This window comes from Skermania sp. ID1734 (assembly GCF_007489285.1).
Taxonomy (GTDB): Bacteria; Actinomycetota; Actinomycetes; order Mycobacteriales; family Mycobacteriaceae; genus ID1734.
The window spans coordinates 1-115343 of sequence record NZ_VLIY01000011.1; the positions used below are offsets into that span (position 1 = coordinate 1).

The 115343-nt window shown below is 65.5% G+C and carries 107 protein-coding genes, 2 tRNA genes and 1 other RNA gene (1 of these 110 running past the window's edge); 52 read left to right on the top strand and 58 right to left on the bottom strand.

The annotated features are described in order from the left end of the window. The 4 genes from FOS14_RS14535 to FOS14_RS14550 form a co-directional block, all read left to right on the top strand. The coding region (locus FOS14_RS14535; protein ID WP_185981611.1) for a transposase at positions 1-248 on the top strand (248 nt) is incomplete at its 5' end. A gap of 44 nt (positions 249-292) precedes the next feature. Further along, positions 293-1066, top strand: a complete 774-nt coding sequence (locus tag FOS14_RS14540; protein ID WP_255450339.1) for a Fic family protein — start codon at positions 293-295, stop codon at positions 1064-1066. A 754-nt stretch (positions 1067-1820) separates the two neighbouring features. Beyond that, positions 1821-2129, top strand: coding sequence for a nucleotidyltransferase family protein (locus FOS14_RS14545; protein WP_143771535.1), 309 nt, complete (start codon positions 1821-1823; stop codon positions 2127-2129). After that, entirely contained in the window at positions 2119-2442 is a 324-nt protein-coding gene (locus FOS14_RS14550; RefSeq protein ID WP_143771536.1) for a DUF86 domain-containing protein, read from the top strand. The genes FOS14_RS14545 and FOS14_RS14550 overlap by 11 nt, the downstream gene beginning before the upstream one ends. 225 nt (positions 2443-2667) lie before the next feature. Here the strand turns inward: FOS14_RS14550 and FOS14_RS14555 are convergent. The 6 genes from FOS14_RS14555 to FOS14_RS14580 all read right to left on the bottom strand — a co-directional run bounded on the left by FOS14_RS14555 (position 2668) and on the right by FOS14_RS14580 (position 7744). After that, positions 2668-2740, bottom strand: a tRNA-Ala gene (locus tag FOS14_RS14555). Between the two features lie 170 nt (positions 2741-2910). Further along, positions 2911-3588, bottom strand: coding sequence for a thioredoxin domain-containing protein (locus tag FOS14_RS14560; protein WP_255450340.1), 678 nt, complete (start codon positions 3586-3588; stop codon positions 2911-2913). 87 nt (positions 3589-3675) lie between these two features. Further along, entirely contained in the window at positions 3676-4176 is a 501-nt protein-coding gene (locus FOS14_RS14565; RefSeq protein ID WP_143771538.1) for a MauE/DoxX family redox-associated membrane protein, read from the bottom strand. A gap of 39 nt (positions 4177-4215) precedes the next feature. After that, positions 4216-5451, bottom strand: a complete 1236-nt coding sequence (locus tag FOS14_RS14570) for an MFS transporter (RefSeq protein ID WP_185981782.1) — start codon at positions 5449-5451, stop codon at positions 4216-4218. Continuing rightward, positions 5444-7084: a phosphoglucomutase (alpha-D-glucose-1,6-bisphosphate-dependent) gene (pgm, locus tag FOS14_RS14575; protein WP_143771539.1), complete on the bottom strand. Its 1641-nt coding sequence runs from the start codon at positions 7082-7084 to the stop codon at positions 5444-5446. Before pgm ends, FOS14_RS14570 begins: the two co-directional genes overlap by 8 nt. 33 nt (positions 7085-7117) lie before the next feature. Then, complete coding sequence (locus FOS14_RS14580) at positions 7118-7744, bottom strand: LON peptidase substrate-binding domain-containing protein (RefSeq protein ID WP_143771540.1); 627 nt, start codon at positions 7742-7744, stop codon at positions 7118-7120. Between the two features lie 39 nt (positions 7745-7783). Here FOS14_RS14580 and FOS14_RS14585 point away from each other — a divergent pair, with 39 nt between their 5' ends. Further along, positions 7784-8974, top strand: a complete 1191-nt coding sequence (locus FOS14_RS14585; protein ID WP_255450359.1) for a lipase family protein — start codon at positions 7784-7786, stop codon at positions 8972-8974. Between the two features lie 38 nt (positions 8975-9012). Here the strand turns inward: FOS14_RS14585 and FOS14_RS14590 are convergent, their stop codons facing one another. Next, positions 9013-10494, bottom strand: a complete 1482-nt coding sequence (locus FOS14_RS14590) for an MFS transporter (protein ID WP_143771542.1) — start codon at positions 10492-10494, stop codon at positions 9013-9015. A 103-nt stretch (positions 10495-10597) separates the two neighbouring features. On the opposite strand from FOS14_RS14590, the gene FOS14_RS14595 reads away from it, so the two are divergent. From FOS14_RS14595 to gdhA, 3 genes are read left to right on the top strand one after another with little or no spacing between them, the layout of a single operon-like run. Further along, positions 10598-11290: a TetR/AcrR family transcriptional regulator gene (locus FOS14_RS14595; RefSeq protein ID WP_143771543.1), complete on the top strand. Its 693-nt coding sequence runs from the start codon at positions 10598-10600 to the stop codon at positions 11288-11290. 16 nt (positions 11291-11306) lie between these two features. Then, positions 11307-12608, top strand: a complete 1302-nt coding sequence (locus FOS14_RS14600) for a D-arabinono-1,4-lactone oxidase (RefSeq protein WP_143771544.1) — start codon at positions 11307-11309, stop codon at positions 12606-12608. Positions 12609-12660: 52 nt separating this feature from the next. Then, on the top strand, positions 12661-14010 hold the full coding sequence (gene gdhA / locus FOS14_RS14605) for an NADP-specific glutamate dehydrogenase (RefSeq protein WP_143771545.1): 1350 nt from the start codon (positions 12661-12663) through the stop codon (positions 14008-14010). A 15-nt stretch (positions 14011-14025) separates the two neighbouring features. Here gdhA and FOS14_RS14610 read toward each other — a convergent pair whose 3' ends face one another. Further along, entirely contained in the window at positions 14026-15471 is a 1446-nt protein-coding gene (locus tag FOS14_RS14610; protein WP_143771546.1) for an MFS transporter, read from the bottom strand. Between the two features lie 141 nt (positions 15472-15612). Next, positions 15613-16557: a helix-turn-helix transcriptional regulator gene (locus FOS14_RS14615; protein ID WP_370512237.1), complete on the bottom strand. Its 945-nt coding sequence runs from the start codon at positions 16555-16557 to the stop codon at positions 15613-15615. Positions 16558-16659: 102 nt separating this feature from the next. Here FOS14_RS14615 and FOS14_RS14620 point away from each other — a divergent pair, with 102 nt between their 5' ends. From FOS14_RS14620 to tcmP, 5 genes are all read left to right on the top strand, one after another. Continuing rightward, a complete protein-coding gene (locus FOS14_RS14620; protein WP_221936720.1) occupies positions 16660-18054 on the top strand; it encodes an MFS transporter in 1395 nt (464 codons plus the stop codon). A gap of 35 nt (positions 18055-18089) precedes the next feature. Then, the gene (locus FOS14_RS14625; RefSeq protein WP_143771547.1) at positions 18090-18422 is read left to right on the top strand and encodes a carboxymuconolactone decarboxylase family protein; all 333 of its coding nucleotides are present in this window, start codon (positions 18090-18092) and stop codon (positions 18420-18422) included. 40 nt (positions 18423-18462) lie between these two features. Further along, positions 18463-18897 carry a cupin domain-containing protein gene (locus tag FOS14_RS14630; protein ID WP_143771548.1) on the top strand — a complete coding sequence of 145 codons (435 nt, stop codon included), beginning with the start codon at positions 18463-18465 and terminating at the stop codon, positions 18895-18897. Beyond that, complete coding sequence (locus FOS14_RS14635; protein ID WP_143771549.1) at positions 18894-19751, top strand: aldo/keto reductase; 858 nt, start codon at positions 18894-18896, stop codon at positions 19749-19751. Before FOS14_RS14630 ends, FOS14_RS14635 begins: the two co-directional genes overlap by 4 nt. A 311-nt stretch (positions 19752-20062) precedes the next feature. Beyond that, positions 20063-21052, top strand: a complete 990-nt coding sequence (gene tcmP, locus FOS14_RS14640) for a three-Cys-motif partner protein TcmP (protein WP_143771550.1) — start codon at positions 20063-20065, stop codon at positions 21050-21052. Here tcmP and FOS14_RS14645 read toward each other — a convergent pair. The 3 genes from FOS14_RS14645 to ssrA form a co-directional block, all read right to left on the bottom strand. Further along, complete coding sequence (locus tag FOS14_RS14645) at positions 21049-21795, bottom strand: DUF5131 family protein (protein ID WP_143771551.1); 747 nt, start codon at positions 21793-21795, stop codon at positions 21049-21051. The two genes, tcmP and FOS14_RS14645, sit on opposite strands and share 4 nt — an antisense overlap. A gap of 586 nt (positions 21796-22381) precedes the next feature. Beyond that, positions 22382-22555, bottom strand: a complete 174-nt coding sequence (locus tag FOS14_RS25245) for a hypothetical protein (RefSeq protein WP_255450344.1) — start codon at positions 22553-22555, stop codon at positions 22382-22384. Between the two features lie 100 nt (positions 22556-22655). Further along, positions 22656-23025, bottom strand: a transfer-messenger RNA (tmRNA) gene (gene ssrA / locus FOS14_RS14655). 142 nt (positions 23026-23167) lie between these two features. Here ssrA and FOS14_RS14660 point away from each other — a divergent pair. Continuing rightward, positions 23168-24865 (top strand): hypothetical protein, encoded by a 1698-nt coding sequence (locus FOS14_RS14660; protein ID WP_143771552.1) that lies wholly within the window; start codon positions 23168-23170, stop codon positions 24863-24865. On the opposite strand, the gene FOS14_RS14665 is transcribed toward FOS14_RS14660, so the two are convergent. The 8 genes from FOS14_RS14665 to FOS14_RS14700 all read right to left on the bottom strand — a co-directional run bounded on the left by FOS14_RS14665 (position 24862) and on the right by FOS14_RS14700 (position 30813). Next, positions 24862-25695 (bottom strand): DMT family transporter, encoded by an 834-nt coding sequence (locus tag FOS14_RS14665; RefSeq protein ID WP_143771553.1) that lies wholly within the window; start codon positions 25693-25695, stop codon positions 24862-24864. The two genes, FOS14_RS14660 and FOS14_RS14665, sit on opposite strands and share 4 nt — an antisense overlap. Before the next feature lie 5 nt (positions 25696-25700). Further along, positions 25701-26174: an SsrA-binding protein SmpB gene (gene smpB / locus FOS14_RS14670; protein WP_143771554.1), complete on the bottom strand. Its 474-nt coding sequence runs from the start codon at positions 26172-26174 to the stop codon at positions 25701-25703. A gap of 65 nt (positions 26175-26239) precedes the next feature. After that, positions 26240-27145, bottom strand: a complete 906-nt coding sequence (ftsX, locus tag FOS14_RS14675) for a permease-like cell division protein FtsX (protein WP_143771555.1) — start codon at positions 27143-27145, stop codon at positions 26240-26242. Positions 27146-27181: 36 nt separating this feature from the next. Then, entirely contained in the window at positions 27182-27871 is a 690-nt protein-coding gene (gene ftsE / locus FOS14_RS14680; protein WP_143771556.1) for a cell division ATP-binding protein FtsE, read from the bottom strand. Positions 27872-27908: 37 nt separating this feature from the next. After that, positions 27909-28262, bottom strand: a complete 354-nt coding sequence (locus tag FOS14_RS14685; protein WP_143771557.1) for a hypothetical protein — start codon at positions 28260-28262, stop codon at positions 27909-27911. After that, on the bottom strand, positions 28259-29173 hold the full coding sequence (locus FOS14_RS14690; RefSeq protein WP_143771558.1) for a mechanosensitive ion channel family protein: 915 nt from the start codon (positions 29171-29173) through the stop codon (positions 28259-28261). The genes FOS14_RS14685 and FOS14_RS14690 overlap by 4 nt, the downstream gene beginning before the upstream one ends. Beyond that, a complete protein-coding gene (gene prfB / locus FOS14_RS14695) occupies positions 29170-30291 on the bottom strand; it encodes a peptide chain release factor 2 (RefSeq protein ID WP_143771559.1) in 1122 nt (373 codons plus the stop codon). The genes FOS14_RS14690 and prfB overlap by 4 nt, the downstream gene beginning before the upstream one ends. A gap of 42 nt (positions 30292-30333) precedes the next feature. Further along, positions 30334-30813 carry a nitroreductase/quinone reductase family protein gene (locus tag FOS14_RS14700; RefSeq protein WP_185981783.1) on the bottom strand — a complete coding sequence of 160 codons (480 nt, stop codon included), beginning with the start codon at positions 30811-30813 and terminating at the stop codon, positions 30334-30336. Between the two features lie 41 nt (positions 30814-30854). Between FOS14_RS14700 and FOS14_RS14705 the strand changes: the two genes are divergently transcribed. After that, positions 30855-32174 carry a serine hydrolase gene (locus FOS14_RS14705; protein ID WP_143771561.1) on the top strand — a complete coding sequence of 440 codons (1320 nt, stop codon included), beginning with the start codon at positions 30855-30857 and terminating at the stop codon, positions 32172-32174. 85 nt (positions 32175-32259) lie between these two features. On the opposite strand, the gene FOS14_RS14710 is transcribed toward FOS14_RS14705, so the two are convergent. From FOS14_RS14710 to FOS14_RS14720, 3 genes are read right to left on the bottom strand one after another with little or no spacing between them, the layout of a single operon-like run. Next, positions 32260-34113 (bottom strand): glycosyltransferase family 39 protein, encoded by a 1854-nt coding sequence (locus FOS14_RS14710; RefSeq protein ID WP_143771562.1) that lies wholly within the window; start codon positions 34111-34113, stop codon positions 32260-32262. Between the two features lie 56 nt (positions 34114-34169). Beyond that, positions 34170-35651 carry a cell wall metabolism sensor histidine kinase WalK gene (locus FOS14_RS14715; protein WP_143771563.1) on the bottom strand — a complete coding sequence of 494 codons (1482 nt, stop codon included), beginning with the start codon at positions 35649-35651 and terminating at the stop codon, positions 34170-34172. Next, on the bottom strand, positions 35651-36391 hold the full coding sequence (locus tag FOS14_RS14720; protein ID WP_143771564.1) for a response regulator transcription factor: 741 nt from the start codon (positions 36389-36391) through the stop codon (positions 35651-35653). The genes FOS14_RS14715 and FOS14_RS14720 overlap by 1 nt, the downstream gene beginning before the upstream one ends. A gap of 282 nt (positions 36392-36673) precedes the next feature. On the opposite strand from FOS14_RS14720, the gene FOS14_RS14725 reads away from it, so the two are divergent. Together FOS14_RS14725 and hisN are read left to right on the top strand one after the other, a co-directional pair. Next, on the top strand, positions 36674-37267 hold the full coding sequence (locus FOS14_RS14725; RefSeq protein WP_143771565.1) for a hypothetical protein: 594 nt from the start codon (positions 36674-36676) through the stop codon (positions 37265-37267). Positions 37268-37276: 9 nt separating this feature from the next. Then, positions 37277-38071, top strand: a complete 795-nt coding sequence (hisN, locus tag FOS14_RS14730) for a histidinol-phosphatase (RefSeq protein ID WP_143771566.1) — start codon at positions 37277-37279, stop codon at positions 38069-38071. On the opposite strand, the gene FOS14_RS14735 is transcribed toward hisN, so the two are convergent. Next, the gene (locus tag FOS14_RS14735) at positions 38060-38905 is read right to left on the bottom strand and encodes a hypothetical protein (RefSeq protein WP_255450345.1); all 846 of its coding nucleotides are present in this window, start codon (positions 38903-38905) and stop codon (positions 38060-38062) included. The two genes, hisN and FOS14_RS14735, sit on opposite strands and share 12 nt — an antisense overlap. A gap of 129 nt (positions 38906-39034) precedes the next feature. Between FOS14_RS14735 and FOS14_RS14740 the strand changes: the two genes are divergently transcribed. The 5 genes from FOS14_RS14740 to FOS14_RS14760 all read left to right on the top strand — a co-directional run bounded on the left by FOS14_RS14740 (position 39035) and on the right by FOS14_RS14760 (position 46286). Further along, complete coding sequence (locus tag FOS14_RS14740) at positions 39035-40432, top strand: acyl-CoA dehydrogenase family protein (protein WP_143771724.1); 1398 nt, start codon at positions 39035-39037, stop codon at positions 40430-40432. Between the two features lie 32 nt (positions 40433-40464). Continuing rightward, positions 40465-41697: an acyl-CoA dehydrogenase family protein gene (locus tag FOS14_RS14745; RefSeq protein WP_143771567.1), complete on the top strand. Its 1233-nt coding sequence runs from the start codon at positions 40465-40467 to the stop codon at positions 41695-41697. Positions 41698-41818: 121 nt separating this feature from the next. Continuing rightward, complete coding sequence (locus FOS14_RS14750; protein WP_143771568.1) at positions 41819-43468, top strand: acyl-CoA synthetase; 1650 nt, start codon at positions 41819-41821, stop codon at positions 43466-43468. An 80-nt stretch (positions 43469-43548) separates the two neighbouring features. Next, positions 43549-45204 carry an acyl-CoA synthetase gene (locus FOS14_RS14755; protein ID WP_143771569.1) on the top strand — a complete coding sequence of 552 codons (1656 nt, stop codon included), beginning with the start codon at positions 43549-43551 and terminating at the stop codon, positions 45202-45204. 17 nt (positions 45205-45221) lie between these two features. Then, complete coding sequence (locus FOS14_RS14760; protein WP_143771570.1) at positions 45222-46286, top strand: alpha/beta fold hydrolase; 1065 nt, start codon at positions 45222-45224, stop codon at positions 46284-46286. Here FOS14_RS14760 and FOS14_RS14765 read toward each other — a convergent pair. From FOS14_RS14765 to FOS14_RS14790, 6 genes are all read right to left on the bottom strand, one after another. Further along, positions 46273-47910 carry a long-chain fatty acid--CoA ligase gene (locus FOS14_RS14765; RefSeq protein ID WP_143771571.1) on the bottom strand — a complete coding sequence of 546 codons (1638 nt, stop codon included), beginning with the start codon at positions 47908-47910 and terminating at the stop codon, positions 46273-46275. The two genes, FOS14_RS14760 and FOS14_RS14765, sit on opposite strands and share 14 nt — an antisense overlap. A 70-nt stretch (positions 47911-47980) precedes the next feature. Then, positions 47981-49108 carry a galactokinase gene (gene galK, locus FOS14_RS14770; RefSeq protein ID WP_143771572.1) on the bottom strand — a complete coding sequence of 376 codons (1128 nt, stop codon included), beginning with the start codon at positions 49106-49108 and terminating at the stop codon, positions 47981-47983. Further along, on the bottom strand, positions 49105-50079 hold the full coding sequence (gene galT / locus FOS14_RS14775; RefSeq protein WP_185981790.1) for a galactose-1-phosphate uridylyltransferase: 975 nt from the start codon (positions 50077-50079) through the stop codon (positions 49105-49107). The genes galK and galT overlap by 4 nt, the downstream gene beginning before the upstream one ends. A gap of 39 nt (positions 50080-50118) precedes the next feature. After that, positions 50119-50322, bottom strand: coding sequence for a hypothetical protein (locus tag FOS14_RS14780; RefSeq protein WP_143771574.1), 204 nt, complete (start codon positions 50320-50322; stop codon positions 50119-50121). 11 nt (positions 50323-50333) lie between these two features. Continuing rightward, positions 50334-51260, bottom strand: coding sequence for a lysophospholipid acyltransferase family protein (locus FOS14_RS14785; RefSeq protein ID WP_143771575.1), 927 nt, complete (start codon positions 51258-51260; stop codon positions 50334-50336). A gap of 53 nt (positions 51261-51313) precedes the next feature. Further along, positions 51314-52078, bottom strand: a complete 765-nt coding sequence (locus FOS14_RS14790) for a dienelactone hydrolase family protein (RefSeq protein WP_143771576.1) — start codon at positions 52076-52078, stop codon at positions 51314-51316. An 84-nt stretch (positions 52079-52162) separates the two neighbouring features. On the opposite strand from FOS14_RS14790, the gene FOS14_RS14795 reads away from it, so the two are divergent. Together FOS14_RS14795 and FOS14_RS14800 are read left to right on the top strand one after the other, a co-directional pair. Further along, positions 52163-53419, top strand: a complete 1257-nt coding sequence (locus tag FOS14_RS14795) for a serine hydrolase domain-containing protein (protein ID WP_143771577.1) — start codon at positions 52163-52165, stop codon at positions 53417-53419. After that, positions 53419-54444 (top strand): YihY/virulence factor BrkB family protein, encoded by a 1026-nt coding sequence (locus tag FOS14_RS14800; protein ID WP_143771578.1) that lies wholly within the window; start codon positions 53419-53421, stop codon positions 54442-54444. Before FOS14_RS14795 ends, FOS14_RS14800 begins: the two co-directional genes overlap by 1 nt. On the opposite strand, the gene FOS14_RS14805 is transcribed toward FOS14_RS14800, so the two are convergent. Next, entirely contained in the window at positions 54435-54860 is a 426-nt protein-coding gene (locus FOS14_RS14805; protein WP_255450360.1) for a M15 family metallopeptidase, read from the bottom strand. The two genes, FOS14_RS14800 and FOS14_RS14805, sit on opposite strands and share 10 nt — an antisense overlap. A gap of 216 nt (positions 54861-55076) precedes the next feature. Between FOS14_RS14805 and FOS14_RS14810 the strand changes: the two genes are divergently transcribed. Continuing rightward, a complete protein-coding gene (locus FOS14_RS14810; RefSeq protein WP_143771580.1) occupies positions 55077-56792 on the top strand; it encodes an aldehyde dehydrogenase family protein in 1716 nt (571 codons plus the stop codon). Positions 56793-56852: 60 nt separating this feature from the next. Here the strand turns inward: FOS14_RS14810 and FOS14_RS14815 are convergent, their stop codons facing one another. Then, positions 56853-57539 (bottom strand): phosphodiesterase, encoded by a 687-nt coding sequence (locus tag FOS14_RS14815; RefSeq protein ID WP_143771581.1) that lies wholly within the window; start codon positions 57537-57539, stop codon positions 56853-56855. A gap of 102 nt (positions 57540-57641) precedes the next feature. On the opposite strand from FOS14_RS14815, the gene FOS14_RS14820 reads away from it, so the two are divergent. The 5 genes from FOS14_RS14820 to FOS14_RS14840 all read left to right on the top strand — a co-directional run bounded on the left by FOS14_RS14820 (position 57642) and on the right by FOS14_RS14840 (position 60949). Next, entirely contained in the window at positions 57642-58400 is a 759-nt protein-coding gene (locus tag FOS14_RS14820; RefSeq protein WP_143771582.1) for a lipase family protein, read from the top strand. Positions 58401-58490: 90 nt separating this feature from the next. After that, positions 58491-58877, top strand: a complete 387-nt coding sequence (locus FOS14_RS14825) for a DUF1304 domain-containing protein (protein WP_143771583.1) — start codon at positions 58491-58493, stop codon at positions 58875-58877. An 84-nt stretch (positions 58878-58961) separates the two neighbouring features. After that, on the top strand, positions 58962-59810 hold the full coding sequence (locus FOS14_RS14830; RefSeq protein WP_143771584.1) for an aldo/keto reductase: 849 nt from the start codon (positions 58962-58964) through the stop codon (positions 59808-59810). A gap of 119 nt (positions 59811-59929) precedes the next feature. Next, positions 59930-60127 carry a hypothetical protein gene (locus tag FOS14_RS14835; protein ID WP_143771585.1) on the top strand — a complete coding sequence of 66 codons (198 nt, stop codon included), beginning with the start codon at positions 59930-59932 and terminating at the stop codon, positions 60125-60127. 78 nt (positions 60128-60205) lie between these two features. After that, entirely contained in the window at positions 60206-60949 is a 744-nt protein-coding gene (locus tag FOS14_RS14840) for a hypothetical protein (protein WP_143771586.1), read from the top strand. Between the two features lie 79 nt (positions 60950-61028). Here the strand turns inward: FOS14_RS14840 and mctP are convergent, their stop codons facing one another. From mctP to FOS14_RS14860, 4 genes are all read right to left on the bottom strand, one after another. Then, a complete protein-coding gene (mctP, locus tag FOS14_RS14845) occupies positions 61029-62726 on the bottom strand; it encodes a monocarboxylate uptake permease MctP (RefSeq protein ID WP_143771587.1) in 1698 nt (565 codons plus the stop codon). Beyond that, entirely contained in the window at positions 62723-63016 is a 294-nt protein-coding gene (locus FOS14_RS14850; RefSeq protein WP_143771588.1) for a DUF3311 domain-containing protein, read from the bottom strand. The genes mctP and FOS14_RS14850 overlap by 4 nt, the downstream gene beginning before the upstream one ends. 109 nt (positions 63017-63125) lie before the next feature. Further along, complete coding sequence (locus FOS14_RS14855; RefSeq protein WP_143771589.1) at positions 63126-64142, bottom strand: phosphotransferase family protein; 1017 nt, start codon at positions 64140-64142, stop codon at positions 63126-63128. Continuing rightward, positions 64139-65347 (bottom strand): acyl-CoA dehydrogenase family protein, encoded by a 1209-nt coding sequence (locus tag FOS14_RS14860; protein ID WP_143771590.1) that lies wholly within the window; start codon positions 65345-65347, stop codon positions 64139-64141. The genes FOS14_RS14855 and FOS14_RS14860 overlap by 4 nt, the downstream gene beginning before the upstream one ends. Before the next feature lie 127 nt (positions 65348-65474). Between FOS14_RS14860 and FOS14_RS14865 the strand changes: the two genes are divergently transcribed. The 4 genes from FOS14_RS14865 to FOS14_RS14880 are packed head-to-tail and all read left to right on the top strand — an operon-like array spanning position 65475 to position 68055. After that, on the top strand, positions 65475-66371 hold the full coding sequence (locus tag FOS14_RS14865) for a TetR family transcriptional regulator (protein WP_143771591.1): 897 nt from the start codon (positions 65475-65477) through the stop codon (positions 66369-66371). Between the two features lie 18 nt (positions 66372-66389). Continuing rightward, positions 66390-67166, top strand: coding sequence for an SDR family NAD(P)-dependent oxidoreductase (locus FOS14_RS14870; protein ID WP_185981784.1), 777 nt, complete (start codon positions 66390-66392; stop codon positions 67164-67166). Between the two features lie 58 nt (positions 67167-67224). Then, the gene (locus FOS14_RS14875) at positions 67225-67566 is read left to right on the top strand and encodes a helix-turn-helix transcriptional regulator (protein WP_143771593.1); all 342 of its coding nucleotides are present in this window, start codon (positions 67225-67227) and stop codon (positions 67564-67566) included. Between the two features lie 3 nt (positions 67567-67569). Then, positions 67570-68055, top strand: a complete 486-nt coding sequence (locus tag FOS14_RS14880; protein ID WP_143771594.1) for an SRPBCC domain-containing protein — start codon at positions 67570-67572, stop codon at positions 68053-68055. A gap of 45 nt (positions 68056-68100) precedes the next feature. On the opposite strand, the gene FOS14_RS14885 is transcribed toward FOS14_RS14880, so the two are convergent. The 4 genes from FOS14_RS14885 to FOS14_RS14900 are packed head-to-tail and all read right to left on the bottom strand — an operon-like array spanning position 68101 to position 72947. After that, entirely contained in the window at positions 68101-69036 is a 936-nt protein-coding gene (locus tag FOS14_RS14885; RefSeq protein ID WP_143771595.1) for a potassium-transporting ATPase subunit C, read from the bottom strand. Position 69037: 1 nt separating this feature from the next. Then, entirely contained in the window at positions 69038-71173 is a 2136-nt protein-coding gene (gene kdpB / locus FOS14_RS14890) for a potassium-transporting ATPase subunit KdpB (protein WP_255450361.1), read from the bottom strand. Between the two features lie 11 nt (positions 71174-71184). After that, positions 71185-72858, bottom strand: coding sequence for a potassium-transporting ATPase subunit KdpA (gene kdpA, locus FOS14_RS14895; RefSeq protein ID WP_143771597.1), 1674 nt, complete (start codon positions 72856-72858; stop codon positions 71185-71187). Further along, positions 72858-72947 (bottom strand): K(+)-transporting ATPase subunit F, encoded by a 90-nt coding sequence (locus FOS14_RS14900; protein ID WP_143771598.1) that lies wholly within the window; start codon positions 72945-72947, stop codon positions 72858-72860. The genes kdpA and FOS14_RS14900 overlap by 1 nt, the downstream gene beginning before the upstream one ends. A 364-nt stretch (positions 72948-73311) precedes the next feature. Here FOS14_RS14900 and FOS14_RS14910 point away from each other — a divergent pair, with 364 nt between their 5' ends. The 3 genes from FOS14_RS14910 to FOS14_RS14920 are packed head-to-tail and all read left to right on the top strand — an operon-like array spanning position 73312 to position 76906. Further along, on the top strand, positions 73312-73641 hold the full coding sequence (locus tag FOS14_RS14910; RefSeq protein ID WP_143771599.1) for a hypothetical protein: 330 nt from the start codon (positions 73312-73314) through the stop codon (positions 73639-73641). Between the two features lie 44 nt (positions 73642-73685). Beyond that, a complete protein-coding gene (locus FOS14_RS14915; RefSeq protein ID WP_143771600.1) occupies positions 73686-76229 on the top strand; it encodes a sensor histidine kinase KdpD in 2544 nt (847 codons plus the stop codon). Continuing rightward, positions 76226-76906, top strand: a complete 681-nt coding sequence (locus tag FOS14_RS14920; protein WP_143771601.1) for a response regulator — start codon at positions 76226-76228, stop codon at positions 76904-76906. Before FOS14_RS14915 ends, FOS14_RS14920 begins: the two co-directional genes overlap by 4 nt. 24 nt (positions 76907-76930) lie before the next feature. Here the strand turns inward: FOS14_RS14920 and FOS14_RS14925 are convergent, their stop codons facing one another. From FOS14_RS14925 to FOS14_RS14940, 4 genes are all read right to left on the bottom strand, one after another. Beyond that, positions 76931-77734, bottom strand: a complete 804-nt coding sequence (locus FOS14_RS14925) for a MerR family transcriptional regulator (RefSeq protein ID WP_143771602.1) — start codon at positions 77732-77734, stop codon at positions 76931-76933. Positions 77735-77769: 35 nt separating this feature from the next. Next, positions 77770-78531: an ABC transporter permease gene (locus tag FOS14_RS14930; RefSeq protein WP_143771603.1), complete on the bottom strand. Its 762-nt coding sequence runs from the start codon at positions 78529-78531 to the stop codon at positions 77770-77772. Beyond that, entirely contained in the window at positions 78528-79310 is a 783-nt protein-coding gene (locus FOS14_RS14935) for an ABC transporter ATP-binding protein (RefSeq protein WP_143771604.1), read from the bottom strand. The genes FOS14_RS14930 and FOS14_RS14935 overlap by 4 nt, the downstream gene beginning before the upstream one ends. 220 nt (positions 79311-79530) lie before the next feature. After that, positions 79531-79604, bottom strand: a tRNA-Met gene (locus FOS14_RS14940). A gap of 416 nt (positions 79605-80020) precedes the next feature. Between FOS14_RS14940 and FOS14_RS14945 the strand changes: the two genes are divergently transcribed. Further along, entirely contained in the window at positions 80021-80560 is a 540-nt protein-coding gene (locus FOS14_RS14945) for a transglycosylase family protein (RefSeq protein ID WP_143771605.1), read from the top strand. Between the two features lie 68 nt (positions 80561-80628). Here FOS14_RS14945 and FOS14_RS14950 read toward each other — a convergent pair whose 3' ends face one another. Further along, on the bottom strand, positions 80629-83616 hold the full coding sequence (locus tag FOS14_RS14950) for a UPF0182 family protein (protein ID WP_185981792.1): 2988 nt from the start codon (positions 83614-83616) through the stop codon (positions 80629-80631). 116 nt (positions 83617-83732) lie between these two features. On the opposite strand from FOS14_RS14950, the gene FOS14_RS14955 reads away from it, so the two are divergent. Then, complete coding sequence (locus FOS14_RS14955; protein WP_143771606.1) at positions 83733-84314, top strand: PPA1309 family protein; 582 nt, start codon at positions 83733-83735, stop codon at positions 84312-84314. On the opposite strand, the gene FOS14_RS14960 is transcribed toward FOS14_RS14955, so the two are convergent. Continuing rightward, positions 84311-85336, bottom strand: a complete 1026-nt coding sequence (locus FOS14_RS14960; RefSeq protein ID WP_185981785.1) for a PDZ domain-containing protein — start codon at positions 85334-85336, stop codon at positions 84311-84313. The two genes, FOS14_RS14955 and FOS14_RS14960, sit on opposite strands and share 4 nt — an antisense overlap. A gap of 419 nt (positions 85337-85755) precedes the next feature. Between FOS14_RS14960 and FOS14_RS14965 the strand changes: the two genes are divergently transcribed. Continuing rightward, entirely contained in the window at positions 85756-87126 is a 1371-nt protein-coding gene (locus FOS14_RS14965; RefSeq protein ID WP_143771607.1) for a zinc-dependent metalloprotease, read from the top strand. A gap of 4 nt (positions 87127-87130) precedes the next feature. Here the strand turns inward: FOS14_RS14965 and FOS14_RS14970 are convergent, their stop codons facing one another. Then, positions 87131-88177: a branched-chain amino acid aminotransferase gene (locus tag FOS14_RS14970; RefSeq protein ID WP_143771608.1), complete on the bottom strand. Its 1047-nt coding sequence runs from the start codon at positions 88175-88177 to the stop codon at positions 87131-87133. 5 nt (positions 88178-88182) lie between these two features. Continuing rightward, positions 88183-88548 carry a nuclear transport factor 2 family protein gene (locus FOS14_RS14975; RefSeq protein ID WP_143771609.1) on the bottom strand — a complete coding sequence of 122 codons (366 nt, stop codon included), beginning with the start codon at positions 88546-88548 and terminating at the stop codon, positions 88183-88185. 464 nt (positions 88549-89012) lie between these two features. Between FOS14_RS14975 and FOS14_RS25250 the strand changes: the two genes are divergently transcribed. The 3 genes from FOS14_RS25250 to FOS14_RS14990 all read left to right on the top strand — a co-directional run bounded on the left by FOS14_RS25250 (position 89013) and on the right by FOS14_RS14990 (position 91533). Beyond that, positions 89013-89189 carry a hypothetical protein gene (locus tag FOS14_RS25250; RefSeq protein WP_255450347.1) on the top strand — a complete coding sequence of 59 codons (177 nt, stop codon included), beginning with the start codon at positions 89013-89015 and terminating at the stop codon, positions 89187-89189. A gap of 81 nt (positions 89190-89270) precedes the next feature. Beyond that, complete coding sequence (locus tag FOS14_RS14985) at positions 89271-90167, top strand: hypothetical protein (RefSeq protein ID WP_143771610.1); 897 nt, start codon at positions 89271-89273, stop codon at positions 90165-90167. A 58-nt stretch (positions 90168-90225) separates the two neighbouring features. Beyond that, complete coding sequence (locus FOS14_RS14990) at positions 90226-91533, top strand: AarF/ABC1/UbiB kinase family protein (RefSeq protein WP_255450349.1); 1308 nt, start codon at positions 90226-90228, stop codon at positions 91531-91533. Between the two features lie 92 nt (positions 91534-91625). Here the strand turns inward: FOS14_RS14990 and FOS14_RS14995 are convergent, their stop codons facing one another. The 5 genes from FOS14_RS14995 to FOS14_RS15015 all read right to left on the bottom strand — a co-directional run bounded on the left by FOS14_RS14995 (position 91626) and on the right by FOS14_RS15015 (position 95777). Continuing rightward, positions 91626-91877: a WhiB family transcriptional regulator gene (locus FOS14_RS14995; RefSeq protein ID WP_143771611.1), complete on the bottom strand. Its 252-nt coding sequence runs from the start codon at positions 91875-91877 to the stop codon at positions 91626-91628. Between the two features lie 435 nt (positions 91878-92312). After that, complete coding sequence (locus FOS14_RS15000) at positions 92313-94445, bottom strand: ATP-dependent DNA helicase UvrD2 (RefSeq protein ID WP_143771612.1); 2133 nt, start codon at positions 94443-94445, stop codon at positions 92313-92315. 39 nt (positions 94446-94484) lie between these two features. Then, positions 94485-94934, bottom strand: a complete 450-nt coding sequence (locus tag FOS14_RS15005) for a MarR family winged helix-turn-helix transcriptional regulator (RefSeq protein ID WP_143771613.1) — start codon at positions 94932-94934, stop codon at positions 94485-94487. Beyond that, positions 94927-95349 (bottom strand): EVE domain-containing protein, encoded by a 423-nt coding sequence (locus FOS14_RS15010; protein WP_143771614.1) that lies wholly within the window; start codon positions 95347-95349, stop codon positions 94927-94929. Before FOS14_RS15010 ends, FOS14_RS15005 begins: the two co-directional genes overlap by 8 nt. Further along, positions 95346-95777 carry an SRPBCC family protein gene (locus FOS14_RS15015; RefSeq protein ID WP_143771615.1) on the bottom strand — a complete coding sequence of 144 codons (432 nt, stop codon included), beginning with the start codon at positions 95775-95777 and terminating at the stop codon, positions 95346-95348. Before FOS14_RS15015 ends, FOS14_RS15010 begins: the two co-directional genes overlap by 4 nt. 76 nt (positions 95778-95853) lie before the next feature. Between FOS14_RS15015 and FOS14_RS15020 the strand changes: the two genes are divergently transcribed. Beyond that, positions 95854-96105, top strand: coding sequence for a mycoredoxin (locus FOS14_RS15020; RefSeq protein WP_143771616.1), 252 nt, complete (start codon positions 95854-95856; stop codon positions 96103-96105). Between the two features lie 16 nt (positions 96106-96121). Here FOS14_RS15020 and FOS14_RS15025 read toward each other — a convergent pair whose 3' ends face one another. The 5 genes from FOS14_RS15025 to FOS14_RS15045 form a co-directional block, all read right to left on the bottom strand. Then, positions 96122-96541 carry a VOC family protein gene (locus FOS14_RS15025; protein WP_143771617.1) on the bottom strand — a complete coding sequence of 140 codons (420 nt, stop codon included), beginning with the start codon at positions 96539-96541 and terminating at the stop codon, positions 96122-96124. A gap of 8 nt (positions 96542-96549) precedes the next feature. Then, positions 96550-97461: an NAD(+) diphosphatase gene (nudC, locus tag FOS14_RS15030; RefSeq protein WP_143771618.1), complete on the bottom strand. Its 912-nt coding sequence runs from the start codon at positions 97459-97461 to the stop codon at positions 96550-96552. Between the two features lie 16 nt (positions 97462-97477). Then, positions 97478-98470, bottom strand: a complete 993-nt coding sequence (locus FOS14_RS15035; protein ID WP_255450365.1) for a TrkA family potassium uptake protein — start codon at positions 98468-98470, stop codon at positions 97478-97480. 143 nt (positions 98471-98613) lie between these two features. Next, positions 98614-101910 (bottom strand): ATP-dependent helicase, encoded by a 3297-nt coding sequence (locus tag FOS14_RS15040; RefSeq protein WP_143771620.1) that lies wholly within the window; start codon positions 101908-101910, stop codon positions 98614-98616. Further along, positions 101907-105095: an ATP-dependent DNA helicase gene (locus tag FOS14_RS15045; RefSeq protein ID WP_143771621.1), complete on the bottom strand. Its 3189-nt coding sequence runs from the start codon at positions 105093-105095 to the stop codon at positions 101907-101909. Before FOS14_RS15045 ends, FOS14_RS15040 begins: the two co-directional genes overlap by 4 nt. An 83-nt stretch (positions 105096-105178) precedes the next feature. Here FOS14_RS15045 and FOS14_RS15050 point away from each other — a divergent pair, with 83 nt between their 5' ends. The 8 genes from FOS14_RS15050 to FOS14_RS15085 form a co-directional block, all read left to right on the top strand. Next, positions 105179-105949 carry an alpha/beta fold hydrolase gene (locus FOS14_RS15050; protein ID WP_143771622.1) on the top strand — a complete coding sequence of 257 codons (771 nt, stop codon included), beginning with the start codon at positions 105179-105181 and terminating at the stop codon, positions 105947-105949. Next, the gene (locus FOS14_RS15055; RefSeq protein ID WP_143771623.1) at positions 105949-106245 is read left to right on the top strand and encodes an MGMT family protein; all 297 of its coding nucleotides are present in this window, start codon (positions 105949-105951) and stop codon (positions 106243-106245) included. Before FOS14_RS15050 ends, FOS14_RS15055 begins: the two co-directional genes overlap by 1 nt. A 20-nt stretch (positions 106246-106265) precedes the next feature. Continuing rightward, on the top strand, positions 106266-107984 hold the full coding sequence (locus FOS14_RS15060; protein ID WP_143771624.1) for an NTP transferase domain-containing protein: 1719 nt from the start codon (positions 106266-106268) through the stop codon (positions 107982-107984). Positions 107985-108275: 291 nt separating this feature from the next. Further along, a complete protein-coding gene (locus FOS14_RS15065; RefSeq protein ID WP_255450351.1) occupies positions 108276-112001 on the top strand; it encodes a nitrate reductase subunit alpha in 3726 nt (1241 codons plus the stop codon). A gap of 8 nt (positions 112002-112009) precedes the next feature. Then, positions 112010-113590: a nitrate reductase subunit beta gene (gene narH, locus FOS14_RS15070; RefSeq protein WP_143771730.1), complete on the top strand. Its 1581-nt coding sequence runs from the start codon at positions 112010-112012 to the stop codon at positions 113588-113590. Next, the gene (gene narJ, locus FOS14_RS15075) at positions 113587-114195 is read left to right on the top strand and encodes a nitrate reductase molybdenum cofactor assembly chaperone (RefSeq protein ID WP_143771625.1); all 609 of its coding nucleotides are present in this window, start codon (positions 113587-113589) and stop codon (positions 114193-114195) included. Before narH ends, narJ begins: the two co-directional genes overlap by 4 nt. Then, entirely contained in the window at positions 114192-114938 is a 747-nt protein-coding gene (narI, locus tag FOS14_RS15080; protein ID WP_143771626.1) for a respiratory nitrate reductase subunit gamma, read from the top strand. Before narJ ends, narI begins: the two co-directional genes overlap by 4 nt. 186 nt (positions 114939-115124) lie before the next feature. Beyond that, positions 115125-115343: the beginning of a hypothetical protein gene (locus FOS14_RS15085; protein ID WP_143771627.1), read on the top strand. 402 nt of this gene lie beyond the right edge of the window; 219 of the gene's 621 nt are visible here — the first part of the coding sequence; it begins with the start codon at positions 115125-115127; its stop codon lies beyond the right edge, outside the window.

A 115343-nucleotide genomic window follows, 5' to 3' on the forward strand; every position in this document is an offset into this window, starting at 1 on the left:
ACCCCACCGAGCGGCTCAACCGAGAGATCCGCCGCCGCACCGACGTCGTGGGCATCTTCCCCAACCGAGATGCCATCGTCCGCCTCATCGGCGCCGTCCTTGCCGAGCAGACCGACGAATGGGCCGAAGGACGCCGATACCTCGGACTCGAAGTCCTGGGCCGCTGCCGACTCACCCTGACCACCGACACCGACACCAGCTCGCAGACGGAGGTGACCACTGATGCACTGATGCAACTACCCGCCTGATCACCAACGAAGGATCACAATTCAGTTACACCACTTCTAGGGGCTTGACCGAGTACATGGAGGTCAAGGGCTACGCGAACGCGTCGGACTGGGTGTATCGCGAAGGAATTCAGCCGTCCAGCTTCGATCCGAATCGTTTCATCACCCTTCACGATGTTCGGCAGATCCATCACCAGGTGATGACGCTCGTATGGGAAGTCGAGCCGCACCCCGAGGCGACCGCCGAGGAAGGCCCCGGATCCTTTCGGCAACACGAGATCGCACAGTTTTCAGGAGGGATGAAGCCCATCTCTTGGCCGCTTGTCCCGGCAGAGATGGAGGCTTGGGTGGCTCAGGTCAATACTCTGAAGCCTCGGTCGCCGCTGTTCCCGGAAGAGATCGCGAAGATTCATCGAGACTTCGAGTACATCCATCCATTCTTGGACGGCAACGGACGAACCGGCAGGCTCCTCCTCAACCTAATCCTCGTTCGTTTGGGATATCCGCCGGCGATCATCTTCAAGAACGAGCGATCGAAGTATCTTCGAGCATTGCAGCGCGCCGACGTTGGCGACTACGGCTCGCTTGGGGAATTCATCGCGCGGGCGATCCTCGACAACCTTTATCGATTCATTGTTCCGGCCGTCGCGGGTCCAGCTCGCCTCGTCCCGCTCGCCGCGCTCGCGACACCGGAACTCACTTCAGTTAGTCTCCGCACCGCCGCAAACCGCGGAGCGTTGCAGGCAATCAAGGGCTCTGATGGCCAATGGCGATCCAGCAAGAAATGGGTCGACCAATATCGTGACAGCCGTTACAAGCGGCGACAGAGCAGCAGCTAAATAGCTTGCCTAATCGATGACTCTCCAGATATTCACCCGCACGTTGGCGGCATCCGAATGTCACTCACGGAAAGAAATTCGCGTACAGTAGCTTCCGCTTCGGAGAAGTCGACGCATTGCGTCACGCCAACACCGTCAACGTGAAGCTCGAACCCACCGCTGCAACGAACAGCCCGAACGTGATAGCCCGTACGCCAAGTCCGGCCACCTTCTCCATGAACGTCCGGACAGTCCGCAAGACAGCAGCCGCAAATCGCGATCCCGTCGCTCGTCAGCAAATCGGCCTCTTCGGCACACTCGCAGTCCGGACAGGCAGACGGCTGCGATTCATCCAAGAACTTGACCACGAACCGCAGAGTAGAACCCATCTACGACACGGAGCGACCGAGTTTCTCGAGGCCTGTCGTCACAACTGTCGTCAACCCAGACATTTAAGACAAAGGAAGATCTTCCCGAAACCACGAAAACCGCCGAATCTCATTGAGACCCAACGGTTTTCGCAAGTGGAGCTAAGGGGACTCGAACCCCTGACCCCCACACTGCCAGGCGCAGGCAGACCACCTGATCCTGGCGATTCCGCCGCTAATTAGAGCGTTGCCGGAGGGGTCCGGAACGGAAATGTCGTCACGATTGTCGTCACAATTGTCGTCAACTTTCAAGTGCACAGACGGCCGACGAGCAGCCCTGCAGTGACACTCGACGGGTAACCTTCGATCTAGTTCACGACAACGTTCTAGAGCGGCAGGAGGTAGGGATGCACCCGCTCGTTGAGTCGCGTCTCCCCGAGGTCGCCGAGCTTTGTCGCCGATTCGGTGTTCGCCGGCTGGCTCTGTTTGGATCAGCGGTCGGTGAGAGCTTCGACGAAACTCGCAGCGACATTGATGTCCTGGTCGAATTCGAGACTGGCGCGTCATTCGACCATTACGGGAACTACTTCGGACTGAAGGAAGGCCTCGAAGAGCTCTTCGGCCGACCAACCGACGTGGTTACGTTGTCGAGCATCAAGAACCCCTACTTCCGAGCCCAGGCAGTCCGCAACAGTCAAGAGCTGTATGCAGCCTGACGCACGAACGTACCTCTGGGACGCGGTCGAAGCGACTCACCGGATTGAGCGCTTCAGCTTCGAACGGACCTACGAGGACTACGAAACTGACGAACTCCTGCGCTCGGCTGTCGAGCGACAATTCGAAGTCGTCGGCGAGGCACTCAACCAGCTCTCTAAACGGTTCCCGGAGATCGCCAGCCGAGTCCCTGATCTGGCTCGGATCATCGCCTTCCGCAACCTTCTAATCCACGGCTACGCCGCAGTTGACGACGCTGTGGTGTGCCAGATCCGGACCGAGCGGCTACCGGAGCTTGCGCGAGTCCTAGAGTAATTGCTCGCCGAGCTGGACAAGTGAGCCCACCCCGCCGATTCACCGCGCGCCAACACTCCCTGGTCACCTCGCGCGGCGAACCGCAGTATCAGCCGCCCGGGCAGATGAAGACAAAGACCCCAACTAGGCTGGGTGTCGTCGGCCCAGGCAGTCCCTGGACAACGAGAGATCTTGCAGAACCACCAAAACCGCCGAATCTCGTTGAGACCCAACGGTTTTCGAAAGTGGAGCTAAGGGGACTCGAACCCCTGACCCCCACACTGCCAGTGTGGTGCGCTACCAGCTGCGCCATAGCCCCAGGTGCGGCGCGGATCGCTCCGCGTGCTCGATCGAAACTACACCATCCGCAACGCGCGGAACAAATCCCGCGACGCCTCCCGCTGCCGCGCGCGAACTTGCGGTGAAACACCTCGAAGGTGGGGTGTTACAGGGCAAACTCGCGCGCGGCAGCGGCAGCGGGCGGACCGGCTAAAGCTGAGACAACCAATCCGGATCGGAGATGTTGACGGCAGTCTGCCCGTTGTACACCGATGGCGTGCCCTTGCCACCGCGCGCGGCGAGCTCCTGGAGCGCGGTCTGGGCGTCAGCGGCAGCTGCGGACACCTTCGATCCGCTCGAAATGCACTGCTGCACCTGATCGGACGCTCCAGCGTCCTTCGCCAGATCGGCTAGCTGCTGATTGCTCAGATCGCTGGACCCGCGCTCGGCCGGTTGGTTCTCGAAAAGCTTCGTGTGAAAACTGCTGTACAGGACACCATTGCCGTCTGCGGCGACGCATTGCAGGGCGGCATCCGCGCGGGTGGAGTAGTCGCCACTGTGCGAACCCGCGTTAAGGAAGTTGACCATGTGATATTGGACCGCGACTTTGCCGTCGTCGATCGCCTTGGCGATCGATTGCCCGTACTGTTTCTCGAACTGGCCGCAGATCGGGCACAGCGGATCTTCCCACACATCGATCGTCTTGGCCGCGTTCGGCAAGCCGAGCCGCATGACCCCGTTGGCCTGCAACTGCACCTTAACGTCGGAGTTTTGAACAGTGCCGTAACCGGAATCGGGGGTTTTTGTCCGGTTGTTCTGCCAAATCACCCCGCCGATGACGATCGCAGCAATGATCGCGATGGCAATTCCGCCGAGGATGTAGGTCATCCTGGAAGAGTTCGGCTCCGGCAGGGCGGGTTTGGACTTCGCGTTCACAGGCAACCTCGCAGTTCAGGTTTCGTTAGATGGTTGTCGTTAGCTTGCCAGGTGATCGGGAGATGGGTGTTGTTCGCGGCGTCCGAACGGCCCACGCGAACGCGGGCCCAGCGCGAACGCCGAGCGCGGGAAAGCAATCAGCCAACCGGCCAGTATCAGGAAACCTATGTCGCGCAAGATTTCCCGCGCATAGTCCCACGCCCCCACGTCAGCCGCCCCGCCACCGCCGAAACATCCGCAATCGATGGACAGTCCGCGCGCCCACGACGAGGCGATCGCCGCAATCAACACCAACAGCAGCAGCGCGGACACTAGCGCGGTCACCCGCACCCCCAACCCGATGACCAGCAACAACCCGAGCGCGATCTCGAGCGCCGGCAGTCCGGTGGCCACCGGCCGCACCAGCGACTCGGGCAGGATGTCGTAGGCGCGCACCGCGACGATCGTCTGCGTGGGATCGGAGCCCTTGATCCAGCCGGATGCCAACCACACGGCGGCGAGCCCGAACCTCGCCAACAGACTCAATATCCGCACCCACACAAGGTTCGAGGGTAGGCGATCTTGGCGACGGATCGATCCTTACTTCCCGCCCACGCCGGCCCCGCCAAGCGTCTCGCCGACGACCGACCATCCCACAGTCGCCACCAGCAGTACCGCACCGGCCACGCCGAACGCGACGCCGTAGGAAAAGTGTTGCGCCAGCGCGCCGGCCACGGTCGGCCCGACTACCGTGCCGACGTCGGCGGACATCTGGAATGCCGCTAGCACCGGGCCGCCGCGCGCCCGCGAGCCGATGATGTCGGCGACGGCGGCCTGCTGCGCCGGGTTGATCATGCCGGATCCGAGACCGGCGACCGCCACGGCGACAAAAAACAGCGGCAGGCTGCTCGTCAGGCCCATCGCGATCGTCGCAACGCCGCACACCGCGGTGCCGACGATGAGGAACGGCTTGCGTCCCATCCGATCCGACAGCCGCCCGGCCGCCGACAACACCAGGGCATTGCCCACCGCGAACACAGTGAGCGCGATGCCCGCAGTCGCGGAGTCGTGATGCAGCACCTCCACCACGAACAGCGGCACCAACGCCATTCGCACCCCGAAGACGGCCCACCCGTCAGCGAAGTTCGACAGCATCGCAGCCCGGTACGCCGGGAATCCGAACCCCTCGCGAAACGTCATCGCCGCTGCTTGCCGACCAGATTCCGGCGTCGCAAGCACCGAGTTGCGCAGCCGGAAGTAGACGACGGCGGCAGCGATGACCAACGCCACCGCGTAGATAGCGAAAGGCACCCGCAACCCGAACCCCACCAGCGCCGCACCGACGAGCGGTCCGCTCACCGAACCCAACAGGAAACTGGTCGCATAGATCCCTGAAATCCGGCCGCGGCTCCCGGGCGGCGATATCCGGATAATCAGTCCCAGCGCGGACACGATGAACATCGCCGAGCCCACACCACCCAGCGAGCGAAACAGCAGAAGTTGCCAGAAGGTTTGCGCGAGCGCGCACGCGCCGGTGGACACCGCCACGACCGCGAGTCCGGTCAAATACACCGGGCGCTCCCCCAGGCGTTGCACCATGCGCCCGCTCATCGGCGCCGAAAGCAGGCGCAGCAGCGCGAACGCGCTGATCACCGCGCTGGCGGCGGTGGCTCCCACCCCGAAGCTCACCGCATACTGCGGCAGCGCCGGCGACACCAACCCGAAGCCCAACGCGATGACAAAGCCGGCCGCCACCAGCACCCATATTTCGGCTGGCACGCCGTCCTTTTCCGACGGCACTCGGCGGGTATCGCTGCGACGAACGGGGTTACGCACGGGCGCGTAGCGCCTGGCCCACCAACTCTTCGGCAGCGTGCTGCACCTGTCGAAGATGCTCGGGACCGCGGAAGGACTCCGCGTAGATCTTGTACTTGTCCTCGGTGCCGGACGGCCGGGCGGCGAACCAGGCGTTCTGGGTGCACACCTTGATTCCGCCGATGGCCGCACCGTTACCCGGTGCATGGCTGAGAATCGATGTGATCGGTTCGCCGGCAAGGTCTTTGGCATGCACCTGGTCGGGGCTGAGCCCGCCCAGTGTGGCCTTTTGCTCACGGGTGGCGGCCGCGTCGATCCGCGCATACGCCGGGTTGCCGTGCCGTCGGGCCAGCACGTTGTATCGCTGCGTCGGGGTCCGCCCGGTCACCGCCGTTATTTCGCTGGCCAGCAACGCGAGGACGATGCCGTCCTTGTCAGTCGACCAGACGTCACCGTCCATCCGCAGCAGCGACGCGCCCGCACTCTCCTCACCGCCGAAGGCGAGGCTGCCGTTGAACAGACCCGGAACGAACCACTTGAAACCGACCGGCACCTCGTAGATGTCGCGGCCCAGCACCGACACCACGCGGTCGATCAGCGACGAGGTGACCACCGTCTTGCCGATCTTGCTGCGCGAATCCCAACCGAGCCGGTTGCCGATCAGGTACTCGATCACCACGGCCAGGTAGTGGTTCGGGTTCATCAACCCGCCATCGGGGGTGACGATGCCGTGCCGGTCGGCGTCCGCGTCGTTTCCGGTGCAGATGTCGAAGCGGTCCTTGACGCCGATCAGCGATGCCATCGCGGCCCGCGACGAGCAGTCCATTCGGATCTGTCCGTCGGTGTCCAGGGTCATGAACCGGAAGGTGGCGTCGACCAACGGGTTGACGACGGTCAGGTCCAATCCGTACCGCTGCCCGATCTCACCCCAATAGTCGACGCTGGCGCCGCCGAGCGGGTCTGCACCGATCCGGATACCCGCACGGCGGATCGCATCGAGGTTGACCACGTTGGGCAGATCTTCGACGTAGATGTCGAGGAAGTCGTAGCGCTCGGCGGTCGCGAGTGCCTGGCGCAACGTCACGCGCTTGACGCCCTCGAGTCCGTTGAACAGCAGCTCGTTGGCGCGCTTGGCGATCGCGGCGGTCACCTTGCTATCGGCGGGGCCACCGTCGGGGGTGTTGTATTTGAACCCGCCGTCGCGCGGCGGATTGTGTGAGGGCGTGACGACGATGCCGTCAGCCTGGGCCATCGCACCCGAGCCGTTGAAACGCAGGATCGCGTGACTCACGGCTGGCGTCGGCGTGTACCGATCCGCCGAATCAATCGCGGGCACAACGCCGTTTGCCACCAGTACCTCGAGCGCGGTCGCCCATGCCGGCTCGGAGAGCGCATGGGTGTCGCGGCCCAGAAACAGCGGACCGTCGATGTGCTGGGAGCGGCGGTAATCGCAGATCGCCTGGGTGATTGCCAGGATGTGGGCCTCGTTGAACGCCAGATCCAGACTGGAGCCGCGATGCCCCGAAGTGCCGAAGGAAACCTGCTGCGCGGGGTCGTTCGGGTCGGGGATGCCGCTGTAGAAGGCCGTCACCAGATGCGACAGATCTTCCAGATCCGACGGCTCCGCCAGCATGCCGGCTCGCTCGTTGGCCATTACCGCGGCCTCGGCTCGGAGGGTGTCACCGTGTCACAGTAACCGAAAGCGTAACGCCGCTATAACGTCGTCCAGCGCTGCGGCCAAAACCAGCAGTTGCGCCTCCGGATCGGCGGCCGCGAGAACCGCCTGTCGATCGGCATCGGACAGCGGCAGCTGGGATGCCAGCGAATACGCGATGCGGCCGTCCTTTTGAGGTCGCGGCCGGGAGTAGCGCGGGATCTGCTGGCCCGCGCGCTTTGCCAACTGGCTGTGCAGCGCCGCGATCTCCTCGGCTCGATCGAGGACCTCGGCGACGGCAGCGTCGCTCGGGACCGCCGTACCCGCCGGCCAGCGCTGTACTTCGGCGCGCGGATACGGATCATCGGGCAGCCACTGCTGCACCCGGATCCGGTCCGTGCCAGTGCAGCGCAGGATGTACCTGCTGTCCGAATAGGACACGCAGTCGTCGATGCGAGCGATTGTGCCCAGGTCCGTGCGCTGCTCTCCCCCGCCCACTTCATGACCACGCGCGATCAGCACGACGCCGAATTCCGGTCCGGTCGGCGCAGCCAGACATGCCTGCACCAACGCGACGTAGCGGGGTTCGAAGATCTGCAGCGGGAGCCGCTCACCGGGGAGCAGCACGGTACCGAGCGGAAACATCGGCATCTGATCCATCCGATCAGCATGCCGTGCCGAACGACTCACGTGCGCGCACTGTCGACCGTTCTCACCGCTGTCCTGGCCACCGGTATCGTGGCCGCCGCCCCTGCACTGACGGATCCGCCGCCCGCCGCGGCCGCGCCCATCTATCCCGCGCCCGATCCCGATGGCTTCTACGCGCCGACGCCGGACCTCGCCGGGCACGCCAACGGCGACGTACTGCGCTCGCGCACGTTCGGGTCCGCGATGTTCCCGGGCGCGACGATCTGGCAGCTCGCCTATCGGTCGACGAACTCCAGCGGGGCGCCGATCGTCGGCGTCACCACCGTGCTGCTCCCGATCGGTGGCGGCGCGAACCGGCCGCTCGTCTCCTATCAGCCCTACATCAATTCCCTTGGGCTGCAGTGCGCGCCGTCGCACACCCTTTTCAATGGCGGGCTGCCCGAGGCGCCCGCGATCAATGCGTTGCTCGCCCGCGGCTGGGCCGTCGCCGTGCCGGATCACCTCGGACCGACGAGTGCCTATGGCGCCGCCCGACTCGGTGGGCAACTGGTTCTCGACGGCATCCGGGCCGTCAAGCGGTTCGGACCTGCCGACCTGGGCGGGAGTCCGGTGGCCATGACCGGTTACTCCGGTGGCGGAATGGCCACCGGTTGGGCCGCCGCCCTCGCTCCGACGTACGCGCCGGAGTTGCCGCTGGTCGGAGCGGCGATGGGCGGCGTGCCCGTGAACATCGGTCAACTCGCGGTGGACCTTGGTGGTTCACCAAATCCGTTGTTCGGCCTCGGTTTCGCCGCGGCGCTGGGCCTCGAGCGGGAGTATCCGGGCCAGATGGACATCAGCGACCGGCTCACGCCGCGGGGAATCGACCTGCGCAACCGCATCGCCAATGCCTGCGCGGACACGATCATTTCCGACGGCGCCAACTTGAGCTATCCGCAGGTGGCCACATCAACGCCGCGGTCGGACGCGGCCGCCAACGCGGTACTCAACGCCAACAGTCTGCAGCTCTACCCGGGCGTGCCACGGATTCCGATCTACGAATGGCACGGCAGTGCCGATCAAGTGCCGATGGCGCTGGCACAAAACATGGCCGGGCGATACTGCGCGGCGGGTGTGCCTGTGCTGTTCGACGTCATACCCGGCGCCGATCACGGGGCCGCCACCGCACCGGGCGCGATGCGGGCGTTCGGCTGGATCGGCGACCGATTCGCTGGAATGCCGGCCCCCAGCAACTGTGCGTGATTTTCCACCGCGGGCGGTGGAAAATCACGCACAGGCCATCAGAGAACGACCGGTTCACCCTCGGTGGCCGGCAACTCGTTGCGCAACACCAACGCGGCAACAACAGCGCCCACCAGGAAGAACCCACTTGCCCACCAGAAGGTGGCCGTGTAGCTGTGCACCGCGGCCTGGGCCATGACGAGCTGGTTGGGCATCTTGCCGGTCATGAAGTTGGTGGCCGCCGTGGCCGCGATCGTGCTCAGCAGAGCGGTGCCGATCGAGCCGCCGACCTGCTGCATCGTGTTGATCGTCGCCGAGGCCACACCGGCGTCCTCATGCTCGACACCCGCGGTCGCGCCCTGGAACGCGGTGGCCATCGCGGCACCAAGGCCCAGACCCATCGCGACGATGCCCGGCAGCACGTGGCTGGCATAGGACGTTTCCACACCGATCGAGGTGAGCAGCGCCATGCCGAGGGCGGCCACCGCGAGCCCGGACGACATCACGATTCGCGGGCCGACACGCGGCAGCATCTGCGGCGCGATCACCGTCGAGGACACGATCATCGCGGCCACCATGGGCAGGAAGGCGATACCGGTGACGATCGGCGTGAAGCCGCGGATCAACTGCAGGTAGTAGGTGAGGAACAAGAACACCGCGAACATGCCTGCACCGGTGACGAACACGGCGAAGTAGGCGCCCGCACGCGTCCGGTCGAGCAGGATCCGCATCGGCAGCAGCGGGTGCGCAACGCGGGTTTCCAGGTAGACGAAGACCGCCAGCAACACCGCACCCGCGGCCAGCCAGCCGATCGTCGAGCCGGATGACCAGCCGTCGGTCTCGGCCTGCGAGAAGCCGTAGACGATGCTGAACAGCGCCGCACTCACGGTGAGCGTTCCCGGCAGATCCAGCTTCGGCCGCTCGGTGGCGACGTGCTTGGCCAACAACGCCACTGCGCCGACCAGCGCAACGGCCGCAAAAACCAGGTTCACATACAGCGACCAGCGCCACGACGCCCATTCGGTGAGCGCACCGCCCAGCAGCAGACCGATCGCGCCGCCGGCACCGGCGACCGCGCCGAACACGCCAAAGGCCTTGGCGCGCTCGGACGAATCGGTGAAGGTCACCGTGAGCAGCGACAGCGCGGCGGGCGCCAGCAGGGCACCGAACACGCCCTGACCAGCCCGGGCGATCACGAGCATTTCGAAGCTGGTCGCGGCGCCGCCGACCGCCGAAGCGACTGCGAAGCCGATCAGCCCGATGATGAAGGTGGTGCGCCGGCCGAACAGGTCGCTGAGGCGTCCACCGAGCAGCAGCAGGCTGCCGAACGCCAGCGCGTAGGCGGTGACAACCCACTGCCGGTCGGCGTCGGAGAAGCCGAGCGAGTGCTGCGCCGCCGGCAGCGCGATATTCACGACGGTCGCGTCGAGCACGACCATCAACTGCGCGATGCCGAGGACACCGAGGATCCACCAACGCGCATTCGATTTTTCCGCGACGCCGGGCGTGGCCGACGTCGTCGTTTCCAGAGTGGTCGTCATCAATCCCTCACGTAATCTAGGTGGAGGCATCTCCTCCGCTTATGCGGACAACCGTAGCACCATGCGGAGGACTTGTCTCCACTTAATCGTGAAGCTTGCTAAGATGGGTTACGTGAGTCCCGTCACCGTCGATGGCTCCAAGAGCCGTGATTCGCGCAAGCTGCGCGCCGATGCGCTGCGCAACCAGCAGCGCATCCTCGCGGCCGCGCGCGAACTGTTCGCATCACGCGGCCTGGACATCACCCTCGACGACGTCGCCGAACAGGCCGGCGTCGGGGTGGGCACCGTCTACCGCCGATTCGCCAACAAGCAAGAGCTCATCGACTGGGTTTTCGAGCAACACATCGAGGGCATGGCCGAGCAGGCCGAACGAGCGCTGGCCAATCCCGACCCGTGGGCCGGACTGGTCGGGTTCTTCGAGTCGGCGTGCGCGAACATGGCACTCAACCGCGGTCTCGGAGAGGTTCTCAAGAGCCTCGACGACGGTCGCGAACGGGTCGCGTGCGTCAAGGAACGGATGGAACCGGCCATCACAGCGGTGATCGCGCGCGCCCGCGAGGCCGGGGAGCTTCGGCCGGACGCGGAGCCTGGCGACTTCTTCGCACTGATCCACATGGTCGACGCCATTGCCGATTTCGCTCGCCCGATCGACCCGAACGTGTGGCGCCGCTACCTGGCGCTGGTTCTCGACGGTCTGCGCGCCGACTGCAAACCGCGCGCGCCCCTGCCGGTCGCGCCGCTGACCGACGAGCAGATTCACGCAGCCAAGGAAGCGTGCATGCGGCGCCGCCGATAGCCCTACAGTTGGACGTGTGACCAATTCATGGACGAACTGGGCCGGCGATCAGTCCTGCCGCCCCGCCGCCCTTGCCGTGCCGCGCAGCCGAAGCGAAGTAGCCGACCTCGTCGCCAACGCTTCTGCGATCGGTCAGCGGGTTCGGGTGGCCGGCGCTGGGCACTCGTTTACCGATGCGGTGCTGACCGACGGGTTGCTGCTGCGGCTTGATCAGCTGGACCGCGTCTTGGACGTGGATCAGGCTTCCGGACTGGTCCGGGTCGAGGGGGGCATCACGCTGCACCGGCTGAACTCCGTTCTGCATGAATACGGTCTGGCCATGCCGAATCTCGGCGACATCGATGTACAGACCGTCGCCGGGGCGACCGCGACGGCCACCCATGGCACGGGCGCGCGGCTACCGAACCTGTCGGCTGCGCTGCATTCGATCGAACTGACCCTTGCCGACGGGCGAGTGATCGAAGTCGACGAGAACTCCGACCCCGAAGCTTGGCGCGCGGCGCGGGTAAGCCTGGGCGCGCTCGGTGTTGTCACCGCGGTGACGCTGCAGACGGTTCCGGCCTTCGTCCTCGAGGCAGTCGAGCGGCCGCTGGCGATCGATGATGTGCTGGCAGACCTCGATGCGTACGTCGACGGCAACGACCACTTCGAATTCTTCGCCTTCGGCCACAGCCCGATCGCATTGACCAAGCGCAACAACCGGACGTCGCAGCCCGAAAAGCCGCGTTCGGCAGCGATGCGCTGGCTCGATGAAACGTTCGTGCAGAACACCGTTTTCGGCGCGGTCGTCGCGCTGGGCCGGCGACGGCCGTCCCTGATTCCGGTGCTGAACCGGACCGCGGCGCGGGTGGCCGGGCACGCGCACTCGATCGACCGGTCATACCGGGTCTTCGTCACTCCGCGCATGGTGAAGATGACCGAGATGGAATACGCCCTTCCGCGCGAGCATTCGGTGGACGCGATCCGGCAGATCAAGAAGCTGACCGATCGGGCCGGTCTGGACACTCCATTCCCGATGGAGGTCCGCTGGGTCGCCGGCGACGACGCGTATCTCTCACCTGCATACGCGCGCGACACCTGCTACATCGCGGTGCACATGGCTCGGGGCATGGCGTGGGAACCCTACTTCCGCGCCGCCGAGGAGATCTTTGATTCCTTCGGCGGACGCCCGCATTGGGGCAAGCGGCATTTCCAGACGGCCGCGACCTTGCGTTCGCGGTACCCGGAATGGGAACGGTTCGCGGATGTGCGCCGTCGTTTGGACCCGACCGGCACCTTCGGCAACGCCTATGTCGACCGGGTGTTGGGCACCGCCTAGGTCACATGAGACGGTCATAACGGACGAAACGTAATTATCCCCGGGGGGCAGCGTGGCCGGACTGGACGACAAGCTAGCGGAAATCTACGACGAGGTGCTGCGACGCAATACCGGCGAAGCCGAATTTCATCAGGCCGTCCGGGAAGTGCTGACGAGCCTCGGACCGGTCGTCGCCAAGCACCCGCAATACGCCGACTCGGCCGTGATTCGCCGGCTGTGTGAGCCGGAACGGCAGATCATCTTCCGGGTGCCGTGGGTCGATGACACGGGCACCGTACAGATCAACCGCGGCTTCCGCGTCGAATTCAATTCGGCGCTCGGTCCCTACAAGGGCGGGTTGCGCTTTCACCCGTCGGTGTATCTGGGAATCGTCAAGTTTCTCGGCTTCGAGCAGATCTTCAAGAATTCGCTCACCGGCATGCCCATCGGCGGCGGGAAGGGTGGTTCGGATTTCGACCCAAAGGGCCGGTCCGACGGTGAGGTGATGCGTTTCTGTCAGGCATTCATGACCGAGTTGTACCGCCATATCGGCGAATACACCGACGTGCCAGCGGGTGACATCGGCGTCGGTGGGCGCGAAATCGGATACCTGTTCGGTCAGTACAAGCGCATCACCAACCGCTACGAGTCCGGCACGTTGACCGGCAAGGGACTCACCTGGGGTGGTTCGCAGGTTCGCACTGAGGCCACCGGCTACGGCACCGTCTACTTCACCGACGAAATTCTGCGGGCTTCCGGCGAGTCCTTCGACGGTAAGCGGGTGACCGTCTCCGGATCCGGAAATGTGGCCATCTACGCCATCGAGAAGATTCACCAACTCGGCGGTGCGGTGATCGCCTGTTCGGATTCCGACGGCTATGTGGTCGATGACAACGGAATCGACGTGGAGTTGCTCAAGGACGTCAAACAGCACCGTCGCGCTCGCGTTGCCGAATACGCCGAGCTGCGTGGCCAGGGTGCGCATCACGTCGGCACGGGATCGATCTGGGAAGTTCCCTGCGATATCGCGCTGCCGTGCGCGACGCAGAACGAACTGGATGCCGACGACGCGGCGAAGCTGATCAGCAACGGATGCGGCATCGTCGCTGAGGGCGCAAACATGCCGTGCACTCCCGCGGCGGTGCGGACGTTGACCGATGCCGGCGTTGCCTTTGCGCCAGGTAAGGCGGCCAATGCCGGTGGCGTCGCGACGAGCGCGCTGGAGATGCAGCAGAACGCCTCGAGAGACTCGTGGACGTTCGAGCACACCGAGGAGCGCTTGGCAGAGATCATGCGCGGCATCCACGACCGCTGCCTGGAGACCGCCGACGAATACGGCCTCCCCGGAAACTATGTCGCCGGAGCCAACATCGCCGGTTTCATTCAGGTGGCGGATGCGATGCTGGCCCTCGGAGTCATTTGAAGTCGACCGGAGAGATCAGGTGCGTGAAACGGCCGTCGATTCCAGGTCGGATAGCAACTCCCTCGCCTCTGCCGCCGAAGCGGCAGCGGGTGCAGATCCCCACATCCGCCGACCGTTGGGCTCCTGCAGGAACATCAGCGACACCGCGCCGATCACTCCGGCGATGATCAGGTAGTAACCGGGCCAGTTCAGATCGCCGGTCACGCTGACCAGGGCGCCCACCACCACCGATGTCGTGCCCGCGAACAACGACACGGAGATATTGAAGGAGATCGACAGCCCGCCGGCGCGGACGTTGGTCGGAAACAGCGACGGCAGCGTCGACGGCATGGTGGCACTGAAACAGATCAGCAGCAGTCCCATCGTCAGCAGTCCGAGGAAGATCGTCACCCCGGTTTCCGCGCGGATCAGCAACACCATCGGCATCGCCAGGACGATCAGCCCGACCGAACCCACCCACGCAATCGGTTTGCGGCCGATCCGATCCGACAACAACCCCAGCAGCGGAATGAGCACCACGGCCACTGCCATCACCACGATCTGCAGCACCTGCGAGACGGTCGAGGAAACTCCTTCGCCGCCTTGCTTGTTCGGCATCGTGTCGGTGACGTAGGTGGGCATGTAGGAGGTGAGCATGTAGTTGGTGACGTTCCACGCTAGTACCAAACCCATGCAGACCAGCAGGTACGGCCACAAGCGCAGGATGTCACGCAACTCTTGCCCGGCTCGTTGCTCCTTCTCGCGCTTCTCCGCCTCTTTCTCCAGTTCCAGGAACGCGGGTGTGTCGGCTAGCCGCATCCGGAGGTAAACGCCGACCGCACCCAGCGGCAACGCCACGAAGAACGGAATCCGCCAACCCCACGACAGCAACTGCTCGTGGCTCAGCGCGGCGTCGGCCACCGTCACGACGATGGCGCCCAACAGGTAACCGGTGAACGTGCCGAATTCGAGCCAGCTGCCCAGAAAGCCACGGCGCCGGTCGGGCGCGTACTCAGCGATGAAGGTCATGGCGTTGCCGTATTCGCCGCCAGTGGAAAAGCCCTGCACTAGCCGGGCGACGAGGAGCAGCATCGGCGCGGCGATCCCGATCTTGCTTTCGGCCGGAATGCACCCGATGGCGAAGGTGCCCAACGCCATCAGGATCATCGTCGTTGCCAGGACCTTGTTGCGGCCGATCCGGTCGGCGAGCGGGCCGAAGAACAGCCCGCCGAAAGGCCGCACCAGGAACGCCACCGCAAACAATCCGAAGGTCGCGATGGTCCCGGCCGTGTCGCTCAGGTCGCGGAAGAAGACGTCGCGGATCGTGGGTTCGAAGTACGCGTAGACGCCGAAGTCGTACCACTCGGTGATGTTGCCGACGGCCGCGGCGCCGATCGCCCGTCGAATGACCGGTGGGTCCGTGACGACGATGTCGTCCAGCGACCACTTCCGCGAGCGCTCGCGCGGAGCCAGGATCGCCATTGAACCTCCTCAACCGCCCCGCCCGATCTCATGATCACCCGCCGGTGCGCGCTGCGGAGGTGATTTGTGCCGTGTGTCGGTGTCGCCAAAAGCACAGTACTCGCGGAGCCAGCCGCCATATTCAACAGTGGACTCGGCGGGTCAGGAGTCTTCGTTGCCGTCTGCGGCGCCGTACGCGATGGCATCGACCCCGGAGGTCGCCCCGGCCGACAAGTGTGGAGCTGTCGCCACCCAGCTCGCGAGCATGCGCAGTTTCTCGTCGGCGGGTGATCCCGCGGGCGCGGTGTATCCGGTGAGCACCAACACATCGTCGCCGGTGGAGCGCACATCGAGAGAGTCGTAGGACAGCTCGATCGCGCCGACGACGGGGTGGTGAAAGTGCTTGCGACCGGTGTTGTGATTACGCACATTGTGCGCGCCCCACCGGCTGCGGAAATCTTCACTGCGAGTAGCGAGTTCACCGACGAGGTCGCTGAGGTCTTTGTTGTACGGGTCGCGGCCCGCTTCGGTGCGTAACAGCGCGACGGTGGTATCCATCGACCCCGGGTAGTCGGGAAAGAAGTCGGCGGCGCGTTCGTCGAGGAAGTTGAACCGTGCGATGTTGTTCTTCCATGCGGGCTGGTCGAGGACCGGTGCGTACAGCGCCCGACCGAGGGCATTGGTGGCGATGACGTCGAGTCGACCGTTGCGGATGAACGCGGCCGCCCCGGTCATCGCATCGAGCAACTGCTGAAGGCTCTCGGGCAGCTTGGCGGGCGTTCGGCGGCGTTGGGTGCGTGTGGGTTTGGCGGCGCGGGCCAGATGGAACAGGTGGGCGGTCTCGGCGTCGTCGAGCAACAGAGCACGGGCGACGGCGGCGAGCACCTCGTCGGAGACGCCGCGGATGTGGCCTTTTTCCAGACGGGTGTACCAGTCGGTGCTCACCCCGGCGAGCACGGCGACTTCTTCTCGGCGCAGTCCGGGAACGCGGCGTTGAGTTCCGCCGGCCGGGAGCCCGACCTGTTCGGGGGTGATCCGGGCCCGGCGGGTGGCGAGAAAGTCCCGGATGTCGGCCCGGTCTGGTGCACCGCCGATATTGGTGTTCACACCAACGACGGTACGACGAGCCGTCCCAGCTGTGGGGGGTTGTGTTTGTCCCCCCTCTGGCTCGACCTGCCGCGGGCAGGCGGGACGGGTTCTCTGGTTGAGGTGATAACCCAGCTGTCCACTCGCAGTGGCGATACCGATAAGCAGAATCGGCACGCGAACTCCACCCTGATCGCGGCGTTGCTCGGTTTCTTCACCATCACGTTGGACGCGGTTGTGGTGAACGTGACCCTGCCGACCATTCGCCACGATCTCGGCGGTGGGGTGGCCGGCCTGCAGTGGGTGGTCGACGGGTACACCCTGATGTTCGCCGCCCTGCTGCTGACCGCCGGTTCGCTGTCGGACCGGGTCGGCGCCAAGCGGGCTTTCGGCGGCGGCATGGTGTTGTTCGTGTTCGCTTCCGTGGCATGCGGTTTGGCCCCGACACTGGGCCTTCTGGTGGCGGCCCGGTTCGTGCAGGGCATGGCGGCGGCCGCCATGATGCCGGCATCGATGGCACTGATCCGGCAGGCCTACGACGATCCGCGGGCGCGTGCTCGCGCCGTCGGCATCTGGGCAATGGGCGGTGCCGTGGCGTCGTCTTCCGGTCCGGTCCTGGGCGGGGTGCTCACCCTGATCGACTGGCGACTGATCTTCTTCATCAACGTCCCCGTCGGCGTGCTCGCTTGTGTGCTGCTGACCCGCACCGATGCCTCGGCTACCCTGCGTGTCCCGTTCGATCCGATCGGTCAGCTCACCGGCGTGCTGGCGATGGGCGGATTGACCTACGGTGCCATCGAGGCTGGCTCCCGCGGGTTCACCGATTCGGCGGTGATCGCCGCTTTCGTCGTGGCCGTGGTGTCGATGATCGCGTTCATCCGCTCCCAGCACCTGGTGGCGCATCCGATGCTGCCGTTGGAGATGTTCCGCTCTCGAACCGTCACGATCGTCACCGCGACCGGTTTCGCGTTCATGGTGGGCTACTTCGGTCTGCCGTTCGTGGTGAGCCTGTTCCTGCAGCAACACCGCGGGCTGGACGCCCTGCACACCGGCGTCGTGTTCCTGCCGATGATGCTTGTCGGCCTGCTGCTCACACCGTTCTCCGCCCGGATCTCCGAGCACTTCGGTCGCCGCACCGTGATAGCGACTGGCCTGACCCTGATGACCGCAGGGCTGGCCGCGGTGGGACTGCTGCCCGCGACCGCACCCCTGTGGCTGGTTTCCGCCCTCATGGTGCTAGTCGGGCTGGGCGGCCCGACGGTCTCTCCGCCGGCCACCGCGGTGCTGCTCGACACTGTCCCGCACCACCAGGCCGGTGTCGCATCGGGTGTGTTCAACACCAGTCGTCAGATTGGCGGAGCACTTGCGATCGCGGTGTTCGGCGGTCTGCTCACCAACCCCGACACGTTCGTCCGCGGAGTACACGCGAGCCTGCTGATCGCCGCCGCCGTCACCGCCCTGACCGCATCGCTCACCCTGTCGCTGCCCCGCACCACCCAACAGCATGAGGAGCCCTAAATGGCCGACCCGACCCCGAAGAGAGGAAATTAACGATGACCGACGAGCAGAACACCGGTTGGACCGGCGGCCAGCGCGCCTTCGGCGACTTCGCACCGGGCATGGTGCACTACACCGACCGCGTGCTCTTCGACGAGGTGTGGCAACGGCCCGACCTGTCCAAACGGGACCGCAGCCTGATCACCGTCGCAGCGCTGACCGCGATGGGCAAGATGGACCAGCTGCAATTTCATCTCGGTTTCGCCCGGCAGAACGGGGTCACCGACGACGAGCTGAAGGAATCACTCCTGCACCTCGCCTTCTATTCCGGCTGGCCCAACGGCATGGGCGCCACCGCGGTGCTCGAGAACGTCATCGAGGAGGACTGAGCATGCACACCAGAACACTCGGCCAGGGCTGGAGGTTTCCGTGACAGACAACGATTTCGACCAGATCTTCCCGCTCGGGGAGCCCAACGACGCATACGCGCAGTACTTCATCGGGCGCAGCTACCTCGCTCCGCTCGCGTCCGGGAGCGTCCCGGTCAGCAATGTGTCCTTCGAGCCTGGCTGCCGCAACAACTGGCACATCCATCACGGCTCCGGCGGCGGCGGCGACCAGATCCTGCTGTGCACCGCAGGATCCGGCTGGTACCAGGCCGAGGGCGAGGAACCGGTCAGCATGAAGCCGGGAACGGTGATTCGCGTTCCGGCCGGAACGAAGCACTGGCACGGGGCAAAAGCCGACTCGTGGTTCTCCCACGTCGCCTTCATCACTCCGGGCGAAGACGTCCGCAACGAATGGCTCGAGCCCGTCACCGACGACGTGTACGGCCAGCTACCGAAGAACGGAGAGAACCTATGACGATCCTGATCGAGACCTACACCCTGGCCAATGGTGTCGAGATCCCCAAGCTGGGGCTCGGCACCTGGTTCATCGATGATGACAACGCCGCGCAGGCAGTCCGTGACGCCGTGGAGATTGGCTACCGCAACATCGACACCGCCCAGGCCTACGGCAACGAACGCAGCGTCGGCGAGGGCGTGCGCACCGCGGCCGTGCCTCGCGACGAGCTGTTCGTCTCCACGAAGCTTGCCGCCGAAATCAAGGACTACGACAGCGCTGTCGCCGCGATCGACGGGTCACTGCAAAAGCTCGGGCTCGATTACGTCGACCTGATGCTCATCCACAGTCCACAGCCTTGGAACGACTTCCGCGGCGGCGACTACGCCGACGGCAACCGGCAGGCCTGGCGCGCCCTCGAGGACGCCTACAACGCCGGCAAGCTGCGGTCGATCGGGGTATCGAACTTCGAAGAAGCGGACCTGGAGAACATCCTGTCGAGTGGCACCGTAGCGCCCCACGTGAACCAATTGCTCGTGCATGCGGGAAATACCCCGGCTGACCTGTTGGCCTACTGCGAGGGCAGGAACATTCTCGTCGAGGCGTATTCGCCGATCGCGCACGGGGAGATCCTCGAGAATGCAGACGTCGTGGCGATGTCCAAGAAGTACGGCGTGAGCGTGCCGCAGTTATGCATCCGCTACACGCTGCAGCTGGGCACCGTGTCCTTGCCCAAGACCGCCAACCCCGAGCACATGCGTTCCAACGCCGAGGTCGACTTCGTCATCTCGGATGCGGATATGGACGCACTGCGGAACCTGCATGCCCGGGACTATGGCGACTCCAGCGTGTTCCCTGTCTACAGCGGCAAGTAGCAACCCGCTCTGGACCGCAACTGTCCACATACCAGAAACCTCCTTGCCGACTTATCCGCGAGTGCCACGCCACCGGTGACACTTTCGCGCATCGAAAAGGGGTCTCAGATATGAGGTTATTTGAATCTCGGCAGTGGAGCTAACTGTCGTATTCACGACCGTCTCTAAACCTACCGGGCACCCTGAATGAACTGCGCCCCGCTAGCCGGTGGGAATTGACGGCCGCGGCGGCGCGCCTACGCACGGCGGGCAGCAAACCGTGCCTACGCTTCGGACAAGGCCCACAAGGCGCGGGATCGGGAGGCGAAGCGGTGAGTGGTCGGGGGTGGGGACCTTGGTCCCGAATCAAGCTGGAAGCGCTGTCGGACTATCTGAACGCGTTCACGCGGGCATCGAAGACGGCGAGATACACGCTCTACCTCGACCTGTTCGCCGGCGCCCCCGACAACTTCGAGCGCGGCACCGGCAACGTCATCCTCGGCTCCGGCCACCGGGCACTATCGACTGATCCTCCTTTCGATCGAGTCGTGCTTTGCGAACTCCAGCAGCGCACCGCAGACACCTTGCGCAAGAAGCTGGAGGCCGCGCACCCAAATCGGTATCTCGTGGTCCTGCCCGGCGACTGCAACGTCGAGATCCCGAAGTACCTCAACGCCTACGACCTCAGCTGGCGACGCGGTGCGGCTGTGTTTGCGATGGTCGATCAGTACAGCGCCGAAATCACCTGGGACACACTCAGTTACCTCGCAAGTTGGCGGCAGAACCGGCGCGGATTCAAGGTGGAGCTGTGGCTCTACTTCGGCCACGCGCTACTGCCCCGGGGTCTCCAGTTCACCGGCGACGAACCCGATCCTAGGTACGCGCAGCGCGTGGACCGGATGTTCGGCACGCCCCAGTGGCGTGAGCTGTGGCGGGCACGCCGGGATCGCTTGCTCAACGCCGAACAGTTCCGCAACGAACTGGTAAACCTCATGCGGTGGCGGCTAGAGAAGGAGCTGGGCTACGCGACCACGATCCCGCTCGAGTTCACGAACACGAACGGCCACCCGATTTACACGGTGATCTTCGCATCGGCGAACGCGACCGGTAACAAGATCATGGAGTCAGTGTTCGCCAAGCACGGCGTAGCACTTGAGAAGATGCGCACTACCAGGAAAGTCGAACGACGGGTCGCGAAAGATAGGGACGAGGGCCTGTTCGGTACAGAAGAGCTCGTCGAGCTGGCGACCAAGGCACCCGTCCGCGAACCGCTGGCACCACCGGTCGAACCGATGCGGTACGAGCCGGACGATCATGCCTAGCCGGTTGCGGCTGTGGGCATCTCGTTCCAGAGCTGACCGTCGAGTTCTCGACCGAGCGCCTTCGGGGTACGGCCACCCCACTGCTTGAAGAAGAACGGCACACCTTCTTTACGGCAGGCGTCGCGAATCCCGCGCGCCCAGGACAGCTCCATCGGCCGGTACCGGGGACCGGACTCACCGCCGGCGATTACCCAGCCGATGCCCGAGAGGTCGATCCCGTCCAACGGACCCAGTAGCGGCTCGCAGGACAAGAATCGGACCGCGGCGGGCACCTCCCGAATGTGGTCAACGCGGCTCAGGACGTCGGAGCTCTCCACCGAGACACCCATCCACACGTTCGGCGGCCAGTCGAGTTTCTCCGCGACGCGGCGCAACCTCAAACTGCGCTTGGTTAACACCTGATACGTGTGCTGCGGGGTGTCGCGGCAGACGTCAAACACGTCGCGGATGAAGTTGAGCGGCACACGGGCGTGGAAGAGGTCGCTCATCGAGTTCACGAACACCACCCGGGAATTCTTCCAGCGCAGGGGTTCGCCGAGCGCCAGCGGGTGCACAGTCACACCGAACCCCGGTCCGGAGGTACGAGGGTCTCCGTCGATCTGGTACTTCACCGAGCCCATTGCCTTGAGCCGCTTGGCCAGCGTCATCGCGTAGCAGTGATCGCAGCCGGCGGAGACTCGATCGCAGCCTGTCACAGGGTTCCAGGTCGCCTCTGTCCACTCGATAGCCGATCTGTCCGCCATCGGGCTCTCCTCACCTGCGGGTTTCCTACTGTCGCAGTCACTCTATGGTTACCCACCGACATGCTCTCTGATGCAGTTGAGACCGGTGTGTCGAAAGTGACCAATGCGCCGGACCTCCACCAGGTGGCGGGTTCTCCTGCCTGAACCGCTGGAATTGAACTGCATCACATTGTCGAAATGGTCTTGGTCTGCCTGCGAACGGCGCAACCTGCGCTCACCGGATTCCCTCTCACGGACTCGGTGCACATAGCCTCCCCGAGCCTCTTCAATATGGCTGGGCCGGAAGCCGCGAGACCGATAGCGCCGGACAATGCCGAACATTGTTCACAGCTCCGCCGCAGACATTAGCGTCGTCCTTCATCTCGCGAGGTCACTCCTCTCGCCGTCCCCGCCGGATTCACGTGACGAGTTCGATTTCGGGCCCGTCCGATGCAATTCCGACCGTTGCCGCGGTGAGATCCAATTCCCCGCCGCGGCGCTAGCGTACGAACCGCAGCAGTCGGGTGAGGTAGCAGGTGTGGAAGTTCCGCAGGCTGTCGAGGTCGTAGGCGCGTTGACGCCACGCGGCCAGCAGGTAGGAGTTGAGTCAGTCGCAACCGTTCAGCGAGCCATCGTCGTCGACGATGAACGGCAGTCCGTCGGGGACATCGTGTCGGTTGAGCATTTCCACAACCGATGACCACGGGAGCGATGCCGCGCCGTCAGGAGCGCGCAGTATTTCGCCCGCACGGGCGCTTCTATGGACGACGACTATCCGCATACAGAAACCTCCTCGCCGACTGTGCATCCAGTGGTATTCCACGGGTACAACACTTCTTGCTGTCGGCAAGGAGGTCTCAGATATGAAGTTGTGCGTTCAAAAGTGGAGCTGCCGGGAATCGAACCCGGGTCCTCCGCCGCGTCTCCAGGGCTTCTCCGTGTGCAGTTCGCTGTGTCTCTACTTGGATCTCCCGGTCTCGCGAACTAGCCGAGATGACGATCCCAGTCGCTGTTTGATGTTCCGCCCGCCTCCGCGACCGAGACGAACGGTGAGCCCTCTAGCTGATGCCAGTACCCGGACCGAGGGCGAACCCGGACTGACAGACACGCTCTACTGCTTAGGCAGCGAGAGCGTAGTCGCGCTGATTGGAATCGGCGCTTAATTGGTTGCAACGACGCTTACGGTGGTCTCTTGCCTGCACCGACACGCTTCCCCTAGATCAACGTACGCAGTCGAAACCGTTCAGCCCCGTACGCTCCGGCACCCTGCCGGACTGCTCAGTTTAACGTCGCAGCGCAGAAGTTTCATCCCGGTTTCCACCGAGTCGGCATACCGGGGATGAGGCGCGGGTACGCCTGCGAACGTAGTGGAACCGGCGGCAGGAGATGCCCGATGTCCCGGTCAGCCGGCACAACGTTTGCCGAACAGCGGGCTGCCGAGCCCGCACCCCGCCGCCGCAACGTGCGAGCGTTGGTGCTGTTGTTCGCGTTGTGCACGATCCCGGTGGCCATCGAGGAGGCGATCCTGGTGGCCACCGGCTTTCGGTCGGCCCGGCCACTGGCGCCCCAGGTGACGGCTCCGCAGGCGCTGGGGATCTTTCACGACCTTCGCTGGATGCTGGTTTACCACGATTCCTGGCCGATGTTCCTCGGCGAATTCGTCCTCGCCCTGCTGCTGCGCTCGGCATTGATCGCGGCGATCGCGCAGGTCTGCTGGCCTGCCGAGGCCCAACGGCCGTCGTTTCGCGAATCGCTTCGCCGCAGCGCCGGATTCACCGCGATTTGCATGATCTGCCTGTCGCCGTGGGCGATCGTGGCGATGGCGGCGTCGGAAACCTCGTTGTCCTGGTTCACTTTCGGTGAACTGCTGCCGGTGATCTTCCTGACCGTGATGGTGGCCAGCGGCGGAATCCGGCGCCGCTGGTGGTGCGGACTTCCACCGCTGACGGTGGTCGGCTGGACGCTGTTGAGTCTGCTGGTCAGCAGTCTGGGTGGCGCGGCGATTTCGAGCGTCTCCGGCTGGTGGACGGTTGCGGTGGCCGCCTGCTTCGGCGCTTTCAACGCGCTGTTGTGGCGGGCAATCGTGCGTTCGATAGTCATCCGGCGATCGCTGTGGCCGAGGGCATGGGTGGTGCCCAGCGCGTTTGTCGTGACGCTGGCGGCGTTGCTGGTGCTGAGCGTTTTTTCCTCGCTCGGTGCCGGCCCCGCGGGCGCGAACCGCTGGGTCCCGGCGCTGGTGGCGGCTCAACGGCAAATCCCGGACCACACCATCCTGTTCGTCGCCGGCTACAACTCCTCCTACGGCGGCAACCGGGACGTCACGAGCGTGCCGGTGCACTTTTCCTACCGCGGGCTGGGCGCCGACGGCAGCCCGCTCGCCTACCACGCCAAAGACACCCATCAGTCGCTGTTTGCCAGCGCCGCATTGCTGGCCGAGCAGGTGCAGGCCGTGGCGAATCGCGACCACCATCCCGTCACGATCGTCGCGCAGAGCGAAGGCACGCTCGTGACGCGCGCATATCTGGGCGCCTTCGCGCACCGCGAGGTCGATACGGTGGTCTTCACCAGCCCGTTGGTGCGGCCCGGGCGGGCCTACTTTCCACCACCGTCGGAGTCGTCGGGCTGGGGCTATGTCGCCGGCTGGGAACTGCGCGGGATGCTGCACGTCATGCGGCTGATCGGCCCGTACGACGAGCACGCCGACGAACCGTTCGTCCGCTCGATCGTCGAGCATGCCCCATTCTTCCGGGACTCGATGCTGTGCGCCGTGCCCGGCGTTCGGATGATCGCGTTCGTGCCTACCGCGGCGGCCGCAGTGGTGCCGCCCAATCTCGATTCGCAGATACCGCTCGTCGAACTGCCCGGCGTGCACGGCACGCTGCTGCAGCGACCGGGGTTCGATCGGCTGTTGGTCGCGTTCATCCGAGGCGAACTCACCGATGGCGATCGCAGCGCCCTGTTCAGTCTGCTGCAACGCGTCGCCGCCGGCTGGCAGGCGCCCGCGCTGGCGCTATCGGTTAATCCGGTCTGGCATGCGGCCGGCATTCCCGATGCCGCCTTCGACCTGCACGTGTGCGGCCCCGCGAGCTAGCCGGCACCCGCAATCAGGCCGACCGCGCTCAGTGCCAACACCATCCCGGCCTGCTGCACTCGGGATACCCGTTCGCCCAGCAGCATCATGGCCAGCAGCACCGTCGCCGCGGGATACAGCGATCCGATGACGCTGACCAACGACAAATAGCCACCATGAAATGCATAGAGCATCGCGGCATTGGCCACGACGTCGAGAAAACTGACATAGACGGCGAGGCGCAACGGCTCACCGCGCGGGGCCCGAAACTGTCCGGTGCCCAGCGCCACTGCCCAGACCACCACCGTCGCCGTGATTCGTGAAGCCAGCAGCGGCCACATCCCCGAGCCCGCGTCGATCTTGTGCAGGCAGATAAAGGCGAACGCGAATGCCAGCCCCGAACCCACCGTCAGCCAGGCGACCGTCGGCGTGAACCGCAGTTCGGCACCCGGATGCGATTCCTTACTGACCAGCGCGACGGCAAGCAGCGCCAGCACGATACCCGCGAAGGCCAGCGCGCTCGGCCGCTCCCCCACGGCGACGCCGACGAACACCGGGATCCCGGCCACCAGCACGGCGGTCAGCGGTGATACCACCGCCATCGGTCCCGACGCCAGCGCCAGGTAGAACCACCACACGGCCAGGCCCGACGCCACCCCGGACGCTGCACCCCAGAGCAACGCTGCACCACTTACAGTCCCGCCGAACAGCGGCGCGATCATGGCCACGATCAGCACCGACAGCGGATAGGAAACGATGACCACCCGCAGCGCCTGCACCCGGCGCGCGGCAACGCCACCGACGAAATCGCTCACCCCGTAGCCCACGGCCGCCGCGAGGGCGAGCGCCATCGAGATCAGCGCATTCCTTTCACGCGTCGACCGATTTCGCGCGTCACCTCGCGCTCGGCAGTGCGGCGGGCGAGATCCTGGCGCTTGTCGTAGTCCTGCTTACCCCGGGCCAGTGCGAGTTCGACCTTGACCTTGCCGTCGGAGAAGTACATCGACAGCGGCACCAGCGTTTGATTGCCTTCTCGGCTCTTGCCCACCAACCGCTCGATCTCGCGGCGGTGCAGCAGCAGTTTGCGCACCCGGCGCGGCGAGTGGTTGGTCCAGGTGCCGTGGCCGTATTCCGGAATGTGGAGCCCGCGCAGCCAGACTTCGCCGTCGTCTACCGTGGCGAACGCGTCGACCAGGGACGCCTTACCTTCGCGCAGGCTTTTCACTTCGGTGCCGACCAGCGCGATGCCTGCCTCGTAGGTGTCCAGGATGGTGTAGTTGTGCCGAGCCCGGCGATTGGTCGCGATCACCTTGCGACCCTTCTCCTTCATCGTGCCCGGCCTCTCGAATTCGTCCCATCACTTACCACCAGAAGACTACGCAGCCGCGCAAGCGGTTATTCCCGCACGTACAGCCGCAGCGTCACATAGGCGGTGATGGCCGCAAAGCCTATTCCCACCACGGCGAGGATCGGCGAGATCAGCAAAATGTCGCTTCCGGTGATCTTGGCGAAGACATTCGATGAATACAGATCGCCCAGCATGCCGTCCACCACCAGCGGTTTTGCGGCAAACATGCCCGCCACGGCCAAGATGGTGCCGATCACCGACGCGACCACCGCTTCGAGCAGGAACGGCAGCTGGGTGTACCACCTGGTGGCGCCGACCAGGCGCATGATGCCCACCTCGGTCCGGCGGGTGTACGCGGCGATCTGCACCATGTTCGCGATCAGCAGCAAGGCTGCAAAGGCCTGTACCAGCGCGAGCCCGAACGCGGCGTTGCGCAGGCCGTTGAAGACGCTCACCAGCCGGTCGACGAGTTCCTTCTGGTTGAGAATGCTGGCCACCCCGGGCCGGTGACTGAACGAGTCGAAGATCACCCCGTACCGTTCCGGGTCGCTCATTTTCACCTTGAACGAAGCGGGCAGCGCGTTGGCGCTGATCAGATCGGCAAACTCGGGCTGGTTCTTGAACGTGCGGTCACGCGCGTCCTGCAGCGCGTCGGCCTTGCTGAGGTACTGCACGGCCACCACGCCCGGGGTTTTCTCCAAGTCCGTGCGCAAGGCCTTGCAGGTGTCTTGCTGGCAGTTCGGATCGGCATCGGACAGGTCCTTGGTGAGGTACAGCTGCACTTCCACGCGGTCCAGGAAGAACTGCTGAGTCTTGTTGGCCATTTGCACGGCCAGCAGACCGCCGCCGAACATCGCCAGCGAGATGGCGGTGGTCAGCACCATCGCGACCGTCATGGTGACGTTGCGGCGCAGCCCACGGAGGACTTCGTTGGTAATGAAGCTGGCACGCATAAAGGGCTCGCAGTTCCTTCTTCTGTGGTGCGGTGATTAACGTCCGACGCCGTACACGCCGTGCTTTTCGTCGCGCACAACTTTGCCCATGTCGAGCTCGACGACGCGGCGGCGCATGGCGTCGACGATGTGGTTGTCGTGGGTCGCCATGAGGACGGTCGTACCAGTTCGGTTGATGCGTTCGAGCAGCATCATGATGTCGGTACTGGTGTCCGGGTCGAGGTTGCCGGTGGGCTCGTCGGCCAGCAGCAGCAGCGGCCGGTTGACGAAGGCCCGCGCTATCGCCACCCGCTGCTGTTCACCGCCGGACAGCTCGTGCGGCAGCCGGTCGGCCTTACCCGAGAGTCCGACCATCTCGAGAGTCTCGGGCACCGTCCGCTTGATCACCGATCGCGGCTTGCCGATTACTTCAAGCGCGAACGCCACGTTCTGCTCGACGGTTTTCTGCTGGAGCAACCGGAAGTCCTGAAACACGCAGCCGACCCGCTGGCGCAGCTTCGGAACCTTGCGCGCGGAGAGCTTGTTGACGTGAAAATCGGCGACCTTGATATCGCCTGCCGTTGGGGACTCTTCCTTCAGGAGCAGCCGAATGAATGTCGACTTGCCCGACCCGGAAGCGCCGATGAGAAAGACGAACTCGCCCTTGTCGATCTCCACGCTCACTTTGTCCAGCGCCGGTCGGGTGGAGGTCTTGTAGGACTTGGACACCTTCGAAACGCTGATCACGAGCAGCCAGTGTAACCGGGGAAACGCCCGGACCCGCTCAGCCGGCGGGCGGCGCGGACACGGTGGGCAGTGGCAACTGGAAGGTTGGCAGCCCTGGCAGCGAAGGCCTGGAAGACGTGGCGGTCGAGCTACCCTCGGGCGAACTTGCGGTGGAGCTGGGCGAGCTCTCGGTGCTCGACGGCGTCTCCGTCGGCGTCGTCGTGGTCGTCGGCACGGTCCGCGTCCGCTGCGGAGCGACTTCGGCTGGAACCGTCGGCGCGGCCGGCGCCGCCGGAGCAGGTGGGGCTGGGACCGGCCGGACCAGGATGTACAGCGCCATCAGCCCGATCCAGATCACCCCCAGGATGATCGTGGACCGACGGATGCCCAACGACTTGATCTTGTCTCTCACTGCGGGGCACCAGCCTCGAGCGTCGCGGTCGACGTCTTGGCCGCGGCCATGCCAAGGCCTTCTCGACGCAGCGCGGCGGCCACCCGCACCCGCAGGTCGCGGCCGACCTGGAACTGTTTGCCGGGAAGTGTTCGCGCCACCATCCGGATGTTGACCTGGTCCACTTCGAGGCTTTCGACGCCCATCACCGAGGGCTCGTCGAGCAGCAGCGGCTTCAGCCGACGATCCTGGAATGCCTTGGCACCGACGTCGCGCAGGATCTCGTTGACATGGTTGATGTCCGCAGTGGCCGGAACCGGGACGTCCACGACGGCGCGTGCCCAGTCCTTGGACAGGTTGGTTACCTTGATGATCTGCCCGTTGGGAACGGTGATCACCTCACCGTTGACGGAGCGCACCTTGGTGACGCGCAGCGTGACGTCCTCGACCGCGCCCTCGGCTTCCACGCTGGACCCGGTGACGGCGATCCGCACCACGTCACCGAACCCGTACTGCCGCTCGGTGATGATGAAAAAGCCTGCGAGGATGTCCTGGACGATGCGCTGCGCGCCGAAACCCAGCGCCGCGCCGAGTACCGCCGCCGGCGCGACCAGTCCGGCGATCGCGAAGCCCAGCCGCTGCAGCACCGAGATGGCGATCAGGATGTACACCAGGGCCTGCACCACCCAGGTGATCACCTGGGCGAGCGCGTGCCGGTGTTTGGCCGCCTCGCTGCGCACCAGCGCGTCGCTGTGCTGGAAGCCTCGGTCGATCTGTTGCGTGATCCGGTTGCCGAACCAGGCGATGAACCGGCCCAGCAGCACGGCACCGAGGATCAGCAGCACAATCTCGAGCCCGTTGGACCGCAGCCAGTTGCTTAGATCCGACGTCGGGGCAATCGAGAGCGTCGTTTGGGTGGCGAGAACTGTCATTCCCGCCCGGTGCTTTCCCGCATCCGCCAGCGAATGCCTGACTCGATGAACGCGTCGATGTCGCCGTCGAGCACGGCCGCCGGGTTGTTGACTTCGTATTCGGTGCGCAGATCCTTGACCATCTGGTATGGATGCAGCACGTAGGAGCGCATCTGGTTACCCCACGACGCGTTGCCGCCCGCGCCGAGTTCGTCCATCGCGGCCTTTTCTTCCTGCCGCTTGCGCTCGAGCAGCTTGGCCTGCAGCACCTTCATGGCAGCCACCTTGTTCTGCAGCTGCGATTTCTCGTTCTGGCAGGTGACGACTATGCCGGTCGGGATGTGGGTAATGCGCACGGCCGAGTCGGTCGTGTTCACGCTTTGGCCACCCGGGCCGGACGAGCGGTACACGTCGACGCGGATGTCGGTTTCCGGGACGTCGATGTGGTCGGTGGTTTCCACGACTGGCAGCACCTCGACTTCGGCGAAAGATGTCTGCCGTCGACCCTGATTGTCGAACGGGCTGATCCGCACCAACCGGTGCGTGCCCTGCTCGATGGACAGCGTGCCGTAGGAATAAGGCGCTTTCACCGCGAACGTCGTGCTCTTGATGCCGGCTTCCTCCGCATAGGACGTGTCGTAGACCTCGACCCCGTAGCCGTGCTTTTCCGCCCAGCGGATGTACATGCGCATGAGCATCTCGGCCCAGTCGGCGGCGTCGACGCCACCGGCTCCGGAGCGGATGTTGACCAGCGCGTCACGTTTGTCGAACTCGCCGGAGAGCAGCGTGCGCACTTCCAGTGCCTCGACGTCACCGTGCAGGGCGGCGCGTTCGGCGTCGGCCTCGACAAGCGCAGACTCGCGCGCCGAACCTTCCTCTTCCTCGGCCAACTCGTAGAGAACCGGCAGGTCGTCGAGGCGCTGGCGCAGCTCTTCGACCCGGCGCAGCTCGCCCTGGGCGTGGGAGAGCTGGCTGGTCACCTGCTGCGCGTGTTCCTGGTTGTTCCAGAGTTCGGGGTCGGCGGCCTGGTGTTCGAGTTCGTCGATTCGCCGCCGCAGTTCCTCGACATCGAGCACCGACTCGACCGTTTTGAGGGTGGTGTCGAGTTCGGCGAGATCAGCAGCGACGTCAGGATGCACGAGGCTCAAGGTTACCGGTCCGGGCAATCGGATTTCGAACCCTCAGGCAGGCTTCCGGATCAGCGCGGCGATCGGCAATGCGCGGGTGGTGAGCTGGGCGTAGGTGGCGAAATCGGGGTAGGCCCGCACCAGCCGGTCCCACGCGTCGGCGCGTTCGGCGGGGTCTGTGATGACGTGCACATCGACGGGCCAACTCTGCGTTCCGACCTGCACTTCGGCCTCGCCCGCGGCCACCAGGTTCTTCCACCAGTTCGGGTGATCAGGGGTTCCGCCTTGCGAGCCGCAGACCAACAGATCGTCGCCGCGACGAACCAGCATCAGCATGACCGGCCGCAGTTGACCGGTCTTTCGCCCCTTGACATTCAGCCGAAAGATCGGGCTGCCCAGCAGGCTCGAGCCGAAACGTCCGCCGGTGCGGTCGTAGACCGCCATCTGCACTCGGGTCGCGGTGCGGCCGAGGATGGGTGCGCGGCGCATGGCCAGGTTCGCCAGCCGTCCGGTGACGGTCATTTTTTCGCTCATCAATCTCATCTTGACATGACAGTGATGAGACAGTGGCGTACATGATCTTCGGGCGAAGCCTCGCACTGGGCGTCCTACGAATCACCGCCGCCGTCGGCATGTGTGTGGTCGCTGCGGCGCCCGCCGTGGCCGACCCCGCGCTGCCCGCCACGCCCGCGGGCGAGCGCGCCGCTCGGGTCCTGCAGATCATCGATTCCGATCAGCCGCCGTCGGTCCCGGAGACGGTCGCCATGTCGGATCCGCGACTGACTGCTGCGCTGTGGCCTCAGACGCTGGCGGGCGCCCTGACACTGTGGCAGCTCAGCGGGCCGTTCTCGACGGTGTCGAGCGAGTCGGGGCCCGACCAGGAAACGGTTCGCCTTCGCACCAACCGCGGGCTGCCGGCCGATCTGACGGTGCATGTCGATCCGGTCGGACTGATCGACGGAATCACCATGCGGCCGGCGGCGCCCCCGGTGCACAACTGGGGCGATGTCGAGACCGCATTGTCCGCAATCGGTGCTCGGCACTCGCTATTGGTGGCCGACGGGTCATGCGCAGCAACGGTTTCCGACAACGCGCAGACCGTTCTGCCACTCGGGTCGACCTTCAAACTCTACGTGCTCGGCGCGCTTGCCGACGCGATCAAGGCCGGCGACGTGCGCTGGGATGAATTGCTCACCATCACGCCGCAGGTCAAGTCGCTGCCCTCCGGCGAGCTGCAGGACCGCCCCGACGGGAGCACGGTCACCGTTCGCGAGGCCGCCGAGAAGATGATTTCGATCAGCGACAACACGGCGGCCGACCTCCTGATTCACCGGTTGGGCCGGGCCCGGGTGGAGGCGCAAGTGGCGAGAATGGGTAATCACGACCCGGCACAATTGATTCCGTTCGCCACCACCCGCGAGTTTTTCGTCATCGGCTGGGGCCAGCCGGGCCTGCGGGAGCAGTGGCGCACCGCCGACGAGGCCGGTCGGCGCCGGATTCTGGCGGAAGCCGATGCCGCGCCGCTCAATGTCGATCCGGTCGCCCTCATGCGTACCCCGGTGGCTGCCGATCACGTCGGATGGTTCGCCTCGGCCGCTGATCTGTGTCGCGCACACGCGTATCTGCAGCACGCGGCCACCGGAGCGGCCGCACCGGTGCGCGACATCCTTGCCATCAACCCCGGTGTGCACGTTGACAAGGCACAGTTCCCGTACGCCGCCTTCAAGGGCGGCAGCTCGCCCGGCAACCTTGTCGGCTCCTGGTATCTCACCGACCGCGCCGGGCGCAGCCACGTGGTCGTCTTCCAGATCGCCGACAATCGACCAATCGGAATCGTCGACGAAAACTATGTTTTCGAGATGATCCAGGAGGCGTTCGGCCTATTGAGCCACTGAGTGCCTGCTGCCGCGCGCGCTTTTGCGGTGTTGCCGCACGATTTTCGCGTGCAGGGCAGCAAGAACGCGCGCGGCGCAACGGACTTCAGCTACTCAGTTCGTACACCGTAGTGCCACCAATCGTTTTCGCCGTGAAGTTGGCTTTCACCCACGCCGAGATCTGGCTGGCCGCGCCGTCGCCGTCACCGCGTCCACCCGGACCGCCCTGGTCCGCAATGAAGTAGCCGACCTCGTGATCGGTCACATACTGCTTGAACTGCGCCAGCGTTGGCGAATTGTCCGAACCGGTGAAGCCGCCGATCGCCATCACCGAAGCGCCGGTGCTCAATTCGAGACTCGCCGCGCCATGCGAGCCGACGGTCGCGGCGGCCCAGCGGGTGTCGGTGTTCTTGATCAGCGCCTCGACGGCAGAATTTTCCGAGCTGCCGGGCGTGCCGTGCCCGCCCGGACCGCCGCCGAATCCGCCGGTGCTCGGACCTGACGTGGGTATCGAACCGCCGTGGGCCTGCGCCGCGGTATCGATCGCATAAGCCGCGGTGCCGCCGAGACCGAACAACAACCCGGTGATCGCCAGGATCGCGGTGAGCCGCTTGACCTCGTGGCCGCCGGCGACGAGCACCGACGCCACGACGATAGAGCCGACCAGCAGCACCCAGCGCAGTGCCGGCAACCACTCGGGTGTGCGGTCCAGCAGGATGAAGTTCCACACCCCGGTCACCGCGAGCATCGCGCCCAGGGCCGCCCGGACCGGCAGATAGTCGCGGCCACGCCACAACTCGACCGTCGAAATGCCAATCAATGCAGCGATTCCCGGTGCCAGCGCAACGGTGTAGTACGGGTGCACGGTGCCGGCCATGAAGCTGAACACCAGCCCAGTCACCAGTACCCACCCGCCCCACAACACCAGGCTCGCCCGGGTCCGATCGGTCCGCGGAGTCCTGCGGGTAAACCACAGCCCCGCAACCAAACCGATGAGCGCGGCGGGCAACAACCACGAGATCTCGGTGCCCATCGACATCCCGAACAACCGGGTGATGCCGGTGCTGCCGCCGAACGCCGTGTTGCCGCCGCCACCGCCCGGTCCCCCGTTGCCCTCGCCGCCGAGGACACGGCCCAGCCCGTTGTAGCCGAGCGCCAATTCCAGCAAACTGTTATCGGTCGAACCACCGATGTAGGGGCGAGAACCGCTCGGCCACACCGCAACCAGCGCCACGAGCCACCCGCCGGATACCACCATCACAACGGCCGCTATCGCCAGCTTGCCAAGTCGGCGCCACACGCTCACCGGCGCCGCGATCAAGAACGCGGCACCGAAGGCGGGCAAGACCAGAAACGCCTGCATCATCTTGGTCAGGAATGCGAACCCCACCGCGGCACCGGCCAGCGCGATCCAGCGCGTACTCGCTGACTCGACCGCCCGGACCATGCAGTACCCGCCGGTGACGAGCAGCAGCACCAGCAACGCGTCGGGGTTGTTGAAGCGAAACATCAGTGCGGCAACGGGAGTGAGCGCCAGCACGGCACCGGCCAGCAGTCCGGGTACGGGACCGCTCACCCGCCGCACCGCCGCGTACACCAGGGCCACGGACGCGACGCCCATCAACGCCTGCGGCACCAGCATCGACCACGAGCTGAAGCCGAACAGCCGCCCGGACAACGCCATCACCCACATGGCTGCGGGCGGCTTGTCCACTGTGATCGCGTTGCCGGGATCCAGCGAACCGAACAGCAGCGCCTTCCAGTTCTGCGTCCCGGCCTGCACGGCCGCTGCATAGAAGTCATTGGCCCATCCGGATGCGCTCAGGTTCCACACATACAACACGGCCGTAGCAAGAAGCAGCGCCGCGAATGCGGGCCGAACCCAGTGCGGTCTCTCCTCGATGGGCACGGCCTGCCGAAGGTGAGATGTTGGCCGCGTGGCCATTTCGATAGTCGTCATAAGGTCTATCTTCTGTGGGCGACGTGGGCGCGTCGTTGGTCGTCGCTGTGAGAAGCCTATGAAGCAACGGCGTGCGGAAGCCGCACGGTGAACGCGGTGCGACCCGGCGCGCTGCACACGGAAATCGAACCGCGATGCGCCTTGACCACCGCGGCCACGATTGCCAGTCCCAGGCCGGTGCTTCCAGCTCGTCGAGAGCGGGAGCTGTCACCTCGCGCAAACCGCTCGAATATCTCCGGCTGCAAGGATTCCGGGACACCTGGGCCATCGTCGGCGACGGTCAGCACAACGCCGTCGCGCTGTTGCTCCAACGACACGGTCACCCGAGTTCCCGACGGCGTGTGAATGCGCGCATTGGCGAGGAGATTCGCCAGGACCTGATGCAGTCTGGCCGCGTCCCCGGTCACTACTACCGGATGGTCCGGCAATTCCAGATTCCAGCAATGCTGCGGTCCGGCCACGTGTGCATCGCTGACGGCGTCGGCGGCCAGCAGCGACATGTCTACAGGTTCCTGTTCTAGCGGACGACCAGAGTCCAACCGCGCCAGCAGCAAGAGGTCATCGACGAGATGCGTCATCCGACTCGCCTCGGACTCGACGCGTCCCATGGCGTGGGCCACCTCGACCGGCAGTTCGTCTCGCTTTCGTTGCGCGAGTTCGGTATAGCCGCGGATGGCGGTCAGCGGCGTACGTAACTCATGGCTCGCGTCGGCGACGAACTGACGCACGCGGGTTTCACTCGCCTGTCTGGACGACAACGCGGCGGCAATGTGTTCGAGCATTCGATTCAGCGCCAGTCCGAGCCGCCCAACTTCGGTGCGCGGATCGGCATCCGATTCGGGTACCCGAACGGGCAGCGCCACCTCGCCGCGGTCGAGTTGCAGATCGGCGACGCGCGACGCGGTCTGCGCCACCCGATTCAGCGGAGCCAGCGCGCGCCGAATCACCCATACGCCCACCGTCGTCGCCAAGAAAAGTGCTGCCACAGTGACGAATACAAAGATGAGCAGAACGCGCATGAGGGTCGCGTCGACGTCGGACAAGCTGAGGCCGGTGATGATCACATTCCCCGCACGATCCTGCGTGGCGATGAGCCGGTAACGCCCAATTCCATTCAGGTCAAGGGTGATCGGCTCGCCATTCGCCGGCATCGCCGCCAGCTCGGACTGCGCGGTTGCGCTTATCGCCACCCGGGTTCCGGCCGTGGTGAGCATGCCGGCATCCACGACGGTCCCGCCGCTGACCACGGCACCGACCGTGCCGGCAGGCTGCCCGGGCGCATCGAGAAAGTCCGGCCCGGGACCTGGCGATCGCACGGGCTCGGTGCCACCCGGCAGCGGTGGTGGGGGCCGGCCGAACATCGACGCCGATCGGTGCCCGGCATCGATCAACTGCTCATCGAGTTGGTGAACCAGGAACTGCTGCAAGGCAAATTCGGTCGCCGCGGCGATACCGACACACACGGCGGCGAGCAGAAGAATCTGCCCGAACAACAATCGCGCACGCAGTGACCACGTTCTCGGCGACCGGGACGCCATCACGTCGCCGGCTTGAGAACGTAACCGGCGCCGCGCAACGTGTGGATCATGGGGTCGCGGCCGTTGTCGATCTTCTTGCGCAAGTAGGAGACATACAGTTCGACGATGTTGGATCGGCCACCGAAGTCGTAGCTCCACACTCTGTCGAGGATCTGCGCCTTGCTCAGCACTCGTTTGGGATTACGCATCATGAATCGCAGCAGCTCGAACTCGGTAGAGGTCAACGAGATCGGCTCTCCGGCGCGGGAAACTTCGTGGCTGTCCTCGTCGAGGACCAAATCGCCCACCACTATTTGTGCGCCCGATGTCTCGGTGGTCACGCCGGTGCGTCGCAGCAATGCCCGCAGTCGCAACACCACTTCCTCGATGCTGAAGGGCTTGGTCACATAGTCGTCGCCACCGGCGGTCAACCCGGCGATCCGATCCTCGACGCCGTCCTTGGCGGTCAAGAGCAGGACCGGAAGATGCGGAATCTGCTCGCGCAGCCTGCGCAGCACGTCCAGACCGCTCATGTCGGGGAGCATGACGTCCAAGACGACGACGTCCGGGCGGTGGTCGCGGGCGCTGGCCAACGCACCGGCGCCGTCGCTGGCAGTGGTGATGTCCCAGCCCTCGTAACGCAGCGCCATCGACACCAACTCCGCCAGCACGGCCTCGTCGTCGACGACGAGCACCCGGATCGGCGCGCCGTCGGCCCGGCGCATGACGATGCGTTCCCCGGAATACTTGGAATCGGACATGGGCACCATTATGTGGACTGGGAATGGGTCGAACCTTTGTGGTTTCTGTGTGTGCGCTGTGAGTGGGTTCGCCAGACGCGTGTCGACCTGCTCCCGCGAGCGCATCGACTCCGGAGACCCGACGGACACACCCGATCCTGATCCTGCGCACAGCGCGCACCCATTTTGAACCAGCACGGTTGGTGGTCGAAGTCCCACGATCCCAGGAGGTGACGATGAGCGAGGATTGTCGGCTCGTCGCGCCGACCGGGTGCGGGTGTCCGCAGGAACATAGGAGCAACCATGACGATTCACCACCCCGAGAACCAGGCATCGACCGCCGAACCGGCACCGGTGTGGGGCGCACCGCAAGCCAAACCTGCCAACGGCTGGTCGCGCCGCAAGACCGCGGCAGCGATCGGGATCGCGGCCGTCGTCGCGGCTGGGGGCGGTGCGGCCATTTACGCCGCGACCAGCAACGGTACGAACACCGCGGGACCCGCCGGCTTCGGGACGCAAGGACCCGGCGGGATGCAAGGACCCGGCAGTGCCCAAGGCCCCGGCGCAGGCACGGCACCCGGCCCAGGCGGCATGGGCGGCCCCGGCGGTGCACCGCTGCACGGCGAATTCGTCGTCTCGGACGGCAATGGCAACTACACCACCGAATTGACCCAAATCGGAACGGTCAGCGCGGTGTCCGCCACCTCGATCACCGCCAAGAGCTCCGACGGATACACCCACACCTACGTCATCGACTCGAACACGGTCATGCGCGGCGCCGGCCAGTCCGGAACCGAAACGGCCAAGGTCGGCGACACCGCGAACATCCGCGCCACCGAGTCCAACGGCACCGCTACGGCCACGATGATCTCGTCGGGAACGGAGGGCACTAGGTAGTGTTGGCGCGTGCCCGAATCCCTTGAAGCCGACCTCGAACTCGCGCTCCGGCTAGCCGACGCGGCCGACGAAATCACCGTCGACCGGTTCGGCGCGCTGGATTTGCGCGTCGACGACAAGCCGGACCTTTCGCCGGTGTCGGATGCGGATCTCGCGGTTGAACGGCGTCTGCGCGCGATGCTGGCGGAGGCGCGCCCCGATGATGCAGTTCTCGGGGAGGAATTCGGCGGCACCGCAACCTTTTCCGGTCGGCAATGGGTGATCGATCCGATCGACGGCACGAAGAACTTTGTTCGGGGCGTGCCGGTGTGGGCGAGCCTGATCTCGTTACTCGTCGACGGTGTTCCGACGGTGGGCGTGATCAGCGCGCCGGCGCTGTCCCGGCGGTGGTGGGCAGCAGCCGGTTCCGGAGCGTGGCGGCAATTCGCGGGCACTGCAGCACAACGGATTTCGGTGTCCGAGGTGTCCGCCCTGGAATCGGCGAGCCTCAGTTTCTCCAGCCTGTCAGGCTGGCAGGTGCTCGGCCTGCGCGAGAATTTCATAGCGCTCACCGATGAGGTCTGGCGGGTGCGCGGTTACGGTGACTTCTTCTCCTATTGCCTGCTCGCCGAAGGCACCCTCGAGATCGCCGCGGAGCCGGAAGTGTCGCTGTGGGATCTGGCGGCGCTCGATGTGCTGGTCCGCGAGGCGGGCGGCACCTTCACCAATCTCGCTGGGAAGCCCGGTCCACACGGCGGCAGCGCAGTGGCGAGCAACGGCCGCCTGCACGATGAGGTCCTGCATCGGCTGACGTTAACCAGCTAGCCGCGCCTTGGCGACCCGGCGGTACCCGCCCCAGCCGACAGCACCGACCACGATCAGCGCAATACCCAACCACACCGCCACCGCATCGGTGACCAGACCGATAATGCCGACGACGAGCAAAAACGTTGGCAGCCAACCGAACAGCTCGATCACCGGCCTCGGCGGATCAGCCTGTTCGCCCGCGGCGAGAGCCGCCTTGTTCGGCGCGTAGTCGGGATACCACTCGGTGAACGACACCGCGAAAACCAACGCCCCGATTTGCAGTACCCAACCGGTCCAGAAGTTGTTCGCCGTGCCCAGAACCGCATCCCCGTAGAAGCCGACTACCGCGCAAAATGCGAACGCCAGCGCCCACGCCCCAGTGATCATGTAATTGACGCGCAAAAACAGCGGGGAATCCCAGACTTCCTGCGGCGCCTGCTCTTTGGCGTACTGCAGGGTAAACGGCACCCGAACCAGCATGGAGCCGAACGCGAAGACGGCCAGCGCGATATTGGTCAACTCCCCGGCCCATAGTTCGAGCCACCGCGTCGCGCCCGCGCTGACGACTGCACCGACGATCGCCAACCCCGCAAAGAAGACCAGGTCGAAGATTTCGAGCAGTTTGATGCTGTCGCCCTCGCGTCGGGCCAGGAGGAAGAAAGCGACGGACAACCCCAGCGCAGCCAGCACCGCCGGCTCGGATCGTCCCGGGCCGGACACCAGCGACATCACCACCCACGGGGCAATGCCGGCCAATGGTGAATGCAGGAAGGCGCGTGCCACCGCGCTTGGTTGCAATTCCCTGATCCGATTGCGCTTCGACGCTTCCTGCTGGCCACTACTCGCTGCCATCACGCCTCCCCTCGACTGCCAGACAGGCTAGGCGAGCCAGGTGACGACCGTCACGTCAGCCACAAGCTCGACGCCGTACCTTACTCTGGAGTAAGGTAGCTACCGACCATGGACGAACGAACAGATTCGGTGATCATGAGCAAGCAAAACAACGCAACGAAGCGTAGGAAACCGCGCGAATCGGGAGTTGGCCTCAGCCATCCCAAGCGGGACTGGATGGGCGCCGCCATGCGCGTCATGACCTCGCTGGCAGGTTCCGACCTCGCCGAAAAATACAAACTCCGCGAGCCGATCAACCGGGTCACCTATCAGGGCACCAAGACCGGCTTCCGCACGCTCGGCGCAACCACGCGGGCGTTCAACAAGGTCAGCGGCGGCAGCAAGCCCAAGCGCCTGCCCGACAACGCGGCCAAGAGCAAGGGCTACTTCGACCTGACTCCGGACGACGACCAGAAGATGATCGTCGAAACCGTCAAGGAGTTTGCCGCCGAGATCCTGCGCCCGGCAGCTCACGACGCAGACGCGGCCGCGGAGGCGCCGAAGGATCTGCTGGCTCGTGCGGCCGAACTCGGCATCACCCTCATCAACGTGCCCGAGGAACTCGAGGGCGCGGCGACCGAACGCGGCGCCGTCACCAATGCCCTCGTGGCCGAAGCGCTCGCGCACGGCGACATGGGTCTTGCGCTGCCGATCCTGGCGCCCAGCGGTGTCGCCGTAGCGCTGACCCAGTGGGGTACCGACGCCCAGCAGCAGACCTACCTGCCGGCATTCACCGGCGAAAACGTCCCCGCCGCAGCGGTTGTCGTTTCCGAGCCGCGCGCGCTGTTCAACCCGTTCGAGCTCGACACCCGCGCCGTCCGCTCGCCGAGCGGCTACAAGCTCAACGGCGTCAAGGCCATGGTGCCCGCGCCCGGCGACGCCGAACTGTTCATCGTCGCCGCCGAACTCGACGGCAAGCCGGCGTTTTTCATCGTCGAATCCGACGCCAAGGGGCTCTCGGTGGAGGCCGACCCCAGCATGGGCCTGCGCGCCGCCGGCCTGGGCCGCCTGGTCCTCGACGACGTATCGGTCACCGAGGCCGCGATTCTCGGTGAGGGTGACGCGACGCAGCGTGCGGAGGAATACGCCGACGCCGTGCGGTTGGCACGGCTGGGCTGGGCGTCGCTGGCGGTCGGGACCGGCCAAGCCGTCCTCGACTACGTCATCCCCTACGTCAACGAGCGCGAGGCGTTCGGCGAGCCGATCAGCCACCGCCAGGCAGTGGCGTTCATGGTGGCCAACATCGCCATCGAGCTCGACGGTATGCGACTCGTGACGCTGCGCGGCGCATCGCGTGCCGAGCAGGGCCTGCCGTTCGGCCGGGAGGCGGCGCTGGCCCGCAAGCTCGCCACCGACAAGGGCATGCAGATCGGCCTGGACGGCGTGCAGTTGCTGGGCGGCCACGGCTACACCAAGGAGCACCCGGTCGAGCGCTGGTACCGCGACCTACGAGCCATCGGCGTCGCCGAAGGCGTCGTGCTGATCTGACCACCGACGCCGAATTACGAAAGAGCGCAAAGATGATCAACCTCGAACTTCCCAAGAAGCTGCAGTTCAGCGCCAATCAGGCGCACCAGGTGGCCACCGAGATCTTCCGCCCGATCTCGCGCAAGTACGACCTGGCCGAGCACGAATACCCCGTCGAGCTCGACACCATGGCCGCCATGGTGGAGGGCCTGGCCGACTCGGGCACCCAGGACATCGGCGGTGCCGCCGGCGGGCGGTCCGAGCAGAGCGCGGAAGACAAGAAGCACGCCACCGAGTTGCTCGGCAACAGCAATGGCGGCAACATGTCCGCACTGCTCAATGCCCTCGAAACCTCCTGGGGCGACGTCGGTTTGATGCTGTCCATCCCCTACCAGGGCTTGGGCAACGCGGCCATCGCGGCGGTCGCCACCGACGAACAACTCGAGCGGTTCGGCAAGGTGTGGGCCTCGATGGCCATCACCGAGCCGAGCTTCGGCTCCGACTCTGCGGCAGTCACCACGACGGCGGTGCTCGACGGGGACGAGTGGGTGCTCAACGGCGAGAAGATTTTCGTCACCGCGGGCGAGCGCTCCACCCACATCGTGGTGTGGGCGTCCGTCGACAAGTCCAAGGGCCGCGCGGCCATCAAGTCGTTCGTGGTGCCTCGTGATGCTCCCGGCCTGAGCGTGGCCCGCCTCGAGCACAAACTCGGCATCAAGGCGTCCGACACCGCGGTACTGCTGTTGCAGGACTGCCGGATTCCCAAGGACAACATCCTCGGGAGCCCGGAAGTAAACGTGGAGAAGGGTTTTGCCGGGGTCATGCAGACCTTCGACAACACCCGTCCGATGGTCGCCGCGATGGCGGTGGGGGTGGCCCGCGCCGCTCTGGAAGAGCTGCGCAAGGTCCTCACCGATGCGGGCGTCGAGATCTCCTACGACATTCCGGCGAACAACCAGTCCGCCGCCGCGGCCGAATTCCTGCGCATGGAAGCCGATTACGAGTCGGCGTACCTGCTCGCACTGCGCGCGGCGTGGATGGCCGACAACAAGCAGCCGAACTCGCTGCAGGCGTCGATGTCCAAGGCCAAGGCTGGCCGCACCGGCACCGACGTCAGTCTGAAGGCGGTGGAACTGGCTGGGGCCGTTGGCTACTCGCAGCGCACGTTGTTGGAGAAGTGGGGCCGCGACTCGAAGATCCTCGACATCTTCGAGGGCACCCAGCAGATTCAGCAGCTCATCGTGGCCCGGCGGGTGCTCGGTCTGACGAGTGCAGAGCTGAAATAGTTCCATCCCCATTCGAGCCCCAGTCGTCGCGCACGGCTGGGGCTCGAATGCATCTAGCCGGTCCTGTCTCGCGGGCGCTAATGTGCACCTGAGCCACCGCCGAGGAAGGGCCAACGCAACGATGCTGGGGTCGATAGCGAAGCACGTCCAACTCATCTCCGAATCCGCGCGGGCAGTTGGACTACTGGTCCAACGCGGCCTCATCGACCCACGCCGCCCGGACTTCACTCTGCAAGCGGCCCGTGACACTCCCCGCTTCGGGCCGGCCGCCGCGCTGATCAGGGTGGGCGCGCGCCGCTACGGCGACGTCCCGGTACTGGCCGACGAGCGCGGCGAACTCACCTTCACCGGGGTCGACCGCCAATCCAACGCGCTCGCCCACGGCCTGCGGGAACTGGGTCTGCGCGAGGGCTCGGTGCTCGGCGTGCTGGCCCGCGATCATCGGGGCCTGGTGCTGGCGATGGTGGCGGCCGGCAAGCTCGGCGCGCGACTGGTCATGCTCAACACCGGGTTCGCCAAGCCACAATTCGCCGAGGTGGTAGCCCGCGAGCACGTGCAGGCGGTCATGTACGACAGCGAGTTCGAGGGCTTGCTCGACGCGCTGCCCGAATCGCTGCCCCGGGTGTTGACCTGGGTCGACGGCGACGTGCCCGACGGAGTGCACACCATCGAGTCGCTGGCTGCGGGTCAACCGACCACCGCGCTGCCCGCACCGGCCACCGCGGGCGGGTTCATCATCCTCACCAGCGGCACCACCGGCCTGCCCAAGGGCGCGCCGCGAACCTCGGTGTCGCCACTGGCCAGTGCGCAGATGGTGGACCGAATCCCGTTCCCGCGCAAGGATTCTGTGGTCATTGTGAGTCCGCTGTTCCACAGCACCGGCCTGGGGACCTGGTTTGTCACCACGGCCCTGGGCAACAAGACGGTGTTGCGCCGACGATTCGACCCGGAGGCGACCCTGCGGATGATCGCCGAACATCGGGCGAAGATGCTGATCGCGGTGCCCACGATGGTGCACCGCATGGTCGAGCTACCGGCGGAGGTCCGAAAGCGCTATGACACGTCGTCGCTCGAGGTCATTCTCATTGCCGGCTCAGCGCTCTCACCGGAACTTACCGCGCGAACGCGCGAGGTCTTCGGTGATGTCCTCTACAACCTGTACGGGTCCACCGAGGTCGCCGTGGCGACCGTGGCCACCCCGCAGGACTTGATTTTGGCGCCCGGAACCGCGGGCCGCTCCCCCGTCACCTGCGAGGTGGCGCTGTTCGACGACGAGGGCCGCCGGATCACGGGCAACAACCGCACCGGCCGGATTTTCGTGCGCAGCGGGGCGCCGTTCGAGGGCTACACCGACGGCCGGCACAAGCAGATCATCGACGGCTACATGTCCAGCGGCGACGTCGGCCACTTCGACTCCCACGGCTTGCTGTTCATCGACGGCCGCGACGACGACATGATCGTCTCCGGTGGCGAGAACGTCTTCCCGCTCGAGGTGGAGAACCTGCTCATCGAGCGCGACGATGTGTTCGATGCGGCCGTCATCGGTGTGGACGATCCCGAATTCGGAAAGCGGCTGCGCGCCTTCGTCGTTCGGGGAGAAGGCGCGACGTGCGACGCCGACGAGATCCGCCGGTACGTCAAGGACAACCTGGCCCGCTACAAGGTCCCCCGCGATGTCGTCTTCCTCGACGAACTGCCGCGCAATCCAACCGGGAAACTGCTGCGGCGGGTGCTGGCCGAGATGGACGTTCCCGCCACCGAGACGCAGTAACAATAGGGTGATCAGGGAATTTTTGACGGCCAATTGCGCTGCTAGTCTGCCTTTACGCCCATCTGCTGGAGGTTACTGACGTGATCGGATCTCTGCCCTCGCCCCAAGACTCGCTACGCAAGGTCGGCGACCTCGCCAAGGGGGCCAACGTCTTGTGGCAGCGCGGACTGTTCAATCCGCTGCGACCCGACGAGGCGCTGCGCTCGATTGTCAACGTCTCCAAGTTCGGTCCGTTCGCAGGCGTGGTCATGCACGCCGCGCATCGCGACGGTGCTGCTCCGGCGATCGAGGACGAGCGCGGCACTCTCACCTACGCGCAGATCGACGGGCAGTCCAATGCGCTGGCCCGTGGCCTCGCGGCCAACGGCGTCAAACCGGGTTCCGTCGTGGCGCTGCTCGCCCGCGACCATCGCGGCATGGTGCTGAGCCTGCTCGCCGGCGGCAAGCTCGGGGTCCGGGTGGTGTTGATGAATACGGGGTTCGCCAAGCCGCAGTTCGCCGACGTCGCCAAGCGCGAGAAAGTGGCGGCCGTGCTGCTCGACAGCGAGTTCATGGACTTGCTCGACGCCATTCCGCACGACATTCCGCGGATCCTCACCTGGGTGGACGAGAAGGACAACGTCGATCCGAAGACGCTCACCATCGACGGCCTCATGCGCGGTCAGTCCACCGCCAGACTGGACCCGCCGGCCAAGCCCGGTGGCATGGTGATTCTCACCAGCGGCACCACCGGTACCCCGAAGGGCGCCCCGCGCGACAAGGTGTCACCGTTGGCGTCGGCGCAATTCCTGGATCGGGTGCCGCTACCCCGTGGCGAGACGATCATCATGGCCGCGCCGATTTTCCACGGGACCGGACTCTCCCAGTTCACCCTCAGCCTGGCGCTCGGCAACAAGGTGGTCTTCCAGCAGCGCAAGTTCGATCCGGAACAGACGCTGGCGAATATCGCCAAACACCGGGCCACGGCGCTGGTCGTGGTCCCGACGATGCTGCAGCGGATGATCGACGTCGGCCCAGACGTGCTGAAAAAGTACGACACCTCGTCGCTGAAGGTGATCTTCGCGGCCGGATCCTCGATCTCGCCCGACCTGAGCAAGCGCACCGAGGAAACGTTCGGACCGGTCCTGTACAACCTGTACGGCTCCACCGAGGTCGCCGTCGTCACGGTGGCCACCCCGGAGGACATGCGCAAGGCACCCGGAACCGTCGGCCGTCCGCCGGTCGGTGTGCGGGTGGAGCTCTATGACGAGAACCGCAAGAAGATCACCAAGCCGGACGAGGTCGGCACCATCTTCGCCTCCAGCGGATTGAGCTTCACCGGTTACACCGACGGTCGGCACAAGGAAATCGTCGACGGCATGCTCTCCAGCGGCGACGTCGGCCACTTCGACTCCGACGGACTGCTTTTCGTCGACGGCCGCGACGACGACATGATCGTCTCCGGCGGCGAGAACGTCTTCCCGCTCGAGGTGGAAAACCTGCTTGCCGACCGCAGCGATGTCCACGAGGCCGCAGTGATCGGCGTCGACGACCGGGACTTCGGAAAGCGCTTGCGCGCGTTCGTGGTTCCAGGTCCGGATTCCAAGCGCGACGAGCAGGAGATCAAGGACTACGTCAAGTCGAACCTGGCCCGTTACAAGGTGCCGCGCGACGTCATCTTTGTCGATGAACTCCCGCGCAATGCGACCGAAAAGTTGTTGCGCAACAAGCTCGCCGAAATGGATATCGACAAGTGATCTAGAAAGGGTCCGCCATGTCTTCGGTTTTCGACCCGTCCAGAACGCTCGAGCAGCGCCGCCAGGCCGTGGCCAACCTGTTCGACTTCGTGGTCAAGGGCAATGTCGGAGACAAGACGCGGACCCCGTCGGACGTGATCGACGACGGGCCGCAACGCACCCTGCACCGCTACACGTTCACCGGCACTCCGCAGGGCGCGCCGGTGTTGCTGGTGCCGCCGCTCGGAGCACAGGCAACGTGCTTCGATCTGCACTCTGGCTGTTCAGTGGCCCAGCACCTGCTGTCCCAACAGCGGCGCACCTATCTGGTCGACTACGGCGAGATCGGCGTGGGCGAGCGCAGCCTGGGTCTCGAGCACTGGATCGACGGAGTCGTTCCGACCGCCGTGCGCAAAGTTTCCGAGGACAACGACGGCGCGGACGTCGACCTCGTCGGTTGGTGCCTGGGTGGACTGCTGGCGCTGCTGACCGTGGCCGCGGACCCGAGCCTGCCTGTGCGTTCGGTGGCCATGGTGGCCAGCCCGTTCGACAACAGCGAGAACCCCTTGGCCGACCCGGTCCGCAAGGTCGGCGCCGTGACCGGCGGACGCGTCTTCGACAGCACGGTCCGCGCGCTCGGCGGGGTGCCGGCCAAGCTGGTGGAGCAGGGTTTCAAGGCCATGTCGCTGCCGGTGTATCTGAAGAAGTCCGTCACCCTGTTCAAGCACCGCGACGACCGCGAATTCCTCGCGCACATCGAAGCGGTGGACGATTTGATGAACAGCATGCTGGCCTACCCGGGCCGGGCGACGCTGCAGGTCTACCACCAGCTGTTTCAGCGCAACGCGTTGGCGTCGGGCACGTTCAAAACGGGCGAGCGCACGATCGATCTGGCCGAGGTCCGGGTGCCCGTCATGAACGTCGCCGGCACCACCGACACCTTGGTGCCCAAAGGCGTCGCCCACCGCGTCGGCGAGTTGGTGCCGAACGCGCCGAACGTGCGTCTGGAGACGGCACCAGGTGGCCACCTCGGCGTGCTGACCGGTCGCAGCGCCGAGACGACCACCTGGGCTTACCTGGACGACTTTCTCAGCTCAAATTGATCACATTCAGCTCGCCGTCGGCGTACTGAGCGCGCAGCCGCTTCTTGTCGAACTTGCCGACGCTGGTCTTAGGCACCTCGTTGATGAAGGCCCAACGTTCGGGCAGTTGCCACTTGGCCACCTTGTCGGCAAGAAACTCGCGGAGCTTTTCGGCGTCGGCCTCGGCGCCCTCCCGCAGCACAGCCGCGACCAGCGGACGCTCGTCCCACTTTTCGTCCGGCACCCCGAAGACGGCAGCCTCCGCGATGGCCGGGTGGCCCATCACCGCATTCTCGAGGTCCACCGAGGAAATCCACTCACCACCGGACTTGATCACGTCCTTGGACCGGTCCACCAGTGTCAGATAACCGTTGGGGCTGATCGTGCCGACGTCGCCGGTACGCAACCAGCCGTTATCGAACTTGTCCGGATCGATCTTGGCACCGTCCGGCGAGTAGTAGGACCCGGTGATCCACGGCCCCCGGACCTCCAACTCCCCCAATGCCTTTCCGTCGTTGGGCAGCACCGAACCGTCATCACCGACCAGCCGCGCCTGCACGCTCGCCGGGAACCGGCCCTGGGTGATCCGGTACGCGAAGGCTTCGTCTCCGGAGGTGCCGGCCGGCGGGCGGGCCACGCTGCCCAGCGGCGAGGTTTCGGTCATCCCCCACGCGTGCAGAATGCGCACGTTGTACTCGTCGTCGAAGGTGCGCATCATCGACGGCGGCACCGCCGCGCCGCCGACCACGACGTCGCGCAGATGCGAAATATCTTGTGGCGCAACGGCCAAACGGGCCAATACACCTTGCCAGATGGTGGGCACGGCTGCGGCGAAGGTCGGCTTCTCGGCCGCCATGATGGCCAGCAGCGGCTCGGGCTGCAGGAAGCGATCGGGCATGATGATCGAGGCGCCGGCCATCAGCGACGCGTGCGGCAGACCCCACGACATGGCGTGGAACATCGGCACGATGGCCAGGGTGGTGTCGGCGTCGGAGAGCGCCATGCCGTTGCTGGCGCAGACCTGCATGGAGTGCAGCCACATCGAGCGGTGCGAGTACGCGACTCCCTTGGGATCTCCGGTGGTTCCGGAGGTGTAACACATTGCCGCAGCGGATCGTTCGTCGATGTCCGGCCAGTCGAAGGTATCCGGTTGGCTGGCGAGCAGATCAGTGTAGGAGTGCACCTCGACGCCCGACGGTGCCTCCAGAGACGCCGCATCACCGTTGGCGACAATGACGTGTCGCACGGTCTTCAGCGACGGTAGGTACTTGGCGAACATCGGCACCAGCGAGCCGTCGACAATCACCACCTTGTCCTCGGCGTGGTTGGCGATGAAGATGAGCTGCTCGGGGAACAGCCGGATATTGAGCGTGTGCAGGATCGAGCCCATCGCCGGAATGGCAGTGTAGGCGGCCATGTGTTCGTTGTTGTTCCACATGAACGTGCCGACGCGGTCGTCCTTGCCCACTCCGAGGCTTCGTAACGCATTGGCCAGTCGAGCCGACTCCTGCCCGAGTTCACCGAACGTCATCGTGCGCAGCCCATCGCCGGTCCAGGTGGAGACCGTGGCGGCGGACTGGAAGGTGGCGCCGTACTCGAGGAGGATTGCCAGCGAGAGCGGACCATCCTGCATTGTGCTCAACATGTACCGTTAGCTCCTTTGCACCGAAAAAGTGACCGCGATCACTCGCCCACCATACTTTGACGTCTGTCGGTCAGCACTCCCGGCGGGCACCATCGCCGGCCGTCACGGTGAAGATGTTGGGGGCGCGCAGTTTTGCGGCGGCGAACCGCGCCGCCACACTTTCCGCTACCGCGGCAGCGCTGTCGGCGTTCACCAGCGCGAGCACGCTGCCGCCAAATCCCCCGCCGACGAGGCGGGCACCGTGGGCACCGCCGTCCAGCGCTGCCGCCACGGCGGCGTCGAGTACCGGGGTGGAGACCTCGAAGTCGTCGCGTAACGACTCGTGGCTGGCGGTCAGCAACGGGCCGATAGCGCGCGGATCCTCACCCGAACGCAGTGCCGCCACGACAGCGAGCACCCGAATGTTCTCGCTGGTGACGTGCCTAGCTCGGCTGCGCAACACCGGATCGGTGATGGGGGTCAGGTCGCCGGCATCGCGCAGCGAGGCGGCGCCGAGGGCTGCGGCCGCCGCCGTGCACTGCTCTCGCCGCCGGGCATATTCACCACTTACCAGCTCGTGTGCGGTATTGGTGTCGATCACCAGCAACTCGAGGCCGAAGGGTTCGAGCGCTAACGGAATGTGCTGCCATGTTCCGTCACCGAAGTCGAGCAGCAGTGCGTGCCCGCCCGTGCACAGCATCGCGGCGAACTGATCCAAGGTGCCGGTCGGTGCGCCGACGTAATCGTTCTCGGCGGTGCTGGTGATGTCGACGACCTCGGCGGCGGTCACCTCGATGCCATACAGATCGCGAACAGCGACCGCCACAGCGCATTCCAGTGCCGCCGACGACGACAGGCCCGCACCCATCGGGACGGCGCCGTCGATGTAGAGGTCCAGGCCGCCCGGCACGTCGAATCTCCGGTGAAACTCGTAGAGCACCCCCAAGGGGTAGCGCGACCAACCGGGCTCAGGGTTGTCGCCCAATGCCTCCAGCTCGACAGTGACCAGGTCGGGGGACCGCTGACGTGAAGCGACGCGCACCACCGGGTCGGCGCGGCGCGCCGCAGCACAGCGGGTGACCTGCGGGGTCGCGATGGGCAACGCGTAACCGAAGTTGTAGTCCGTGTGTTCACCGATGATGTTCACCCGGCCGGGAGCGGCCCAGACACCCGCCGGGTCCACCTCAAACCGCCGCCGAAACGCCGCCCCGACGTTCACCACGTCACCGCACGCAATTCGGCCGCGACGGCTTCCGGGATCGTGTCGTTGATGAACACACCCATGGCAGATTCCGACGCAGCCAGGTACTTCAGCTTGTCGGCGGCACGACGGATGGAGAAGACCTGCAGATGCAACCACCACCGCGAGCGGTGCGCGACCGGTGCCTGATGCCACGCGGCGACGTAGGGCATCGGCTCGGCGAAGCGGTGCGCGAAGCGATTGAGCACATCGAGGTAGCACCGGACAAACGAATCGCGTTCGGCATCAACTAGTTCCGGAATATTGGCCACCCGGCGACGCGGGAACATCAGCACCTCGTACGGCCACCGCGCGGCTTTCGGCACGAATGCGACCCAGTGCTCGTCGGCCACAACCACCCGCTCGTCGGTCGCCGTTTCCAACGCGAGGTAATCGGCGAAGAGGCTGCCGCCCAGCGGATTCAGCTCGAGCACTCCCCGCGTGCGCGGCGTGATGAACGGATAGGCATAGATCTGACCGTGCGGGTGGCTGAGCGTCACGCCGATCTCGCTGCCGTAGTTCTCGAAGCAAAACACCTGGGCTACACCAGGCCTCGCGCCGAGCTCGGCACTCCGGTCGGCCCAGACGTCGACCACCAACCGTGCTCGCTCGAAGGAGAGCGAGGCAAACGTTGCGTGGTGATCGCTGGTGAAGCACACCACCTCGCACCGCTCGAGCGCCGGAAAGCGGTTCTCCAGACTCACCACGGCGTAGTCGTGTTCGGGTATTTCGGTGGCGCGCTCCATGGTGGACGGACACAGCGGGCACCGGTCTGTCGGCGGCAGGAACGTGCGTGATTGCCGGTGTGCGGCAATCACCACAGGCTCACCAAGCAATGAGTCGAATCGCACGTCGGAAGCGAGCGGGACACCCTGGATCTCCCGCCGATCCACCGCCGTGCGTGGTGTGGGAACAGGGTCGAAATAGATGATCTCCCGGTCGTCGACCAAGCGGCGGCGGGTGGCGATCACCTCTGCGATTGTGCCAGCTCAGTCCGGCGCGTCGTCACCGCTGTCGACCGGCGTGGCCTCCTCGCGCTCCGCCGCGTTGCCGGGAACTCCACTGGCCTTGCGCTCCTCGATGACCTTGTCCTCCATGCCATCGACGACGTCGCGCAAGTGCTCGTTGGGCTCGGACTGCTCGGCCGACCAAGCGGTGCCGCCGCTGTCCGAAGGCTGTTCAGAACCGGTCATGTGCTGTCTCCTTAGCCGAATAGCGGCAGTGTCCGCTTGCGCGCCAGCGCATCCATCCCGGACTGGATACTCGCCTCGACCTCTCGGTAAACACTGCGCACGTAGTCCTCGTCGTCGGCGCGCTCGGGATGGGGGTCCACCTCGATCGCCGGCATCAGCCTGGTGCGAATCTTCGCCGGCAACGGAAACTGCGGCAGTGCCGCCGGTGCGATCCCCCACGGCAACGACACCGCAAGTGGAAAGACCTTGAGCCGCAATATCTTGTCCAGCCGCAGCGTCCGCGAGAGTCGGTCGCCGCGAATCAGCACCGGCATGGCGTCACCGCCGCCGACTGTGGCGATAGGCACGATCGGCACGCCCGCACGAATTGCCATGCGGACGAATCCCGTACGCCCGGCCAGGTTCGCTTTGTCACGTTCATGCCAGGGCCGCAGCGAATCCACCTCACCGCCGGGCCACAGCGCGACGTCGCGACCGTGGGCCAGGGCGGTGGCGATCGCATCCGGAGCGGCCGGCAGGACGCCCATGGACCGGAAGTAGCGTCCGATGAGTGGGATCGCCATCAACAGGTCATGGGCGGTGCCGTGCAACGGGCGATCCGGCCCGAAGTGCCGCCACCATTGAACGCCGACGGTCCACGCGTCCCACACGAACGGCGCGCCGGAATGGATGCCGATGAGCAACACCGGCGCGTCCGGCACGTTCTCCCAGCCGTCCATCTCCATCCGGAACCAATGGTCGATCAGCGGGTTCCAGAAGAACTTCTGCCGGTGCATCAGTTCCTCGTCCGGCTCCTTCAGCTCCCAGTCGGCGGCCCGATCGGCAACCCAGCCGCGAATGCCGGAGGCATCGGATCGCTTGTCCGCCATCGCACGGCTGACCTGCTCGGCGTGCTCGCGTGCCTGCTCTTGCACATGTGTCGGCCGTTGGTCAGTCATGAAAGCCCGGTTACCCAGATGCCGTGACGACTATTCGTGCGGCGGGCCGGCAACTACCGCGCCGCCAGCGTCCGGCCGAAGAGATCGAACAGGTTTTCCCAGTGTCGCGCCAGCGCATCGGCGTCGAAGACGGGAGTGTCGGCCATGGTGAAGCCGTGCTGGGTGCCGGGATATACCTCGCTGCGGTAGGGCACACCCGCCTCGGTGAGCGCCTGCTCGAGCCGCGCGATGGCCGCACCGTTCATGGACTGGTCGTTTTCGGCGTGCGCGAAGTAGAGCTCGGCACGAATGTCGCTGGCCAGGCGGTGTGGGCTGTCGTCGGAGTCGGTGGCCAGGCGCCCGCCGTGGAAGCTGGCGGCCGCGACAATGCGGTCCGGGTAGGCGGCCGCTGTGCGCATGGCCAGCACGCCGCCCATGCAATATCCCGTGGCGCCGAACCGGTCACCAGCCACCGATTCGTTGTTCGCCAGGAAGTCGAGGTAAGCGCCCGCATCCCGAACCGCCCGCTCGGGCGTGATTCGGCGCATCATCGGCATGACTGCGGCGAAGAATTTCTGCCGCGCGCCCTCGACCGACATGTCGGGCATGTCGATCACCGGTGCCGGGCCGTTGCGGTAGAAGACATTCGGCGCCAGCACGCAGTAACCGTTGCCGGCCAGATGGGTGACCATGTCGGCGATGGTCGGTCGTAGCCCGAAGGCATCCATGTAGAACAAGATTGCGGGATAACGGCCATCGGCTTCCGGTCGGGCGAAGTACGCGTCGCACGTTCCGTCGGGCGTTTGGATGTTGACGGTCGATAATTGCGCTCGGCTCACGTGTCGATTGTGCGCTGTTGTGTCAAACTGACGGCAGCGGAGTCTGTGACGACGCGTCAGCGATGACACTTCGAGGCGGTGTGCATGGGGCAGGAAACGGCAGTCGCCGACGGCACACTCGCGCTTCCGCCCGGCGTGCACGGCGCCGCGCAACCGCAATTCAGCGCCGCTGTCAACGGATTTCGTCGCCTCTTTGCGCGCAAGCGCGGCGGTGGCGCATTGGCCGTCTACCACCACGGACGGCTGGTCGTCGACATCTGGGCGGGCAGCAGCGACCGCGCCGGCCGGGTCCCGTGGGCATACAACACGGCGACGGTTCCCTATTCGACCACCAAAGGCATTGCCACAACGGTCATTCACCGCCTGGCCGATCGCGGCCTGCTCGATTACGACGCTCCGGTGGCCGAATACTGGCCGGAGTTCGGCTCGAACGGCAAGGCACGCATCACCGTTCGCGAGGTGCTCAGTCATCGGGCCGGCCTGTCCGGATTGCCCGGGATCGCCCGAACGCTCGACGACATCCTCGATTTCAGGTTGATGGAACAACGCCTTGCCGCGGCAAAGCCCGATCGGTATCTCGGTGTGCCGGCATATCACTCCTTGACCTACGGCTGGCTACTTTCCGGAATCGCACGAGCCATAACCGGTTTCGGGATGGCAGAGCTCTTCCGCCGCGAGATCGCCGAGCCGATCGGGACGGACGAGATTTGGCTCGGCGCGCCGCCGGCCTCGGCGAAGGTGGTGGCGTCGGAGTTTTCCGGCTCGCCAGCGGTGCTCGGCAGCCGAATCGCCCAGCGCGTCATACCCGTTGCGCGACGCGTTCCCGGGCCGTCCCGGGCACTGGTGCGCACCATCCTGGTGCCGGGCATCGAAGACCTTTTCGCTGGCGATGACCCACCCATCCTGCACACCGAAATGCCGGCGGCCAACGCTGTAGCCACCGCGCGTGGCCTGGCAGCGATGTACAACGCGATCTTGAGCAGCGATGACGGTGCCGGCCGCTTTCTGTCGGCCGAGACGGTGCGCCAACTCGGCCGGATTCAAACCCGCCAACTCGACCGCACGCTGTTTTTCCCGATGCGCTGGCGGCTGGGGTATCACTCGTTCCCGTTCCCGGGGGCGGCGGGGGCGTTCGGCCACCTCGGCCTGGCCGGCTCCGGCGCCTGGCTCGACCAGCGCAGCGGCATTGCTGTCGGATTCGTGCACAACCGGCTGCCGGAGCCGCGGTTCATGCTCATCGACCAAACCATTCTCGGCTGGCTGTCGCCGCTGATCATGCGGGGAGTCGCGCCGCCGCGGCAGCGCGGTTCCCGGATGCGGCGCGCGCGCCGACCGGGCTGATGTCCCGGTTCAGCGAGCGACTCGACTGCCTCCAGCAACGCCACCGCTGGCTCGGCTTCCCGATCGCCGTGATCTACAAGTTCGTCGACGACCAAGGCGGATACCTGGCGGCGCTGATCACCTATTACGCGTTTGTCTCGCTGTTTCCGCTGCTACTCATCCTCACCACGATTCTCAGCTACGTGCTGCGGAACTACCCCGATCTGCAGAAGCGCATCGTGGACTCGGCGCTGAGCCAGTTCCCGGTGATCGGCGACCAGTTACAGACCCCGGAACACCTCAGCGGCGGACCCGCCGGCTTGATCGTCGGCGTGGCCGTGGCGCTCTACGGTGGTCTCGGAGTCGCGGTAGCGTTTCAGAACGCCATGAATGTCGCATGGTCCGTCCCGCGCAACCAGCGGCCCGACCCCATCGTCGCCCGCGTCCGCGGCTTGGTGCTGCTCGCGACGGTCGGTGTTGCGGTTATCGGGCTGACCGTGCTCTCCCGGCTCAGCGCGGCAATAGACTTCGGCGGCATCTGGTCACGGCTGTCGATGATCGGGTCCGTCGCACTCAATACCGCCGTGTTCGTCGCGGCTTTCAAGATCGGCGCAGCGCGGACGTTAGGCATCAGACAAGTGTTGCCGGGCGCATTGTCCGCGGCCGTGCTGTGGCAACTGCTGCAGACGTTCGGATCGATCTATGTCGGCAACGTCATCGCCCACTCGACGGCCACCAACGGCGTGTTCGCCTTGGTCCTCGGTCTGCTCGCGTTTCTGTACCTCGCGGCGGCGATGATCGTCATCTGCGCAGAGATCGACGTGGTGCGCGTGAACAAACTGTTCCCACGTGCGCTGCTCACGCCGTTCACCGAGAAGGTCACGCTCACCCCGGGTGACCGCCGCACCTATACCGGTCAGGCGCTGGCCCAGCGCAACAAGGACTTTCAGCAAATCGATGTCAGCTTCGATCAGCCCGAGCAGAAAGATTCGAGCGAGGTGGCACCGACCTGCGACCCGGAATCGCAGGCTGACGATCAGCGGTAGCTGGCGTCCGGCAACATCGGCGGACAGGTACCCCCGGGTGTCGTCTCCAGTTCGAAGTGCCACCACTCGTTTTCGAAGCTGCGGCACAGGCCCCAGCGGTTCCCGTTGGCCTGCAACCATTGCGCGCCGGCCTGCGGGCCGACGTCGATCGCTTCACCGCGCGGGTGCGTCGACTCTTCCGGCGGCAATACCCAGTGCCGGGCGGCGTCCGGACTGCCGTAGGTATGGATGCCATCGACCCACAGTTGCTGCTGCTCGGCATAGGTGCGATAGCCGGAGGTGATCGACAGCGGCACGCCGTCGGCGTCGGCGGCGTTTTTCGCGAGCGTGTACGCGGTTGCCAACGCCGGCGTCAAGCCCTCGGTGCCCGCGGCCGAACCCGTGGGCACCGGCGCCGCATACGCCTGCGGAGCCAACCACCCGGACGTAATGGCGACCGCGAAACCTGCGGCAACGATGCTCACCCATCGCAGGGTTGCGCTGGTCGTGTTGGAATGCACCGTCGCGAGTGTAGTTCGGTATGGAAAAGGAACCGCAAACCCCGTCGTTACCGGAGACATAGCCGATAGCGTTGCGGGTACAAAACCTGAACATCCAGCGTGAACAGCCGGACCGGAGCAAGGAGGGTCGCCGTGACAGCCACCTCACCCGCTAGCAATGCGGTCGTCGATGCCGCGTTGGCCGACCTCGCCGGCGGCGAGGCGCGATGGGCTGCCACCCCGCTGCGCCGGCGCCGCGAGTTGCTCGACGAAGTCCACGCGCTCACCGCAAAACATGCCCACGAATGGGTCGAGGCGGCCATCGCGATCAAGGGCCTGGACCCGTCCTCGCCGCTGGTCGGTGAGGAATGGATGTCCGGGCCCTACCCGGTGCTCACCAACACCGCATCGCTGGCCGAATCGCTACGCGCGATCGAAGCGGGCAAGAGCCCGCTGCACGACGCGACCTTCCATTCGGCGCCCGGCGGCCGGATTGCCGTGCAGGCGCTGCCGAAGTCGGTGTTCGACATGTTGTTGCTCAATGGCTTTCGCGCCGACGTGTGGCTGCAGCCCGGAATCGACCGGGAAACGGCTAAACGCACCGCCGGCCTGGGTCAGTTGCATCCGGAGCAGACCCACGGCATCGGCGCGGTGCTCGGCGCCGGCAACATTCTGTCGATCGCCCCGCTCGATGTCCTCTACGAGATCTATGCCCACAACCGGGTCGCCGCGCTGAAGCTCAACCCGGTGACCGACCAGATTCTGCCGGTGCTGCAAAAGATCTTCGCCCCGCTGATCGATCTCGACGTGGTGCGCATCTTCACCGGTGGCGCCGACGTCGGCGGGTACCTGGTGAACCACGACCTGGTCAAGCACGTGCACATCACCGGTAGCGCCGCCAGCCACGACGCGATCGTCTTCGGTGCCGGCGCGGCGGGTAAGAAGCGCAAGGCGGCCAACAAGCCCGCCCTCGGCAAGCCGATCAGCAGCGAGTTGGGCGGCGTATCGCCGACCATCGTCTTTCCCGGCAACTGGTCGAGTGCGGACCTGCGTTTCCAGGCCGAGCACGTGGCCACCCAACGGCTGCACAACGGCGGCTACAACTGCATTGCCGCGCAAGCGATCCTACTCAGCGAGAGCTGGCCGCAGAAGGATGAGTTCCTTGCCGAACTTCGTTCCGCGTTCGAGCGGGCGCCGTCGAGGCCTGCGTACTATCCCGGCAGCGACGAGCGGGTGCAGCTCGCCCTGGACACCTTCCCGCAGGCCGAACGGTTGGGGCGCAACTCCGAACGCGTGCTCGTCACCGGGCTCGATCCGGAGCAGGATGATCCGCTGCTGCGCACCGAATATTTCGCGCCGGTGCTCGGCGTGGTCGAATTGCCCGGTGCCGGGAAGGAATTCATGTCGCAGGCGGTCGAATTCGCCAACGACCAATGTGTCGGCACGCTCGGTGTCAACCTGATTGCGCATCCGAACACCATCAAATCGCTCGGTCCAGCGTTCGAGGAAGCCATCGCCGACCTGCGTTACGGCACCATCGCGGTCAACACCTGGACGGGCGTCGGTTACCTGTCCTCTCGCGCGACCTGGGGCGCGTTCCCCGGGCACACGCTCAATGACGTGCAGAGCGGAATCGGTGTGGTGCACAACGGTTATCTGCTGGAGAAGCCGGAGCGCACTGTGGTCCGCGGGCCGTTCCGCCCGTCGCCGCGAGCGCTGTGGGCCGGCGAGTTGACTCTCTCGCCCAAACCGCCGTGGTTCGTCACCAACCGCACCGCCGCGACCACGGGTGAACGGTTGACGAAGTTTGCCGGAAACCCGAATTGGCTACTGATTCCTGGCCTGTTCGCCTCCGCGCTGCGTGGGTGATTCCTACTTGGGCCGATTGCGGTGAACCCGGACACCTTGGCGGGACCGCACCCTTGCCGTCTAACCGGCCGGCTGGCCTCGACCGTGCCGGCTTCCGCTGTAGGCCAGCTCCCGAATCCGGCTGATCGCTTCAGGAAGCAGCGCGACGTCGTCCGGGTGGTTGCGCACCGGGTCGAAGAATCCCGGATGGGTGTGTTCGACCTGCTCTGTGGCGGCCAGAGCAAAGCCGGCCAACACGATCGGCTCCCCGCCGAAACCGCGCGCGGTCAAGGTGAATTCGAGCTGGTGGTCGTGTGCCAGGTTGCGCAGCTCGCCCAGTCCGGCGGCGGATGGCAAACCGGCATCCGGTTGGGCGAAAAGCCATTTCGGCGCAGGATCCTCGCCCAGCCGATAGGGCATCAAGCTGCCGAACGTCGCGCTGGACCAGTCGTTCGACGGGATGAGCACGAATCGACCCAACCGGGAAGTGCCGGTGGTGACGAAGGTGAAGTCCCAGGGTTGATCGTTGCGGTCCAAAACCCGAAGCGCCAGGCCGAGAAAGTCTGGCAGCGCACCGGGAGTGCTGGTGGCCTTGGACAGCCGGGCCACCAGCGGTCGATCGCCGGAACCGACAAGTTGCTCGAACTCACCGGTGGCTCGCAAGCGACCCGCGAGCGCGACGCCGTGCGGGTGGAAAACCCGCGCGTGCCGCAGTCGTGCGACGGCATTGAACGTTCCGGCGAACGCTCGTGCTGGTAGGTCGATCATTGGTGCTCCTCGAGATGTCGTCATAGCGGCTCTGGGTCGACAACTTCGGTCGGGACTACCCCGCCACGTCCTCAACGAACCGTGCTGGCCGTAAAATTGACTATGGCGTTCGATGCACTGTTTGCCCGTGACGTCGCGTTGCCGCTGGCGAAGGCCGCCTATGACGCGATGACTAACGCCACGCCCGGGTTGCCCGCCGGATATGAGCAGACCGGGCTGATCGAGACCGGTGACGTCCCGGCGACCATGCATCCCGTCGCCGCAACCATGGCCGCGGAATCGCAGACGTTCGGCCTGCTGGGTGCAAACAGGGCAACCGCGACAGCATTCTTGGCATTTCGCGGCAGCAGAAATCTCGAAGACTGGCTACGCGACCTCGATGCGGTCCCAGACCTCTACCGCCCTGTGCACGACTTCGGTCAGGTCCATCTCGGTTTTCAAAGCGCCTACCTACTCGTTCGAGCCAGCATCATCGCGGGTCTGCCGCGGGCGTGCGAGGGCTGCAATCGGTTGATCCTGACCGGGCACAGTCTCGGTGCGGCCCTCGCGGTCCTGTGTGCACCGGACATCGTCCGCAACATGCCGCCGAATACCCTCGAGCCTCGGCTCATCACCTTCGCCGGACCACGGGTCGGATTGAGTGACTTCGCATTACAGTTCAACGCGATGATCGAAAGCTGTTTCCGGGTGGTGAACTTCCTCGACATCGTGCCCTATCTGCCCCCGGAGCCGTTCGTGCATGTGGGTGCGGCCATCGATGTCGACAGCGGTGGGTCGGTCCTGCCGAGCTGGCGCCACAATCTCGCGGCTTACGCTGTGGGGCTGACGAATTGGATATCCGCGCACCCGAACGGGCCGTAGGCGTGTGCACCGCAACCGAATTCGGATGGCACGTCAGGTGGAGCCTTCAATAGACGACGCCGATTCCTGCACGTGCACTATTGTCTTGCCATGTTGATCGCCACCGCGGTATTCGCCGTCGCCGCTGCCGCGCTGCACGTATTTATCTGGTACTTGGAGTCGTTCGCGTGGACGACCGCGCGGGCGCGAGCGGTGTTCGGTACCTCGGCAAGCGAAGCGGAGGCCACGCGCGAACTCGCCTACAACCAAGGCTTTTACAACTTGTTCCTGGCGATGATCGCGGTCGCGGGCGTGGTGGCTGCGGGGTTGAGCCACCACGGAGTTGGGCTCGCGCTGATTCTTGCGGGAACCGGGGCGATGCTCGCGGCCGCACTCGTCCTCGCGGCCACGTCGCCGGACAAGCTCAGTGCGGCCGCCAAGCAGGGCGCGGCACCGCTAGTCGCGGTTGTGTTGGCCATCGTCGCCGTCCTCACGTAGCCGGCATCAGCTGCGCTAAGCCTCTTCGGTGGCGGATGATGAGCAAGTGGCGCTGACCGGTGCCCTGGCGTGGAAAGGCAGACCATGCAGACAGTGACCCTCAACAACGGCGTCGAAATGCCGGTCCTGGGTTTCGGCGTCTACCAGATCCCTCCCGACGACACCGAACAAGCGGTGAGCGACGCGCTGGCTGCCGGATACCGATTGCTCGACACGGCCGCCGCCTACCGAAACGAGCAGGCCGTCGGCCGCGCGATCGCCAGCAGCGGGATCGGGCGCGAGGACCTGTTCGTCACCACCAAACTCTGGATTTCCGACACCGGCGAAGAGCAGACCAAGCGGGCTTTTCATCGCTCCTTGGAGCGGCTCGGTCTTGACTATCTGGACCTGTACCTGATCCATCAGCCGTTTGGCGATGTCCACGGATCCTGGCGTGCGATGCAGAACCTGAATCGGGAAGGACTCGCTCGGGCAATCGGCGTGTCGAACTTCTATCCGGATCGCCTTGTCGACCTCATCGTCCACAACGAGATCACGCCCGCGGTCAACCAGGTCGAGACGCACCCGTTCTTTCAGCGCACCGCCGACCAGGAGTTGATGGTTGAAAATGGCGTGCAGATCGAGTCCTGGGGCCCGTTCGCCGAAGGCCGTAACAACTTGTTCTCGGATCCGGTGCTGACCAAAATCGGTGCAGCCCATGACAAGTCGGTTGCTCAGGTGGTACTTCGCTGGTTGATCCAGCGCGGCGTCGTCGTCATCCCGAAGTCGGTCCGCGCCGACCGCATGGCCGAAAACTTCAACGTCTTCGACTTCGAGCTCAGCACAGACGAAATGTCGCAGATTGCGGCCATGGACACCGGCGCCACCGTCTTCTTCGACCATCACGATCCGGCGATGGTTCGCCGGTTGGGCACCGCGCGGCTCGAGGACTGATTCTGATCCGCCCCGGCCTGACGCCGTGAAGACGATATGCAGGTATTTTGCTTGCCGCAGTCGGCGTACGAGGGCTAGCGTCAACTCTTACGACGAGATTGCCGTTAAGGATCTAGCCCATGGCCGCGATCGCGTTGGACAGAACTCCCGCCGGTTCGGTGGCCGCACCGCAGGTACGGGCCGCTACCGGCATATTCGCGCGGCTGCGCCGTGGCAGCCGCGATGGATTCGCCATTGACGTCCAGTATGCGAACCGCAATCCAATGATCTGTTGGGCCGTCGGTCGCCGTGACGTCGACCATCACCGCTATTCCTGACGCTCAGGGAACCCCTCACCGGCATTTCGTCGCCATCACGCCTCGTCGTGCGCTCAACTGGAGAAAGGGGCTATCAAGATGGACACTCGAGCAGGCGCTGTCGCCGTTGCGGCAGCCGCCATTGTGGGATTCGCAGGAGCAACCGCTTCCGCAGAACCCCTGCCGCCGCCGGCGGCACCGATCCTCCTGCCGCCGCCGGCGGCACCGATTTCCGTGCCAACCAAGATCAGCGTCGACGTTCTCCCCGGAGTGCATTACACCTCCGACACCGCCGATGGATCGACGATGATCACCACCGGAATGGGCTCGTTGACGACCCGTGGCGGTCAGTTCCAGGTCCTCGACAACCAGGCGCACCTGCTGGCCGGAACACCACTGACCTTGCAACCCGACACACGTACCTGGCCGCAAGCCGCCCAACCGTCTGCCGCTTCGGTACCCCCGGCAGCGCCGGTCTCCCTCGCTGCTCCGGTGGCGGCCGTGGTACCGGCACCGGTTCATCCGGCCGACGCTCAGTCGGACTTCAACAGCGCCCTGTCGGTGGCCGCCACCCAATTCGGTCTGGCGGTGACCATCGGGACGCTCGCCGGCGGCACGATCGGCATTCTGCTCGGCTGCCCGCTCGGCGCGGTCACTTTCGGGCTCACCGGCATTGTCACCGGTCCCGTGGATCCCCTCGTCGCCGGGCTCGGCTGCCTCGTTGGGGCTGGAACCGGCGCCGGTATCGGTGGAATCCTCGGTGGCCTCATCTTGGGCGTGCCGGTAGGCATCGCCAGCGCCGTTCAGATGTACAACACACTGCACGCACAAGGCGATATCTGAAAAATGTTCGACCAAGTAGCTGGTCCGGTTTCGCGGCTCAGGTCAGCACTTCGCGTCTCGTACAGGGAACGCGAAGTGCCTAGCCGAGACGCGAACTGACCCGGTTGGCATGCCTGCCTGATTCCGCTCCTTCGATGACCTCGGCAATCGGTTGGACCCGCGGATCGTTCTCGTCCGCGCCGTAGTCGGCGGGGACGGTGCGGTCGCGACCCTCGGGCACCCGCAACGCCCGCATTACCAGCGTCAACACAACTGCCACAATCACATTGGCGACGAAGGCCGTCACCGCGATGTAGGCGTTGAAGTGCGTGAACGGTATCGGCGCGACCGAACCGCCGAAGTGCTTGCCGGTCGCGGGGTTCACCACGTCGTACGCGCGGATAGTGCCGTAAATGATTCCGACCGCCCACCCGGCGAGCAGCGCCCACCGGTGCAGCCACCGGGTGTAAAGCCCCACCACGATCGCGGGGAAGGTCTGCAGGATCCAGATGCCGCCCAGGAGTTGCATGTTGATGGCGGCCGACGCGTCCATCGCGAGCACGAACACGAGCGCACCGATCTTGACCACCAGCGACACCAGCTTGGACACGGCCGCCTCCTGCGCGGCGGTGGCCCGCGGCTTGAACAGGTCCCGGTAGATGTTGCGCGTGAACAGGTTTGCCGCGGCAATGGACATGATGGCGGCCGGCACGAGCGCACCGATGATGATCGCCGCGAACGCCAGCCCCGCGAACCACGACGGGAATTGATCGGCAAACAGCTGCGGAATCACTAATTGCGGGTTCACCTTGCCGTCCAGGTCGATCGGCTTGGTGCCCGCCTTGATAGCCGCCCAGCCGAGCAGCGCGAGGAAGCCGAGCATGACCGAATACAGCGGGAGGATCGACGCGTTCCGACGAATGGTGTTGCGGCTCTTGGTTGCCAGCACGCCCGTCAACGAGTGCGGGTACATGAACAATGCCAACGCGGAACCGAGTGCGAGTGTCCAATAGGGCGTGTAGGCACCCTCGCCCGGAATGAACACCCCGGACGGTTTACCGGTCGCCGGGTTCGGCGTGGCCATCTTCGCTTTTGCCGCACCGAAGATCGACTCCCAGCCGCCGAGGTGGGCAGGAAGATAAATCACTGCGACGAAGACGGCGAGGTAGATCAACACGTCCTTGACCACCGCGATGAGCGCAGGCGCCCGCAGCCCGGATGAATAGGTGTAGGCCGCCAGCACCACGAAGGCCACGATCAGCGGTAGATCACGCATCAGCGCGTTGGCGCCGCCACCGATACCCATCACGTCGAGGACGCCCCTGATACCCACCAGCTGCAGGGCTATGTAAGGCATCGTGGCCACGATGCCGGTGACCGCGACCGCCACCGACAGTGTCCTGCTGCCGTAGCGCTCCGCGACGAAATCGGCCGGGGTGACGTAGCCGTGGCGGTGGCTGACCGACCAGAACCGCGCCATGAACACGAACATGATCGGATACAGCACGATCGAATACGGGATGGCAAAGAACCCGGTCACCGCGCCGACGCTGTACATCGCCGCGGGAACCGCGACGAATGTGTATGCGGTGTAGAGGTCGCCGCCCAGCAGGAACCAGGTGACCGCGGTCCCGAAACCGCGGCCGCCTAGCCCCCACTCGTCGAGGTTGTCGAGGGCGCCCTGCCGTCGCCACCGTGCGGCGACGAAGCCCAGCCCGGCGACCAGAACGAACAGCACCAACACGACCGCGAGCGACACCGTGTCGACGGGATGGCCGGGCGCGGCAAGGGTGTTCATTCCGCGCCCCGATCGACCGTGGCCGAACCTCGTGCCCGGCGGCGTCGATCCTCCAAGCGCACGATCCAATAGGCGCTGCCCACCAACGCCGCGGAGACGAACATCCACAGGATCTGGTACCAGAAGAAGAACGGGAACCCGAGCAGGCGGGGTTCGACCCGCGCATAGGTCGGCACCAACAGCGGGATCACGATCGCAGCCGCGAGCAGCACCCCGGCGGCCAGATACGAGCGGACACGCGCCGGCGCTCGGGTGGCCACCTCGGTCGGTTCGTCGTCAACGCCCTGCATTACGACCCTCTTTCGCGAACAAAACGATGCCGAGCGAACAGTAATCCGTCGAGCTCCGGCCCGCACGTCAACCCGGACGAATCGACGCAGTTGCGAATGTCGTCTCCGGTCAGCGGCGCCGCAATGCCGCCAACCCGGCGGCGATAAATTCCGGTGTTGCCTCGGCGGCGCGATCAGCGCCGTTCCCGGCGTCGGAGCCTTGCCGTGCACGGTGGGTGATGCCTTCGGCGATGACACCGAGCTTGAAGTTGGCCAGCGCGAGATAGAAACCCCAGCTCCCCAGGTCACGGCCGGACACGAGGGCGTACTGCTGGGCCAGTGCATCGGGCGTCGGAAGTCTCGGACTGGTCCACGCCGCCGTCATGCCGAGGACGTCATCGAAGAACGGCGACCGGTAGACGCACATCAGGGCGACGTCGGTGAGCGGATCACCGAGGGTGGAAAGTTCCCAATCGACGACCGCTCGAACAATTTCGGGCCGTTGCGCGTCCAGGATGGTGTTGTCGATCCGGAAATCTCCGTGCACGATCGAGGCGGCCGACGAGTCTGGCACCGACTCGGCGAGTTCCGCGGCCAGGGTCGTCACATCCGTAAGCTCACGGGTCTTGACGCGTTCCCACTGCCGGGCCCACAGGTCGACTTGGCGCTGAACGAATCCGGCAGGGCGGCCGAATGATTCCAGGCCGTCCGCCCGATAGTCGATGGCGTGTAGCTCGGCCAGCACACCCACCAGCGCGGCGACGCTCGCGCTGACCTGCTCGTCGGTGAGCGCCGACAGATCCTGCTGGTCACGGACCACCGTGCCCTCGACGAACTCGACAACGGTCATCGGAGCGCCGAGCGCCGATCCATCGGCGTCGAACGCCACCGCCCTGGCCACCGGTACCGCAGTGTTCTGCAGCGCGCTGGTGATGGTGAATTCGCGGGCCATGTCGTGCGCAGACGGGGTCAACCCGGCGGTGGGCGGTCGTCGCACCACCCACTTCGACACGTCGTCGCAGGCGATGAAGGTCAGATTCGAGCGCCCACCGCTGATGAGTTCCACCCGCAGCTCACCCTGGACCGGGACACCGCGTTCCCGCAGAAACCGCTCCAAGGCAACAATATTCATGCCGTCGAGAGTCATTCTGCGTTCCTGATCGCCCGCCGCGCGGCACCGACGGCGCGTTTGGCGATCGCCCATCGGTGCACCTCGGACGGCCCGTCGTAGATACGGAACGGTCGCACTTCGCGGGACAGCCGCGCCAGCGGCAGGTCGCCGGAAACCCCGATGCCGCCGCACATCTGCACACTGCGGTCGACGATCCGGAAGATGGCCTCGGCACCAAAGGTTTTGGCGATCGACGTGGCATCCGCGGCGGGCTGGCCCTGATCGAGTTCCCAGCACGTCCGGGTCAAGAGCGCACGGGTGGCGGCGATGTCGATCTCGTTGTCGGCCACCATCTTCTGCACCATTCCCAGATCGCCCAGCCGTGAACCGAATCCCTGCCGCTCAGCCACCCATGCCAGCGCCACATCGTGTGCCCGCCGAGCCGCGCCCAGCCACCGCATCACGTGGGTCATCCGTGCCGGACCCAGCCGCACCTGGGCGTACTCGAAGCCGCGGTCGACCGCACCCAGCACCGCCGAGTCCGGGACCAGCACGTCGTCGAAGAACACCTCGCAGTGCCCGCCCAGCATCGACCGGTCCAGGGTGTCGATGTGGCGTCCCACCCGGATGCCAGGAGTCTCGGCCGTGGCCAGAAACATGGTTGCCCCGCCCCGCTGACCGGGCGCACCGGAAGTGCGAGCCATGATGATGAAGAACCCGGCACCGTCGGCGCCGGTAATGAACCACTTGTGGCCGTTGATCCGCCAGCCGCCATCGGCGCGGACCGCCCGAGTCGCCAGCGCCGTGGGGTCCGATCCGGCTCCGGGCGCCGGCTCGGTCATCGCGAATGCCGAGCGAACTTCGCCGCGGGCCAGTGGCTCGAGATACTGCAGCTTCTGGTCCGGGTTCGCGATGTGGGCGAGCATGTGCACGTTGCCCTCATCCGGGGCGGCAATGTTCAGCGCGGTCGGACCGAACAGCGAGTAGCCCGCCTCCTCGAACACCGGTGCGCGGTCACACATCCCCAACCCGTGACCGCCGCATTCCACCGGAGCGTGCGGCGCAAAGACGCCAGCCTCGCGAGCGCCCTGCTGCAGTTTCAGGCGTAACTCGTCACCGCCGGCTGCCGCGATGTCGCCCGCGTGGGCATCCTCGATCGGCAGCACCACCTCGCGAACGAACGAACGGGTGCGGGCGGCCAGTTCCTGCGTCGCGGCCGGGTAAGACAAATCGATCGCCACGGTTTCTCCTCGCGATAAAGGCCGAACGATCGCTCGGCAGCCGTTGCCGTCTAACATGGCATCACGCGAATAGCCTTGTCAATTATCTGCTTAACATGTGCCTTGTTGTTCAGATATACTGAACACTGTGACTTCCGCAGAGAGCGATCGGGCCGCCGTGGGCAACCGGATCAGGAACGCCCGGCAGGCGGCACGGCTGTCATTGCGCGAAACAGCGGCCCGGCTCGGCGTCAGCCCCGCTACGCTCAGCGCCATCGAGAACGGCAAGACCGGGGCGTCGATTACCCGGTTACGCGCCGTGGCCGCCGCGCTCGACACCACCGTGCCCGCGCTCATCGGGGAGCACCAATCCGGCCCCAGCCCGCGAGCCAGACACCGCGCCGACGCCGACCTCGGCACCGAGCCGCCGCATCATTGGCGGGAATTCCCAACGCTGCGAATCGATCCCGTCCTTGCGGCTGCTATCGACGCGTTCGTCGAGACCGGATACCACGGCGCCACCATGCGCTCGATCGCCCAGCGTGCTGGCATGAGTGTGCCGGGCGTGTATCACCACTATCGGGACAAGCAGCAACTGCTCGTTCGAGCGCTCGATCTGACCATGAGCGAACTTCATTGGCGCGTGCGCGCCGCCCGCCGCGACGGCACCACCCCCATCGCGCGGGTGGCCCTGATGGTGGAAGCGCTCGCCCTCTATCACACCCATCGCCGCAAACTCGCCTTCATCGGCGCCAGCGAAATGCGCAGCCTGACCCCCGGTAATCGCCGCCGAATCGCCAAATCCCGCAGCGAAATTCAACACTTGCTCGACCACGACATCGACGCCGCGATCGCGCGGGGAGATCTCACCACCGACCATGCGCGCATCGCCGGTCGCGCCATCGCAACGATGTGCACGTCACTGCCGCAGTGGTTTCGTATCGACGGGCCCGTCACGCCAGAACAGATAGCCGCCCAGTATGCAGACTTCGCCCTGAATCTGCTCGAACACAAAGGTAGTTCGGCACCCAACCGAGCCATGTGAATGCCTATTCTGTCGAGCGTGGATATCAATGGAGCTAGCGCAATCGTCACGGGTGGCGCGTCGGGTATCGGCGCGGCCACCGCACGTCAGTTGTCCGCCAAGGGCGCCCGGGTGGTCGTCGCCGATCTGAACGCGGAGCGTGGGCAGGAACTCGCACAAGAGATCGGGGGTGTGTTCGTGACCGTTGACGTCACCAACACCGACCAGATCATCGAGGCGGTCAACAAGGCTACGGATCTCGGCCCACTGCGTGCCCTGGTGAACTCCGCCGGTATCGGCTGGGCACAGCGCACCATCGGCAAGGACGGCCAGTTCGAGTCCGCCCACAACCTGGACGCCTACAAGAAGGTACTGGCGATCAACCTGGTCGGCACCTTCGACGCCATCCGCTTGGCCGCCACCGCGATGAGCCGCAATGAGCCAACCGACACCGGTGAGCGCGGCGCGATCGTCAACCTGACCAGCGTCGCCGCCTTCGACGGCCAGATCGGGCAGGCTGCCTACTCGTCGTCCAAGGGCGGCATCGTTGGCCTGACATTGCCGGTCGCTCGCGACCTGGCGGCGGTCGGTATCCGGGTGAACACTGTCGCTCCCGGGCTCATCGACACCCCGATCTACGGCGAGGGCGAAGCCTCCGAGGCGTTCAAGGCCAAGCTCGGTCAATCGGTGCTCTTCCCGCACCGTCTCGGCAAGCCCGAGGAGCTCGCCTCGATGGTTCTCGAGTTGATCACCAACTCCTACATGAACGCCGAAGTTGTCCGCGTCGACGGCGGTATCCGGATGCCACCGAAATAGCCGGCCAATTGGGAACAGGGCTTGACAACATACAACCGATTGGTTGTATGTTGTAGGCGTGACCGGGGATGACGAGGATCGGGCTGACGCCCTGTTCCACGCCCTCGCCGACCGGACCCGCCGCGACATCATGCGCCGGGTTCTGGCTGGGGAGCACTCGGTTTCGGCTCTTGCGGCGAACTACGACATGAGTTTTGCCGCGGTGCAAAAGCACGTCGCCGTGCTCGAGAACGCTGGACTGCTCACCAAGCGGCGCAGCGGTCGCGAGCAGTTGGCCGGTGGCGACGTGGAGGCAGTGCGGTCGGTGGCGTCGATGCTCAAAGAGCTGGAACAAGTTTGGCGCGGCCGCATTGCACGCATCGACGAACTCATCGCATCCGATCCATCCAAGGAGGACTGAACCATGCCCGTGACCGACGTCCAACACGACCTCGACAACCTGACCCTGACGATTACCGCCGAATTCGCCGCCCCGGTCGAGCGCATCTGGCAGGTCTACGCCGACCCCCGTCAACTTGAAAAAGTCTGGGGCCCACCGACGTATCCAGCTACCGTCGTCGACCACGACCTCACACCGGGTGGCCGCACCACCTACTTCATGACCGGCCCCGACGGCGACAAGCATGCCGGATGGTGGGAGATAACTGCCGTGGACGAGCCCAGGAGCTTCGCTTTCACCGACGGCTTCGCCGACCTGGACTTCAACCCCAACCCGGCGCTGCCCGTTTCCACCAACATTTACACGTTCGAAGCGTACGAGGGCGGCACTCGCGCGACGTTCGTCTCCACCTATGAGTCCGCCGAGGCGCTGCAGCAGGTTCTCGACATGGGCATTATCGAGGGCGCCTCAGCCGCGATCAATCAGATCGACGACCTGATCGCCGCCTGAGACGCGGGGGCATCGCCCCCATCCGCCTGGAGGACCGCGGCGCGATCAGCTCCGCACCGGGTATTTCCGGTCGAGTTCCAGGTTGGCTTGCAACACGTTCACGGTTGGTTCACCGAGAAACCCGAGCGTGCGGTTGTGGGTGTTATCCGCGAGGACGCCGAGGACTTGCTGTGTCGTGATGCTTCGCGCCGACGCGATTCGGCTAACCTGCAGTCGGGCGTAGGCGGAAGATATGTCGGGATCCAGCCCGCTGCCGCTGGCTGTGATCGCGTCGGGCGGTATCGGTGAGATCGCGGGGGCGTCGCCACGCACCGGGATGATTTGCCCGGCCGCGTAATCCTCGCCGTAGCGGGCACATTCGACCTTGACTCCCGCCCAAGCCGCAATGAAGGTAGCGGTCGGTTTGCGGGGATCCGACGAACACGGTTCGTTGACACTGACGACCCGAATCGGTCGCGTGACGTTGCCCCTGGCGTCGCGTGGTCCGATCAAAGACAGCACCGCGCCAACTCCGTTGGCAGTGCAGTACGGCCGGCGACCGTCGACGCTTTCGAGCTCGCCGATGGCGAAGCTGTTGGCGCAAACAGTTGTCAAGAGACTCGGTTTGAACCCGGCGTCGGCCGGTTTCGCTCCGTGGTCGAGTTTGACAGGGTCGCCCGGCGTGTCGACGATGCTTTCGGGTCCGAGGTTGCCAGCTCCGCTGTTGGTCGGGTCGTACCCAGTTCCCGCGTAGGAGGGGCGGCTTTGAAAGTACTGCCGTAGCGGGCTTCCGTTGGCGTCGACGAAGGGTTGCCCGATCAACTCGCTGCCGACGGGCCGCCCGGACACATCGATGATCGATCCGTCGGCCTTGTCACGCAAACCGGGGATTTGGGCGAGCCCCCAGACGGCCAGGGGGTAGGCAGCGCCCGTAACCACGGTCAATACGAGCAGCGCGCGCAGGGCTGCCAGATGCTGGCGAAACAGGCTGGTAATGAACATGTCAGGACATCCCCGGAAGGTATTGGACGACGAGATCGACGAGCTTGATGCCGATAAATGGCGCGACGATGCCGCCGAGGCCGTAGATGCCGAGGTTTCGGCTCAGCAGTTTCGCCGCGCTGCTCGGGGTGTAGAGGACACCCCGCAAGGCGAGCGGTATCAACGCGACGATGACGACCGCATTGAAGATGACTGCCGACAAGATCGCCGATTGAGGGCTGTGCAGCCGCATGATGTTGAGCAGGTCGAGACCGGGGAACACGGCCATGAACATCGCGGGGATGATCGCGAAGTACTTGGCGATGTCGTTGGCGATGGAAAAGGTGGTCAGCGCTCCGCGGGTGATTAGCAGTTGCTTGCCGATCTCGACGATCTCGATCAGCTTGGTCGGATCGGAGTCGAGATCGACCATGTTGCCAGCTTCTTTCGCCGCCGACGTACCCGTGTTCATGGCAACGCCGACGTCGGCCTGCGCCAAGGCCGGCGCGTCGTTGGTGCCGTCGCCGGTCATGGCGATCAGTCGTCCGCCGGCCTGCTCGCGTTTGATCAAGGCCAATTTGTCCTCGGGTGTGGCCTCGGCGAGAAAGTCGTCGACGCCTGCCTCCGCCGCGATCGCCTTGGCGGTCAGCGGGTTATCGCCGGTGATCATGACCGTCCGGATACCCATCCGACGCATTTCGTCGAAACGAGTTCGCATGCCTTGCTTGACAACGTCTTTGAGGTAGATCACGCCCAGCACTCGGGTGCATCCGGCGGTGGCCTCACCGACAGCCAACGGGGTCCCGCCAGCGGCGGAAATTCGCGCCGCGATCTCGTGCAATTGTTGCGGAACGGTTCCGCCGTTGTCGCTGACCCAGGCAGCGACCGCAGCGGCCGCGCCCTTGCGCAATATCCGGCCATCGTCGAGGTCGACACCGGACATGCGGGTCGCTGCGGTGAACTCGACCCAGTGCGCGCGGCTGAGTTCGCCAGGCGTGCGGGCTCGCAGCCCGTAATTGTCTTTCGCGTAAACCACAATCGAGCGGCCCTCGGGCGTCTCGTCCGCAAGGCTCGACATCTGGGCGGCGTCGGCCAGCTCTGCGACCGTGACACCAGCGAGCGGGATGAATTCGGCCGCTTGACGATTGCCAAGGGTGATCGTGCCGGTCTTGTCCAGAAGCAGGACGTTGACGTCCCCGGCGGCTTCCACGGCGCGTCCGGACATAGCGAGCACATTGCGCTGCACAAGCCGGTCCATGCCGGCAATTCCGATGGCGGACAACAGCGCGCCGATGGTGGTCGGAATCAAGCACACCAAAAGTGCCACCATCACGATTCCGCTGACACCGTTGGCGTTGAGCGCGCCAGTGTCGGCAATCCCTGGCGCATTGGCTTTCGAATAGATCGCCAGCGGCTGCAAGGTCGCGACGGCGAAGACGAAAATGATTGTGAGTGCTGCCAGCAGGATGTTGAGCGCGACCTCGTTCGGTGTCTTCTGCCGGTTGGCACCTTCGACCAGGGCGATCATGCGGTCAATGAAGCTTTCACCTGGCTTCTGGGTAATTCTTACGATGATGCGGTCCGACAACACGATTGTGCCGCCGGTTACTGCGCAGCGGTCACCACCGGATTCGCGAATGACAGGTGCTGATTCGCCGGTGATGGCCGATTCATCGACCGACGCAATGCCTTCGACGATGTCACCATCGCCGGGGATGATCTGGCCCGCCTCGACGAGAACAATATCGCCGGGCTGCAGCAACTGCGCCGGAACTCGTTCCTCGACAACAGGTTCACCCGGAACCCAGTTGGTAACACGTCGCGCAGTGGTGCCTGTCTTGGTTTTGCGCAGTGCATCGGCTTGAGCTTTGCCGCGGCCCTCCGCGACGGCTTCGGCGAGATTGGCGAAGACGACGGTGAGCCACAGCCAAACAACCGTCACCCAGGCAAACCACGAGGAGTCGCGAACCGCCAAAACCGTTGTCCAAGCGGCCCCGATCTCGACGATGAACATCACCGGATTCCGCCATAGGGTGCGTGGATCGAGTTTGCGCATCGCGGCGGGAACCGATGCCAACAGCGTGTGCGGATCGAGTAGACCGCGCAGGTCCCGGCGCGGCTCGACGGGCGAAACGCGGGATTGCGTTGCGGGGCCCAGTGTCGCGACTTTCACGAGTGAATCCCTTCGGCGAGTGGCCCAAGGGCCAACGCGGGCAGAAAGGTCAGGGCAACCAGCACGACCGTCACCCCAGCGACCAATCCGACGAACTGCGGCCGGTGCGTCGGAAGCGTTCCCTGTGATTGCGGCGTGAATCCTTGACCGGCTACGGAACCGGCGAGAGCGAGCACGAAAATCATTGGCAGGAAACGACCGAAGACCATTGCCAACCCCAGCGCGGTGTTCCACCAAGCGGTGTTCGCCGATAACCCCGCAAAGGCAGACCCATTGTTGTTTGCCGCGGATGTGAACGCGTACAGCACCTCGGACAAGCCGTGTGGCCCGGTGTTGAGCATTGCCGCGCGCTCGCCTGGCAGCGCCATGGCGACGGCCGTTCCGATCAGCACGATCAACGGTGTAATGAGGAAATAGCTTGCGGCAAGTTTGATTTCACGGGGTCTGATCTTCTTGCCCAGATACTCCGGTGTCCTACCTACCATGAGCCCGGCGACGAAGACGGTGATGACGGCGAGAATCAGCATTCCGTACAGCCCCGAGCCGACCCCGCCCGGCGCGACTTCACCGAGTTGCATGTTGAACAAACTCATCAAGCCACCGAGACTTGTATACGAGTCATGAGCTGAGTCGACCGCGCCGGTTGAGGTGAGCGTCGTCGCATCCGCGAACACAGCGGAATCCACCACGCCGAAGCGCGTTTCGACGCCTTCCATCGCAGCTCCGGCCGCAGTCGGTACGGTTCCGTGGTGCTGCTGCTGGACCAACACCATCAACGTCACGCTCGTCGCGGCGATGGTGGCCATCACCGAGGCGATCGCGTACCCCTGCCTGCGGTCACCTACCATGCGGCCGAACGTGCGCGGCAAGGAAAAGCTGATCAGCAACAGCAGAAACACCTCGAGCCAATTGCTCCATGCCGTCGGGTTTTCGAACGGGTGCGCGGAGTTGGCGTTGTAGAACCCGCCGCCGTTGGTCCCGATCTCCTTGATCGCCTCCTGGCTCGCCACGGGACCGCCGACAATGGTCTGTTTGGTGCCGGTCATGGTGTTGACTATCTGGTCGTTGAGGTGGAAGTTCTCGATAACCCCGGCACCGATCAACACCACGGCGGCGACAAACGAGATGGGCAGCAGAATTCGGATGGTGCCGCGAACCAGGTCGACCCAGAAGTTGCCCAGTTCGCCGGTACGCCGTCGCGCGAAGCCGCGGACGAGCGCAACCGCGACCGCCATCCCTACTGCTGCGGAGACGAAGTTCTGCACCGTCAGCCCGGCCATCTGCACGAGATGACCGAGTGTCGACTCCCCTGCATACGCCTGCCAGTTGGTATTGGTCACAAAGCTGACTGCCGTGTTCCACGCCAGATTCGCTGACATTGGCGTCGCCGGATTGTGCAGGTTCAGCGGCAAATGCTGCTGCAGCAATTGAAGCCCGAACAAAACGACGATGCTGACCGCGGAAAAGGCCAGCACACTGCGCGCGTATGCGGCCCAGCTCTGTTCGGCGTCGGGATCGGCCCCGATCAAGCGGTACACGGCGCGTTCGAACGTGAAGTGCTTGCGGCCGTTGTAGGCCCGGTACATGTAGTCACCGAGCGGCACATGAACCGCCGCCAGCGCGAGGACCAGGGCTGCGATGAACGCCAGTCCCGACATCGCCGAACTCATCAGAACCGCTCCGGAAACAGCAATGCGACAAGAAGTAACAGCGCCAGCCCTACCAACAGGACCAAGCCGACAAGATTGTCGACACTCATAGCTTCTCCACCCGTCTCGCAACGATGCCCAGTAGCGCGAAGATGCCGACGGTCAGCACGAGAAACACGACAACGCTCATCCGTCCTCCGTTCGATTCGTCGCCGCAGCAGAATCCGGTGCCCGCGGCCGGTGACGTCCCTGGTTCAGGGTCGAGCCGACGCTAAGGCCGGTTCGGTCAGCTGTTGTCGACCTTGACGAGTTCCTTACGCACCCGCCGCTGCTCTTGACGGTTCCCGAACGCCGCGTACGGCTTTCGACCCGGCAGACAACAAGCACCCCGCACGAGGATTGCCGGACTATCTAGCCGTATGGATTCCGTCAAGATCACTGTCGACGTACCGAAACTCGACCTAAGTTGGCGGTGTGGTTGAGGTATCACGACCCACGTCGCGGTGGGAGGGCGAGGACGAGACCGTATTTCTCGCGCAGCTACGGGATATCGTGTCGCACCCCGCGGTGGTCGAGGTGCTGGAGTGCCTGGCCGCGGGTCCGGTTCGGTTTTTCGCGGTTGTGCAGATCCTGGGTAAGTCTCCCATCGCTGTCGCGCGGGCATTGCGGGTCCTCGATGCGGCGGGTGTAGTCGAGCGCGAAACACCAATTCAATTGACTTCGTTCGGGTTTACGGTCGCATCACAGCTGCAGCGGTTTGCCACCTGGGATGCCTTGTATGCGGGGGGCGTCGACGAGCTGTGAGTGTCGGCCAGGATAACCGAACCCGTGCCCCGGGTACTGGATCGATGGATGATGAACACGTGAGCGAGAGTCGTCCCAAGCGTGGTGAGTTGCGCATCTACCTCGGTGCGGCGCCGGGAGTCGGGAAGACCTACGCCATGCTCGGGGAAGCTCACCGGCGACTCGACCGCGGCACCGATGTCGTTGCCGCCGTGGTGGAAACGCACGGGCGGGAGAAGACCGCCGAACTACTCGCCGGCATCGAGGTCATTGCGCGCCGTGAGATCAGCCACCGCGGAACGACCATTGCCGAACTCGACGTCGAAGCCGTGCTCGCACGCCATCCGCAGGTCGCGCTCGTCGACGAGCTCGCGCACACCAATGCGCCGGGCAGCCGGCACCACAAGCGCTGGCAAGACGTCGAGGAGATCCTGGCCGCGGGTATCACCGTGATCTCTACCGTCAACGTCCAACATCTGGAAAGCCTCAACGACGTGGTCCGCCAGATCACCGGCATCGAGCAGAAGGAGACCGTTCCCGACGCTGTCGTCCGCAGTGCGGCGCAGGTGGAGTTGATCGATATCACTCCAGAAGCACTGCGGCGCAGGCTCGCCCACGGCAACGTGTACGCGCCGGAAAAGGTGGACGCGGCGCTGTCGAACTACTTCCGGGGCGGCAACCTCACCGCGCTGCGTGAGCTGGCGTTGCTGTGGCTTGCCGACCAAGTCGATGCCGCGCTGGCGAAGTACCGTGCCGACCACAACATCACCGCGACCTGGGAGGCCCGCGAGCGGGTGGTCGTCGCGGTCACCGGCGGGCCGGAGTCGGCCACGCTGATCCGGCGGGCTTCTCGGATCGCCTCGAAGTCAAGCGCCGAACTCATGATTCTGCACGTCGTGCACGGTGACGGACTGCGCGGCGGCGCCGCACCCGACATGGTGATGGTGCGCGAACTTGCAGCCAGCCTTGGCGCCAGCATTCACACAGTCACCGGTGACAACGTGCCGCGCGCGCTGCTCGAATTCGCGCGGGAATCCAACGCTACTCAACTCGTGCTGGGCACCTCACGCCGCTCGCGCTGGGCGCGACTGTTCGACGAGGGAATCGGTGCCCGCACCATCCGCGGATCCGGGCCCATCGACGTGCACATGGTCACCCACGAACAAGCACGTCACGGCCTGCACTGGGCCGCGCTGGCGCCGCGCGAACGACGCGTCGCCGCCTGGGTGGCCGCGGTCGTCGTGCCATCGCTCATCTGCGCAGTAACGGTCGGGTTCTTGGACCGGTTCCTCAAACTCAGCGGAGAAAGCGCAATCTTCTTCGTCGGCGTGCTTGCCGTCGCATTGCTGGGCGGCATCGTTCCGGCTGCACTGTCCGCCGCCTTATCGGGACTGTTGCTGAACTACTTCCTTACCGATCCGCGCTACACATTCACCATCGCTGAACCGGACAACGCCATCACCGAACTCGTCCTGCTGACGGTCGCCGTGGCTGTGGCCGGACTCGTCGACGTCGCCGCCAATCGCGCACGCGAAGCACGGCACGCCGCGCGCGAAGCCGAATTGCTCGCCATGTTCGCCGGCTCGGTCCTACGCGACGCCGACCTCGACGCGCTGCTGGAAAAGGTGCGCGAAACCTACGGCCAGCGCAGCGTGAGCGTCATCGCCGACAGCGGCGACGGTCCCACCGTCGCAGCCAGTGTCGGCGACGATCCCTGCCGAACGGTGGCTTCTGCGGACACCGCGGTAGAGGTCGGCGACGGCGTGTTCTGGATGCTGCTGCGTGGGCAGAAGGTGCAGGCCACCGATCTGCGAGTACTGACAGCGGTGGCCAAGCAGGCCGCCGGACTGATCACGCAGCGCGAACTCGCCGCCGAAGCCAGCAAAGCCGAGGCGCTGGCCAAGGCCGACGATCTGCGCCGATCGCTGCTGTCGGCGATCAGCCACGACCTGCGCACTCCCCTGGCGGGCGCGAAGGCAGCGGTGTCGAGCTTGCGCAGCGACGACGTGCAGTTCTCCGTCGCCGACACCGACGAACTGCTTGCCACCGTGGAAGAGTCGATCGATCAGCTCACCTCCCTCGTCGGTAACCTGCTCGATTCCTCGCGCCTGGCCGCCGGAGTTATCCACCCAGATCTGCGTACCGTTTACCTCGACGAGGTCGTCCACCGTGCGCTGGTGAGCCTCGGAATCCGATCACGCCGGGACGACCGCGCGCTCGATCGAATGAAGGTAGAGGTCGGCGATGTCGCCGTTCTCGCTGATGCCGGCCTGCTGGAGCGGGTACTGGCCAACATCATCGACAACGCCTTGCGCTACGGCGACGACAGTGTAGTTCGCGTCGACGCCGCGCCACTGGCGGACCGCGTCGTCGTCAACATCGCCGACGAGGGACCAGGTGTGCCCCGCGCCCTCCAGGACCGGCTGTTCCAGCCGTTTCCGCGCCTCGGGGACTGCGACGCTAGATCAGGTGCGGGACTGGGGCTTTCGGTGGTTCGCGGGTTCGTCGAGGCAATGGGCGGCACTGTGCAGGCAACGGACACGCCCGGTGGTGGACTGACCGTCGTGCTGGATCTGGCGGCCCCGGACAACGACGGGCCAGTACGTTGACGCGCGTCCTCGTCATCGACGACGAACCACAAATTTTGCGAGCGCTGCGCATCAACCTCTCGGTTCGCGGCTACGAGGTGCTCACTGCCGCAACGGGAACCGCTGCGCTGCGCCTCGCGGCGGAGAAGCCGCCGGACGTGGTAATTCTGGACCTCGGCCTGCCCGACATCTCCGGTATCGATGCGCTGGCTGGCTTGCGCGGCTGGTCATCGGCGCCCGTCATCGTGTTGTCGGCGCGCACCGACTCGAGCGACAAGGTAGAGGCGCTCGACGCCGGAGCCGATGACTACGTGACTAAACCGTTCGGCATGGACGAACTACTCGCCCGCTTGCGGGCATCCGTCCGCCGCGCCTCCACCGGTGCAGACACCGACGAGCCGGTCATCGAAACCGCTTCGTTCACAGTCGATCTCGCCGCCAAGCGGGTGACCAAACACGGCGCGGAGGTGCACCTGACGCCGACCGAGTGGGGCATGCTGGAAATGTTGGTGCGCAACCGCGGCAAGCTCGTCGGGCGAAAGGAACTGCTCAAGGAGGTGTGGGGACCGGCCTACGCCACGGAAACCCATTACCTGCGTGTGTATTTGGCCCAGCTGCGCCGCAAGCTCGAAGACGACCCGGCCGACCCCAAACACCTTCTCACCGAAGCCGGGATGGGGTACCGCTTCCAACAGTAGAACGCCGACCCCCGCTCGTCGTCGTCACGGATTCGCCCGGATGCGACCAGTGCGCTTTAAATTCGTCCACCCAGTCCAGCCGCGTTGCTCGAGGAGTTCGAGGACTCGTGCTGCGACTGGCACCAACTCGAGGAAGAGCTGGTCGAGCAGCCGCGCTAGGTCTTCGGGCAGATCGTCTTCGGACGGATCTCCGTCATGATCGCCCTTCTTCTCCGGGCCATCCGGAGTCGGCGCTTCCAGTAGCGCGACAAGTTGGTCCACGAGCGCGGGCACGCGAGGATCGGTCGGCTCCCAGTCGATGGTGTCGGCGAGATTGCGGTACAGCGCCAGACCTGCGGAGTCGGCCAGTTGTTGTTGCTTCATCCTCATGTACAGCGGAATCCGTTCGGGCAGTTGCGCTGCTATGAGGATCCACGCATCCCGCTCCCCACCGATGAAACGCTCGGTGAAGCCCAGGTCGCGGAGACTATCGAGGTAGGCGACCGCCTCAGCAGGCAGGGCCAGGCTGTCGCCGGCCGCAAGCTTGGCGATGCGTTGCCGATGGTGTTCTCGTTCGCGAATCTCGCGTCGCAGCCGATGGTCGATGTCTTCGACCGCGGCCGCGAACTCGGCGCTGTCCGCCTGAAGGAGCCGATCGATATGCGAGAGCGGAACACCGGCTTGCGCGAGGGTGCGGATCTTGATCAGTTCGGCAACCGCTGAAGCGTCATACCGGCGGTACCCAGACTGATCCCGCTCGGGCTCGGGCAACAGCCCTTTGGCGTGGTAGTGCCGGACCGTGCGCACCGTGACCCCGGCGTATGCGGCGAGCTGGCTGATTGTGAGCATGACGCTATTTCGTACCTTCCCGAGGAAACCTCGTCTCAGGCGATCTTGCGGCGGTACGCGCGCATCGCGAGGGTGTAGGCAAGCACGAGTATGCCGACACACCAGGCGACCGCGATCCACCCGTCGTCGCCGATCGGCTGGCTTGCATACAGGTTGCGAATCGTGTTGACGATCGAGGTGACCGGCTGATGCTCGGCGAACCAGCGCACCGGGGTAGGCATGCCAGAGGTCGGCACGAACGCAGAGCTCACGAACGGCAGGAATATGAGCGGGTAGGCGAACCCGCTAGCCCCATCGACCGACTTTGCGGTTAATCCGGGGATCACGGCCAGCCAGGTGAGGGCCAGAATGAACAGCACCAAGATTCCGATGATCGCAAGCCACGCCCCGACGCCGGCATCCGAGCGAAAACCCATCGCGAGCGCAACAAGCACGACGAGCACTAGCGAGATCAGGTTGGCGACCAGCGACGTCAGCACGTGACCCCACAACAGCGCCGAGCGCGTGATCGGCATCGACTGGAACCGCTCGAAGATGCCGGTCGACACGTCGGTGAACAGACGCAGAGCGGTGTAGGCAATGCCGGAAGCAATGGTGATGAGCAGAATCCCCGGTAGCAGGTAGTCGACGTATCGCGCGCTGCCGGTATTGATTGCGCCGCCGAGAACGTAAACGAACAGCAGCAGTAGTGCGATCGGCGTGATGGCCGCGGTGATGATCGTGTCCGGGCTACGCAGGATGTGCCGCATCGACCGGCCCAGGAGAACCGTGGTGTTACTGGCGAAGTCGGTGTTCATGACTGGCTCCTGATGGCGTTGCTCTCGCCGTGGCCGACGATCGTGAGGAAAATTTCTTCGAGACTCGGTTGCTTTTGGACGTATTCGACCTTTGCGGGCGGAAGGAGCTCCTTGAGCTCGGCGAGCGTGCCGTTGGCGATGATCCGCCCCTGGTGCAGAATCGCGATCGCGTCGGCGAGTTGCTCTGCCTCGTCGAGGTATTGCGTAGTGAGAAGGACGGTGGTGCCTCGACCCGCGAGTTCGCGGACCGTCGCCCACACCTCGAGCCGCGCCTGCGGGTCAAGGCCCGTCGTCGGCTCGTCGAGGAACAGCACCGGCGGGTTACCGATGAGACTCATCGCGATATCGAGGCGTCGACGCATCCCACCGGAATAGGTCGCCACCCTTCGCCCGGCCGCGTCGAGCAGGTCGAACCGCGCGAGCAGGTCGTCTGCAATGGCGGCGGGATCCGCCAGCCGGCGCAACCTGGCGACGAGGACGAGGTTTTCCCGGCCCGTCAGGATTTCGTCGACCGCGGCGAATTGCCCGGTGAGACTGATAGATCGGCGAACCTGAGCCGGCTCCGTGGCTACGTTGTACCCGTTGACCATGGCGGTACCACCATCGGCCTTCACCAAGGTCGACAGAATCCGCACGGTCGTGGTCTTGCCCGCGCCGTTGGACCCCAGCAGAGCGAAGATAGCGCCGGAACGGACTTTCAGGTCGACGCCCCGCAACACTGGGTTGTCGCCGTAGGACTTGGTGAGCCCGCTGACGTCAATGGCTGTTTTCGTGGTCATGACAAGAGCGTGCAACCCTGACGCAGGGTCAAGGTCAAGCCTGCAAGAGTCGCTGCCGAAAAATGGCCGCCGGTGAGTTCTCGGGCGGTTGCTTCAGGGTGCGTCATATCGCCGGCGCAGGGGCCACGGCTTGTGGGATTCTCGCCTGATCTTGGCGATAACTCTGTCGGTAAACATGCATCAGGCGGTTCCCGATTTCCGGGAACCGCCTGATGTCTAGTAGCGGGGACAGGATTTGAACCTGCGACCTCTGGGTTATGAGCCCAGCGAGCTACCGAGCTGCTCCACCCCGCGTTGCGTTCTCCACGTTACAGGGCGGTCGAACGGGGAGGCAAATCGGCCAGGAACGACGGGCTTCAGGCGCCACTTTCGGCCCCAATTCGGTGACGGGCGCCACATTTTCCAGGTGATGCCGCACACAATAACGAACTTATAACAATGCCTGTGTCTACTATCTCGAAACCACCCGCTACCTGCAATAACAGTAGATAAATTCGCCTAGATTGGCGCCTCAATTTCCGATATATGCACGGATGACCATTCTTCGCTGTTTGGCTACGGTCATTTGCGGCCCGGAAATAGTGATGACCGAGGGCCAAGCCCGACCCGCCGCTTGCCGGCAGACCTGCTCCGCGGGATCGGGGACCCCGACCAATCCAGGGAGCAGGCCCGCAGACGCGGAGGCGAGCGCGGAGAGGGTTTAGAACACAATGGCTCGTAACCGGAAGATCAGCACCCGCGCGCTCGGAATGGCCGCAGCCACCGGCGCACTCGTTGCAGTTCCCATGGCACTCGCCACCGGCACCGCGTCGGCCCACAACTGGGACGGCGTCGCACAGTGCGAGAGTGGCGGCAACTGGAACACCGCCACCGGCAACGGCTACTACGGCGGTCTGCAGTTCTCGCAGAGCACCTGGGCAGCCAACGGCGGCACCGGCAGCCCCGCCAACGCCAGCAAGGCCGAGCAGATTCGCGTCGCCGAGAACGTTCTCGCCTCCCAAGGCCAGGGCGCCTGGCCCGTCTGCGGTCAGTACCTGACCAGCGGTGAGTCCTCGGGCGTCGAGGCTGCGCAGCCCGCCCCGGCTCCTGCTCCGGCCCCCGCACCGGCTCCGGCGCCCGCGCCCACGCCGTTCGAGATGGCCAAGGCCACGATCGGTGACGCTGCCACTGCGCATGGACTGGGCGACCAGTACAACCAGTTCCTGCAGGCCAACGACGTGCTGCTGAAGGCCGTCGCCGGCAAGGCGTGAGCCACCACAGCTAATCCAGAAACACTCCGGCACCTTAGGTGTCCGGAGTGTTTCTGTCTTTTGCGGCGCTACCCGCCGGCTCGCTGGTAGTCGTCGATCGCCTTCTGCAGGCGGTCGAACGCGGCCCCGAGATCCGAGAGGTTACCGCTCTGCTGCGCGGCCTTCACGTTCGCCAGCGCCGAATTGAGCTCGCTCACGGCTGCATCACGACTCGGTGACGGTCCCGTCGGCGGCGGGTTCGGCGTCGTCGGTGCCGCGCCCTGCTGATCGGCAGGCGGCGGGGCCTGTCCTTGCTGCTGACCGCCGGTGGCCGCGTCACCGCCGGGCGCGGTTGCGGCACTGCCGGCGCCGGTTCCGAATACCTGATCGAGTGCCTCGGCAAGGGTAGGCGCGTAACCCACCTTCACCCCACCTTGCGGCCCGGGATCGCGGTAGCTCACCAACACCCGCGAGAGCTGCGGGAAGGCGGAACTGCCCTGGGTGTTGCGCTCGGTGTAGAGCGGTTCCACGTACAGGATTCCGCCGTCGGCAATCGGCAGGGTGAGCAGGTTCCCGTATTGAATCCGGTTGGCGTTCTGCAGCAACGTTCGCTCGGAGGCGACCCGCGGATCAGACGTCATGGAGTTCTGGGTCTGCTGCGGCCCCTGCGTCTGAGTGTCGGTAGGTAATTGCAAGACCCGGAACTTGCCGTATCCGTTGGGATCCGACTTGACCGATATGTAGGCCGACAAGAACTCGCGGTTGTAGCCGACCATTGCACTCGTGAGGTCGAACGAGGGCTTACCCGTTCGCGGGTCACCGAGCAGCACATAGTACGGCGGCTGGTTCAGGTTTCCGCCATTGTCAACCGTCGGATCGCTCGGAACCGACCAGAACGCGTTGTTGGTGAAGAACTCGCGCGGATCGTTGACGTGATACTTCGCCAGCATTTCCCGCTGCACCTTGAAAAGGTCCTCGGGGTAGCGGAAGTGGGCTCGCAGTTCCGGACTGATCGCGCTTTCCGGCTGCACCGCGCCTGGGAAGACACCCATCCACGCCTTGAGCACTGGGTCGGTGGGGTCGAACTGGTAGAGCGTCACGGTGCCGTCGTAGGCGTCGACCGTGGCCTTCACCGAGTTGCGAATGTAGGACACCTCTTTGCGCGGCAGCAGCCGGCCGGTGTTCTGATCGATGCTGTCCTCGACCAGACCTTCCAGCGAACTGCGCTGGGCATACGGGTAGTTGTCCAGGGTGGTGTAGGCGTCGACGATCCAGACGATGCGACCGTTGACCACGGCCGGGTATTCGTCACCGTCGGTGGTGAGCCAGGGGGCCACCTTCTGCACCCGCTCGCGCGGGTCGCGGTTGAAGATGATCTTCGAGTCGGGGCCGATAGCGCCGGAGAACAAGATGTTGCGCTCGGTGTACTTGGCCGCGAACGCGAACCGGTTGAACCAGTTGCCGATCGATACACCGCCTGCGCCTTGATAGGTGTAGCGCTCGGTGTCGGTGTCGTACTCGCGGGGCTGCTGGCCGGGCTCGGCACCGACGATGGCGTAGTCCGGATCGGCCTGCGAGATGACCTCGCCGTAGTAGATGCGCGGCTGGGACACCTTGATCGTCTGCGTGCCGGCCGCCTGCGACGCCAGGTCGCTGACCGTGTAAATCGGGTAGCCGCTGTTGCTACTCGAGTTCTCATTGGCCGCGTCCCGAACCGCAGCGTTGACCCGATTGGCCGGGGCCGCGACGAAGCCGTTGCCGTGCGTGTACACGGTGTGCTTGTTGATCCAGTCTGTCTGGTTGCCGGTGAGGCTCTTCGGGGACAGCTCCCGCGCGGCCACGATGTAGTCCTGCGTTTTGCCGTCGATGGTGTATCTATCGATGTCCAGCGAGGAGGGGAAGCCGTAGAAGTTCTTCAACTGCTCCTGCTGGGTAAAGGTGCGCGACAAAATGTTCGGGTCCAGCAACCGAATGTTGGCGATGGTGGTGGCATCCGCGGGGACCTCGCGCGGGTTCTTGGTACCCTCCCCCGGATAGTTTTCATACGTCACTTTGTCATCGGTAATGCCGTAGGCATGCCGGGTCGCGGCGATGTTACGCGAGATGTAGGGGCTTTCCTTGTCGGCCGCGTTGGGTCGCACCGAGAACTGCTCGACGATCAACGGGTAGACCGCACCGACGACTATCGACGACAGTACGAGCAACGCGACGGCCATGGCGGGAATACGCAAGTCGCGCAAGAAGATCGCCGCGAAGAACGCCAGCGCGCAGATCACCGCGATAGCGAGCAAGATCAATTTTGCTGGCAATACGGCATTGATATCGGTGTAGCCCGCACCGGTGAACGTCGGTTCCTTGCGGCCACTCGACAGCAGGGAGTAGCGGTCGAACCAGTACGCGATCGCCTTGAGCAACACGAATGTTCCGGCCAAAATCGCAAGTTGCATGCGGGCCGCCTTGGTCAACGCGCCCTCGCGACCACTCAAGCGGAGCCCACCGAAGATGTAGTGGGTCACCAAGTTTGCGAAGAAGCCGATCACCACCGCAACAAACAGCCAGTTGAGCACCATCCGGTAGAACGGCAGATCGAAGGCATAAAAGCCGACGTCGAGGTGAAACTGCGGATCTGTGGTGCCGAACTTGTCGCCGTGCAAGAACAGCTGTGCGGTGACCCAACTCGATTGCGCGACAAGGCCGCACAAGATTCCGAAGAACGCCGGAATCCCGATTCCGAACAGCCGCAGCCGACTCATCACGGTCGTGCGGTAACGCGCGATCGGGTCGTTGGGGCCACCTGCGGGAACGAATACCGGCCGTGACCGGTATGCCGCGAGCAACGCCAGGAAGACGATGGCGCCGACGACCGCGCCGACCACGAGGAACAGCACGACCCGGGTCACGAGCACTTTGACGTAGACCGCGCGGAAACCGACCGAGCCGAACCACAGCCAGTTGGTGTAGGTGTCGATCAATCGTGGACCGATCAGCAGCAGCGCGGCCAACACCAGCGCCACGATCAGCAACACACGACTCCGCCGCGACAGCGACGGGAGACCACCAGAGGGCCGCATGCCCACGTGCCACGCTCCCAGGTTCAGCGGCGAGATGCCGCGACGTTGACCGTTTCGCCCCACTCTACGTAACAACTCAGAGTGCTCGCCGAGCGCCGGATACTGGTGTCCGAAATGGCAAGATGGCGCACGTGATCGAAGGATTTTCGCGCTCGGCATTGGCCCGGTGCGTGCGAGACGTGGCCGAGTTCCTCAATGACGAGGGCTGGGGTCAACCCCCGCAGCTCTATGCGCTGGTACCCACCGAGGACCTCGTGGCCGCTGAACCGTCGTTGCTCGACGAGCTGTCCGACGGTGCGGTGCTCACCCCGATCGCCCAAGAGGCATTGCCGTCCGACATCGACGGCGGCTCCCCCGCCCTCGACGAATTCCTGGCCACCACCAGCTGGCCCGAAGCGGTCGCGGGCTGCCTGCTCGCGCAGGAGATCGTCGTACTGCCGCCCGACGCTGAAGCCGACCTCGACGACGCGCTGGGTCCGCTGTTGTCGGACCGGGATGCCGCAGACGCGGCCGCCCGCGACGCGGCGCACGCCCATCCAGGCCGACGAAGCGCCCGTCTCTTCGCCGCCGCGCTACGCGACGGGACGACGCTGAGCATGCTGCAACTCAAGCCGCAGGACGACGACGAGGACGAGATCGAGTTGCGCACCTATCCCGATCTGGCAACCAACGTCCTCGACGCGCTCTACGCGACCCTGGACTAGCTGCAGCTCGGGACCGGCCGACCCGACCGCAGCGCTTCCAACGATCCGACGGCGTCGCTGAGGGCGTCGACCTTGATCAGCTGTAGCCCGTCGGGAGTTTCCTGTCGCGCCTCATCGCAGTTCTTGTCGGGAACCAGGAAAACAGTGGCACCGGCCGATCGCGCGGCCGCCATTTTGTACTGGATACCGCCGATGGGACCGACCGTGCCATCGTCGTCGATCGTTCCGGTGCCGGCGATGAATTTGCCGCCGGAAAGCTCGCCGGGGGTGAGCTTGTCGATAACCGCGAGGCTGAACATCAACCCGGCAGAGGGACCGCCGACGTCGGCCAGGTTGAAGTCGACGGAGAACGGCGCCTGCGGCTTCTGCTCGGGACTGATACCGAGGTAGCCCTTGTCGGGCGCGTCCGGCCGGGCGCCCAGCTTGATGACCGCAGTGGACTCGCTGCCGCCGCGGCGGTACTGAATGGTCACGTCGGAGCCGGGTTTGACCGCGGCAACAACATCCTGCACCTCGCGGACGGTGTGCACCGGCTTGCCGTTGATACTGATCAGCTCGTCGCCTTGGCGAAGCGCATCCTTGGCCGGGCCGTCCTTGGAGACCTCGTCTACCACCAGAATGGTTGGGAACTTCAAATACTGCAGCGCCGCGAGTTCGGCGCTGTTTTCGGACTGCTTGAATTCGGCGGCGTTCGATTGCTCGATCTCTTGCCTGGTGCGATCCGGCGGGTAAATTTCCGAGCGCGGGACCAGGCCCTGTTGGCCACTCGCCCACAGGGCCATCGCCTCGAAGATATTGAGGCCGTCCCGAACGGACACCGTGGTCATATTGAGGTGCCCCGAGGTCGGGTCGACCGGTGCCCCGTGGATGTCGACCACCTGCTTGCCGTCGACCACACCGAGGGTGTTGTAGGTGGGGCCGGGACCGAGCGACGCGTACGGGACTGTGAGGACACTGCCGAGGACACCGAGCGCGATGACCGGCACCAACGCCACGAGCAGGGTCACGATCCGTCGATTCACTCGGTCAGGGTAACTGTGAGCTTGCAGCACGGAACGCAACGAGGCCCAGAACCGACCGTTCACTCCGGAGGTGGCGGCCGAGCGAGCATCGCAGCGCGGAACGCGCGAGGAGCGGAACGAGGCCAGAACCGACCGTTCACTCCGGAGGTGGCGGCCGAGCGAGCATCGCAGCGCGGAACGCGCGAGGAGCGGAACGAGGCCAGAACCGACCGTTCACTCCGGAGGTGGCGGCCGAGCGAGCATCGCAGCGCGGAACGCGCGAGGAGCGGAACGAGGCCAGAACCGACCGTTCACTCCGGAGGTGGCGGCCGAGCGAGCATCGCAGCGCGGAACGCGCGAGGAGCGGAACGAGGCCAGAACCGACCGTTCACTCCTCTCAGCGTGACTACTCAGTCGTGTCCTCCTTGTACCGTTGAAGTATGAGTGACCTACCCTTCGGGTTCTCCAACCGCGACGACGATCCGGACCGCGACAAGGACCGCCGCGGTGGTGAGGGCGGTCAACCGGGTAACCCGTTCGGTTTCAGCATGGAAGGCTTCGACCCGGCGGCGCTGGGTGCGATGCTGACGCAATTCGGACAAATGCTCAGCGGCATGGGCTCCTCGATGGCGTCGGGGAACCCGTCGAGCGGCCCGGTCAATTACGACGTCGCCAAACAACTTGCCCGCCAAACCCTGGGCGCGAGCGTCACGCCGGTTTCGGCTGGCGCTGCCAGCGCAGTTTCCGACGCCGCGCACCTCGCCGAGGTCTGGCTCGACGGCGCGACCACGCTGCCAGCCGGCGCGACGAAAGCGGCCGCGTGGACGCCCAATGATTGGATAGAAGAGACGCTGGATACCTGGAAGCGTCTGTGTGATCCGGTGGCACAACAGATTTCGGGGATGTGGACCGCATCGCTTCCGCCCGAGGCCCAGCAGTTCGCGGGCCCGCTCATGGGCATGCTCACCCAGATGGGCGGATATGCGTTCGGCTCACAACTGGGTCAGGCGCTCGGCCATCTGTCGAAGGAGGTTCTCACCTCCACCGACATCGGCCTTCCCCTCGGCTCGGCTGGCACCGCGGCTCTGCTGCCGGGGGCCATCTCGAAGTTCAGCGAGGGTCTGGAACAACCCGAGCGCGAGGTCGTGGTCTTTCTGGCGGCGCGCGAGGCGGCGCATCAACGGCTCTTCAGCCACGTGCCGTGGTTGCGTCAGCGCGTGCTCGGCACAGTCGAGGAGTATGCCCGCGGGATCAGGCTGGACATGTCCGCGATGGAAGAGATCGCCCAGGGGATCGACCCGATGGCGCTGTCCGACCCGTCGAAGCTCGAGGAAATCCTTTCCCAAGGGGCGTTCGAACCACAGACCACGCCGGAGCAGAAGGCTGCGCTGGAGCGGTTGGAGTCGTTGCTCGCGTTGATCGAGGGCTGGGTGGAGACGGTCGTGGCCGACGCCCTCGGCGACAGGCTACCCGGAGTTGCGGCACTCAGCGAGACGCTGCGCCGCCGACACGCGACCGGCGGGCCCGCCGAGCAGACCTTTGCCACGCTCGTCGGCCTGGAACTGCGACCACGCAAGGTTCGCGAGGCAGCGACGCTGTGGCGCCGACTCACCGAAAGCGCCGGTATCGAGAAGCGCGACGAGGTGTGGGCGCACCCGGACCTCATGCCCGACAGTGCTGACCTGGACAACCCAGCCGGTTTCATCGACCGCATCATCGGTGGCGACACCGCCATGTTCGATGACCCGATCGCCGCCTTGAAGGAAACCGAAGCGCGCGAGCGTGAGCAGCGCGAGCGGGGCGAGTCCTAGCAGCTCACAATGTGGCGTTGGGCGGCACCACGTGTCGCCAGCCATCTGGGTCCGCAGCGCGGCCCTGCTGAATGGCCACCAGTTCCTTATGCAGCGCATCGGTCACCGGGCCGACCTGACCGCCGTTGATGTCGAAGTCACCCTCGCCGTCGCGAACGCGGCCCACCGGTGACACCACCGCAGCCGTCCCGCAAGCGAACACCTCGGTGATGATGCCTTCGGCGCATTCGCGCCGCCACTGATCGACGGAGATCTCTTCCTCGCTGGTGCGCCAGCCATGCTTTTCGGCCAGCGCGAGCAGCGCGCTGCGCGTGATGCCCGGCAACACCACATCAGAGGTCGGCGGCGTGACCACCTGCGCGTCGGCGCCGCTGCCGCGCACGAAGAAAAGGTTCATGCCGCCGAGTTCGTGCACCCACTTGTGCTCGGCCGAGTCCGTCCACACCACCTGATCGCAGCCCTGCTCGGCGGCGAGCTGCTGGACGAGATACGTGGGCGCATAGTTGCCGGCGATCTTCACTCCACCGGTGCCACCGGGCATGGCGCGCGAGTACTCCCGGCTGACCCAGACGGTCAACGCGTTGAGCTGCGCCGCGAAGAACCGCTGCGTGACGAAGGCGATGAGCAGGAACCGGTACTCGCGGGCGGGTCGCAGCGCCAAATGCGCTTCCGAGGCGTACAGCACCGGCCGCAGGTACAAGCTCAACGATTCGTCGTGCGGCAGTTGGTCCGCGTCCGCGGCGGTCAGTGCTTCGCATGCTCGAACGAAAATTTCCACCGGCAGTTCGGGCATGCTCATCCGTCGCGCCGAACGCTGGAAACGCAGGGCATGTTCCGCTGGCCGAAACAGCGCGATGGAGTCATCCACTCCTCGATGCGCCTTGAGGCCCTCGAAAACCACCTGGCCGTAATGCAACCCGACCATTCCGGGGTCCATCGGAATCTCGCGTCGCGGACCCATCTGCAGGTCGTGCCAACCTTGGTCGAGGGACCAGTCGGCCGTGATCATGTGGTCGGTGAACGCGGCGCCGAACTCGTACTTCTGCGACATGCCCGTCACACCATCGGCGCGAAGAAGTAGGTGTCGCGGCGCGCAAAGGCGCCGCCGTCGGTGACGCGGAAGAAGTCGGCGAACCGCAGCGACACCTCCGAGCCATCGTGCAAGACACCGGCGAAACTACCCTGGACCGCGACGTCGCCGCCGTTGCCGATCACCGACGTCACGGTGTGGCGGCCTTGCTTGATCACGCGCTGGCCCCCGTAGAACCGCTCGAGTGCCGCATGTCCGATGAATGGGTCATAACCAGGGCGCTGATACTCCGCATCGGGGGCGAACATATTGACAACTCCCTCGACGTCACCCGCGTCGACGCGCTCGTAATATTCCCGAACCCGCGCAATGCTCGAGTCAGTGTCTGCCATACGGCTCATCCTTCCCCTCTGCTCGCCGTCAGCGTAAACCTGGTGGCCGACACGGTGCGTCAGCCTGCGCGTGGACGAGACCCGATGGTTACGCGCCGTGTGCGAGGCTAAACCCATGTCCGGTGACACCGAGGTTTCCGACACGCCCGAGGCCCTCGATCCGGCGTTCATTCACACGGCGGCCAATCGGATATCCGCCTACGTCTACGGCAACATCCTCGTTCTCGCGGCGCTGACTCCGTTGGTGAGCCGGTCGGACAGTCCCGTAGAAGGGCTCCTGATCGTTGCCGGCACGGCATTTTCGACCTTTCTCGCGCACTTGTTCGCCGATGCAGTCGGGGACAACATTCGCAGCGAACGGGAGAGTCTGCCCGCACTACTTCGCAATTCGCTGCCCATTCTCAGTTCGGCCGCCGGACCACTGCTGATGCTGGCCATCGCCGCTGCAGGCTGGCTGGCTGGAAATGCATACCGCCGTTCTCACTGCCGAGATCTACGCGGTCGTCCGCATCGCGGCGATCAGCTTCGTCATCACCCGGCTTCGGGGCGAGCGGCCGTCGGGGGTGACGCTCGTCGGCGCCATCGGTCTGGCGGTGCTTGCCGTTCTGGTGGTGGCCATCAAGCTTGTCCTGACACATTGATCCTGTGCATAACCACCGAGCCTGTGGATAACTGCGGATTTCGGACCGTGTTCGGCACACCTGACATCGCATACTGCTGCCATGCCACTGTCCGCTCCCTCGAGCAACGAATCCGACGTAAACACCGGCGGTAACCTGCGACTCGATCCGCGCTTGCCGATCTTGCTGCGCCGCGACGGCCGCGTGCAGTTGGGCTGGGATCCCGAACGCTGCCGTGCACTGCGACCGCCCGCCGGCGTGGAGCCAGAAACCCTGGTCGAGGTGCTCGAACTGCTCGACGGGCAACACTCGCGACCGACCATCGTCTGGCGGGCCGTCGAGTGCGGCATCGCTCCGGCAGACATCTCAGCCATCCTTGCGGAATTGTGTGAGGCGGGGATAGTCACGCAAACGCCGTGGCTGCCGCCCGTGGTGCGATCGATCCGGGTGCACGGCCGCGGCCCGGTGACCGAGACGCTGTGGACCGCTCTTCGAGCACAGGGCGTCGACACGCGGCGGTCGACGAAACTTCCCGCGGACCTCGACATGTCGCGGTGGCGTACCGACCTGGTGGTGCTCGCCGACGACCTGGTGCCGGATCCGCGGCTCGTGACCGCCCTTGTCGCGAACGCGATTCCGCACCTGCAGGTCCGGATCAGGGACGGACGCGGAATTGTGGGGCCGTTTGTCGTGCCGGGTGAGACGAGTTGTCTGCGCTGCGCGGACTTGGCGCGATGCGGTGTCGATCGGGAGTGGCCCAATCTGTCGGCTCAACTCCTGGGTCGGGTCGGCGCCGGCCCGGCATCGGCGGTTCTGGCTACCAGCGCGGTAGCCCTTGCCCAGGTGGAGTCGGTGATCACCGCCCAACCGTGCGACGTGCCGGCCAGCGTGAACGCGACCATCGAAATCGATCTCGAGGCTCCGGCGATCCGGATTCGGCCCTGGGTGCCGCACCGATTGTGTGACTGCTGGCAACCGCTGGGCGAAGCTGTGAATTAGCAAGGACATTCGCGGCCTACTTGGGCGAGACTGGCGATTCGTCAGCCATGATGGTCACGTGACCGACATTCCCCGCAAACGGTCCACACGTAATGCAAAGCTGGCCAGCATCCCGTTGGGAATGGCTGGCCGAGCCGCTGTGGGCCTGGGCCGCAGACTCGCCGGCGGCGACCGCACGGAGATCAACGCCGAACTGAGCCAGCGGGCCGCCGAGCAACTCTTCACCGTGCTCGGCGAGCTCAAGGGTGGCGCGATGAAGCTCGGCCAAGCGCTCAGCGTCATGGAGGCGGCTATTCCGGACGAATATGCCGAACCGTATCGGGAAGCGCTGACGAAACTGCAGGCCGACGCACCACCCATGCCGGCGCCGACCGTGCACCGCGTTCTCGACCAGCAACTCGGCACGAAGTGGCGCGAGCGGTTTTCCTCGTTCGACGACTCTCCGACCGCATCGGCGAGCATCGGCCAGGTGCACCGCGCAGTGTGGGCCGACGGCCGAGACGTGGCGGTCAAAGTGCAGTATCCCGGTGCAGACGAGGCGCTGCGTGCGGACCTGAAAACCCTGTCGCGCTTTGCGGCCATGTTCGCGTCGGTCATCCCCGGCGCCGACGTCAAGCCCATCCTCGCCGAGTTGGTGGCGCGCACCGAGGAAGAACTCGACTACCGGATCGAGGCCGACAACCAGCGCGCATTCGCCAAGGTCTTCGATGGTGACACCGAGATTTACGTGCCCAAGGTTGTCGCAAGCTCGCCGAAAGTGATTGTGTCGGAATGGATGACCGCCACTCCCCTGGCTACGATCATCGCCCGCGGGAGCAAACAGCAGCGCGACACGGTGGGCGCGCAGTTGGCGCAGTTCCACTTCTCGGCCCCCGCCCGCGTCGGCCTGCTGCACTGCGACCCGCATCCCGGCAACTTCATGGTGCTCGACGACGGTCGGCTTGGCGTCATCGACTTCGGCGCCTGCGCGCCCATGCCGAACGGGCTGCCACCGGAAATGGGACGGATGGTCAAGCTCACCGTCGAGGATCGCTTCGAGGAACTGACCGAGCTGCTGCACGAGAACAACTTCGTGCTGCCGGGCCGGACGGTGACGCATCAGGAGATCGACGACTACCTGCGCCCCTTCACCGATCCGATCAGGAACGAGTCGTTCCACTTCACCCGGGCCTGGCTGCAGAAGACGGCGGGCAGCGCTGCAGACTTCAACGGCGCCCAGTTCCGCACCGGGCGCTCGCTGAATCTGCCGCCGGAATATCTGATGATCTTCCGGGTCCTTTTGGGTTCGGTCGGGATTTTGGCGCAGTTGGATGCGGAAGCGCCCTATATGCGCATCGCCCGGGAGTGGTTGCCCGGATTGCGCTGAACCCCACAGCAAGTCACCCGCCGTTTGTCGTCGCACTGGGGTCGATCGACCGCAGTGCGTCGACAACTAGCGGGTGACTTCGCGAAGTGGCGTTAGGCGCAGACCTTCCGGGGGCGTCCCCGCGGACGCTTGCGGGCGATGACGACGCCCTGATCGAAGATCTCACCGCCCCAGACACCCCACGGCTCAGCGCGATCCAGCGCGGCACGCAGGCAGCGCTGCCTGATTGGGCACTGCGCGCAGAGCGCCTTGGCGTGTTCCAGGTCGGCGGGGCTGTCGGCGAACCACAGGTCCGGATCATCGGATCGGCACGGCAATGTCACGCGGATCGTCGCGGATGACACGTCGTTCTCCTTAGTGTTCGGTTCTGTTGGCGATTTCTGTGGCTTTGCGCGAACCGAATTCGTGGCGACCGGTTGGTCGACGAGACAAAAATGGCCACGATTCGCGTTGCGCGACCCGTGGCCAGTTGTTCGAAACTGCTACCGAAGCTTGTCTCGGTACAGATTCCTGGGCACGGGTCCGGGAAGTGCATCCCGGTGGCGATGAACGGTTGCGCCGGCTGCTGTCAGCCACGTAGCTCGTCGAGCCGGTGCTTGCGCAGCGTCGAGTTCGCATGCCGCGGCGGCCGGAACTGCGGACAGACGCCCGCCCACCATCGAGACACCCTCGTGGATCTTCATTTCTCGGCCACCTCCTCAGGCGTTCACAACCTTGAATGCCCGCGCCGACCGCGGGCCCGTCAACCAGGGTAGGCAACCGGACCGATCCGGCACAACCTATTTTCTAGCTGCGGATTTGCCGGCTCGAGAGGACACGACGCGCAAGACGTCGGGGCCGAACCGCTCGAGCTTCTTGGCGCCGATGCCCGGAATAGCGACGAGCGCACGGTCGTCGAGCGGCTGCTGTTCGGCGATGGCGGTCAAGGTGTTGTCGCTGAAGACCACGAACGCCGGCACTTCCAGCTCCCGTGACTTCTCCAGTCGCCACGCCTTCAACGCGTCGAGCAGTTCGACATCGATGTTGGACGGGCACCCTTCACAGCGGCCGAGCATCGTGGCCGTCGATCCCTGCAGCGATTTGCCGCAGACCCGGCAGGCCGGTCGTCGCCGTTCACGCGTGCTCGGGGCAGCGGTGCGGGACGCCGGTGAGTTTTCCGGCACCAGGCCGTTGAGAAAGCGGGACCGGCGCCGAGTGCGCCGGCCGCCCTCCGTGCGGGACAAGCCCCAGGACAGCTGCAAATGCTTACGCGCACGGGTGATCCCGACATAGAGAAGTCGTCGCTCTTCCTCGAGCCCGGCCTCGTCCGCAACGGCACCGCCGTCGCCCAGCACGTGCGCAATGGGCAGCGTGCCATCACACAGTCCGACCAGAAACACCGCGTCCCACTCGAGTCCCTTCGCGGCGTGCAGCGACGCGAGCGTCACCCCGGCGACCGTGGGTGGATGGCGGGCCTCGGCGCGCGTGGCGAATTCGCGTAGCAGCCCGTCGAGATCGAGCGAGTCCTCGGTGTCGACGAGTTCCTCGGTCAGTTGGACCAGCGCGACCAGCGAGGACCACCGTTCACGGGCCTGCGCGCCGCTCGGCTCGGTCGCCGTGAGACCAACGGGCGCGAGCACCGCCTTCACGAGCCGGACGAGTTCAGCACCGCACCGCGATTCCTCGGGAAGGTCGTCTCGGGCCGCTGCCTGCCGCAGGGCCTGCACCGCTTGCCGAATCTCCGGTCGGACGAAGAACGCTTCCCCGCCCCGGATCTGATACGGAATACCGAGCTCGGTCAGGGCCTGCTCGTGCACCTCGGATTGCGCGTTGATCCGGTACAGCACCGCGATCTCGGCGGCGGACACGCCGGAATCAATGAGCTTGCGGATCGCGCGCGCGACACCGGCCGCCTCGGCCGGCTCGTCGTCGTACTCGGCAAAAGCCGGTTCAGGTCCGGGCGGTTGCTGGCCGATGAGTTGCAGCCGGGTGCCGGCGATTCGACCCCGTGCCGCGCCGATAGTGCGGTTGGCGAGCGAGACGACCTCCGGGGTCGACCGATAGTCGCGCTCCAGACGCACCACCACCGCATCAGGGAATCGGCGGGAGAAGTCCAGCAGGAATTTGGGTGTCGCGCCGGTGAACGAGTAGATGGTCTGGTTGGCGTCACCGACGACGGTGAGATCGTCGCGTGCCCCCAGCCACGCGTCGAGCAGTCGTTGCTGCAGCGGAGTCACGTCCTGGTACTCGTCTACGACGAAGCAGCGATAGCGGTCCCGAAACTCCTCGGCCACCGCGACGTTGTCTTCTAGGGCGGCGGCGGTGTGCAGAAGCAGATCATCGAAGTCGAGCAGCATGATCTCGCCGCGCACCTTCAACGACTCGTATCCGGCGTAGACGGCGGCGACCTTCTCGGCATCGGCCGGCGGTTCACGGCGGGCTTTCGCGGCGGCGCGCGGATAGTCCTCCGGCGCAATGAGACTCGCCTTGGCCCACTCGATCTCGCCGGCATAGTCGCGCACGTTCTCGGTGGAAGTGGCCAGCCCGACCCGGCCCGCCGCGTTCGCCACGACGCCGAACTTGCGGTCGAGCAGTTGCCATTCGGTGTTGCCGACCACCTGCGGCCAGAAGTAGCGCAACTGCCGCAGCGCCGCCGCGTGGAACGTGCGGGCCTGAACCTGGGCGGCCGCGCCGGCCAGGCCCATCCCGCGCAACCGATCCCGCATCTCCCCCGCCGCGCGGGCAGTGAACGTCACCGCGAGGACCTGACTCGGCGCCACATGACCGGTGGCGATCAGCCGGGCGATGCGGTGCGTGATGGTGCGGGTCTTGCCCGTACCGGCCCCGGCGAGCACGCACACCGGACCGCGCGGAGCCAGCACGGCGGCTGACTGCTCGGGGTCCAGACCGGTGACGGTGCCGTCGGTACGCATGCCAGCCATCATTGCAGCGACCACCGACACCGATGGCAGTCAGTTGTCGCGCAACCCTCGCAAGGCGTCGACGAAGGCGCCGGTACCGCCGGCCAACCGGCCGAAGAATTCCCGGTCACACGCCTCGACGACGGCGATTGCGCGATTCGCCACGGCCACCCCCTCGTCCGTCGGGACCAGCGCTTTCGCCCGCCGGTCGGTGGGATGCTCGCGCCGCTGCAGCAGGCCCTTGTGCTCGAGCGTGCGCAGTACCTGCGAAGTCATCATCGGATCGGTCGCGGCATGATCGGCCAACTCGCGCTGCGAGATCGTGCCGCCAGCGCCCACCAGCCAGGTCAGCGACGCCAACAGCACGAACTGCACGTGGGTGAGGTCCAGCGGCGCGAGCGCGGCACGCTGCGCGGCCTGCCACCGATTGGTCACCTGCCACAACAACAGGCCGGGGCTTTCGTCCGGATGCTCGAACGTCGTAGCGAGGCGTTCAGCCACCAGTTACGCCCATCGCTTCGGCGATCACCGCATAGTCGTGCGGACTGAGCTCGAGCAAACCCCTGCGCAACACAATTCCCCAGTTGGGCTGGGCGGTGAGGTCGAGCACGTCGCGAAGTTTCGCGATGGGAAGCTCCTGCGCGTCGCGGCGGTAGGTCACCGGGCGGCGCCACGGCTTGAAGCAGCCCTCGTCGGCCTCCCAGGCATCGCCCTCGTCGATGGTTCCGATGGCGGTGAAGGATTGCACGGGTTCGCCGTCGCGCATCCGTTCGCGCGGCGAGTAATAGACGAGCTTGTCACCCGGGCGCATTCGGGCAACCGCCGCTCGCTTGCCGTGGTTGGCCTGTGCGAAGCCGGCTTCGACACCCCGGCGGACGTGTTCGCGAGAGACGACGCCGAGCCAGTATCTGGTCATCGTCGCACCTCGACTCGCTCGGCTGCGGCGGCCAGGTTCTGCAAATCCGCTCCCAGGGTCGCGGCGATGCCGGCGCCCATCAACCGCTTCCACAACCAACCGAGGGGACCGGTGATGCGGACCTTGACTGTGATCTCGACTCCTTCCGGGACGGAGGTCACCCGGTGGTCGAAAGTGAGGTCGGCAAGGATCAGTCGGGACACGTCGACAAACCGTTCGCCCGGGACCAGCTGCGCAACCGTGAACTTCACCGCCGGCGCACCTTTGGGCTTGAGCCGTCCCGTTGCACCGCTCTCGAACGGGCCGTCGAGACGCACCCATTCGGTGTCGGAGTTCCATTCCGGCCACGTGGCCATGTCGGCCCATTTTTCGAAGAACGCCGCCGCTGGAGCGGTGGAGGTGATTTGTGCTGAAGCAATGGTCGTCATGCATTTAGTATGCGCGCTTACTATATGCCCGTCAACAGTGGGAACAATTTTTGCCGGACGTGCTGTTATATCTGCCGTGACTGCTACCGAACCCGCATTGACGATGTACTCGACCACCTGGTGCGGCTACTGCCGCCGCCTCAAGACACAGCTCGATGAGGCCGGGATCAGCTACGTCGTCGTGGACATCGAGAAGGATCCGGCGGCGGCCGAATTCGTCGGCAAAGTCAACGGCGGCAACCATGTGGTTCCCACGGTCAAGTTCGCCGACGGAACCACGGCCACGAACCCCTCGCTGAGCACGGTCAAGCGAGCGCTCGGGCTGTAGTTCTACCGCGAGAGCTCTACTGCGGGCCGAACTCGAGTTGGCCGAGATTGAGCTGCCAGGAGACGCCGAACCGGTCGTTGATCCAGCCGAACTTCTCGCTGAACCCGTACGAGCCCAGCGGCATCAGGGCCTCTCCACGTTCCGACAGCGCGGCATAGAGGCGGTCGATCTCGGCCTCATCAGCGCAATCGACATACAGCGACATCGACGGCGTGAAGCTGAATGCATGATGGACCGCGCTGTCGATGCACATGTATTGCTGGCCCGCGAGCTTGAACCTCGAGTGCTTGATCGTTCCTTCCGTACCGGCCTCGCCGGGACCATAGCGCGCCACCGCGAGCACCTCGCCGTCATCGAACAGCGACGTGTAGAAGTTCATCGCGGGCTCGGCGTTGCCCTCGAACATCAGGAACGTGGTGATCTTCTGGTCGGTCATGGTCACTCCTAAGTCATCGCCCAGGACGCCACGATTCCCCGTGCGATCGAAATCGACCCGGGAAGCAGCAGGCGCGCCGGTTGTTCATCGGCCTGACGTTTTGCCGTCCAATCGCCCCGCTCGAGGGCCTCGCGGATTTCGGTCCTGGTGAACCAGTGTGCCTCGGCGATCTCGCCGTCGGCGAAGCGCAGCGGCTGATCCGGATCCGCTACGGCGCTGAAGCCGATCATGACCGAACGCGGGAACGGCCATGGCTGGCTGCCCAGATACGTCACCTCGCGCACGTCAAGTCCCACTTCTTCGCGGATTTCGCGAACTACGCAGTGCTCCAACGACTCTCCGGCCTCCACGAAGCCGGCCAGGATCGAGAACATGGTTTCCGGCCACGCGTGCTGACGCGCAAGCAGCGCACGATCACCGCCGTCGTGTACCAGGCAGATGATCGCCGGATCGGTGCGCGGGAACTCTTCGTGACCGGTGGCCTCGCTGATACGCGACCAACCACCCTTGGCGGGCCGGGTGGGGCTGCCGTCGAGGGCGCTGAAGCCTGCGGACGCATGCCAGTTCAACAGCGCGACTGCTGTGGTGACCAAGCCAGCGCTGGCGTCATCGAGTTTTGCGCCGACCATCCGCAGGTCCCCCGCGCGGCCCTCGAGCTCACTGCGCACCGCCCACACATGCCGGCCGTCGACAATCCCGAGAAAGATTGCCTCTTCGGGCGGTTCGGCGGCAAAGTCCGCCGCCTTGTCGAGGACCAGTTCGGCGCCGTCGAGTCGCACCTGACCGCGCTCTGTGACACGCAACAGCAGCGCTGCGGACCAGCCCTCCTTCAGCGCGCGCGCGTCGGCACGCAGTTCCTCGGCGCGGTCGAGGGTGGAGCGGGACAACAGCGGGATCTCCCGAAGCGCGAAAGTGGACACCCTTCGACCCTAGCCATCACGCGTGGACGCGGCGGATGTAGAGCAGCTTGTCTCCGGATTCGACGGCATCGACCTCCGGCTCGCCGACCCGGACCAGTCGACCGTCGCGAACCACCCCGAGCACGATGTCGCGCAGGTGCCGCGGCGAGCCGCCGATCTCGTCCGGCTCAACATCGCGCTCGGCCACGGCGAAGCCGGCTTCCGGGGTGAGCAGGTCCTCGACCATCTCGACCACCCGCGGCGTCGAGGTCGCGATACCGAGCAGGCGCCCGGCGGTCTCCGACGAGACGACGACCGAGTCGGCTCCCGACTGCCTGAGCAAGTGAATGTTCTCCGCCTCCCGAATTGCCGCGACGATTTTGGCGTTCGGCGCGATCTCGCGGGCGGTCAAGGTCACCAGCACCGCCGTGTCGTCACGACTGGTGGCGATGATGATCGAAGCGGCGTGCTGTGCCCCAGCCAGCCGGAGCACCTCACTTTTGGTGGCGGAGCCAAGGACGGTCACCAACCCCATGCCAGCCGCGGCTTCGAGCTCCGTCGCATCGGTATCGACGACGACGATGTCGGCGGGCTGCATGCCATCACCGAGCATGGTGTTGATGGCGGTGCGGCCCTTTGTGCCGAAGCCGACGACCACGGTGTGATTGCGCACTCTGCGCCTCCATTGCTGAATTCTGAATGCCTGGCGAGACCGTTCGGTGAGCACCGCAAGTGTTGTGCCGACGAGCAAGATGAGGAAGAAGATTCGCAGCGGCGTGATGAGCACGGTGGTGAGTAGTCGCGCCCCCGGGGTTACCGGGGTGATGTCGCCGTAGCCCGTGGTGGTCAGCGAAACCGTTGCGTAGTAGAGGCAGTCCAAGAACGACAGCGGGTTCTCTTGAACGTCGCGGTATCCGTCCCGGTCGAGGTAGACGATGCCGGCCGCCAGGAACAGCAGCACGAGGGCGAGCAGCATGCGACGGGTGATCGCCGACCATGGGCTCGTTTGATTCTCGGGAATCCGCAACATTCCGACGAGCGCGAAATCAGGCCGTTCGGTGAGGATTTCGGGATTGCGCAGAAACCTTCTAGCCGCCACCGGTGCTTCCTTTGCAGTCGCGCCCACGGACCCGCGCCTATCGGACATCGCCCGGGCAGCCTAACCGGGCGCGGTCACGGCTGTCCCGCCGACTCGATGAGTCGCTCGAGCTCGGCCAATCCCGGCAGCTTCGCGGGTGCGACCGTCGCGCCAGTCCGCACGTAATGAAATGCTGCGCGTACTCGCTGACAGACATCGCTTTCCGGTTCGCCGGTGCGTGCTGCGACGAGCCGGGCCCACGCCAGCCGGTACACCGCCAGTTGGATGGCCACGGCGTCCTGGTTCGCGCCCGTGGGCTCGGCCCCGGTCTTCCAGTCGACCACGGTCCAGCCGCCGTCCGGGTCGGCGAACACCGCATCCATCCGTCCGCGCACCACGGTTGCGGCGATGGTCGTTTCGAAGGGCACCTCGACGTCGATCGGAGTCCGGTCAGCCCATTTCGACGCCAGAAAGGACTCCTGCAGCGCTGCCAGGTCGTCGTCGACCCGGTCGGGACCGTCGACGCCGCCCGGCAAATCGTCGAGGTCCAGCAGTCGGGTGGAGCCGAAGCGGCGCTCTACCCAGGCGTGGAAGGCAGTACCGCGGCGGGCGAGGGTGTCCGGCGGGTATGGCACCGGTCTGCGCAGCAACGACGCCAGCCGAGCCGGGTTCGCGCGAAGTTCGACGAGCTGCGTTGCGGCGAGTTCCGCGGGCAGTTCCACGTCCAGCCCACGGTCTTCCGCGCTGGCGTGCTCGGCCAGCAACGCGTCGACGTCGGCAGCCCAGCCCTCGGGATCCTCGTCGGCCGGCATGGGGTCGGCCATCGCCGCGCGTACCGCCGCCGCACCCGCTTGGACCGCTGCCCGACGCGACCCGAGCGGGTCCGCGGGCCACTGGGCCGTGACCGGCGACTGGGTGAGCGGATTGACGGCGCCGTCGGCGGGCGCGGGTGCCCAAACGTCGATGCGGCCGAGCGGTGCGTCCGACGCCTCGAGCGCCGCGCGCAGTTCGGCGAGAAACGGCGAAGGCCCCTTCGGACCGGACCCTGTTTCAGCCCAGTGATGGCCCGAAACATACAGTGCTCGTTCTGTTCTGGTAACAGCAACGTAGAACAGCCGGCGGTCCTCATCGAGCTTGCGCTGCTTCAGGGCGGCCTTGTGCCGGTTGATTTCATCCTCGAGTTCACCGCGGTCGGCGAGGCTGTCGAGTTTCAGTTCCGGGATACCCTCCCCCGATTCGCCCGGTTGCACCCGGTCACCCCGCAGCGACGGCGGTAACTCGCCGAGTGCGCCCAACCAGGTCCCGGACGCGGTCGTGGACGGGAAGACGCCGGTGACCACGTGCGGGACCGCGACGACCTCCCATTCGAGTCCCTTCGCCGCGTGCACGGTGAGCACTTGCACCCGATCGGGTGCGACCTCGACCTCGCCCGGTTCCAGGCCGTCCTCGACCTGTTGCGCCGCGTCGAGAAAAGCCAGCAGACCCCCGACCGTGGCACCGGCGTCGGCGGCGAACCCTGCTACCACCTCTGCAAAAGCGTCCAGGTGTTCGCGGCCCGCGCCACCGCTGCCCGTCCGCTGACGGGCTTGGGTCTCGATGCCGATTCCGATGGTCCGGTCGATATCGGCGACAAGTTCGGGCAGCGGCTGACCGAGCCTTTCCCGCAGCGCGGCGAGTTCCTTGCCGAGAGCGGTGATGCGTTCGTATCCCGCAGCCGAATACCTTTCGGCCGGACCTGGATCCGCTATCGCGTCGGCCAAACCGGCCTGCTCGGATGGCTCTACGGGCAATGTCCGCGCCAGCGCCGCGGCCAGCGCTTGCGCATCTGCGATGTCCGAATTCGTCACCGCGTGTCGGATGGATAGCTCGCCGGCGCGCAGATGCAGGGCGCGGATATCGGCGAGTCCGAGTTGCCAGCGCGCCCCGGTCAAGACGCGAACGGCGGCCGACCCGCTTGCGGGTTCGGCGGCCAGTCGAAGCATGGCAACCAGATCAGCAACCTCAGGGGTGCTCAGCAAACCGCCGAGGCCCACGATCTCCACTGGCAAGCCGTGCGCGCGCAAAACCTCGGCGATGGGCGCCGCATCGGCGTTGCGACGGATGAGTACCGCCGCGGTCGGCGGCTTGTCTGACGCGGCCGCATAGGCATCGGCGATCCGCTGGGCTACCCATTCGCGCTCTTCCACAACGGTTTCCGTGAGCGCCAGCATGACGTCGCCGTCGCGCGCGTCGGGTCGTGGGCGCAGCGGGTCGACCGGAACACCCTTGTGGCGCAGTGGTTCTGCAATAACGTTCGCCAGCGTCAGCGCCTGCGGGGGATTGCGCCAGCTAGTCAGCAGCGGCAGGATGTCGGCCGGTTTGCGGGCCGACTGCGGGAAGTCGGTCGCGAAGCGTGGCAGGTTCGCGGCCGAAGCTCCGCGCCAACCGTAGATCGACTGCATTGGATCACCAACGGCCGTCACGGTGAAGTCGCGTTGCCGGCGCACGCCACCGAACAGGGCCGACAGCAGCACCCGTTGGGCATGACCGGTGTCTTGGTACTCATCGAGCAAGACGAGCCGGAATCGTTCTCGCTCCGCGACACCTACCTCGGGATGCTCCGCGGCGAGCCGCGCCGCCAACGACATCTGGCTGCCGAAGTCGAGCGCGCCGCGCTCGCGCAGACGCTCCTGCAACCGTGCCACCAGCGGCAGCAGCATCGCTCGCTCGCGCTGAGTGTCGATGATATTCAACAGGTCTCGGGTGGGGCCTTGGCGCTTGCCGGGCCCGGGCGGCAGGGACATCACCAGCTTTTCCAACTCGGTGTGGGCCTCGACGAGTTGCTCGGGCTCCACCAGGTGCTCGGCGAGTTGCCCGGACAGGGCGAGCACCGCGTCGGTGATGGTGGTCGGTACGCGTTCGGTGTCGAGATCCCCGTCCCAGCTCGAGACGACCTGAAATGCCAACTGCCACAACTGCGTTTCACCGAGGACCGTGGCGGTAGGTTCGACCGGCAGCAGCAGGCCATGTTCGCCCAGGAGCCGGCCGGCATAGGCGTGATAGGTGCTCACCTCCGGCGCGGAGTTGGTGATCGTCTCGCGCAGTTCACCAGAAGTATCCAGTTCTCGCAGCAACGGTGAACCGGCCAGCCGGGCGAGCCGGCTGCGAATGCGCGCGCCCAACTGCTGCGCCGCCTTGCGCGTGAACGTCAAGCCGAGCACCTGATCGGGCAGCACCAACCGGTTGGCGACCATCCAAATGACGCGGGCCGCCATGGTTTCGGTCTTGCCCGCACCGGCACCGGCGACGACGAGGTTCGGTCCGGGCGGCGCGGCGATGACCGCCTCCTGCTCGGCCGTGGGCGCGGGTAGGCCGAGGGCGTGCGCCAGATTCGCTGGACTGACCGTGCTCATTCGCCGCTCACCTGCCGTCCGGAATCGTTGGCCGGGCAGCTACCTGCCACCGGGCAATGCCGACAGCCGTCGTTGACGATGGCTAGGTAGCGCGGGCCGACGCTGGCCGCGGCAGCCTCCTGGATTGTGGCACGCCACTGATCGAGACCCTCGTCGTCGAGCGGTGACTGCTGGCGTTGCGTCGCGCCGTCCGAGCGATGTGCCTTAGCCACGTACACCAGCCGCCCACCACCGGGCGCCGCCGCATCCTCGCCATCGATTCCGCCGACCGCCGCCGCGAGCTGGTAGGTGGCAAGTTGGGCATGGTCCTGCGCGGCCTGCTTGGTGAGGAGATTCTTGCCCGTCTTGATGTCCACGATCACTGTTCGCCCATCCGGGTCGCGTTCGAGCCGGTCGATGCGGCCCTTCACGCGGGCGGCGGGTTCGTCGTCTCCGCGGCCCGGGACAGTGAAGTCGACGTCGACTTCGACCGCGGCCTGGGTGAGCTCCGTGCGGGTGCTGGCCAACCACGCGGTGAAGTTGGCGACCATCGCCTCCGCCCGGCGCCGCTCCTGCGCGTTGTGCCAGCCATTGCCGAGTCCTAAGCCTTCCCATGCATTTTCAAGCTCTCGTTGCACCACGCTCGCGGGCACCTGGCAGGCCAGCGCCTGCACCAGAGCGTGCACGAGCGTGCCCTTGATGGCATGGAAGTTCGACTGATCCGCGCCGCCATGCCGCTCGAGCGCCCAGCGCAACGGACACGCTCGCAGCAGTTCGACGGTCGAGGGCGACAAGCGCACCGGATCATCGCCTGGTTGCCACATCGGCGCTGCAGTGCTGGGTTCAACGAGCCCGTACCACTCGTCCGGATGCGCGCCGCGCACACCCGCCTGGGCGAGTCGCGCCAGCTGACGAGCGGCACGTGCGCGCTCGTCCTCGGGGGCCGATGGATCGCACACCACGCCACGCAATTCGGCGACCAGGGCGGGCAACGCGAGCGAGCGCTGTGGCTTGCCTTGCCCGGCAGCGCAATTCACCTCGATGCCGAGCTCGTCCAAGAATCGCGAGGGGACGAGTTCTTGCTCGCCGCCGGTCGATTCCACCGCGGTGACCAGTAGGGAGCGTCGCGCTCGGCTGCAGGCGACCAGCAACAGCCGTCGCTCTTCGGCCAGCAGCGGCGCCGTCCGGCTCAGTGGCTGCACGTCCGGGTCGACACCGGCAACCATGTCGACGAGTTCCTCCACCCGCAGCAGGCTGCCGCGCGGACGGACGCTGGGCCACAATCCCTCCTGCACCCCCGCCACCGCCACCACGTCCCATTCCCGGCCGGTGGCCGCGTGTGCCGTGATGATCACCACGGCCTCGCCGGTCTCGCCGCGACGGGTGGGCCGGTTCAGTTGCTGGTGGGAGATGTAGTCGAGGAACCCCGCTAATCCTGCGCGGGCGACCCGGCCGGCGTAGGCCGCGGCGGCGTCGAACAGTGCGACGGCCGCGTCCAGGTCACGGTCCGCCTGCGCGCCCGCCGAGCCGCCGCGGGCGGATGCCGCCGTCCAGCGGCGCTCCAAACGCGAACTCTGCCAGGTAATCCACAACACTTCCTCGAGCCCGCGGTCTGCGGCCACGGCATTGCGCGCCTGGGCGAGGACCTTCAGGACCCGGCGCAGCGGAGCCGCCTCCACGTCGGTGAGTCCATCGAGAACGCCGTTCCCTTCGTCGCCCAGGATCACATCGCGCAGCACGTCGGCGGTGGCGCGCTCACGGCCCGCAGCAAGGTCGACCCGCCGGATGCCCCGTCGTAACCGCCGCAGGCTCAATGGATCTGCGCCGCCGAGCGGACCAGCCAACAGTGCCAGCGCGTCATCAGCACTGAACTGTTCGGTCAGGGCGCGCAGCACCAGCAACATCCAGGCCGCACCGCGCTGCTGCGCCAACGGCAGCTCCGACGCCGCCGTCGTGACCGGGATTCCCGCCGCGACAAGACCGCGGCGCAGGGCCGACACCGAGGCTGGCAACGATCGAACGATCACCGCCATCCGCGACCACGCGATTCCGTCCTCGAGGTGCGCCCGCCGCAGATAGTCGGCGATGCCCGCGGCCTGCTTGGGCACCGAGGCGAACACCCGCGCATCCGCTCGTCCACCAGGCTCGCTCGCCTGCGCACCGCGATGCGGGTAGCTACCGGGGAGTCGTCGGGCAATCGCACCGGCGACCTCCGAAACCCTCTGCCCAGCGCGATGATTGATCCGCAGGACGACTTGGTGGTTCGCGTCCAGCCCGGTGAGAAACTCGGCGCTGGCACCGCGAAACGAGTACACGGCCTGATCAGGGTCACCGGCGACCACCGTGCGCGCCGTACCGGAACCGATGAGCCGGACCAGTCGCGCAGCCTGCGGATCGAGGTGCTGCGCGTCATCGACGTAGAGGTAGCGGATGCGCGCTCGCTCGCGGGCCAGCAACTCGCCGTCCGCGGCAAATGCGGCCAACGCCGCACCCACGAGTTCCGCCGCGTCCAGCGCAGGAGCCGTCGCACCCGGAGCCTCCGCACCCACCGACCAACGCAACAACATGGCCTGCTCGTACCGCGCCGCGAACTTCCCGACCGCCACCCATTCCGGACGATTCCGCTTGCGCCCCAACCGGACCAGGTCCTCGGGGTCCAGCCCGCGCTCGGCCGCGCGCAACATCACATCGCGCACCTCGGCGGCAAAACCCGCCAATCCCAACGCCGGACGCAGCCGTTCCGGCCAGCCAGCACCCCCCGAATCGTCGAGCTCACCGCGCAGCATTTCGCGCAGCACCGCATCCTGTTCCGCGCCGGTCAGCAACCGCGGCGGCGGGTTGCCGTGGTCGGCCGCGTGCAACCGCAAGACCGCGAAAGCGTAGGAGTGCAGCGTCCGAACCAGCGGCTGGCGAGTGGCGCCGGGAACGCCTCCGGCCCCGAGCAGCCCGGTTGAGACCGCTCCCCGCACCTCGCCGGCCGCGCGACGCGATTGGGTGAGCACCAGCACCGACTCCGGGTCCACGCCGCCCGCGATGTTGGCAACGGCCAGGTCGGTCAGCAGCGCGGTCTTGCCGGTACCCGGGCCGCCCAGCACCCGCCACGGGTACCAGCCCGGCGGGCTCGCGGCAGCATCGAACAACTCGCGAACATCCGCCGGCCACTCCCGCAGCTGCGGCGGCTGGGGCGCGCGACCGATCATCCGCATGGTCCGGTCTCCTCCCGTCGTCGTCGCGGTTGTACCCACGCCCTGATTGCAGCAGAACCCACCGACAAGAAAGACTCGTCACCGTGGTCAACGCACATGTTTACCGTCACGGCCCTGCTGACGCACCGGCGGTGCTGGCTCTGCACGGACTCACCGGACACGGCCGACGCTGGGCGCACTTGGCCGAGCAGCACCTGCCCGACCTGCGGATTCTCGCGCCCGACCTGCGCGGCCACGGCCGGGCACCGTGGACGCCGCCATGGAACTTCGAGCACATTGTCGATGACCTGGTCGCGCTGCTCGACGAGGAGGCGACCGGGCCCATCGTCGTGATGGGGCACTCGTTTGGCGGTGCGGTGGCACTGCATCTGGCGCATCGACACCCCGAACGGGTGCGGAGTCTGCTGTTGCTCGATCCGGCGATCGCGCTGCCCGCCGAACCGGTGCTGCAGGCCGCGACCGACGCGGTGGCTTTTCCCGACTATGCCGACGTCGCCGAGGCCCGCATGCAGAAACAGCACGAAGCGTGGGGCGAACTCGCTCCCGAACTGCTCGAGGCCGAGATCGCCGAGCACCTGATTCCCTTGTCGGACGAGCGGGTCGGCTGGCGGATCAGTGTGCCGGCGATCGGTGCCTACTATGGCGAACTCGCGCGCGACCTGGTACTTCCTGACGTGCCCACCATCCTGGTACAGGCGATGAAAGTGCAGCCCGCCTACGTCCGGCCCGAGGTGCGCGCCGCGCTGGCCGGTCATCTCGGCGGAAAGTTCCGCGCAGTGGAACTCGACTGCGACCACATGGTCTCGATGGCGCGGCCGGTCGAGGTCGCTGGGTTGCTCCGCGAACTGCTCTGATGGCCGCGACCACTGAGGCGCAGGTCGAGCGGGTCCGGGAGTTGGTCGCCGCGATTCCGCCGGGCCGGGTAGTCACCTACGGGGACATCGCCGCCGCAGCGGGCCTGTCCAGTCCGCGCACCGTCGGCTGGATCATGCGCACGGATTCCGCCGATCTGCCGTGGCACCGGGTGATCAGCGCCTCCGGTAAGCCCGCCCCGCATCTCGCCCAGCGGCAACTGCGGTTGCTGGCCGCCGAGGGCGTGCCGATCGTCGACGGACGCGTCGATCTGCGGGCAACCCGCTGGCTGCAATGATTCTGTGCCACGATTAGCCGATGCGCGCCGATGCGATAGTTCTCGCCGGAGGCCGGGCCAGCCGGATGGGCGGGGTGGACAAGCCGAACGTCGTCGTGGGCGGTCGCACCATGCTGCGCGCCGCGCTCGATGCCGTCGGCGGTTGCGAACGGGTGGTGGTGGTCGGGCCGCATCGGGCCGAGCTCGACGCGAAATACCTGCAGACGCAGGAGGTTCCGGCGGGGGCGGGTCCAGTGTCCGCGATCCTGGCCGCGTCGAAAGTACTGGGCTCCGACGGCCCCGAACACGTCGTCGTGCTGGCCGCGGACCTGCCCTTCCTCGACTCCGCCGCCCTCGATCAACTGTTCACTCATTGTCAAGATCATTGCCTGGACGCGGTTTTCGCGGTCGACGATGCCGGGCGTCCGCAATATCTGGTCGGGGTGTGGCGCCGCAAGGCTCTGTTCGACCGTATCGACGGCCTTGAATCGGCGGAGAACCAGCCGATGCGGGTGCTCGTTCCCGAAGCTACCGACACTGTTCCGATTACCGGGACCGCCGACTGCGACACTGCGGCCGACGTGGCGCGCGCCAACCAAGCCGTCGCACTGGATCTTGCGTCGGCCCGGGAAGTACTGCGCACCAACATCACTGCATTGCCGCCACGACCGCGCTCGCTTAGCGACGCCATTGGTGCCGCCTTGGCCGAACCGGTTGTCGCAGCCGACGCCATGCCCCGCTTCGACGTTTCCGCCATGGACGGTTACGCCGTTGCCGGCGAGGGCCCGTGGACAGTTCGCGCGGACGTTGGCTATGCCGGCGGTGCCCGGCCGCAAGGAATGGAACCGGGAGAGGCCGTCCGGATCGCCACCGGTGCCCACATTCCGGAGGGGGCGTCAGCAGTACTCCGAGATGAATTCGTCAAGCGCGATGGCGATACTCTGCGGCGTTTGCCGGACGCGCCCGACCGTGACGACATCCGGCGGCGCGGATCCGAGCTGGAACTAGGCGCGCAAGTGGCGCAACCGAATACGCGCGTCGACGCCGCGCTGGTGTCGACCGCGGCCAGCGTCGAGGTAACCACGGCCACCGTGCGCGGACCCGTACACGCGCACGTGGTGCTGACCGGTGACGAGATCCGCCGCGACGGACCGCTCCGTCCCGGTCAGACCCGAGACTCCCTTGGGCCGGTGCTTCCCGATTTCTTGCGCCAGTGTGGAATTCGGACGGAAACGACCGCACATTTGCGCGATACGCCGCACGGCTTCGATGACGTACTCACTGGACCGCAGGGATCGGAGTTGCTCGTCATCGTCGGGGCGACGGGCGGCGGCGCGGCCGATCAACTGCGTGCGGCGCTGAGCCGCTGCGGTGCTCGACTCCTCGTGCAGCGCTTACGGTGTCGCCCCGGCGGGTCGACGGTGGTAGCCGAACTCACCGACGGACGGATCGTGCTCGGCCTTCCCGGCAACCCATTCGCTGCCGTCGCGGTTTTGTGTGCGCTCGCCCCGGCAATCGTCGAAGGGCTGACTCGTCGCGCGCCGGAACCGGCGCTCACCGGAGCGCTTCGCAATGCCGGCGACGTAGCCGCGCAGGTGAGCCGGTTCGCACCCGCCACGCTGCGCGAGGACGGGACCTGGATCGCCGCGGCCGACGTCCGAACCGCCCACCTGGGCAGCATGATCGGGGCCCGTGCCCTGGCAGTGGTGAACCCGGGCGCAAAAGACGGCGACCGCGTCGAATTGCTGCCGTTGCCGTGACGGCAAATGTAAAGATTTGTAAATCGGGAAAGAACTAGCCGTTTCGGAATGTTCACTCGGCGGCGATTCAAGCGCTGTCAGGTCCGCGGTCCGGCCCGGTTCCCCGAGCCTTTACCCAGGTAATCCGACATGTTTGTGCCGCGTGCCACAGGTGTGCGGTGACCACCGGATTTCTGCGTCCTCACCGCCGCGCCAGTGCGTGTGTGAGATGACGGTCGAAGGATTTTGGCCGCACCTGCCAGCCCCATACAGTCGGCGCAACTCACTAGCCGATAGCAGGAAGGAGGCGTCGTGGTCGAGATCTCGTCCGGTCCAGACCTGGCTGAGTCCCTGTTGCGCCTGGGAAAGTACTTCCACACCGGCGAGGTGTCCGCCGATCACCGCACCCTGCACAAGATCGGTGGCCGCTCGGCCGACGACTTCTACCGGGACCGCTGGGCCCACGACAAGGTGGTGCGCTCCACGCACGGCGTCAACTGCACCGGATCGTGCTCGTGGAAGATCTACGTCAAAGACGGTGTGATCACCTGGGAATCGCAACAGACCGACTATCCATCGGTGGGCGCGGACAAGCCCGAGTACGAGCCACGCGGCTGTCCGCGCGGTGCCTCGTTTTCCTGGTACACCTATTCCCCTGCGCGCGTGCGCTATCCGTACGTCCGCGGCGCACTCATCGAGATGTACCGAGACGCCAAACAGCGGTTGAAGGATCCCGTGCTGGCGTGGGCGGATATCGTCGATGACCCGGAAAAGTCGCGTCGTTACAAGTCACAACGCGGCAAGGGCGGGTTCGTGCGCGCCGAATGGTGGGAGGCGGCCGAGATCGCCGCCGCGGCTCACGTCCACACGATCAAGAAGTACGGACCCGACCGCGTCTTCGGGTTCTCGCCGATTCCGGCGATGTCGATGGTGAGTCACTCCGTTGGCGCCCGGTTCATTTCGCTGATCGGCGGGTCGATGCTGTCGTTCTACGACTGGTACGCCGACCTCCCGGTCGCCTCACCCCAGGTGTTCGGCGACCAGACCGACGTGCCCGAGTCGGCCGACTGGTTCGACGCCGGTTACCTGATCATGTGGGGTTCCAACGTCCCGGTGACCCGGACTCCGGACGCGCACTACATGACCGAGGCCCGCTACCGCGGTCAGAAGGTGGTCGTGGTCTCTCCCGACTACGCAGACAACACCAAGTTTGCCGACGAGTGGCTGCCCGCGCGCCCCGGAACCGATGCGGCACTGGCCATGTCGATGGGTCACGTGATTCTCAAAGAGTTCTTCGTCGATCGGCAGACGCCGTACTTCAGTGACTACGTCAAGAAATATACCGATCTGCCGTTCCTGGTCACGCTGACCGAACGCGACGGACGGTACGTGCCGGGCAAGTTCCTTACGGCCGCGGACCTGGGCGACAAATCTGAAGCGGCAGAGTCGAAAACGGTACTGCTGGATTCGCATGGCAAACCGGTCGTTCCCAATGGCTCGCTCGGGCACCGGTTTGCCGCCTCGGGCGAGGGTAAGTGGAACCTCGACCTCGAAGGCGTCGACCCACTGCTGACGTTGGGCACCGCCGACCCTGTGGAGGTCGCGCTGCCCCGCTTCGACACCCCGGGCGTACTGCGTCGCGGCGTGCCGACGAAACGCGTTGGCGATCATCTGGTTACCACGGTGTTCGATCTGCTGCTGGCACAGTACGGCGTCGGCCGCGACGGGCTGCCGGGCGACTGGCCGACCGGATACGACGACGCCACCAATCCCTACACCCCAGCCTGGCAGGAACCGATCACCGGCGTCCCGGCCGCCAAGGCCGAGCGGATCGCTCGCGAATTCGCCGACAACGCAGAGCGTTCCAAGGGTCGGTCGATGATCCTCATGGGCGCCGGCACCAACCACTGGTTCCACTCCGACCAGATCTACCGGTCGTTCTTCACGCTCACGCTGTTGACCGGGTGCCAGGGCGTAAATGGCGGGGGCTGGGCGCACTACGTCGGCCAGGAGAAGTGCCGTCCGGTAACCGGCTGGGCCACTTTGGCTTACGCGCTGGACTGGCAGCGGCCACCGCGCCAGATGCAGGGCACCCTGTTCTTCTACCTGGCCAGCGACCAGTGGCGCTATGACCCGTTCACGTCCGAAACCATGGCATCGCCGCTGGCCCAGGGACGGTTCGCCGGGCGCACCGCGGCCGACAACATCGCGCTGGCCAGCCGACTCGGGTGGATGCCCAGCTACCCCACGTTGAACCGCAACCCGCTGGATTTGGCCGACGAGGCAAAGCGGCTGGGTAAGGATCCGGCAGCGCACGTGGTGGACGGTCTCAAAACCGGTCATCTGCGCTTTGCCTGCGAGGATCCCGATGCACCGGAAAACTTTCCGCGAGTTCTCACGGTGTGGCGATCCAACCTGCTGGGCTCCTCGGCCAAGGGCAACGAGTACTTCCTGCGGCACCTGTTGGGCACCGACTCACACGTGCAAGCCAGCGACAGCAAGGGGATTCGCCCCAAGGAGGTGCGCTGGCGCGAGGACGCTCCGATCGGCAAGTTGGACCTGTTGCTATCCCTCGACTTTCGCAACACCAGCACCACGCTGTTCTCCGACATCGTGCTGCCCGCGGCCACCTGGTACGAGAAGCATGACCTGTCGAGCACCGACATGCACCCCTTCGTGCACGCCTTCTCCCCCGCGATCTCGCCGCCGTGGGAGACCAAGACCGACTTCGAGGCATTCCACCGCATCGCCCGCGGATTCTCCTGGCTGGCCGAAAAGCACCTGGGCACCCGCGAAGACATCGTGAGCGTGCCGTTGCAGCACGACACCGCCGACGCGCTCGCGCAGCCACACGGGAGGGTGCTGGACTGGAAAGCCGGTGAGTGCGAACCTGTCCCGGGCAAGACGATGCCACGGTTGGTGACGGTCGAACGCGACTACCCGGCCGTGGGCGCCAAGATGGCTGCGCTAGGGCCGATGGTGGAGAAGGTCGGTCTCACCACCAAGGGCGTCACGGTTCATCCGGACGCCGAAGTGGACTACCTCTGCGGCGTCAACGGTGTCGTCGGCAGTGGGGTTGCTGCGGGCCGGCCGTCGCTGGCGAAGGACACGTATGCTGCCGAAGCTATTCTGGCGCTGTCCGGGACCACGAACGGCCGGCTCGCGGTAGAGGGCTTCGAGGCGCTGGAACGGCGCACCGGCACCGAGCTGGCCGACCTGGCGCGCGAGCACGAGGGCAAGCGAATCACCTTCGCCGACACCCAGGCTCGTCCGGTTCCGGTGATCACGTCGCCGGAATGGTCCGGCAGCGAGACCGGCGGCCGGCGGTATTCGCCCTTCACCATCAACACCGAGCGCCTCAAGCCGTGGCACACGCTCACCGGCCGCCAGCACTTCTACCTCGACCACGACTGGATGGCCGAACTCGGCGAGCAGCTTCCGGTTTTCCGGCCACCGCTGGACATGACCGCGCTGTTCAACGAACCGGGCGTGGGCGACACCAGCACCGGCGGGGTCACCGTGCGCTATCTGACGCCGCACTCGAAGTGGTCAATCCACTCGGCCTATCAGGACAACCTCTACATGCTGACGCTGTCCCGTGGTGGACAGGCGATCTGGATGTCGGAGGTCGATGCCGCCAAGATCGGCGTCAAAGACAACGACTGGATCGAGGCGGTCAACCGCAACGGCATCGTCGTTGCCCGCGCGATCGTGAGCCACCGGATGCCCGAGGGCACCGTGTTCATGTATCACGCACAAGATAAAACAGTGGCGGTTCCCCGCACTGAGACTGTGCTCAATGGGGCCGACCCTGCAAGCAGGTCGGCCGCGCTAGTTGGGGCCGACCCTGCAAGCAGGTCGGCCGCCGGCAAACGGGGCGGCATCCACAACGCGCTCACCCGCATCATGATCAAGCCGTCGCACCTCATCGGCGGCTACGCGCAGCAGTCTTTTGCGCTGAACTACCACGGCCCCACGGGAAATCAGCGCGACGAGGTCACCACCATTCGTCGTCGTTCGCAGGAGGTGGAGTACTAGTGCGTGTGATGGCTCAGCTGGCCATGGTCATGAACCTGGACAAATGCATCGGTTGCCACACCTGCAGCGTCACCTGCAAGCAGGCCTGGACCAACCGCGGCGGCGTGGAATACGTCTGGTTCAACAACGTGGAAACCCGTCCGGGACAAGGCTATCCCCGCCAATACCAGGACCAGGAGCGTTGGAAGGGCGGCTGGACGCTGAACAAGCGCGGCAAGCTCACCTTGCGCACCGGGTCGCGTTTCAGGCGGCTGCTCAACATCTTCGCCAATCCCGACCTGCCGACTGTCTCCGACTATTACGACCCGTGGACCTACGACTATCAGAACCTGCTCGCCTCGCCACTGACCGATACGACACCGACCGCCAAGCCGAAATCGCTGATCACCGGGGAAGACGCCAAGATCACCTGGGGAGCCAACTGGGACGACGACCTCGGCGGCGGACCGGAGCAGGTCAGTCGAGACCCATTGCTGGCCAAGGTCTCCGCGGAGGTCAAGCTCGAGTTCGAGCAGACCTTCATGTTCTACCTGCCGCGCATCTGCGAACACTGCCTCAACCCCGCCTGCGCGGCGTCGTGCCCGTCCGGCGCGATCTACAAGCGCAGCGAGGACGGCATCGTGCTGGTCGATCAGGACCGCTGCCGCGGCTGGCGCCAATGCGTCACCGGTTGCCCGTACAAGAAGATCTATTTCAATCACAAGACGGGCAAGGCCGAGAAGTGCACCTTCTGCTATCCGCGCGTGGAGGTGGGCATTCCGACGGTGTGCTCCGAAACGTGCGTCGGCCGACTGCGCTACATCGGCGTGATGCTGTACGACGCCGACGCCGTGCTCGACGCGGCGTCTGTCAAGGACGACAAGGATCTGTACGCCTCCCAGCTCGGTGTCTTCCTCAATCCACACGACCCCCGGGTGGTCGCCGAGGCCGAGCGCGCCGGCATTTCCAGCGAATGGATTGAGGCGGCACAGAATTCACCGGTTTACAAGTTGATCGTCGACTATCAGTTGGCACTGCCGCTGCATCCGGAATACCGGACCATGCCGATGGTCTGGTACGTCCCGCCACTGTCGCCCGTCGTCGATGCCCTGACCACAACCGGTCATGATGGCGAGAACGCCGGAAACCTGTTCGGCGCCATCGACGCGTTGCGCATTCCCACCGAGTACCTGGCCGAACTGTTCACCGCGGGCGATGTGGGCCCGGTGCGGGCATCGCTGCAGCGCCTCGCCGCCATGCGTGCACACATGCGCTCGATCAACCTGGCGGAGCTCCCGGACCCGGCTATCGCCGAATCGGTGCGGCTGACCCCGGCCGAAATCGAGGCCATGTACCGACTGCTCGCGATCGCGAAATATCAAGACCGCTACGTCATCCCGAGCGGGGCCGGCTCGGACGCGCATCGTCTGGACGCACTCGCCACCGGCTGCAGCCTGGAGGGTGACGGCGGGCCGGGGATGACGGCGTTCGACGCGATGGCCGAAAAATTCCACCTCACCGACAGCAACGGGGCGGCACCGGAAGAGAAGTCGGCCCGGATCAACCTGCTGAACTGGGATGGGCAGAGCACGGCAGGACTGGTGCCATGACGGACCGTCTGGTGTGGCGCATTGCCGCGCTGCTGCTCGACTATCCGAGCGAGTCCACGTTACAGCTCCGTCCCCAATTACGGGCCGCAGCAATCGATATCGACGCGCATGGCCTCGTCGCCTTCCTTGATGCGACCGCGGGTATTCCACCGCTGGAGTTGGCCGCGCGATATGTGGAGACCTTCGACCAGCGTCGGCGCAGCTGCCTGCACCTCACCTACTACGCCTATGGCGACACTCGCAAGCGCGGTATGGCGTTGCTGCGCTTCAAACATGCGTTTCGAGCCGCCGGTGTCACGGTCGGCGACGAGGAACTGCCCGATTTCCTACCGCTGGTCCTCGAATTCGCCGCGACCGTCGACTACCAGCAGGGCCGACGCCTACTCGGTGAGCACGTGCCGGTGCTGGAGCTGCTGCGACTCTCTTTGCGCGACAGTGGTTCCCCGTACGCTCACCTTCTCGATGCGGTGTGCTCGACCCTGCCGCCGGTGACCACCGCGGACCGCCGCAAGATCGCCGAACTCGCCGCGGCGGGGCCACCGGAGGAAGAGGTCGGCCTCGAGCCGTTTGCCATGGATCCCATCCTCACCGGAGGCCGCCGATGAACAACGTGGCATGGATGACGCTGCCCTACGTCGCCTTCACGTCCTTCTTGGTCGGGCATGTCTGGCGCTACCGCTACGACCAGTTCGGCTGGACCACGCGCTCGTCGCAGATCCACGAGAGCCGCCTGCTCAAGCTGGGCAGTCCGCTGTTTCACTTCGGCATGCTCGCGGTGATCGGGGGCCACGCGCTGGGCCTGCTGATCCCCGAGAGCTGGACAAGCTTCTTCGGCATCTCCGAGCACACCTACCACCTGATCTCGGTGACCGCCGGGTCCGTCTCCGGCGTCGCCGTCATCGCCGGCCTGGCGATCTTGGTCTACCGACGCGTCACCGTGCCTGCGGTGCGCCAGGCCACCAGTCGCAGCGACAAGATCATGTACGTGCTGTTGGCCGCCGCGCTGTTGACCGGAATGTGGAACACGATGGGTACCAACCTGATCGCGGGCAGCTACGACTACCGCCAGACTGTGTCGCCATGGTTCCGCAGCCTGTTCAGCCTGCACCCGCAGCCGGAGCTGATGGTCGGCACGCCGCTGAGCTATCAGGTGCACGGACTGGTCGTGCTGGCACTGATCGCCATCTGGCCCTACACCCGCCTGGTGCACATGTTCAGCGCGCCGGTCGGGTACCTGGTGCGGCCGTATGTCGTCTACCGCAGCAAGGACCGCCAAAGCGCTGACCGCCGCTACGCCAAGGCGTGGGAGACGCCGGTGGCGCCACCAGCGCGCAGTCGCTGGGTATAGCCGACACCCTCGCACCCCACGTCCACGCGTGCACCCACGCAAGCGGGATCCCGCGAGCCGAGACCCAAGACTGGACACTGAGTGCAATGGGGTCGACTAACCCCTTGCACGCGCGCAGGGTGAGGAGCATCGTCATAAGCGTCCGGTGGCGCCGCCGGGGCGCTGCCCCGATCGGAGGGACTTTCCGTGTACGCACGCTCCACAACAGTCATCGCGCATCCGGGTTCCATCGACGCGGGTATCCGGTTTGTCGAATCGGAAGTCATGCCGATGCTCCGTGAAATGCCCGGCTGCATGGGCATGTCCATGATCGTCGACCGGCAGTCGCGCCGGTGCATCATCACCAGTTCCTGGCAGACCCTCGAAGACATGCGCGACAGTGATCGGCTCCTGAATCCGGTGCGC

Excerpts from the sequence above, each read along its gene's own strand:
- FOS14_RS14545 (WP_143771535.1), top strand. The coding sequence starts at position 1,821 with ATGCACCCGCTCGTTGAGTCGCGTCTCCCCGAGGTCGCCGAGCTTTGT.
- FOS14_RS14550 (WP_143771536.1), top strand. The coding sequence starts at position 2,119 with ATGCAGCCTGACGCACGAACGTACCTCTGGGACGCGGTCGAAGCGACT.
- FOS14_RS14560 (WP_255450340.1), bottom strand. The coding sequence starts at position 3,588 with ATGACCTACATCCTCGGCGGAATTGCCATCGCGATCATTGCTGCGATC.
- pgm (WP_143771539.1), bottom strand. The coding sequence starts at position 7,084 with ATGGCCAACGAGCGAGCCGGCATGCTGGCGGAGCCGTCGGATCTGGAA.
- FOS14_RS14580 (WP_143771540.1), bottom strand. The coding sequence starts at position 7,744 with ATGGATCAGATGCCGATGTTTCCGCTCGGTACCGTGCTGCTCCCCGGT.
- FOS14_RS14590 (WP_143771542.1), bottom strand. The coding sequence starts at position 10,494 with ATGACGACCACTCTGGAAACGACGACGTCGGCCACGCCCGGCGTCGCG.
- FOS14_RS14595 (WP_143771543.1), top strand. The coding sequence starts at position 10,598 with ATGGGTTACGTGAGTCCCGTCACCGTCGATGGCTCCAAGAGCCGTGAT.
- FOS14_RS14610 (WP_143771546.1), bottom strand. The coding sequence starts at position 15,471 with ATGGCGATCCTGGCTCCGCGCGAGCGCTCGCGGAAGTGGTCGCTGGAC.
- FOS14_RS14625 (WP_143771547.1), top strand. The coding sequence starts at position 18,090 with ATGACCGACGAGCAGAACACCGGTTGGACCGGCGGCCAGCGCGCCTTC.
- FOS14_RS14635 (WP_143771549.1), top strand. The coding sequence starts at position 18,894 with ATGACGATCCTGATCGAGACCTACACCCTGGCCAATGGTGTCGAGATC.
- FOS14_RS14645 (WP_143771551.1), bottom strand. The coding sequence starts at position 21,795 with ATGGCGGACAGATCGGCTATCGAGTGGACAGAGGCGACCTGGAACCCT.
- FOS14_RS25245 (WP_255450344.1), bottom strand. The coding sequence starts at position 22,555 with ATGCGGATAGTCGTCGTCCATAGAAGCGCCCGTGCGGGCGAAATACTG.
- FOS14_RS14660 (WP_143771552.1), top strand. The coding sequence starts at position 23,168 with ATGTCCCGGTCAGCCGGCACAACGTTTGCCGAACAGCGGGCTGCCGAG.
- FOS14_RS14665 (WP_143771553.1), bottom strand. The coding sequence starts at position 25,695 with ATGGCGCTCGCCCTCGCGGCGGCCGTGGGCTACGGGGTGAGCGATTTC.
- smpB (WP_143771554.1), bottom strand. The coding sequence starts at position 26,174 with ATGAAGGAGAAGGGTCGCAAGGTGATCGCGACCAATCGCCGGGCTCGG.
- ftsX (WP_143771555.1), bottom strand. The coding sequence starts at position 27,145 with ATGCGTGCCAGCTTCATTACCAACGAAGTCCTCCGTGGGCTGCGCCGC.
- FOS14_RS14690 (WP_143771558.1), bottom strand. The coding sequence starts at position 29,173 with ATGACAGTTCTCGCCACCCAAACGACGCTCTCGATTGCCCCGACGTCG.
- FOS14_RS14700 (WP_185981783.1), bottom strand. The coding sequence starts at position 30,813 with ATGAGCGAAAAAATGACCGTCACCGGACGGCTGGCGAACCTGGCCATG.
- FOS14_RS14705 (WP_143771561.1), top strand. The coding sequence starts at position 30,855 with ATGATCTTCGGGCGAAGCCTCGCACTGGGCGTCCTACGAATCACCGCC.
- FOS14_RS14710 (WP_143771562.1), bottom strand. The coding sequence starts at position 34,113 with ATGACGACTATCGAAATGGCCACGCGGCCAACATCTCACCTTCGGCAG.
- FOS14_RS14715 (WP_143771563.1), bottom strand. The coding sequence starts at position 35,651 with ATGGCGTCCCGGTCGCCGAGAACGTGGTCACTGCGTGCGCGATTGTTG.
- FOS14_RS14720 (WP_143771564.1), bottom strand. The coding sequence starts at position 36,391 with ATGTCCGATTCCAAGTATTCCGGGGAACGCATCGTCATGCGCCGGGCC.
- FOS14_RS14725 (WP_143771565.1), top strand. The coding sequence starts at position 36,674 with ATGACGATTCACCACCCCGAGAACCAGGCATCGACCGCCGAACCGGCA.
- FOS14_RS14735 (WP_255450345.1), bottom strand. The coding sequence starts at position 38,905 with ATGGCAGCGAGTAGTGGCCAGCAGGAAGCGTCGAAGCGCAATCGGATC.
- FOS14_RS14745 (WP_143771567.1), top strand. The coding sequence starts at position 40,465 with ATGATCAACCTCGAACTTCCCAAGAAGCTGCAGTTCAGCGCCAATCAG.
- FOS14_RS14750 (WP_143771568.1), top strand. The coding sequence starts at position 41,819 with ATGCTGGGGTCGATAGCGAAGCACGTCCAACTCATCTCCGAATCCGCG.
- FOS14_RS14760 (WP_143771570.1), top strand. The coding sequence starts at position 45,222 with ATGTCTTCGGTTTTCGACCCGTCCAGAACGCTCGAGCAGCGCCGCCAG.
- FOS14_RS14765 (WP_143771571.1), bottom strand. The coding sequence starts at position 47,910 with ATGTTGAGCACAATGCAGGATGGTCCGCTCTCGCTGGCAATCCTCCTC.
- FOS14_RS14780 (WP_143771574.1), bottom strand. The coding sequence starts at position 50,322 with ATGACCGGTTCTGAACAGCCTTCGGACAGCGGCGGCACCGCTTGGTCG.
- FOS14_RS14785 (WP_143771575.1), bottom strand. The coding sequence starts at position 51,260 with ATGACTGACCAACGGCCGACACATGTGCAAGAGCAGGCACGCGAGCAC.
- FOS14_RS14795 (WP_143771577.1), top strand. The coding sequence starts at position 52,163 with ATGGGGCAGGAAACGGCAGTCGCCGACGGCACACTCGCGCTTCCGCCC.
- FOS14_RS14800 (WP_143771578.1), top strand. The coding sequence starts at position 53,419 with ATGTCCCGGTTCAGCGAGCGACTCGACTGCCTCCAGCAACGCCACCGC.
- FOS14_RS14815 (WP_143771581.1), bottom strand. The coding sequence starts at position 57,539 with ATGATCGACCTACCAGCACGAGCGTTCGCCGGAACGTTCAATGCCGTC.
- FOS14_RS14820 (WP_143771582.1), top strand. The coding sequence starts at position 57,642 with ATGGCGTTCGATGCACTGTTTGCCCGTGACGTCGCGTTGCCGCTGGCG.
- FOS14_RS14825 (WP_143771583.1), top strand. The coding sequence starts at position 58,491 with ATGTTGATCGCCACCGCGGTATTCGCCGTCGCCGCTGCCGCGCTGCAC.
- FOS14_RS14830 (WP_143771584.1), top strand. The coding sequence starts at position 58,962 with ATGCAGACAGTGACCCTCAACAACGGCGTCGAAATGCCGGTCCTGGGT.
- FOS14_RS14835 (WP_143771585.1), top strand. The coding sequence starts at position 59,930 with ATGGCCGCGATCGCGTTGGACAGAACTCCCGCCGGTTCGGTGGCCGCA.
- FOS14_RS14840 (WP_143771586.1), top strand. The coding sequence starts at position 60,206 with ATGGACACTCGAGCAGGCGCTGTCGCCGTTGCGGCAGCCGCCATTGTG.
- mctP (WP_143771587.1), bottom strand. The coding sequence starts at position 62,726 with ATGAACACCCTTGCCGCGCCCGGCCATCCCGTCGACACGGTGTCGCTC.
- FOS14_RS14850 (WP_143771588.1), bottom strand. The coding sequence starts at position 63,016 with ATGCAGGGCGTTGACGACGAACCGACCGAGGTGGCCACCCGAGCGCCG.
- FOS14_RS14855 (WP_143771589.1), bottom strand. The coding sequence starts at position 64,142 with ATGACTCTCGACGGCATGAATATTGTTGCCTTGGAGCGGTTTCTGCGG.
- FOS14_RS14880 (WP_143771594.1), top strand. The coding sequence starts at position 67,570 with ATGCCCGTGACCGACGTCCAACACGACCTCGACAACCTGACCCTGACG.
- FOS14_RS14885 (WP_143771595.1), bottom strand. The coding sequence starts at position 69,036 with ATGTTCATTACCAGCCTGTTTCGCCAGCATCTGGCAGCCCTGCGCGCG.
- kdpA (WP_143771597.1), bottom strand. The coding sequence starts at position 72,858 with ATGAGTTCGGCGATGTCGGGACTGGCGTTCATCGCAGCCCTGGTCCTC.
- FOS14_RS14900 (WP_143771598.1), bottom strand. The coding sequence starts at position 72,947 with ATGAGTGTCGACAATCTTGTCGGCTTGGTCCTGTTGGTAGGGCTGGCG.
- FOS14_RS14915 (WP_143771600.1), top strand. The coding sequence starts at position 73,686 with ATGGATGATGAACACGTGAGCGAGAGTCGTCCCAAGCGTGGTGAGTTG.
- FOS14_RS14925 (WP_143771602.1), bottom strand. The coding sequence starts at position 77,734 with ATGCTCACAATCAGCCAGCTCGCCGCATACGCCGGGGTCACGGTGCGC.
- FOS14_RS14930 (WP_143771603.1), bottom strand. The coding sequence starts at position 78,531 with ATGAACACCGACTTCGCCAGTAACACCACGGTTCTCCTGGGCCGGTCG.
- FOS14_RS14935 (WP_143771604.1), bottom strand. The coding sequence starts at position 79,310 with ATGACCACGAAAACAGCCATTGACGTCAGCGGGCTCACCAAGTCCTAC.
- FOS14_RS14945 (WP_143771605.1), top strand. The coding sequence starts at position 80,021 with ATGGCTCGTAACCGGAAGATCAGCACCCGCGCGCTCGGAATGGCCGCA.
- FOS14_RS14955 (WP_143771606.1), top strand. The coding sequence starts at position 83,733 with ATGGCGCACGTGATCGAAGGATTTTCGCGCTCGGCATTGGCCCGGTGC.
- FOS14_RS14965 (WP_143771607.1), top strand. The coding sequence starts at position 85,756 with ATGAGTGACCTACCCTTCGGGTTCTCCAACCGCGACGACGATCCGGAC.
- FOS14_RS14970 (WP_143771608.1), bottom strand. The coding sequence starts at position 88,177 with ATGTCGCAGAAGTACGAGTTCGGCGCCGCGTTCACCGACCACATGATC.
- FOS14_RS14975 (WP_143771609.1), bottom strand. The coding sequence starts at position 88,548 with ATGGCAGACACTGACTCGAGCATTGCGCGGGTTCGGGAATATTACGAG.
- FOS14_RS25250 (WP_255450347.1), top strand. The coding sequence starts at position 89,013 with ATGCATACCGCCGTTCTCACTGCCGAGATCTACGCGGTCGTCCGCATC.
- FOS14_RS14985 (WP_143771610.1), top strand. The coding sequence starts at position 89,271 with ATGCCACTGTCCGCTCCCTCGAGCAACGAATCCGACGTAAACACCGGC.
- FOS14_RS15000 (WP_143771612.1), bottom strand. The coding sequence starts at position 94,445 with ATGCGTACCGACGGCACCGTCACCGGTCTGGACCCCGAGCAGTCAGCC.
- FOS14_RS15010 (WP_143771614.1), bottom strand. The coding sequence starts at position 95,349 with ATGACCAGATACTGGCTCGGCGTCGTCTCTCGCGAACACGTCCGCCGG.
- FOS14_RS15015 (WP_143771615.1), bottom strand. The coding sequence starts at position 95,777 with ATGACGACCATTGCTTCAGCACAAATCACCTCCACCGCTCCAGCGGCG.
- FOS14_RS15025 (WP_143771617.1), bottom strand. The coding sequence starts at position 96,541 with ATGACCGACCAGAAGATCACCACGTTCCTGATGTTCGAGGGCAACGCC.
- FOS14_RS15035 (WP_255450365.1), bottom strand. The coding sequence starts at position 98,470 with ATGTTGCGGATTCCCGAGAATCAAACGAGCCCATGGTCGGCGATCACC.
- FOS14_RS15040 (WP_143771620.1), bottom strand. The coding sequence starts at position 101,910 with ATGAGCACGGTCAGTCCAGCGAATCTGGCGCACGCCCTCGGCCTACCC.
- FOS14_RS15045 (WP_143771621.1), bottom strand. The coding sequence starts at position 105,095 with ATGCGGATGATCGGTCGCGCGCCCCAGCCGCCGCAGCTGCGGGAGTGG.
- FOS14_RS15055 (WP_143771623.1), top strand. The coding sequence starts at position 105,949 with ATGGCCGCGACCACTGAGGCGCAGGTCGAGCGGGTCCGGGAGTTGGTC.
- FOS14_RS15060 (WP_143771624.1), top strand. The coding sequence starts at position 106,266 with ATGCGCGCCGATGCGATAGTTCTCGCCGGAGGCCGGGCCAGCCGGATG.
- narH (WP_143771730.1), top strand. The coding sequence starts at position 112,010 with ATGGCTCAGCTGGCCATGGTCATGAACCTGGACAAATGCATCGGTTGC.
- narJ (WP_143771625.1), top strand. The coding sequence starts at position 113,587 with ATGACGGACCGTCTGGTGTGGCGCATTGCCGCGCTGCTGCTCGACTAT.
- narI (WP_143771626.1), top strand. The coding sequence starts at position 114,192 with ATGAACAACGTGGCATGGATGACGCTGCCCTACGTCGCCTTCACGTCC.